Source organism: Flavobacterium johnsoniae, from assembly GCF_001879205.1.
GTDB classification, from domain to species: Bacteria; Bacteroidota; Bacteroidia; order Flavobacteriales; family Flavobacteriaceae; genus Flavobacterium; species Flavobacterium johnsoniae_A.
Genome location: NZ_MLFK01000009.1, coordinates 230,685 through 344,912 on the forward strand (window position 1 = coordinate 230,685; position 114,228 = coordinate 344,912).

Sequence of the window (114,228 nt, forward strand, 5' to 3'; positions counted from 1 at the left end):
TATATAAAAAAAGGCGCCAATGTCTTCAATTGGCGCCTTTTGGTGTGTTGTGACGGATACTTTACAATTTACTAACCATTTTATGAATGATTTAAAGAAATTAGCTTATTTTTCAATTGATTTGTAAGATAATTATTAAAGTTTTTATTCAGAAGCGGTTTGTATGTATCGTAGGGGTTAAATGTTAAAAAATCTTAAATAATGTGATTTCACTAATTTGTTATTGGATCAATTTCAAGTATTAAATTAGGATAGTAACTCAATATTTAAATTAAGATTTAATTGAGTTATTTGCAAAATTAAATATTTGTTTTAAGATTATTCAGGTCAAAATTTGATGATTAATGTTTACTACTTTGGATGAAAATAAAAAATATGAGTATATACTTATTTATTGTTCTTCCACTGAAACTAAAAATTGATTTATTTCCTTTTTTTATAAACAGTAATGTTCCGAAGGGAATATTGTCATTTTAGCCTGTTCTTTCAAAAAATTCAGATACAGACACTCGTCCTACAATTCATCAGGTTATGAAAATTGTCCTCACCGATGAAAATTATCAGCCTACTGCCGATTACACATTGGATTTTTATGTGATTGGCAAGATTGAAATTTACAGGAATGCAAAATAAAAAAGATGTATTTATGAAGATGTCTAATATTATTTTATCAGACAGATTGCTGTTATTTGTAAAATTCCTCTAACGGAGGAAGTTGTAAATTTCAATTGCTACAGCGTATCGGTTTTTTGTTTTAAAGGAAGGGTCACCGTAAATTCGGCGCCATTGTCCTTTTCCCCGGCGGCAGTTATTTTGCCATTATGCCTTTCGGCAATCTTTCTGCACAGGGCAAGGCCCAAGCCATTTCCCTCGTACTGGTCTTTAGAATGCAGTCTTTCAAATGCCGTAAAAATCTTTTCTGCAAATTTAGGATCAATTCCAATACCATTATCCTTTATTTTTATCTGTAGAAAATCCTGGCCGTCACTATTGATGATGCTGCTTGTTATGATAACTCTGGGAGGCTCGTCCGCTTTGGAAAATTTCAGGGCATTTTGGATCAGGTTATAAAAAAGCTGGTTAATTAAAATCGGCGCTCCCTGAATCTGCGGAAGATCAGAAGTAACTAAAATAGCACCTTTTTCTCTTATTATGAGCTCGAGGTCTATTTTTATGTCTTCAATAACCTCATTAAGAGTAATTGTTTCTATAACCTGTGAAGTTTTGTCAAGGGTGGAATAGGTCAAAATTCCCTCTATAATATTTTCCATTCTCTGGGCAGACTGGCTTACTTTATGAAGGTATTTTTTAGATTTTTCATTAACATTGTCTTCTATGTCATTTCGTAAAAGGGTATTGAAAAATTTAATTTTTCGCAGCGGCTCTCGAAGATCGTGGCTTACTACGCTGGCAAAATGCATCAGATCGCTATTAGAACGCGTGAGCTCATTTGTGCGACTTGAGACCTGCTTTTTTAGTTCCTCCTGAAATTCCTTATGCTCGTGTATATCCTGAACAATCCCAATGATGGTCTTTGCAGACCCGTCCTTGTCCTTGATAATCTTTCCATTGATTTTAGCCCAGCGGTAGGAGCCGTTATCATTTAAAATTCTTGCCTCATAACATATTTTTCCCGTTGCCTCAGCCTGCTGGTGTGCTTTTTCGCGCGCCGGGAGGTCCTCTTGATGAAGTTTTGAAATTAAATCGTCATTTGTTGTTTCGCTTGCAATGGAACAGATCGTATTGAAATTTGCTGAAGTCTTGATTTTTTTGGTCTCAAGGTCTATTTCATAACTTCCTATCCCGGAGCTTTCTATGGCTATGGTTAATTTTTCATTCGCTTTCAGGGTTTCTTCTTTTGCTTTGTGCAGATCCGTGATGTCAGCGCCGGTGTTAAGCACGCCATAGACTTTTCCATGCTCGTCAAAGAGCGGAATAAAACTATAATTAAAGTAATGTTCGGTCATAATTCCCTGCATGACCAGATCTACTTTTCTGCCCACAGCATGAAAGGCTGTTCCGGTTTTGAGAACGCCAAGGGCCTCATCGAGAATCTGCTGGTTTTCAATTTCAGGAACAACACTGAGATAGGTTTTTCCAAGTACATCATTTCCTTTGCCCCATGTTTTGATCATGGCATCATTGGCCAGTGCAATTTCTAAATTATCTCCCACATACACTCCGACGGGAAGAGGGATAGCATCAATTATATTTTGTAGAAGCCCTGGATTACGGTACATAGCGTTAGATTTGATTGGTATAGTTTTAATGGCGAAGCTATTGGCTTTTAAATGTTTATGGTTACATGAATTCTGCATTTTGTATCATAATTCCAATAATACAGCTGATTGTTTCTATTGTTTCTGCTTCGATTTTTTGTTATTGGAAATGGCCCGCTGCTCGCTGCATCTAAAGCGTTTAATTGCGTCACTGCGTTTCCGCAGATGCTTTGTTTGACAGTTTTCTACCCTTTTGCGCCAAAGTTTATAGCTGCCGGGTTTGAGTTCCTTCTTCATTAAAATTTTTACATCAGCTTCCTGAAGCTCAAACTGATATGCAATGGCTTCAAAAGGGGTTCTGTCTTCCCATGCCATTTCAATAATTCGATCCAGGTCACGATCGGGAAATTGCCGTTTTACTTTTTTCATAATTCTATTTTTTTGAGGGATTCCCAATAGGGAATTAAGGAGAGCATAGCGAAGTTAAATAAAATAGTTTTTATTTTGTTTAATATTTATTAAAAATAGTTAAACAATTATTATCTTTAACATTAAGATATCATCTTATATGAAATGCCCCCTTTTGGTCTTTTGATATTTAATAAATAATATCTTATTTTCTTGAAAATCATAGCAGAAACAATCAGAACGGTTCTTTAATTCTAATCTTTAAAAAAATGAAAACTATTGTAATTGTTGGCGGCAGTAAAGGAATTGGTAATGGTGTTTTAGTGCAGCAGCTTGAAAATTATAAGGTAATCAATATCAGCAGGACAGCTCCCGATATTACCCATTCAAATTTAATTCATTTTTCAGTTGATGTGCTCCGTGATGCTTTGCCTGAATTTGAAAGTATAGATGCCCTGGTGTATTGTCCGGGGTCCATAAACCTCAAACCCATTCTGGGCTTAAGCCTGGATGATTTCAGAAAAGATTTTGAAATTAACGTGATGGGTGCCGTCAAAGTGATTCAGCATTATCTGCCTGCGTTAAAGAAAGGGGAAAACCCTTCTATTGTTTTATTCAGTACCGTTGCGGCAAAGCTCGGAATGCCTTTTCACTCCAGTATTGCGGCCTCTAAGGCAGCAGTAGAGGGTCTGGTTAAATCGCTCGGTGCCGAACTTGCCCCGTTAATTCGTATCAATGATATTGCCCCGACTATTACAGAGACTTCTTTGTCGGGATCTATTTTAAGAAACGACCGTATGAAAGAAAATATGATCGAGCGCCACCCCTTGAAAAATTACCTCAAGCCCGCAGAGGTGGCCCGTATGGCAGGGTATCTTATTTCTGAAGATGCAGCATAAATTTCAGGCCAGATTTTCGCGATGGATTATGGTTTGGTAAGCTTTAAATTGTAAAACAGCTCAGAGATGAAAATTCTATTAACAGGTGCTACAGGTTATATCGGCAAGAGGCTGCTGCCCTTGCTCCTGGATCACGGAAATGAGGTGGTCTGCTGCGTCCGGGATAAAAACAGGTTTTATTTTCCTGAACAGTTTAAAAATAAAATACAGGTCATTGAAGCTGATTTTCTGGATCTGGAAAGTCTTAAAAATATCCCTGATGATATAGATGTAGCTTATTACCTGATCCATTCCATGTCCGGCGCTTCCAATTATGATGAATTGGAAAGCATTTCGGCACATTATTTCATTGAAAAAATAAACCAGACAAATGCAAAACAGATTATTTACCTCAGCGGAATTGTAAATGATAAATCACTATCCAAACATTTATCATCAAGAAAGGCTGTAGAAGAAATTTTAAAAACCGCAGCAGTGCCGTTAACTGTACTTCGGGCGGGAATAATAGTAGGATCAGGAAGCGCCTCTTTTGAAATAATACGCGATCTGGTGGATAAACTGCCCATTATGGTTACCCCTAAATGGCTCAATACAAAATGCCAGCCGATTGCCATCAGCGATGTTTTGGAATTTTTAATCCGCTCGCTGTTAAACCCGGCAGTTTATAATGAAAGTTTTGATATCGGGGGACCTGATATTTTGACCTACAAGGAAATGCTGCTGGAGTTTGCCAGAGTAAAAAAACTCCAAAGATATATTTACACCGTACCAGTGATGACCCCGAAATTATCGTCTTATTGGCTGTATTTTGTGACTTCAACTTCCTTTAAGCTGGCCTCGGCGCTGGTCAGCAGCATGAAAGTTGAAGTCATCTGCAGCGATAACAGAATTAATAATTTACTGCGAGTTACACCGATCTCTTACCGGCAGGCATTAGAAAGGGCTTTGAAAAAGATCAGTGATGATGATATTATTTCGAGCTGGAAAGATTCACAAGTAAGCGGGCAATTTAGAGGAAATGTTTCTCAATATTTAAAGGTTCCGAAAAGAGGCTGTTATATTGACAGGAGAAAAAGAACAATTATAAACAGGGAATATACCATCGCAAGGATCTGGTCCATAGGCGGGGACACAGGATGGTATTATGCCGATTGGCTCTGGGAGCTGCGAGGGTTCATCGATAAGATTTTTGGCGGTGTCGGCACCAGAAGGGGAAGGACACATAAAACGCAAATACATGTAGGTGATGCACTGGATTTCTGGAGGGTGGTATACGCCGATAAGAAGCAGGGTAAACTGGTTTTATATGCCGAGATGAAACTTCCAGGCGAGGCCTGGCTGGAATTTAAAATAATCAACAATACTTTATATCAGGCAGCCACTTTTAAACCGTGCGGGATTATGGGCAGGCTGTACTGGTATGCTGTCATGCCATTCCATGGTTTTATATTTGAGGGAATGCTTAAAAAACTAATTTAAGGATGTAACGGACAACATGGGATGACATGGACTATTTTACAGCAGGGTTATTGTACTGGTATAGCCTTATTTTTTAATATTCTTCAATTTAAAAGGATTTGTAAAATGAGATCATGGGAGCATTAATTTTGCAGCATATAATTTCATTTGGACATTTTTAGTACATTTGGACATTGCAAAACCGCTTGATATGATAAGTGCTGAGAATCCGGATGCTGAAAGCCCAAAAGAAAAAGAGCCGGTAAAAATTCTGCTGGCCGAGGATGATACCGAAGACCAGGAATTATTCATCGATGCTCTGGATGAAGCGCAGATTGCTTCTGAGGTAACGACCGTTGAAAATGGGCAGGAGCTCCTCGATACGCTCAGGGATGAATCCCAGAGCGATCCCGATATTATTTTTATAGATGTCAATATGCCCGTTAAAGGAGGCAAAAAGGCGCTGGAAGAAATAAAGAAAGACGATTATCTTCGTGGCATTCCCACCGTTATGCTCTCCACCTGGGATCATCCTGCCGATATTGAAGATACCTTTGCTAAAGGGGCAGACCTTTATGTGCAGAAACCAAATTCTTTTAACGCTTTTGTGCTGCTGCTGAAAAAAGTCTTTCTTCTGCACTGGGCAAAAGCCTTATTGGGGCCGGTGAGAAATTTATTTTTTGTTTCAGAAAAGAATGTCGGAAAGGGTTAAAGGATTGCTTTTTAGTCTGCGTGTTTGATCTTGCGTGCTAATATAATTGATTTGGCTAATTTAGTTTCAGGCTGCTCAGGGAACTTTATAAAACTACGGGCTGTCGAAAAACCCGGGTCAATTTTATATGATATTATTTTTTTGAAGCTCTTTCCGCTATACGTTCCACCCGAGCGCAGCGAACTGGCGAAGCAATCTTTTGCACCGAACACCAGCACAAAAGCATTTTCACTGCTATCGGGGCTAATAGGGAAAGGGCGTATCTATTTTTTCGGAAATTTATCTAATATTGTATATTGTTTATTTAGTATCGAAAAATTACGATAAATCAATAAGAAAAAAAATCCTAGATCCTTAACGGGACTTCGAACCATCATTCAGCTCCAACTAAATCTCTAATAAAGCCACCTTAAGACTGTTTATTCTAAACAGACTAAGAATTTCCTGTGAAAAAATCGAACCACAAATATTAGGCTGTAAAGGCTTGAAAAGACAATATATTTTGCAAAAAAAAGAGACAACTATCAATTAGTTGTCTCTTTTAGTGACTTTACTGAACAATTTACAAACCATTTTATGAATGATTTGAAGAAATTAGCCTATTTTTCTATTGATTTCTAAGATAATTATTTAAGTTTTTTAATTAGAAGCGGTTTGTATGTTAAGTAAGGGTAAAAACTTAAAATTTGTTAATTCTTGTGATTAAGAACTTTTAGTTGAAGATTTACATCTAAAAATTAATTGTATCTCAAGAAATTTTGAGTGCTAAATTTAATTTGTTTTTATCATATTATTCTAATCAAAATTTAGTGTCAACAATATAATTAATAAATCAAATCTATATTAGACTTCATCATGATCATTTTTGAAACATAATAAAATAAATGTAGATTAGCATTCGATTTGAAACAGATTTTTTTCAATACAGAAATTATTGCAAATGAAATGGATTACCAGAGAAAGACCTAAGATAGACCGAATCGCATGTCCGTGGCTGATTAAGAGATTTGTGGATAAGGATGCAGAATTTATTTATGTTCCGTATAATATTGTTTTGGCGAAAGCCAAAGAACTGAGTGCTATTCCGTTTGATATTCCCGATGTTGAATATACACATTACAATGAGCAATGTACTTTTGATTTTATTATAAAAAAACATAAGATTAACGATCCTGCTATTTCAATTATAGCAGATATTGTTCGTGGGGCTGATACAGACAGACATGATATTGCTAAAGAAGCGGCGGGGCTTTGGGCTGTTTCTGCTGGACTTTCTTATAATATTCAGGATGATCATAAATTATTGGAATCAGGAATGGTAATTTATGACGCTTTATACAGTTGGGCAACGCATTTGTATAAGCAGAATCATCTGCAAAACAGTCCTTTTGAGAATTTACTGCATGAAGTTTATAATAAGTTTTTAAAAGAAAAAAAATCTGCCAATAAAACACCATCCTGGGTTAAGGATCTAAAAGAAATTATTCAGGATCAAATTGACGCTCAGTTTGCTTTTGATTTAAAGAAAATTTCAAACGACCTTGATTTGAATCCGTCTTATCTGTCAAGAGAATTCTCCAAATATTTTGAAGATTTGAATTTTGGAGAATATGTTAGAAAACTCCGTATTGAAAAAGCGATAAATCTGATTGAAAATTCGACTTATTCATTAACAGAAATCGCGTATATGACTGGTTTCTCAGATCAAAGTCATTTTACTAGAATTTTCAAGCTTCATACGGGCAAAAATCCATCCTCTTATCGAAAAAAAATACAGAAAAGTAATTCAGATACAAAAGGTAAATAAGGTTCTATTTTTTGAGAATCAATACTTTTAGTTTTGTTTTTAATTCTAAAAAAAACAAAAAAATGTATTTCAAATTTACTCTTTTATGTGCCTTATTTACATCTGTTTCAGCTGCTTTTTCACAAACTACATATCCGAAAATAACAGGTTATTTTGGTGTAATGCATCCTATAGTTACAATTAGTGGTGATGAAACCAATGTAAATTTCAGAGATTATTATGCCGTTGGATTTCCAACAGGAATCAACATTTGGAAAAGTGAAAAGATCGGATTTTCTTTAGAAATAGTTCCCAATATAAAAGATGATAACGGATCAAGTAAGGTAACAAATCTGACCTTCCATCCAGGAGTTCTGGTGGCTTTGGGTAAAGGATATTCCTTTGCTGGCCGCGTCGCTTTTGAATCGGGTGGAAGATATGGCTTTACACCTGTATTTAACAAAACCATAATCAAAAATAAAACATGCAGCTATTATGCAGCTGTACCGCTTCCGGTTCGATTCGGCAATGATCATACAGCTACTTTTACAGTAGGCTTTCAATTTGGAATAGCTTTTTAAGATGCAAACGAATCCAGTATACAGCTTAAAGCAAATAACCCTATATTTTCTTAAACTTGGTACGACAGGTTTTGGCGGCCCTGTTGCATTAGTAGGTTATATGTATAAAGATTTGGTCGAAAACCGTAAATGGGTTTCAGAAGAAGAATACAAGCAGGGTTTGGCTTTAGCCCAGTTAGCACCCGGTCCGCTCGCAGCGCAATTAGGAATTTATTTGGGTTTTGTTCATTATGGATTTTTAGGCGCAACCTTAGTTGGTTTTGCTTTTATACTTCCATCGTTTATATTGGTAGTCTTGTTAGGAATTATTTATAAAATATTTGGAGGTTTATCATGGATACAAGCCGTTTTTTATGGTGTTGGCGCCACAGTTGTTGGTATTATTGCGCTCAGTTCGTATAAGCTTACATTAAAATCGGTAGGTGAGTTCAGCTTTAATTCTCTTAAATCAAAATGGCTGTTGTGGCTATTTTTTATTCTGGCGGTTACAGTAACATTCATAACAGAAAAAGAACATGTACTACTCTTTATCGCTGCCGGACTTTTGTATATGATTATAAAAGCTCCTCCTAATTGGTGGAATTCAAAGACAACAAATTTTATTATAATTTTTCAGATGGTCGTATGGGATTTTGAAGAATCTAATTTATTAAAATTGGGTATTTTCTTTGCCAAAGCAGGGACATTTGTTTTTGGCAGCGGACTGGCAATTGTTCCTTTTCTGCATTCCGGAGTTGTATTGGAAAATCAATGGCTAACCGAGCAACAGTTTTTAGATTCAGTTGCAGTCGCTATGATCACACCGGGGCCAGTTGTAATAACAGTTGGGTTTATTGGATATTTAGTTGATGGTTTTCTAGGAGCAGTTGTTGCGGCTTTAGCAACATTTTTACCTTGCTATTTGTTTACGATTCTTTTGGCACCATATTTTAAAAAAATTGCAGAAAATAAATCAGTCAAGGCATTTGTCGAAGGAATTACTGCTGTAGTTGTGGGTGCATTGGTCGGTTCTGTAATTATTATAGCAAAAAGAAGTATTATAGATGTCCCTTCATCACTAATTGCTGCAATAACTATTTTAGTTTTACTTTTTTACAAAAAAGTCAAGGAGCCTTACCTTATTTTAGCAGCTGGCATTGTGGGGGTAATCATCAAGCTAATATAGGATGCATTTCGACATTAAGCATTTTTTAAACTTTCTTTATGATAATTTCTCCTTTCCACTTATTTTTTAGATAAACTAAAATTATTGTTAATATAAAATAAGATTTTTTTTAATCTTAATGTTTATAGTACTTTAGAACGGTTTGTATCCTGTAGAGTTAACTCTACAGGATACAAATCGCTTAATTTTTCGATGTAAAATATGGTTAAATAGTACAAAAATGGCCAAAAAAAAAGCTAAAACTCTCGTTTTAACTTTTTTTAAGAGTGACCCCGACGGGACAAATTTCAACAAAATTTATGGAAGATTTAAAGAGATTGGCTTACTGGAAGTAGGGGCTGTCTTTGAATGGCATAATGATTTTGGTTTGGATGTCCTGTTGGGGATTGACGAGATTTTCTAAAAACTGAATTTTGTAAATTATCTGGGTTGTTGGGAATGCTTCAAGGAATAAGCTTACCATCATTATTTGAATGTCGTTCTTGCCACTAAAGTTGTTGGCTATTCCATTTTACCAGTTTTGGCTACTTAAATTATGGTTTTGGCTAAATTTTCTTTCCTGTATCTGCGCAAATTTGCAACATAATAATACTAAAATAATCATTATGTCATCGCAAAGTAAAATTGCAGTAGTAACAGGAGGGAGCCGCGGTCTTGGAAAAGATATGGCGATCAATCTTGCCAAAAACGGATTGGATATAGTTTTAACCTATAACACTCAAAAAGAAACAGCAGAAAATGTTGTAAAACAAATTCATGATATCGGACAAAAGGCGGCCGCCATAAAACTAGACGTCTCAGATTCTTCTAGTTTTGATATGTTTAGAAAAGATCTTGGAGATGAAATAACCAATTACTTCCACTCAGATGGAATTGATTTTTTGGTCAATAATGCAGGGTTTATTCACTATGCAAATTTTGATGCTATCAATGAAGCTCAATTTACAGAAATGGAAAATGTACATCTTAGAGGTCCATTTTTCCTTACACAAAAATTATTGCCATTATTAAGAGCTTACGGAGGAATTGTAAATGTTTCTTCAGGACTAACCCGTTTTGCCACGCCGGGATTTGCAGCTTATGCAGCACTAAAAGGAGCAATGGAGACATTGACAAAATATCAGGCAAAAGAACTCGGTGCAAGAAACATAAGAGTAAATGTTATTGCTCCGGGTGCTATCGAAACCGATATTATGGGCGGTGCGGTACGTGACAATGTAGAAATGAACCAATACCTGGCTTCGCAAACTGCTCTTGGAAGAGTTGGACTACCCGAGGACATTGGGGGAGTGGTAGCCTTTCTATGCAGTGATGCCGGCGGGTGGATTAATGCTCAGCGAATAGAAATTTCAGGAGGTTCAAATCTATAATTAGACTTAAAAATAGTTGATCATAGTTGCTAAGCTGAATGTTACATACAATTAAAAGAATATAAAATGGAAAAAGAAGATAAAGGAGTAGTCAAAGCTCTTTCCAAACAGGAAATAGATACCATTGAAAGGTTTTATGCAGCATGGAAACTTAAAAAGCCAGAAGTATTAGACGAAATTTGCATGCCCGACTGGAAAGATATTCCACTCGCACCACATCAAGAAGATAACCCAAAAGGACTGCAGGCAATTATGAAATTTTTGTTCGAATTATGTCCTGATATAGAAATCGTAATTCATGAGATATTTGGCAGCCACGAGCGTGCAGCTGTAAGAGCCTCACTGCAATTTACGCATATAAAGGAAATTATGGGAATCCCTCCAACGAATAAGAAAGTAACAATAGCACTGCATGAATTTCATTATTTGAAAAATGGCAAACTTACCCATACATGGCATTTAGAAGACTGGTTTGGTCTTTTGATGCAGAGCAAACAGGAATAAAAAATCAAATAGCATATGCGTATAATAATTTTTGAATATACTTTTAAAAGAATTCATCTGAATTTCTAGTGTCAAAAAAATGTAATTTTGTAACTATGGAAGTTATTAGAATAAAAAACATCACAGATTATCATCGTTTTAGAGGGCTTCCTAAGCCGGAACATCCTTTAATAAGCCTGGTCGATTATTCACAGGTAAAATTCCCTGATGATGAAAAAACGACAAACATTGTGATGGATTTTTACTCTATTGCTTTAAAAAGGGATATTGGAGCCAAGCTTTATTATGGCCAGCAGGTTTACGATTTTGACGAAGGTATAATGTCATTTATAGCACCGGGGCAGGTTTTGCGGCTGGAGCAGGATCCTGATTCATTACATAAAGGCGCAGGGTATTTATTGCAAATTCACCCAGACTTTTTATGGAATTCAGCATTAGCGAAAAACATAAAAAGCTACACGTTTTTTGATTATTCAATTAATGAAGCACTATTTCTTTCTGAAAAAGAGGAAAATATCATTGTAAATATTTTTGAAAATATAAGAGAAGAATACCACATCAACATTGATAGATTTACGCAGGATTTAATAATTGCGCAGATAGAATTGCTGCTCAAATATTGCGACAGATATTACAATCGCCAATTTCTTACAAGAAAAATCAGCAGTCATCAAATACTATCAAAAGTTGAAGAGTTTTTGAATAATTATTTTGATGATAAAAACCGTGACGAAAGAAATCTTCTTTCTGTCCAGACTGTTGCTGATAATATGAATGTTTCTTCAGATTATTTAAGCAATTTACTGAAGCTTCATACTGGTCAGAATACGCAGCAGCATATTCACAATAAACTCATAGAAAAAGCGAAAGAAAAACTTTCTACTACTAGTTTGTCAATTAGTGAAATTGCGTATGAGCTGGGATTCGAACACCTTCAGAGCTTTAGTAAATTGTTCAAAAACAAAACAAACGAAACACCCTTAAAGTTTAGAGCTAAGTTTAATTAATCGTTTTATTTAAGTTTTTAAAGTCTCTTTTTACAGAGAGAAAATAAATGTAAAAAATCCAAAGTTACCTTGCCTGATAGCGTAATTGAAAAAAGGCGCCAATTGTCTTCAATTGGCGCCTTTTGGCTGATTATATGTAGTTATCTGTCTTCCAGTGGCTTTAGTAATTTGGTTTGGATATCCTGTTCGTATTTGATGGGAACTTTTAAAAACTGTATTGGTTTAAGGCAGTAAATTATTTCTAGAGAAATTTGGGACAATAAAAAAACAAGGCATTAGGCTTTGGATTATAAAAACCATTGAAAAATTTAAGAAGCTAAATAATTACAAGAATGTAGCTTAATTTTTTCTCTAGTTTTTGTTTTCATATCCACTCAATTTGCTGTCTTTTTTGATTTCAATATCTTTTTTTTAATTGTGGTTAATTATTTGTTATTCAGCTTCTCTTTGTCCATAAATGGTATTCAGAAATCTTAAAGGAGAAGAATAAAAAGGTTTGTTTTCATCTGTATTAATTTTAATTGTCTAAATATTCTCTCCCTGTTAAATCAATCCAGCCCTTCTGGCCGTTTGGTAATTGGAAACGAGCAAAATTATCCTGAAATTTTTCTAGTGTTTTGTATTTTGGTTCTTTATTTAATGGAAAATAACCAAATAGATTGTTCTTTTTTATTTTGAAAAGCATTTCATTATTTTCCATTCCTTCCACCGATTCTAAATCAAACGGAAGATGCTGAACACTATAATACGCTTGATTTGTTGACTTTTCTAAACGAAATAAGGTTTTAAATCATAGATATTGTAATTGCCGTTTTTCATCTTACCGTATACATAAAAGTCATTTTGCATGGCCATTGTGGAGTTGAATTTCTCTGTGTCTGAATTAGAATGAAAATAGACAGCATGAATACCAAGATTATCTTTAATACTATTTTTTGATTGGCATCTACAAATTGTATAAAAAATTAAGTTATATTTATTTGTTCATTATTATATCTCTTTCATTGTAAATGAACATTCAAATATAGTGAACATTCAAATATAGTGAACATTCAAATATAGTGAACAAAACAACTTGGTTCTAAACGATTGTTTCATCATATAATTTTTACTAAAAGCAAAAAACTGGCTGCATAATCATTGATTTTAGTATTTAAGAAAAACAATCTGAAAAACAAAAAAACTGCCCGAAATTACTTTTCGGACAGCCTCTTAAAATGAAAAGAAATTCCCAATTACGCTCTAAAAATATAAAGCGTCAGTTTATTAGCCAAAGGGATAATGATCAGGGCGCTAACATAAGCAATGGGCAACATAATGAGCCAGGATTTAAAAAATGTAAAAATCCATCCTTCTTTTTCATATCCATTATTTAAAATGAGTACGCAAACTGCCATTATCAGTGTCATTGCTGTAACCACAAAAAGGGTATTGACATATTTAGCAAAAAGCTTCATGACTTTTAAAAGGAATCGGTTAGAATTTTCCGTTTGTGTTCTTCTGATTCTCTAAAGATGGAATTTCTTCAATAACATCCCAATGCTCTATGATTTTATTATTTTCAATTCGGTACAAATCATAAAAAGCCGAATGTGTTTTTCTAACGTAACCTTCACTTAAAACCAAAACAAAGTTTCCCTCTCCCAAAACTTTATGTACAGCAGTGTAAACTTGTGCTTTGCCATTATTTTCCCATTGTTTCAAAACACTAAAAAACTCCGAGACACCGTCTCCCATATCAGGATTATGCTGAATAAGGATGTCGCCGTCAAAATATTTTGAAGCTTCATTAAATTTTTTGCCTACCAAAACTTCTGAAACAAAAGATGAAGCTAGTTCTTTGTTAGCATCTGTTAAATGATGATCAATAGCTTTTGTTTTACCATCTGTCATTGTTCTTCCGCTCTTGTTTACTTTTTTAGGATTCGTCTGTAAATTATCCCAATGCTCTACACTCACACCATTTTCGAATCGGTGAATATCAAAAGCGACCGTTGGTTCAAATAAATAATAATCGACATGCACAAATCCGATATCGCCATCCTGAAAAGCCCTTACCACATTGGTGTAAACTTTTTCCATCGGCATTAAATCGTGCAGGGCCATAATTGCATCAAAACCGTCGGCTACATTAATATTGTGCTGTTTGTATGATTTAGGATTAATTAAGCCTATTTGTCCTAAAGTTTCGGTTTCGATACTGTTTTGAATTGCAGCAGCTTTTTCTCTGTTTGAAAGTTCCATTTTTTATATTGTTAAAAATTATTCGGCAAAGTTATCTTGACCGTTGTAGTGATGCAATAATGGATAAAAGGTTCGTATGGGGATAATATTATCCATATAAGGTTATAGAGCCCGTATTGATTATATGCTTATTTTTGTACCTATAAAAAATATAGCTGTTATGTACGAAAAAAAGATTCCAAAAGATTTTGACTGCGGAATGAGTATAACACTTGAAATAATAGGAGGGAAGTGGAAACCCTGTCTTATCGATTCTATATCTAAAGGTGTAAGAAGACCGAGTGAAATACACAGATGCCATCCTGATGCTACCAAACGTGTTTTGAATCTTCAGCTAAAAGAATTAGAAGATCACGGTGTGGTACGAAAAACAATATACCCGGTGCTGCCTCCTAAAGTTGAATATTTCCTGACTGATCTGGGTAAAACTTTATTACCATTAATTTCGAACATGGAAAAATGGGGCACTAATTATATGCCGATATTTAATGAATTACAGCAGCATAAAAGAGATTTACAAGAGGCAGTTTAAAATGCTAAGGGAAAATCGTCCATCATAAAGCGAAAAATAGCCATTCCCCAGACTCAATTATTCTGTGATCTTTGTGCTACCAAACTTCATTTAAATTGTCACCTACAAGTGTACTCAGAAAATGGTTGGATTTTATAATGCCAAATGCAGTTCTTAAATTTGTATCTTTCTTATATTCTGAATAGATTGTATTTTGATCTACGCTAAACAGATAATTTCTGGAAGTGGTAATTAGCAAAAAAAATCAGTAAGAGATGTAGTTTTCTTTCAAGAAATAAGATGTTTCTTTTAAAATTCTTCTATTGTTAAATTTCCAAGAGCAGAATGTCTTCTGGATTGGTTGTAGAAATTTTTGATGTAATCAATGCAGATGCAACGGCAAGCATGCCTTTTACTTATGCGCTTATGGGATATGCTTTATTTATTTTTGTTTCGATAACTTTTGCCTTAAAATGGCTTAAAGAACAGTCATTTGCTGCGGGTTATTGGGCGTATACTTTTGGAATCACCACTTTATCTCAGGGGTTATCCCTATTTGCTTTAAAAGCAAATGATTCAGTTGTTACTGGGCTGGCATTAATTATCTTTTGTATTACTAATATTTTAATTGTAATTGTCACAATTGGATCTGTTAAACTTGCTTCAAAGGGCAATTATATTCCAAAATAAGTAAAAAGGTTGAATTTTGCATTGAGGATTTACCAAGCTATTAATTGCACAAGACCTTACTGTTTATTGCCATCATGCCCTTAATGGTGATGAAGCTTTTATCGGTTCCTGAATTTAAAAAGATGTGGCCCTTGTCATTTAAAACAATTAAGGCTTCGAGCACTGTTGCCTCGAATTCCCTGCCAGAATAATTAGTGCCGTTAAAGAATTTTTGAGCACTAATGAGCGGAGCAAGAAAACTGGTCATTTCTTCCAAACTACAGCCTGAGCTGTATTTCCCGGCAAGCAGCTGCAAAACTTGTATATGAAATAGTGGTAATGTTTCCATAAATATAGCTTTACCTAAATTTACGAAAAAACAATTAATTTGGATTGTTTTATGTACTTAAAATCAGCATTAAAATGAAATATAAATCTAGCTTTAACTTCTCGTTATCCAAAACGCGATTAGATTAGAGGGGTGATGATGCTATTTTTTAGGAGCTTTTCCCGCTATACGTTGCAATCTTTTGCGCCGAACACCGGCACAAAAGGATTTCCACTGCTATCGGGGCTATGGGCAGCGGCCCAATTTTTGCCTCTGGAGAAATGTAAATTTTAATCCAATTGTATTGGTGGAAGTGGAAAACGGTTATTGTGTATCATTAGAAGACAAAGATAAGCGTTATAGTGAACTTAGACGACCAGTTATCACAGCCACTCTGGGAATACATCTTTTGTAATTTTTAAACTTATAATTTTTTGGCAGGCTGCCTCCGCTGGAGATTCCAATCTTTTGCGCCGAAGATCTTCGCAGAAGGATTTTACTGTCGGGCTGCAAAACGCCGGCAAGGCCACATTGTAATTACTATTAATTAATATTCTGGGGCAGGTAAACGTTAAATACAGCTCCATTTTCGTTGCTTTGACCGGCATCGATCTCCCCATTATGGTTTTGGACAATTTTCTTGCACATGGCAAGACCGATTCCCGTGCCCGCAAATTCACTTTTGCGGTGCAGTTTTTGAAATATATTGAAAATTTTCTGGGTATCTTCGGGCTTCATGCCAATGCCATTATCACTGAATTGAATTTTATAATAAGCCACCCCTTCCTTTAGATGTACCGAGCGGATCTCCTCGGGCGAGGTAATACTGCAATGAATATCAATTTTGGGCTGCATATCAGGGCGTATAAATTTTAAAGCGTTGCCTATCAGATTGAAAAACAGCTGGGACATCTGCAGGGGAATGCCTTTGATGACCGGCAGCTCGTTCCATGTCACTTGGGCTCCCGTACGCTCCATCACCACATCATAATCTTCCAGCGCATTACGGGCCGTGTCCTCAAGATTGACTTCAACGAAAGTGGCATCCTCTTTCGGCAGGGCCGAGTAGGCGAGCACATCGCGGATCAGTTTGCCCATACGGCTGGTGGCGTCTTTTATTTTATTGATGTATCCCTGTGATTTTTCGTCAAGATGATCGGTGATTTTACCCTCGAGCAGCTGCACAAAGGTGCTGATCTTGCGAAGCGGTTCCTGCAGGTCATGTGAGGCTATGTAGGCAAACTGCTCGAGTTCCCCGTTGGAATGTATGAGCTGCACGTTGGTCTGTTCCAATTCTTCATTGGTAGCCCTTAATTCCTCTATAACAGCGGCGATCTCTTCGGTGCGCTCCTGCAATTGGTTTTCCAGTTCCACCTGCAGTTTCATCTGGATGGTAATATCCTGGGCGGTGCCGTTCATACGTACAGGGTTCCCCTCGGGATCAAAAACAGTTTTACCCTGGGCACGCAATATTCTTTTCTTCCCTGTAGTGGGATGGATTATGGTATAGGTCTCATCATACAAGCCTCCCGATTCAGGATTCAGTCCCCATGCCACGGCATTGACGACCCTTTGCTGGTCTTCTTCCAAAAGGATCGGTATAACTTCATTATAGTCCTGGGCAGCTGGATCATACCCAAACCATTCGATCAGGCGGTCAGAGTAGGTCAGTCCGTTTGATGCCACATCGATGCTCCAGGTACCGAGCTGGGCGAGTTCAACGGCGCCTCTCATGTTTTGTTCGGCCTCTTGCAGTTTGTTGCGCGCCACTACCTCTTCTGTTACGTCAATAGCCGTACAGATGACACCATAGATTTGGCCTTTCGCATCGTATAAGGGTTTGTAAGTGTAGTCATAGTAGCCATAATATGGCGAACCATTCTTAATAAACATAATGCGGGATGCCGTTTGGGCATGAATTTCACCAGTCTTCAAAACGTGCTGGTAGGCCCCGAACAAATGCGTCTCTTTCATCTCGGGTACAGCGTCCATGATGGGTTTTCCGATAATGGAATCGCCCTTGCCGAATATTTCAAGCATCTTTTCATTGGCCTGGTGCAGAACCATATCAGGCCCGGTGTATACCAATTTCGCTACGGGAGAATTATAAAAAACAGTACGCGCAAATTTTTCGCTCTCTTCCACTTTTTGCCTTTGGATCACCTGCAGGGTATTGTCAGTGACCCAGACGGCCACTTTTTTCACCTCTCCTGCAGTATCTTTTAGCGGGGCATAAACCAGAGTTATATAAACGGTTTCTTCCTTACCACCCCTGATCACCTTACGTTCGGCTTCGCTATTAGAGTAAGGGCTTCCCTTTAAAATAACACCCGCGAGTGCGCTTTCATAATGTGGGCGTGCTTCAGGGAAAGTATCCCAGTAAAAATTTCCAAGGATCGCTTCGCGTGGTTTTCCGGCCACGGCTATGAAACTGTCATTTACAATTTCCGCTTTAAGGGTCTGGGCATCCAAAACACAGATGCCCACCGGCGCATTCATGACTAGTAAATAGAGTTCCTGTTGGTTATCGATATTCATATAATAAGGCGTAGAAGATTTGAAAGTTCTTTTATATTCAATGAGAAAATTTATTTATATCCCATTACACCAAGTTAATCAATTATCAGGAATTTAAAAAATGTTATTTCTCTGCCTATATAATTGGTCGTCTAACATTATTGCCAGGTGCGGCAATGTCCAAGCCATTACGCTTTTCCACAGCGTTTCCTTAATTTTGTATAATAGTGGGTTTTTCTGGGATAATTGCCAGAAAGCGCTGCTCTCACCAAGGAGTTGAAATATTAGTTTTCGATACATTTTATGAATCCACTAACAATTAATTTTTTTATTATCTTGCATTCAAAGATTAATAATAAAGCATATGAACAAGAGAGGGCCCATAGTAATTATAGAAGACGACATCGATGACCAGGAATTTTTAGGTCAGGCATTTGAAAAACTTCAATATCCAAATGAAATAATTTTTTTCGCAGATGGGGAACAGGCCCTCCAATATCTTACAGAAACCAGCATTGAGCCCTTTATAATTTTCTCTGATATAAATATGCCAAAATTAAATGGAATTGAACTGCGGTCTAAAGTTCATGAAAATGAAGACCTAAGGATGAAATCTATTCCATTTCTGTTTTTTTCGACAGCTGCAGAACAGCAGCATGTAGTGGAAGCGTACTCAAAATCGGTTCAGGGATTTTTTATAAAACCGTTTGATTTCAATGAAATGGTGGTAATGATCAAAAATATTGTAGAATATTGGCAAAGTTGCGTTTCACCAAATTACGTAAAATAACTATAGTGGTTTAGCCATACACATGAAATCCCGATCAATGGAACCCCGGCAGTATATCAGACTCTCAGTGCTTAATGACATGATTCATGACACGATTAGTGCGCGTTTTGAAGGGCAGCGTTTTTGGGTACTGGCCGATATCACCAATCATTCCTATAAAGCCGATAAAAAGATCCATTATTTTGAGCTGGTGGAAAAAGCCCAAAACGGCAATGCCATAACAGCAAAAATGCTTGGCAAGTCGTGGGGCGGGGGAGCCGTTCGTATTGAGGAGTTTGAAAAAAATACGGGACAGGCCTTTACCAATAACCTTCACGTCCTGGTTCAGGTAAGCGTGGATTATCATCCTCTGTACGGATTGTCTGTGAGCGTTTTGGATATTGACAGCAATTTTATGCTGGGCATGCTCGAGCAGCAGCGAAATGCCACCCTGGAGCGTCTGGTGAAAGAAAATGATTATATCCAGAAAGTGGGGGATGGTTATTTGACGTTTAACAACCGGCTTAAACTTCCGGCAGTAATTCAGAGAGTGGCTGTAATCTCGTCGAGCAGCTCGGCAGGGAATGAGGATTTCCGCCACACCATGCTGCATAATGATTTCGGTTACGTTTTCCAGATTGATGATTATTATACCGTTGTGCAGGGAGATAACAATGCCAAACTGTTTTTGAATAAACTCATCGAAATCTATAATACGGGAATCCCATACGATGCCGTTGTGATTAACAGGGGCGGCGGGTCGCAGTCTGATTTTCTAATTTTTGACAATTACAATATCGGACGAGCAGTGGCCAAGTTTCCCATTCCGGTAATAACGGGGATCGGGCACCAGAAAAATGTCAGTATAGCGGACCTGATGGCCCATACCCATACCAAGACACCCACCAAGGCCGCTGAGTTTATCATTGCCCATAACCGAAGTTTTGAGCTTGGGATACTCGCGCTCCAGCAAAATATTGTCATCAAATCACAGCAGGTTTTTCACGCCCATTACAAAGAATTAAATGAGCTTAAAAACGCCATTTCCCGTAATGCAAGGGAACTTATACAGCTGCACGGGGAGGAGCTGACTCGAACCAATCATCAGATTACAAGCAGTTCAAGGGAAGTTTTGTACACACACCAAAAGAATCTAATCCTTGCTGCACAGCAGCTGGCGCAGAGTCCGAGAATGCTTTTTCAGCAACAGAAAAATGATTTTTGGAATATAAAAAATAGCATACAAAATGCGGCGAGTGATTATCTTCGCCATGAGAAGCTCACTTTGGAATACCACCAGAAAAGCATCCGGATGATGTCCCCGCAGAATATCCTTCGCAAAGGGTACGCAATTGTGAAGGTTCACGATAAAATTATCAGCAGCGCTGAGAATATAGAGGCTGGCCACGAGATAGAATTGATACTGAAAGATGCTAAACTTAAAAGCATTGTTAAAGAAAAAATACAATATAATGGAAGAGAAACTGACCTATGAGGCGGCAAAGTCCGAGTTGACAGCCATTTCAAAAGAAATAGAAAGCGAAGAAATATCAGTTGACGTGTTGGCTGCAAAAGTCAAAAGGGCCTCGGAGCTTATTGAGTTCTGCCAGGCCAAGCTTAAAAACACAGAAGAGGAAGTGAATAAAATCATCAGCAGGATGGACAATACTGAGAACTAAATAATGGAGCTATCAATTTATTTTATAGGATCCTCAATTGGGATTCAGTAAATAATTTTATTTTTGATGCCGAACAGCACGAGTATTATTTAAAATAATTGCAATGGAAAAGGGGATGAAACTGAAGGTTCGAAAAGAGCTGGACGGCAGGCAGCAGTCGAACATTATCAAATTAAAAGGAAGCCTGATCTCAAAGGGCTACACCGAGATCATACATATTTTGGATCAGGATGAGGAGTTTCATATCAATTCTTTTGATATTGAGAGTGGGACTGACAGTGAAGTACGTGAATTTATTACAGCATTTATTGCAAGGGAACAGCTTGAGGATAGTGTATCTATTTTTAGTTAATTATTGTCTGCTTTAATTTTTAGGGACCTTTAAAAAAAGTATAAAAAAGTGTCCTTTTAAATGATAAGGGCACTTTTTGATTTTGTTTGTGCTATTAAAAAAGCATTGAGGACTATTAAATATTATTTTTTAGGAGCTTTTCCCGCTATTCGTTGCAATCTTTTGTGCCGAACCCCGGCACAAAAGGATTTCCACTGCTATCGGGGCTAGGGATCCTGAGGAGCCAGTATTGTAATATCAGCTAAAAGGCGCAGCTTGCCCATGACATAAAGGCAAAAGGTATCAATAGATATTTAATTTTTCAGAACTTCCACCATTTTTTATTCTTGCTTATAGCTGTATCTGTAGCAGTGTCTGAACTTAAATTTTCTCTTGGAACAGCTTTGTCATCTTCAATCAGTTGCTGATCCTCTGAAGGCTTTGCATCCGAAAGTTCATTGATGTTCTTTTCAAATGGATTTTTCTGGGATTTCAAATAAGACTGTAAATCCTGTGCAGTATCTGTATCAGCATTCTCATTGGATGCTGCTGAAGAATCATCGGTGATTTTTTTAAGAAAGCGGAAATTGAAATCTATTGGCTTTTCCTTGCCAATTTCAAAAAAGTCGATTGTATATTGGTTTTTATCCAGATTGACCGCCTTGATTCTCCCTTTTTTAAATACCTCATGCAAAACTAAATCCCCTACACCCAAAAGTTCGTTATTTCCTGAATCCGAATTTCTAACCGGTACTTTGGAAGCCTGCAGGATTTCAGGGCTAAGTTTTCCTTTACGGATGTAAAACTCCTCGCTGATTTCAAAGAGAAAACGAGATGGATATTTATTGAGTCCCGTGGTGAAATTATATCCTTCCGAATCGGTGATGTAAAATCTTTTCTCGGCTCGTGTGACCGCTACGTACGTAAGCCTTCTTTCTTCTTCAATGGCGCGGCTTCTTCGTTCTTTTATGGAGAGTGCGCTTGGGAGCACGCCTTCAGTGAAACCGCAAAGGAAAACATACGGGAATTCCAGTCCTTTTGAAATGTGGATAGTCATCAGCTTTACTTTGTCCTGATTTTCATTATGGGTATCCAAATCGGTGTACAGGGCAATTTCCTGCAGGTATTCTTCAACATTGACAGGCTCTTTATTTTCTTTTTCAAGCAGGAGCATGGAACTGACCAGCTCCCTGATGTTTTCCAGACGGTCCTCATCACCGTCTTTGCGGTACAACGCGGTCAGTCCGCTTCTCTCGAGTATCTCTTTGACCAAATCCGATATGGATTTTGTTTTAGCAAGCTCTTTTAGCTCGGCTATCAAACCCAGAAATTCAGCGGCCCCTTTTTTAGCTAATTCCTTGTCTGTACTATTTTGTTCAAGGGTTTTCAGAAGAGAAAGGTTTTGCTCGCGTCCCAGATAACTCAGGCGCTCAATAAACTTTTTGCCAAGACCGCGGGAAGGATGGTTGAACATGCGAAGAAATGAAATATTATCGCCGGTCACAATAAGCCTTAAAAGGGATAAAACATCCTTAATTTCCTTTCTTTCAAAGAATTTAACACCTCCAAAAATCGTATAGGGGATATTCTCCTTGATCAAGGACTGCTCTATGTTTCTGGAGATATGATTGGCACGGTACAGTATGGTGATATCGGAATAGTTTGCCTTTTCGGTTTTAAGGATCTGCTTGATTTCCGAGGCTACCCAAAGGGATTCCTCAAAATCATTTTTGCCATGAAAATGGACCACTTCAACCCCTTCGGGCTTCTCGGTAATCATATCCTTGTCTACCCTTATTTTGTTGTTTTTAATAATGTGGTTCCCAACTTTCAGGATGTTGGGCGTAGAGCGGTAGTTCTGGTTCATGATGATAGTCTCACAGTTTGGAAACATTTTATCAAAATCCACCAGATATTCGGGTTTGGCACCGCGCCACTCGTAGATGGTCTGGTCCGGATCACCCACCACAAATAAATTCTGATGGATGCGCGAGAGCATTTCCACAAGCTCAAACTGGCTGTCGGAGCTGTCCTGCGCCTCATCAACCTGTATGTAATGCATGTTTTGCTGCCACTTTACAAGTACCTCATTATAAGTAGTCAGTATATATACAGTGAAATGTATAAGGTCGTCAAAGTCCAGGGCATAGTTCCGCTTTTGTTTATCCAGATATTTGTGAAATACTTTCAGGGATAAATTGTCGGTCTTTTCGTCCTCAAAACTTTTATTGGCCAGAATATAGCTTAAATAATCCGAGGTGCCTTTTGATTTGGAAATGAACTGCAGAACCTGTTTGAAAGTCAGGTTTTTGGAGTTGATATCCAGCTCGTTAAAGACTTCGCGAAGGATCGTCTTTTGATCTTCCGCGTCCAGTATAATAAAATTTTTGGGATACTGGATCTTGTTTATTTCCTCGCGGAGAAACCGCACGCAAAAACCATGGTAGGTGGTGATAAGGCTCACATCATAGGTGTCGCCGATGAGCATTTTTACCCTTTTTTTCATTTCCTGCGCTGCCTTGTTGGTAAAGGTCACGCAAAGTATGTTGGAAGAATTTATTCCGAGCCTGTCCACGATATAGGCAAACCTTGAGGTAAGGGCTTTTGTTTTTCCTGATCCGGCCCCGGCAATCACGCGTACATACCCTTCGGTAGTTTTCACCGCCTGAAGCTGTTTTTGGTTTAGGTTCTCTAAAATTGGATCAGTCATTTCGTTTTTTTTCTTTAGGGATAGTACAGTTTTTTGGATCGTATCGGGCTTATTTAAAAGCAGATAAAATCAAAAAATCCTGAAAAGAATTTACCATAAAAATACTAAATTCTTTTCAAGATCCCTTACTGTCATAATAGTACGACTGTTAAATATCCGATAGCTTGGAAGGGTCAGTAGCCTCGGCAATACTTTTTCCCTCAGGATTGTTTTTTTTGTCCGCATCATTGAGGTCATCCTCCTGATAATCATTCAGGCGGCCGGCTTCTCCGGTTCCTGCTCCGGGCTGCATGCTTCCCGAACCGCTGTAGGCGCTGTTTGCATTCTCGTTTGTATTTTCCTCGTTCTGTTGTCTGTTTTTATTTGTTTCCATGATTTTCACTTTTATCGGTTTTCTCCTTATGGTTTTTGAGTAGCTCCCGTGCCTGTTTAAGTCCTGTTGCTATGGCGGTGCCTTCTTCCGCGCCGTCCTGAAGCAGGGCATTGGCGATCTCGACAGCCTTTTCCCGGAGTTCTGCGGGCTGGTTTTTATAAGATGGGGGATAGCCCCCGTTGTACCACGGCATGATATTAGTTGTTTTCTGCCAGGTAATCCCTGACGTCATCTACTCTGGTACCTGCGGCCCTCACGGCACTTTTCAATGTTTCTGTCGGCACATTGAACTTTTCAGACCAGTACTGCACCTCATATGATTCATTGATATTGATTTGCGAATCATCTGCTTTTCCTGTTTTTGATTTATCATCCATGATTTTTGCATTTAATAGTTTATCTAAAGTTACCATAACAAGTAAAGAATCCTGTTATAGGATAAAAGCTGATTTTTACAGGATTGCAATGATACGCAGAGATAATTCATTTGAAAATGGATCAGTTCGGGTTATCTCACCTGACGAAAGGTAAGGTTGATCCTGGGCAGCACTTCCCGGGCTGTTTTGGGCACCTGATGTTCCCAATAGGTATTGGTATGTCCTGCCATAAGCAGAAAAGTTCCATGGTGCAGGGGTATCTCAATTGGCGGAATGTGTTTGAGGGTTTTATGGCGCAGACGAAAAAGGCGCGTTTCCCCAAAGGTTACCGAGGCGATGTTCATGTCCTTGTTGGTGCTGGTGGTTTTATCGCTGTGCCAGCCCACACCATCACTGCCGTCCCTGTAGAGATTAAGCAGCACGGCATTAAATTCAATACCGGTATGCTGCTCCACGCGCTCCCTGATCTGAAGCAGTGCTGAGGGCCAGTCGAGATTTGACTTTCTTTCTGGTCTTCTTGTCTCCCCATACCACGAAATCATTCTGGGCGCCGTGACCACCTTGTCGTACATCGGCATTTCATATTCCCTCCACTGGGTGGTATGGTATAAAAAATTATAGTAATAATCGGATTCTTCCTTACTGAAAAAATTATCAATCAGCATCAGATCCGCATCAGGGACGTCAAAGGTTCTTTTGCCGCCTTTGCCTGATGAAAAAATTTCGGTGTCATCAAATAGCATCATTTTCATAAGTTTTAAATTGTACATACTTTATAACCATAACCTGATAATCAAATAAAAAAAAAGTATTATTAATTGGTCATCTTCAGCCTTGGCAGGTTGATTTCATGTTCCTGCGGGTAGGGCTGGCGGTCGGTCATACTTACATCTTCCCGCAGCTGTTCGTGGACTGTAAACTGCCGCTCATCAGAGTTGGAATACCTGGGATCGGCAATAAAGGGCATCTTGGCCATTTTGGAAACCGTAATGGTAGGGAAGTGGTAATCCACTTCCACATGGCCCAGAAGCAGATAACAGCCGCCTCCCTGGAAAGGATATTCTTTTAAGCTTCCTGTGAAATGGGCCGTGTCAAAAAGCTCTCCTTCGGCGTCAATCCAGGTTCCGAAATACATCGCGCCCATCTTGGTAGGCACGTGTTTGCGCGAGATCAGATAGGCCAGCATTCGGACTGTTTTTTTATGATGCCCCAGAAGATCCTTGGCCATTACATCACCGCGGAATTTTGTCTGCAGCAGATCAAAAGGCGAACAGGAAACAGGGAAACTTAAAAGCTCGATCTCATCAAAGGCATCTTCAAAGGCAGAGCGCGCCAGCTCGGGCAGTTCATATTCCTTGACCGGCTCCTGAATGAGCATCAGGCTCCGGTTCTCGGGCTTGAAATTTACCATGATAAGCCGGGCAATCACAAGCAATTGATTTTTTGTCTTTCCCGTAAAGCGGAAGGCGCCAATAAAAATCAAAATCTGTATACCCTCGATACCGATGGGAATGCGGTTAATAAAATCCTCGAGTGACTTATAATCCCCGTTTTGTTCCCGTTCTGTTTGTATTTGTATCGCGATTTTGGATTCAAGGCTCTGCAGGTGCATAAATCCCAGATAGACATCTGATCCGTAAAGGGTGGTTTCAAACTCGCTTTTATTCACGCATGGATTATGAATTTTAGCCCCTGACATCCTTGCTTCATGTACATAGACCTCTGTCCGGTAAAAACCGCCCTGATTGTTGATGACCGCGACCATAAATTCGATGGGATAGTGCACTTTCAGGTAAAGGCTCTGGTAGCTCTCCACGGCATAGGAAGCAGAGTGCGCCTTGCAGAACGAGTATCCGGCAAAAGATTCAATCTGGCGGTATATTTCCTCGCTGAGTTTTTCCGGATGTCCCTGCGCTTTACACGAGGCAAAGAAATTATCCTTCACTTTCTGTAGTGCGGCTTTCGACCTTCCTTTGCCTGACATCGCACGGCGCAGGATATCCCCATCCGCAGCCGGAAGTCCCCCATAGTGAAGGGCGATTTTGATGACATCTTCCTGATACACCATAATCCCATAGGTTTCCCCAAGCTGCTGCTCGAATACCGGATGGAAATATTCGAATTTATCGGGATGGTTATGGCGAAAAATATATTCCTTCATCATTCCCGACTGGGCTACCCCGGGACGGATGATCGATGATGCCGCTACAAGGGTTTTGTAATTGTTACACTTCAGACGGCGCAACAGCCCACGCATGGCGGGGCTTTCAATATAAAAACAGCCGATAGTTTTACCTATTCCCAAAAACGCATTGCAGCTGGCTTCATTTTTTGACATCGAGGTATCACGGATATTCAGGCGAATACCCCTGTTTTTCTCAATAAGCTTCACGCTGTCATCAATATGGCCAATACCACGTTGGCTCAGGATATCGAATTTTTCAAGGCCGATGTCCTCGGCTATATGCATGTCAAAAAGCACAATGGGAAAACCTTTTGGAGGCATTTCCAGGGGCGTGTAATTCGTTATTGGCTCTTCTGAGATCAGGATCCCGCAGGAGTGCATGCTTCGCTGGTTGGGGTATTTTTCCAGCAGCATTCCATATTCCTGAACCTGTTTTACGACCTTATTTGTTGAATGGAGCTCCATAGGGTTTTTAGCCAGCGCGTCGAGCTCTTCCTTTGGAAGCCCGAAAACTTTTCCGACTTCACGAAAAATGGAACGGTATTTAAATTCCACGTTGGTGCCGCAGAAAGCCACATGCTCGTAACCATAGCGGGAGAAAATATATTCCAGGATGGTGTCGCGCTCTTTCCAGCTCCAGTCAATATCAAAATCAGGAGGACTCTTGCGGTTCAGGTTCAGAAAACGCTCAAAATACAGGTCAAGCTCGAGCGGACAAATATCGGTAATGCCCAGGCAGTAGGCGATGATACTGTTGGCTCCGCTTCCCCTTCCGATATGAAGAAATCCCTGTGAGTTGCTGAATCGGATGATATCCCATGTAATCAGGAAGTAACCGCTGAACTGGAGCTGGTCAATAACTTTCAGCTCCTTGAACATTCTGGATTTGGCCTCTGCATTATTTTTACCATAGCGCCATTCCAGGCCCTGCTTTGCCAGGGTGGTCAGAAGATTCATATCATCCTTGCGGTTATTGGTATAGAATTTCTTGTTTTTAGGCGATGCAAAATCAAATTCAAAATGGCAGTTTGCTACTATTTTCTCGGTATTTAAAATAATCTGGGGATATTCGGTGTAACACGACAATAGCGTTTCGAGTGGCACCATCACTTCGGTGGGACTGCAGTAATCAGAAGGGGTAAGCCTTGAAAGGATAAGGTTCATATCAATAGCCCTAAGAATCCTGTGCAGGTTATATTCCCTTTTGGTACGAAAGGTAACGGGCTGCAAGATTACCATTTTGATCTGTCTTTTTTTCCAGTCCGATAACACCAGTTTGGGAAGCTCTTCGGGACGGATGCCGATGTATTCATTTTCTTTTAGCAGATCGGGCGCATTCTCCAGGGGATAAATAACAAATACATCTGAGAATTCAGGTGCCAAAAAGGGAAGAGGTGTTTTTTCAAAATTATGCCGGGTCAGAAAACGGTTCATCTCGGCAAGACCTGATGCATTTTTAGCCAGACCAATGTAGCGCAGCTTGTGTTCACATCGAAATTCCATACCGACAATGGGCTTAATGCCTGCAGTCTTGCATCCTTTTATAAAATCATAGATTCCGGTAACCGTATTAATGTCGGTTAGTGCCATAGCTTTAACGCCTGAGGCAACAGCCTGGGAAATCAACTCCTCAAGGGGAATAGTGCCATAACGAAGGGAATGGAAGGAATGACAATTGAGATACATCTATTCTGATTTACGTTTTAAAATTTCATTTTTATTGTTGGGTTTAAACGATGCCCCTGCGCAGCGCATTACAGCGTCAAAGCCATATCTGTTTTTCATTCGGTCCATAGCCTGATAGAGTGCCAGCATTTCCTGAGTATCCTCAAACAGATCAATTTGGTAGGTACCGCGAACCAGTCCGCTAAAGCGCACACCAATCAGTCGGAGCCGCATACGGCGCTGGTATAGTTTTTCAAAAAGGTCCGTGACGGTTTTGGTCAGGATGTGATCAGCTGAGGTATACTGCACCCGGCACTGTTTGGTCTCTGTATCAAAATTGGCATATCGTATTTTGATAGTAACAGTTGAAGTTAGCCACTCTTCAGATCGCAATTGAAAAGCCAGTTTTTCCACCATTCCAAGAATTACCCTTTTGAGCCTGTCCATATCAATAGTATCCTGGGAAAAAGTATGTTCGGTGGAAATAGATTTTCTTTCGGTATAAGGTTCTACTGGATTATTGTCAATACCATTGGCTTTTTTCCAGAGCTCAGAACCATTTTTGCCGATCATCTGCTGCAATACTTCACATGGCATTTTAGAAAGGGTTTCAATTTTTCTGATACCGATTCTTGATAGCAGCTGAAAGGTCTTTTCACCTACCATGGGTATTTTCTGAATGGATAAGGGATTTAAAAAAGACTGCACTAAATGCTCAGGAATCTCTAAATTCTGTTTTTGTTTTCCTTCTCCTGTTCCGATTTTCGATACGGTCTTGTTAATCGAAAGGGCAAAGGTGAGGGGAAGGCCGGTTTCTTTTGTGACGGTCTGGGCCAATTCATTTGTCCATTTGTAGCTGCCATGGAACTTATCCATGCCGGTGATATCCAGATAAAATTCATCAATGCTTGCTTTTTCCACCACGGGCGCTTTTTCCTGTATGATCTCGGTAATGTCATGGGAGAGCTTGGAGTATAATTCCATGTCGCCTTTCATGATTTTGGCCTGCGGGCAGAGCTTCATGGCCATGTGGATGGGCATGGCAGATCGCACCCCGAATCTTCGGGCTTCATAAGAGCAGGAAGCTACAACACCCCTTTCACCGCCCCCGATAATCAGCGGTATTCCATTAAGTGCAGAATTAGTAAGTCTTTCGCAGGACACGAAAAACGTATTCATATCGATATGTACAATTGACCTTTCCATCTTCTTTTCTCATTTTTATACCAATCAAAATTAGTACAGATAATAACAATATTTGAAATTAATATGTTCTAATTTGGAACAAATTTATGCAATCAGTTTTTTCTGATAGTGGGGTAGCGTGTAAATATTGGAAACTTTAAAAAACAGCAAGATTAAGAAATGGTAAAAAGATATTTTTTTAATGTGTTTTTTCTGAATTATGCCTTATCTTTACAATCCCCTTATCAAATTCAGGATATCATTTTGCAGTTTTAAAATGACGCGTGCCTTTACTTTGGAATATTGTTTATCCAAAGCAGCTTCCTATTTATTGTTTAATGTAAATTGTAGAAAAATGGCATTTGAAAATTACAATTCCCAAAGGTTTATTTACCTGGCCGATGACGACAGCGATGACAGGGAGTTCTTTGCTGATGCGCTGAGCGAAATTGAGCGTGATGTTATCCTAAAACAGGCCCCCGACGGCATGCATCTAATGGAGAGCCTGCTTACGCTTTCCGAATCAGAGCTTCCCGATTTTATTTTCCTTGATATCAATATGCCGGGAAAAACAGGACTGGAATGTCTTCAGGAGATTAGAAATCTTTCCGGAGGTCTGAAAGAAGTAAATATTGTGATGCTTTCCACAAGCAGTGATCCGGAAAATATCCGCAGGGCATCAGAACTCGGTGCTACTTTTTATGCGGTAAAGCCCAGCTGTTTTGAGAGGCTTAAATCTTTGCTTGAAGAGGTGCTATCGATGGATCTTGTTGGGGCGGGTGAAGGAAATAAAAAGTTTCTTTTGGTTTAGTTTCTTTTTTTTAGTTTAGTCATAAGTGACCTTAATAAACTTGCTGCTATCGAAAACGCGATTTAATTAGCGGGTTGCGGGCAGGATAATGTTTCTGAAGATCGAATTTCACCCAATAGCTGTTTTTGATCATTTACGTATCTTTCTTTACTGTTTCGAAATAAAGCTTTTTTCTCTTTTTGATGTACAAATGGGCAAAAATCTAATTGGGATGATGAGCATCGTCAATTGTATTTAATAATGTTTTTTAGGAGCTAATCCCGCTATCCGTTACAATCTTTTGTGCCGAACACCGGCACAAAAGGATTTCCTCTTCTATCGGGGCTAGGGATGCTTCGGGGTATCACTCTAGTTTGCTACAATCCAGAGCAATAGGGCTTATCGGTTTTTTAAAGTTTATTTTTATTGCTATTAACGTTTATCTAAAATCAGTAAATCTTTTCTGTAAATCATTTAGCCATTTTATTCTCTTTTTTTGAGTAACTGATTTTACCATGTTATGGCTGATCCAGTTTAAATTTTTATATCCCATAGTTTTGAAAACACTTCTAAGCATTGCTTTTTTAATTAAATTTCCGATTAGCAGGGAGTACATTATCCTGGGTTTGTTCATTGTGGTGATAATAGTTACACCTTTTAAATTTTTCAACAGTGGTATAAGCCCAAAACCTCTGGGATGATGGTCATAAACTATACCGGGGGAGAGAACCCTATCGATAAATCCTTTGGTCATGGCAGGCATCAGATCCCACCAAATGGGAAATATGAAAATCAAATGATCTGCGTTTTTTAAACGATTGCTGTAATCTATAACCTGAGGATCAATTGGAGTATGGTCTACAAAGGCTTTCAGGTCTTCTTTAGTCATTGCCGGATTGAAATTATCATTATCCAGATGGATAAGATCTACCTGATGCTTCCCTTTTTGAAGTCCAGTGGTAACTGCTCCTAAAATGGCGTTACAGTAACTTTTTTCATAGGGGTGATTGAACACAATAACTACTCTCATTTTTTTGAATTGTTTACGATTTACAATGCAAAGATGCTGGAGTAAGAGGTATTGGGACGATAACAATTGTTAAGAAATATAGACTGCGAAATCGTCTTTGATGAATTAAAGCTGGATTACTCCAGTTCAATACAATCAAAATGATAGGACCTGAGAAGATTGACTACTTTTTTGCCTATGTTTTTTTTACTTTCAATACGCAGAATTTTATCGCAATCCTCAAGGTCAAAATTCCACTTTATGTCCTGGAAGCTTGAATCGAGAGCAGGCTTTAATTTTTTGATTTGTGCCTTATTTTTGACTGATGTTTTAAATACGTGTATCATAGCCTTGCAATTTCCCTGTATGATGATTAAAGCACAAAATTGGTAAAGCACTCGGCAGACTATCGATAACAATTGTTAAGAAAAATCTTTTTATCGCCTGTTGCGGATCCTGCTAAGCGATACTGAAGTGATGCCCAAATAGGAAGCTATGTAATGCTGTGGGATACGTTGTATGATTTCGGGATGCTCTGCCAGCAGCTGCTCATAACGCTGTTGAGGGGTGTTTTTTAGATAAGAAAAGAAAACCTGCTGGTTTTTTAGAAGCCTTGAGTATAAGTGCTCGATTATATTATCTTTTAGTTCTGGTGAATTCAGCAGCGTATCCTGAAAATCTTTCTGCGTGATGGTTTGGATAACACAGGGCTCAATGCTTTCAATTGTGTACAGACTGGGTTTGCCTGTCATAAAGCTTTCAATGGATGACACGCCGCCGCCCTCAAAAAAAAACTGTGTTGTGATGTCTTTCCCGTTATTGTTTATCCAGGTTCTCAAACACCCTTTTTCAATGAAAAACATGGTTTTGGAAGTGCTGCCTTCTTCCAGCAGGATTGTCCTGGCAGGAACCTCTATTGGAGTAAAAAGTGGTTTGAAAATACTCCATCTATCGGGGATGGTTTGTGTTTTTTTTGACATGAATACATTCTTTATTTAACCCAAAAGGATTATTTATACTACTGTTTGCTTACTGCCCCAAGTGGCGGTCAGAGGCACATTTTTAGTATGCCGTAACTTTTAGTCTATTTTGTCTTTATGATATCCCTTGAGCCACTGTTCCATTTTCTGGAGTAGCTGTACCTCTTTGGGATCGCCTGTAGGATCGGTGAGCCCGGTGATGGTCCTCTGGTAACTGAACCCCTTATTTTCAAAAAGACAGGTGAATTTTGGAGGCTCGTTGTGCGATACCAGCCATTTGCCATCATCGGTGCCTTTAATCTCAAATTTCTTCATATCTCATGCTCCCTTAGAATCTGCGGTGGTAATTTTCAAACCCCCTAGGATAAACGGCAAAGTTAAGGGTTTATTTCTATTTCGGGCGTTTATGTTACCCGTCAGGTGCTCTTCCCGTTATACGTTGCACCCGAGCGCCAGCGAGCTGGCGAAGCAATCTCTTGTGCCCAGCCTTGGTACAAGAGGATTTTCCGCTTCTCGGGGCTATAGTAGGGTCATCACTGTTGTTTTGTTGTAATCCAGAGTATAAAACTTATAGGTTCTTTAAAATATACCACCTTTTGCCATAAAACGTAAAGTAATAGTATCAATCAATAAAGTTATCGCTAAACTATTTTACTTATTAAGTATTAATACGTATTATTGTAAAAGAAGAACTACGTATTTTTAACCAAACCATTTTTTTTTTAACCATCAGTATTCTTTATAAAACATACTGAAAACATCATGATTTTATGAAACTAAAATTCATACCTTTTATGATTTTGCCCCTGATTGGATTCTCACAGCAGAACAATACAATACCGGCAGACTCCATAAAAGCATCCAATGTTTTTATGCTCGGGGAAGTGATCATTACCGGTCACCAGAATAAGGATACCTTAAACAGGGTAAGTGCAAAAGCAATGCAATCGCAGCATAAAATGGATGTTTCCAGGGCCCTCAATATGCTTCCGGGTGTTACGCTAACCGCATCAGGTCCAAGAAACGAATCCATGGTTTCTATCAGGGGATTTGATTTAAGGCAGGTGCCGGTCTATATGGACGGGATTCCGGTGTATGTTCCCTATGACGGCTATGTTGACCTGGCCCGTTTTACCACTTATGATCTGGCGGCCATTGATGTTTCAAAAGGGTTTTCATCTGTGCTGTACGGTCCCAATTCACTGGGCGGGGCCATTAACCTAGTCTCCAGAAAGCCATCAAAGAAACTGGAATATGACGGCTCGCTCGGAATGATAAACAGCAATGGCTATAGGGCAAACATCAATGTGGGCTCAAATCTGGGAAAATTTTACCTTCAGGGAGGATTTTCTTATTTAGAGAGAAATTCAACCCGGATGCCATCGGGTTTTGCTGCGATGAAAAATGAGGATGGGGAAGAGAGGGACAATTCTTACCGCACCGATCAGAAAATAAGTTTCAAAATAGGGTGGACCCCAAATAAAAAAAGCGAGTATGCACTTGGCTATATCAACCAGCAGGGAGAAAAAGGAAACCCTGTTTATGCGGGCAGCGATACTAAAAACTCTCTTTTGGCAAACCCGCGTTGAACTAAACCTCCGGTAGCTTTCGCTGCGATGATTTAGTACCTTAGTATTTATTAACGTTTAAATAATTGATAATATGGTAACTAAAAAAAATCTCCGGAGGAATTAAGAACGAACAAATATTTGAATCGTGCTTGTAATGAAATTACAGGTTTTTCTGAACTTCTGCATCGTTTTGAGCGAAATATTTCTATTTTAGGACGAAGCAAACGCACTTTTGAAAATTATTCGCGCCATGTGGCCGCAATGGTACTTCATTTTGGTGCTTTACCAACCGAATTACATCCCGAACAAGTTAAAGATTATCTCTTTGAACTGCAACAACGTTCCAATTCACCTTCGCAATCGTATTTTAAACACACTGTTTACGGACTTCGATTTCTTTTAAAAACAGAGAATTTACCTTACGATTATCTTCATTTACCATCGATTCCTAAAGAAAAGAAACTTCCTGTAATTCTGAGTAGGGAAGAGATATGGAAGATGCTTCAACATGCCGATTTGCTCAAACATCGCATTTTAATTGGATTGATTTATAGTTGCGGACTACGTTGTATGGAAGTTCGAAATATTGAATTAAAGCATCTGGATTTTGATAGAAAACTACTTCATATTGTTCAAAGTAAATGCAAAAAAGATCGTTATGTTCCCTTATCAGATCATATCATTCGGGGTGTAAAAAGGTATATTTCAGCCGAACATCCTACCACATTTTTATTTACAGGCAACACCAAAGACGCCAAAGGTTTTGATTCTCGTTACAGTCAGCGTGGCGTACAATGGGCGATTCAATCGGTTTGTAAAAAAGCAGGCATTTTAAAAGATGTGCATACGCATACATTGCGCCACAGCTATGCTACGCATTTGCTCGAAGATGGTGTAAATATTCTTCAAGTTCAGAAACTGCTGGGTCATGAACGCGTGGAGACGACGATGGAATATTTGCATGTTTGCCAGCTCGAAAACCAAAAAGTACACAGTCCAATTGATACCGTTTTTGCTTTATGCAGCCGCAGTGGGAAGTAGCCGATGTGCTGAGAAAAGTCGATTTGTCCAACCAAAACTTTACCGTTCATCAAGAAAAAACGTTAAGAGCATTGACTTTGTGCCGAACTGCTGCTTTGGGCGGACATGTAGATGCTTGTGATGCTTGTGGCAACATTAGTATTAGTTACAACAGTTGTCGCAATAGGCATTGCCCGAAATGTCAAGGTCATAAACGTGAAGAATGGATTCAGGCACGTGAGCAGGATTTGTTGCCTTGTTCGTACTATCATTTGGTTTTTACCCTTCCAGATTCGCTTAATGGATTAGCGATTGCACATCCAAAAATCGTTTATAAAATCTTGTTTGATTCTGTTTGGTCGACATTAAATCAATTCGGAAAAACGGAAGGTTTGCAACTAGGAATGATTGCGATTTTACATACCTGGGGACAAAATTTAAGTTTACATCCACATTTACACTGCATTATTCCTGGTGGTGGAATTGATGCCAACGGTAAATGGAAACGCAAGATAAAAACCGATAAATACTTATTTGCAGTAAAAGCGTTAAGCAAGGTTTTTCGAGCAAAATTTGTTGCCTTGTTACGTAAAGAAAAGCTTGCCGATGCTCATGTTTTGCAAAGTTTATTTGATAAAAATTGGGTGGTTTATGCCAAACGCCCATTTGGAGGTCCCAAACAAGTAATCGAATATTTAGGAAGATACACCCATAAAGTTGCCATCAGCAATCATCGGATTAAAAATGTAACAAATCAAGAAGTTACCATTGCTTATAAAGATTATAAAGACGCAAGTAAAACTAAGCAACTCACCTTAAAAAACGAAGAGTTTACAAGGCGTTTTAGTCTTCATATTTTACCCAAACGTTTTGTAAGAATCAGGCATTACGGTATTTTAAGTAGCAGTTGGAAACGTGGCAAACTGCAACAATTACAACAAGATTTAAATATATCATTCGACCTGAAATCGAAACCAAAACGCAACTTAAAAAATGTTATTGTTGTAAAGTTGGAAATCTGGTTACGTTACATGTCTTTGGGCAACGAGGTCCGCCAAAAGCATATCTTATCGAGAATACACTTGCCTATGTGAATTAGTTTTTACGGGTAAGGGAACTTGTATTTAATTGCGTCGGTAAATCGAAAAATAACAATAAGACAGCACAAGTTCAACCATAAAAAAAGCAGTAATCGTAAAATTACTGCTCGTATATCTTAAAGCTACACTTCGAAAACTCCATAATACGTATTAAGCTTCCTGCGGTTCCGTTCAACGGGCTTTCATCTCGTGCCCTCCGGGCAAGACGAAAGCTTAGTTATTTCTGGCAGTGGCCGGTTTGGAATAAAGAAAGTTATTACTTCATTTCAAATTCAAATCTGGATGCCAAAAACAGTTTGAAAACAAGAATATATTACGACAAATTTAAAAACACACTCAATAGTTATGATGATAAAACCTATTCCACCCAGACAAAGGGATATGCTTTTCAGAGTCTTTACGATGATTATACCTATGGAGGAAATGTAGAATATAACACGCAGATTATTCCCAAAAATGATTTCAAAATTGCCGTGCATTTTAAAGAAGATGTGCACCGCGAAAACAATCTGGGTGAACCAGTGCGTCATTTTATAGACAATACAATATTGGTAGGAATTGAAGATGTTTATAAAGTCACTAATAAATTTACAGTAATTCCGGGAGTGAGCTATAACATAAGAAAAAATATTCAGGCCCAGGATTACGCGAGCGTCACCAAAACAATTTCGGATTATCCTGCGGCTGATGCCAGTGATGCGTATAATGCGCAAGTTGGGGTATTTTACCAGCTGAATGAAACTCAAAAGGCAGGGGCAACCGTTTCGCAGAAAACCAGATTTGCTACAATCAAAGACCGTTATTCGTACAGAATGGGAACTGCCATTCCCAATCCTGATTTAAAACCCGAGACAGCCATAAACTATGAGGTAAATTATACGGCAAAGTTTTTTGAAAGACTCACTTTCCAGACGGCTTTGTTTTACAGTACCATTACTGATGCGATTTTAAGTGTAAGTAATGTGCAGCCAGGAAAAGCGCAGATGCAGAATTTTGGCAAGGCCCAGTACAGCGGTATTGAGCTACAGGCGGATTATTCCATTTTGGAAAACCTGTCCCTGAATGTAAATTACACCTATATTGAAAGAAAGAATATGACAAGCCCGGAGGTTCATTTCACTGATGTGCCGGGTACAAAGGTAATGGGGACACTTGAGTACCAGCCTTTGAAAGTTCTAAGGTTAATTGCCAATGCCGAGTTTAACTCATCGAGGTACAGCACCAGTTACGGAACTGCGGTTGCGGACTACACCCTTTTAAATTTCTATGCTTCGGGCAGGATACTAAAAAACTTCAGCCTTGATGCCGGATTAAATAATATATTGGACAGAAATTACAGCCTTGTGGAAGGGTTTCCCGAAGAAGGGCGAAATTTCTTTGTAACGCTTCGTTTTTTTAATTAATTTTTGATGCTAAAAGGATCATTAATGCCTATACAATCCCATTATAAAAAACTTACCCTGCTACTGGTGCTGGTGACCGCCGCTATATTCATTGCGGCCACTTCTGCAGTGCCTGTATATACAGATCCGTATAAACTGGAATATCCGGATTATTTTGGCAACCGGATCAGTATCCCGGCGAGCAATCCCACTACCAGACAGGGCGTTTATCTGGGAAGGATGCTGTTTTATGAAACCAGGCTTTCATCGAGCAAAACAATTTCCTGCGCGAGCTGCCATCAGCAGAAACTGGCATTCACCGACGGGAAAGCTTTTAGTGCGGGAATAGACAGGCCCACCAGGCGCAATGCCATGTCCCTGGCAAACCTTCTCTGGGTGCGAAACTTTTTTTGGGACGGCAGGGCAAAAGGATTGGAAGCCCAGGCAAAGGTCCCGCTTGGCGATCCGCATGAAATGGGAAATTATCTGGATAGGGCCGTTAAGGAGCTTCAGAAAACAAAGCTATATCCCGGGCTATTCAGGGAGGCTTTCGGAACGCCGGTAGTCACAGCGGACCGCATTGCAATGGCAATCGCCCAGTTTGAGCGCACATTGATTTCAGCGAACTCTAATTATGATAAATACCTGCGGGGCCAGTACAAGCCAACAGATCACGAGCTCAGTGGAATGGAACTGTTTATGAATTCCGCTGATGCAGGCAAAAACATCAGGGGCGCCAGCTGCGCGCAGTGCCATGGCACCCCTAAAATGTATATGGAATTGTTTCATAACAACGGCCTTGACAGTGTTCCAAAAGACCTGGGGCGGGAAGAGCTGACAGGAATGCCCAATGACAGGGGACGCTTTCGGGTGGTAACGCTTCGAAACATTGCCCTCACCGCCCCATACATGCACGACGGAAGGTTTAAAAACCTTCAGCAGGTGCTGGATCATTACAATGAGCATATCCAGCCAAGCCGGACTTTAAGCCTGTCTTTGGTAAACCGGCCTAACGATGTGGGAGGCAAAAGCCTTGGGCTCACGGCAGGTGAAAAATCAGATATCATCAGTTTTCTCAATATGCTCACGGATTCCACCTTTACAAACAATCCAAAGTTTTCCGACCCACATCTAATTCAAAAGTAAATGTCTTGATTTTATAGCGCTTACAGCTTAACTATTCAAATAACAAAAATGAAAAAATATCCTTTATCCCGTATTATTTTAATCTTCTTATTTTTAGTAATCTTTTGCAGAATATTTCCGCGCAAAGTGTTGTGAAGCAAGCAGTAGTAAAAGTGGAGGGAGAAGTTTTAAAGCCCATGTCGCTGGGCATGTTGGATCTGGCAAAGATGAAACGCGTGGAAGCCACCATGAAAGACCGCGATGGGAAGTTGCAGCAGTATTCAGGGGTACCCGTGTTTGAAATACTGCAGTTGGCCGGGGTCACTGTTGGAAAAGAGCTCAAAGGGGAAAACCTTGCCAAGTACCTGCTGGTCAGATGCAGCGATGGCTATGAGGTGGTTTTCTCTTTGGCAGAACTGGATCCGAGTTTTACAAACCGGGTTATTATTTTAGCAGACTCAAAGGACGGAAAACCTTTAGAAGATGGGATAGGGCCATTTCGTTTGGTTGTCCCCGATGAGAACAAACCGGCCCGATCGGCGCACGAGGTTACCCATTTAATTATCCGGTTTGCGAAAGATTAAACAGTTTTAAATATAATTGTTCTTTTTCAGTTAAATTATACTAGATTTCTTATATTTATATCCAATCAATAATTTAAGCAAGATGCAGGAAGGTAAAGTAAAATTTATAATGAAGAGAAAGGTTTTGGATTTATAACACCAAAGGATGGCGGCAGTGAAATCTTTGTTCATGCCACAGGTCTGTCGGAAAGCATCCGTGAGAACGACGAGGTGCGTTACGAGGTAGAACAGGGTAAAAAAGGCCCCAACGCAGTAAATGTGGTTGTGGTCTAATATTCTTAAAAAAACAAACAAAAAAGCATCTGCTTTACAGATGCTTTTTTGTTATACACTTTTATGGTCAAAGGATAAAGTAACTTTATTATGATCTTAAATTTGGCATAATGAAATTTGATTGGGTTATATGAGCCCTAGCGCTGCAATCTTAAATTTAATTACAGTTTGTGGTCGTGAAATCGTCTATTGCTCAATATTGAACAAAAAGAAATTAAAATGTTATGTGTCTGCTGCTGCAGCCCTAGTTAATTGTCAATATTTATTTCATATGATAAAATGGAAAACCCGCCCAATACAGAAAATGCATCAGGCGGGGTGTCCATAAACATAATCTTCCATTTTATGTTTACTTAAGTTATCTAAAGGGCTGTAATGCTCTTTTTGTGTTGTTTTAAAGTCTTTAAACTTCAAAACTTAAAGGATGGGCATCGCTGCAAAGTCAAAGGTGTGCTTTCCTGACCGGTTGTAGTTACAGCCTGTGGGTATGTTATTACACAATTCGCATTCTTAATATTTAGTCTTGACCGATGCAAGATATTATTTTTAGGTTTAATATTATTTTTTAGGAGCTTTTCCCGCTATTCGTTGCAATCTTTTGTGCCGAACCCCGGCACAAAAGGATTTCCACTGCACACGAGCGAAGCGAACTGGCGAAGCAATCGGGGCTAGGTTCTGACAGATGCGACAAAACCAACACAGATATCTAAAAAAAAAAACTATTATACACTAAAGCATAAATCGATATGTAATTTTTATCAAAAAAGTATTAGTTGGTTTTCTTCCTAAAATCTGAGAATTCAGTTCTGAAAACAAGTTTTCATCCGCATTTCCGTCGGATGTTATTCCCTGCGACCAAACCAAAAATAATTCCGAACCAGGAATATATTCCCATCTTGCAACTAAATTGGATCGAAATTGCACAAAAGCAAAATCCGGATTTTGAATTTTGTAATCTGTAATCCCATTTTTGTCTTCATCAATCTGGTAATTATTTTCTAATTCATTAAAATAAATCTGATTTGAATCAAACAAACTTACTCGATCTCCATAATAAAATGCGGCAGGATTTATTACTTTATTAAAAGCATTGTATCTTCCTCTGGAAATAAAAGGCTGGCCATAATATTGAATGGTAAAATTTGGATTAATATTATAATCTAATCGTATAGAGGTACTTAAAGTATTTTGACTCAGATTTGCCGTAAGATATCGGGGATCAGTATTAAAACTGGTTTGAGTAATATATTGCAGCTTATTTTGCTTTGAAGAAAAACTAGCGCTTAAAGAAAAAGTAAAGGCGTTAATGGGCTGATATATAATGCCAGCAGCAAACTCAGTATATGAAAATGAATTGTTTTTGCCCTTTGTATCATAAAGGGCAAAGTTGTATTTAAACTTTTTTCTATTGTCTGAAGTAATACTGACCGATTTAAAAAACTCTTCAGAATAACGAAAACGTGGGCCTCCCTGCAAAATAGAGTTTGAATAATTTATAGGTTTATAAATCGCTAAAGCAGTAAAATTCCAATTGTTTTTTAATACAAAATCTGAATTAAAAGAATATTGCATTTTATTGTAATTTCCTTCAAAATCAAAATTTGAAAGCTGTTCCAGGTGGGTTGTGATTTTTCTAAACTGACTGAAAGGTTTTAAAGTTTCATAAGACACTAATGCATATTGTTTGATTTCGTCTGCCTGCCTTAAAAAACCAATATCATTTAGTTCCAATTCTGGAGATCTCCATATTATAGATCCTTTGTAACGCCAGTTTCCAACACTAGCTTTTCCTATTTCAAATTTTCCACCTGTTCCTGTGAGTGATCTTTTTAAAGGATCAACAGAAAGATGTCCGGCATCTGTTCTCTGGAATAAATGCGTCATATTTCGCTGTGTAGCTGTTATAGCTTCTTCGCTGCCTTCGACTTTGCTGGCAACAAAATTGCCTTTAAAATAATACTTTCTATTTTTCCAATTATGCATAAAATCCACTCCGGCTGTATAAGCAGATTGATGCATAAAGTTTAGAAAATTAGTTTCTAAATTTCGATTTACGGCAGTAAAAACAGCACCAAAATAACTGTTGCGATTATTAAAGTCTTTTTGAACTCTGCCAATAAAATAATTGGTTAATGGTTCTACCAATACCTTTTCAATTCGGCTATTTTCCTGAATTTTGGCATATTCTTTATTTGTCACACTTTCTAGCATTCCAATTGACCAGCCATTTTTAGTTTTTCCGCTAAATTTTGCTGCTCCCAAAATGGCGGTATTATTAGGAATTGACATAAAAGCACCAGATGGAACATTGGGCTGTCCGTTAGGATTTCGTCCAATTCTGCGGGAATAAAACAAATTATCCTGATCATCAGCAAAAGAATAGTTGAAAATGTTTTTATTTTCTACAAAAAAAGGACGCCGTTCATCATAAAAAACTTGAAAACCATCTAGTACAATAGTAGATGGATCAGCTTCTACTTGTCCAAAATCGGGATTAATAGTTAAGTTTAATGTTAAATCATTAGTGACACCAATTTTGGCATCTAAACCTCCGTTCAATTTAAAATCATTACCGGTTTTAAACGGATTTCCTTCTTGCGCTGGATAAGTTTCCAACTTAGAAAGTACAAAGGGCTGAATTTCGATCTGCCTTTTAGGAGATAAACCAATTAAACCTCGTAACTCTCCAAATTCACTGACCCAGCCTGGCGCATCGAGTGGAATTCGCTGCCAGACAGATCGTTCTTCGGTTCTGAAATATCTTCTGGTAGACTGCAATGCCCAAACTTGTTCAGGAAGATCACTAAATTTTAACTGACTTAACGGAATTTTGATTTCGGCAGTCCAGCCTTCCTGATCAATATTCGTTTTTAAATACCAGATTGGATTCCAATTTCCATCCCATGTTTTTCCATTATCCGAAATAAATCCATCGCTTTTTACACCGGCAACAGAAGCTGCAAATGAAAAACTGGTAAGCTGATCGTTATGACTGCTGATATTTATTTCGATCCAATCACCTTCAAAACCATCACGTCTCGATAATCTTTCTACAATTCCTTTTGGATCTTTGTCATAACACCTAAAACCAAAATAAATAAAATCTTTATCATATATAATCTTGAATTTTGTCTGTTCAGAAGGCTCAGTATTTTCATCCGGCAGATTTTCTATATAATCTCCGGTCCAGTCCACAATATCCCAACTTTCATCGGTTAGAAATCCATCGATTACGGGTGCAGCCAAAGCACCTAAAGCTTTTGTGGTGTAAACTTTTTTAGCTGTTTTAGGTACTGACTGCCCAAAGCTAAACTGAAAAAAAAATAACAATACAAACAAAGTCTTTTTATAACAAATCATATGCTTGATTTTTATTAAATCGAATTTCATCTCTAAGAACCCTGATTATTTGTTTAGTTCCAATATCCACATTTTCATAGCCGGAATTGAAGTTTTTTTCGATAATGAAAAGTTTTCATCTGTAATTACATTCTTCCCCGAAGAAAAGCCAGCTGATCTTTCGTCGTATTTCTGAAAATCAATTTCTTTTTGGGCATTGCTGGTATTCATAATACACATGATTGTTTGCGTTGCATCATATCTAAAATAAACATACAATCCATCTACCGGAATATAATGCATCATTTTTCCGGTGGTTAAAGCCGAAGACGTTTTTCTGAAATTGGCTAATTTTCGAACTAAATCCTGAGTTGATTTTTCATCATCGGTTAATCCTTTTCCTGTAAAGGCATTTTTGGAATCTGTAGCCCATCCACCTGGAAAATCAGCACGAACCAAACCATCAGGAGCTTTGAATCCTTTAGCCAATACTTCAGAACCATAATATAATTGCGGGATCCCGCGACAAGTAAGCAGCCATTGAAAACCTATTTTTTGTTTCTCTGCATTTTCTCCCACAACAGAGAAAAAACGCGGTTCGTCATGATTGTCTAAAAGCAGCACTTTTTGCATCGGATTTTTACTTAAAAAATCACTGCTTAGTGTATAATAAAGTTTATTTACACCTTCTGTCCACCCGAAGGGTTGAGTGAGAGCCGGAATGATTCCGTAGTATAAACTTTGAAAATCAACAACTGATGGTAAATTGCTTTTAAAAGGAGTATCCATATTATTTTGTTCAAAATAGGCTTGGTTGGCTACTCCGTGAACCATAATCTCTCCAAAAATGGTCATTTTAGGAAATTCATTTAAAATTGCCTGATTGCAGCGATTTGCAAAGTTTAAATCATTGTAAGTATATGTATCTAAACGAACTCCATCTATGCCAAAAGTTTCAATGTGCCAAATACAATTCTGAATTAAAAAGTTGGCCATGTAGGGATTATCCTGATTGATATCGGGCATGATTTTATCAAACCAGCCATCGCTCATTTTCTTCTGATCAGATTTTGTGCCGTACGGATCAAATAATGACTGTTCTCTATAATTGGTTTGGGTATATTCTGGCCAACGATGCACCCAGTCATTTTCTGGCTGGTCTTGTTCTAGAAAATGATACAATCCAAAATGATTGTAAACAGCATCAAAGATGAGTTTCATACCGCGCTGATGCAATTGATTGCTTAGTTCCTTATACTTTGTGTCTCCACCGTAACGCGCATCAATTTTATAATGATCTGTAATGGCATAACCATGTTCGGTTCGGTTCATCATATCATTTTCCATTACCGGAGTAAACCATAAAGTGGTAATTCCTAATCCCTGCAGATAATCTAAATTATTAATCACGCCCTGCAAATCACCACCATGGCGATCATACATTTGATTTCTGTCCAGCGATTGATCTCTCATTCCTTTAACACGATCATTTGTAGGATCTCCATTGCTAAAACGATCCACCATAATCAAGTCGATAAAATCAGCCGAATTTACTCCTTGCCCATACAATGTTCCATTGCCAGGTCTTCTGGAATTAAGCGACCAATTAATTTTTTGCTTTTTTCCTTTCTGAATTACTTCAATGGAAACATTTCCCGGTAGCGCGTCTGGTGAAATTAAAATATCTACAGCAAGATATCTTTTATTCGAAAATTGGTGTGTTTTCAAAACCTTTATACCAGAATAATTTATGAGAACATCAGCTGAAGAAAAAGCTTCACCTGTACTTCGAATAAGCAATTGAATAGAATTTGTTTTCATCCCGACCCACCAATTGGTTGGATATATGTCAATATTTTTGGCATTAACAATGAATGTGCAGCACATTGAAAACAAGTAAAAAAAGATTCTTTTTTTCATCTCTAACTATTTTTAGATTAATATTACCAGCGAAAGATATTTTTCTTTCGTATTCTAAAAAAGCAGTTTATTTAAACAGCATTATTTGCATTGCAAACAGCAATTTTGATTTGATAGAAAAGCATTATTTTTACATTTATAAGAAAATGACAATCCAAATGAAGGCACTTACATACGATCCTGAAAATAGATTTATGAAAATTAAATTGTATACTTTATACTGGCTGGGATATATTTTGCTTTTTAGTTTGATTCAAGGTTTACCGGCCGGAGATTTTTTAACCGCATTTTATAATGAATGGTATAGCATTTTGCCTAAAATTCTTTTTGTGACCATCGTTGTCGAATTTTTAATGCCTCGCTTTTTGTTCAGGAAAAAAACAATTGCTTTTATCACTGTATATATTCTTCTAATTTTAGTTTTTGCTTTTTTGCAGCGCTTGATCGACAATTACATTATAATTCGTTATTATCTGACTTTCTGGAAAATTGAACCAATTTTATCGGCTCCGGTTTTTTTATATAATATTAGTAAACTCCAATTTGTGGTAACTATTCCGCTGGCTTTTAAGCTGTTTTATTATTTAGCAGAAGAAAAAAATAAAGTTCAAATCATATCATCCCAAAAATTACAGGCTGAATTATCTTCTCTTCGAAATCAATTTCATCCACATTTTTTGTTCAATGTCCTCAATAGCTTGTACTCTAAAATTTTAACCAAATCAGATGATTCTGCTGAAATTGTGCTGAGAATATCCGATTTGCTTCGGTTTTCTATCTATGATGTAAATAATAGAAATATCTCCTTGCAAAATGAAGTAGATTATCTTAAAAATTATATTTCGTTGCAGCAACTGCGTTTTGAGAATCAGCTTCAATTGAGTTTTAGTGTTCACGGTACTATCGAAAATCATTCTATTGAGCCTTTTTTGATACTTCCGTTTATAGAAAACAGCTTCAAATATAGTTTAGATGAAGTAGGTCAGGCGTGGATTACCATTTCTATTGCGGTGACTAATGGATGGCTTTCTGTTAAAATTGAAAATAGTCTTCCTAAAAAAATTAGCAAGACAACAGAAAATTTGAATAGTGGAATTGGAATTGCAAATGTTAAAAGAAGATTAGAACTACTTTATCCAGAAAAGCATATTTTGACTGTGAAAAATGAAATTACGAGTTTTTTCGTTTCCTTAAAAATAAAAATAGAAGATGGCTGTAATTAACTGTATTATAATTGAAGATGAATTACCAGCCTCTATTTTGCTGGAACTTCATATTGCCCGGTTTGATTTTTTAGATTTAAAAGGCAGATTTACGAGCGTTGCAAATGCACAGAACATTTTGAAATCGCATAAAATTGACCTTATTTTTCTAGATATCAATTTACCGGGAAAATCCGGAATCGAATTTGCGAGAAGTTTATCTTCAGAAACCGCAGTAATTTTTACAACTGCTTACACAGAATATGCAGATGAAGGATTTGAAATTGAAGCCATCGATTATATTTTAAAACCAATTGCCTTTGGACGTTTTACAAAAGCGATAAGCAAATACACAAAAATTAGGGAATCAAATGAAATCTTTTTGCATTCTAAAATTCAGGAAACTGATCGCGCGTTTATTTTTGTGAAATGCGAAAGAAAAATGGTCAAACTTTTTTTAGACGAAATTGACTATTTTGAATCTCAAGGAAACTATTTACTGATTTATACAGCAACAGAATGTTATAAAACGTATCAGTCGATTACAGAAATGGAAGAAAAATTACCTGAGGGCCTGTTTTTCAGAATTCATCGCTCATTTCTTGTTGCCATAAAAAAAATAACAAGTTATAATACAAACCATATCAATATTCAAAATAAGCAATTGCCTATTGGAAGGTTTTATCAGTCCTCTGTATCTTATTTACTGAATTCTTTAACAAATAACGCTTTGAATTTATAAAATAGCGATCAGGTAAACAGGCGGGTAGGTGCGATATTGGATACAATAGACATTCTGCTCACTGAGTTTTTAGGTTTAATGTTTTTTGGGAGCTTTTTGCCGCTATTCGTTGCAATCTTTTGTGCCGAACCCCGGCACAAAAGGATTTCCACTGCACACGAGCGAAGCGAACTGGCGAAGCAATCGGGGCTGGGGCCGCGGGGATATTGGTTTGTCAAGCTCCACATTGAAACCCAATTATGGTATCTCTATTTAATTCTCAATTATTATTTTAAACACCATACGCCACAATTCTGTTCACAGAGGATGAAGTAAATTATAATTTTCATAAACTTACTATCTTTGATTAAAATTTAGCCATTAAAGAATATTGAAATTGTGGAAAACATTCCAATCCGCCATATTAGCCAGCAAAGTGAACCTGAATTGACAGGGAGTTTTACTATACGGGAAATAACATCCTTATTGTCCGGCAGGGATATGGTTCAGGAGCTGCACAGGCATGATTTCTATTATATTTTAATTGTTAAGAATGGAGAAGGCCTTCACGAGATTGATTTTACAGGCTATGAAATAAAAAATCATACTGTTTTTATGATGCGTCCCGGCCAGGTCCATTATCTTTCTCTAAAAGCAGGGAGCACAGGCTATTTAATACAATTTAAAACAGATTTTCTTTATTCTCATAACAGTGCCTCCCAAAAGCATCTGACCAGGCTAATTCAGTACAGTGCTTACAACCTCGAGCAGGAAGGATTTTGCAGAATCGAGGCTGTCGTATCAGAGGCATTAAAAGAATATACAAACAAACTCAAAGGCTATCACGAAGTTTTGAAAGCAAGCCTGAGCATTTTTCTTATTGAACTGCTTCGCCAGCGGACCGATAAAGCTATTCCAGCTATGGGGGATAACACCTATGGACAGGAAAAATTGGAGCAATTTCTGGAACTTGTGGAAAAAAATAGTAGTACCCATAAACAGGTTTCACAATATACCGGTTTATTGAATTTATCGTCTTACCAGCTAAGTTCTATTACAAAAACTTTACTTGCTAAAACCCCTTCTGAGATTATAAACCATCATATTATCCTGGAAGCTAAACGCCAGCTTTTGGCGACCTCAAAGCAGGTGGGCCAGATAGCCTGCGACTTAGGATATGATGACCCTTCGTATTTCACCCGGTTTTTTAAAAGGCATACCGGTCTCTCTCCCGAGTCCTTTAGGCAAAACTCTAAATAAGTCCTAAGGATCTTCATTTCTGTCCTATCATACAGGTTTTCCGCTGAAGTAATTTTGTCAAATAAAATTAATTCAAACCCAGATCAGTATGAAAACAAAAATGAAACTGATGGCATCCTTAAAGATATGGCTGGCCATTTATCCCTCCATTACACTTTTTTTATTCCTCTTTGGCAATGCATTGTCCGTATTGCCTTTATACCAGCGGACTTTTATACTCACCATAGCGCTTGTGCCCTGGATCGTATTTGCCGGGATTCCGTTTTTAGATTTTATCCTGCGACAGTTTACCTATAAACCAAAAAAATAAAAGCAAAAAATGGATCGTCCAACAAAAACGGAATCTCTCAGTTCCGGCGCCACTGCCGGTACAGATTTTACAGGACCAAGGCGTAAGTTCATTAAACAAACCGGATTGGCAATAGCAGCTTTAACTTTTCCATTTCCACTTAGAACATTTTATATGGGTACAGTTAGTAAAAAATTTGATGTCATTATTATCGGGGGAAGCTACTCCGGCCTGGCCGCAGCAATGGCACTGGGAAGGGCATTAAAGCAAGTTTTGGTTATCAATAGCGGTGAGCCCTGCAATGCACAAACGCCATATTCCCATAATTTCCTCACCCGGGACGGCAGCACACCTGCAGGAATCGCCGGAGTGGGAAAACAGCAGGTAGAAAAGTATGAAACTGTAAAATTCCTTAATGGTTTTGCTTCCAGTGGAAAGAAAACGGACAAAGGTTTTGAAATAATGATGGAAACCGGTGAAACTTTCCAGGCCTTAAAACTAATTTTTGCTACGGGCATAAAAGATATAATGCCGCCCATTGAGGGGTTTTCAGAGTGCTGGGGGATTTCAGCTATACATTGCCCGTATTGTCATGGCTATGAAGTTCGGAGTAGCCGGACAGGGATTCTGGGCAATGGTGATCCTGCATTTGAACTGGCTAAGATGATTTCAAACTGGACCCCGGATCTGACCCTCTATACCAATGGGGTATCTGCGATAACCGCTGGGCAGGATGCCATTCTGAAACGCCGTAATATTAGTGTTGTTGAAAAGCAGATCAGTAAGCTGGAACATCTTGGGGGGCATATCCGGCATATTGTATTTACAGATGGCACAAGATCTTCACTAAGTACTCTGTATGCCCCTAGGCCTTTTATACAGCACTGCACAATACCTGAATCTCTGGGATGTGTTATGACCCAGGATGGATACATTAAGACCGATCCTTTTCAGCAGACCTCCATTGAAGGCATTTATGCTTCGGGGGACAATGCCTCTCGGGCCAGGACTCTTGCCAATGCAGTTGCAATGGGAACGGCAGCGGGTATGGCAGCCAGTAAAAAGCTGATACTGGAACAATTTTGATGTTGATGCCCATAAGGGCTCACAAGGAGGCATTATCTGAGTTCTGTCCTGTCCAGCTTCATTTCGGTCCTAACAAATTGAAAACACCTGAGATATCTTTCAAAGAAAATAAACCAAAAAAAATTAAAATTCACAATTATGAAAATTATTATAGTAGGTGCCAGCGGCACTATGGGAAAACATTTAGTCAAAGCACTGGAAAAGGAGCATGAAGTTATCACAGTGGCATCCAAAGGATGTGACATCGATGCTGATATTACATCACCGGAATCCATTGAAAACCTATTTAGGAAGGCCGGCTCATTTGATGCCTTGATTTCAACGGCAGGCCCGACATTTGTAGGTCCATGGGGCAAATTAAATGATGCAGCATTCAGAAAGGGAGTGGAAGGAAAAATGATGGGGCAGATCAACCTGGTGCTGATAGGTCAGCATTATATCAACCCGAAAGGTTCCTTTACCCTAATTACCGGAGCCTTGACCCATGAGCCTCAGGTAAACTTTGCCAATGCATCAGCTGTTAACGGTGCTGTGGAAGGATTTGTCCGTGCAGCGGCCATTGAGCTGGATAACGGGATTCGTATCAATGCAGTAAGCCCCACAGTCATCGAAGATTCCCCGCAGTATTTCCCATACTTCCCCGGAGAGATCCCCACCACCATGAGACAGTTGGAATTTATGTTTCGAAAAAGCGTGTTTGGCAAGGGAACCGGGCATATCATTAGGGCTTAATTTTTGCAGCAGCTGCACTTCAAAGCGGTCAGCTTTGGAATTGATTGGGCTGCTTATTGCTCAGCAGAGCTCATACAAATTTCCCGCCGGGGCCCGCAAGCCCTGGCTTATTTGTTTTGTTCATTGCAGGCTGAAAGTTTTCAGCCATTTTTGCTGTCTGTGGGAATACAACTCTGCAAAAAACGGTTATTATTAATGGTTTTTTACAGCATTAAATCCGTGTGCATAAAAATTTCGCTGGGAAGATTTGGTATTGCCCGATGTACCATCTGTTTCATCCTTGGTCAGTTCATCTTGATGAAACTCGTCATTTTCAGGTTCCCTAATTTCGAATTCCCTCTCTACGGGATTATCCTTTTCGGGCGCTATGGTTTGAAATTTGTCGCTTTCAGCCTCATTGCTTTTTTGGGTATTCCTATCGGTTTGGGACCCCTCCCGTGGGTCATTCCCTATAAGGTCCTTTTCTATGTCCTTCACCGTTATGTCTTTGGGGCCGCTTTGGGGTTTCTTTTAAGGGTGCTGCGGGTCATAGGGGCTGGGTGTTTTTGGCTGCGTGTTTTGGGTCTTTGATCGGGTTTTGGGAATTGCGGTCTTCATGATCGTAATTTTTGGTTGTATCTTTTTGGGTTTGATATTATTTTTTTGGAGCTTTTTCCCGCTATCCGTTCCAATCTTTTGTGCCGAACACCGGCACAAAAGGATTTCCTCTTCTATCGGGGCTAGGGCTGCTGATCAGCCCGGCTCTTTAGACTAATAAAAATAAGTGAGATTATAAAAAAATGGCTCCAATTGTCTTCAATTGGCGCCATTTGGCTTGTTTGTGACCTCTGCGGGACAAATTTCAACAAAATTTATGGAAGATTTGAAGAGATTGGCTTACTACTGGTAGAGCATGACTTTCAGTGGCTTGAGCAATTTGGTTTGGATGTCCTGTTGGGGATTGATGTAAATATCTACGCGTTAGTAATATATGATAGCAGCTAAAAAAAAAGCGCCAATTGAATTTAATTGGCGGCTTTTCGCTTATGGTGAAAATAAATGATAATTACTCATATTTATCGTGGCTTTGCGATAGTAGCGTACTTATCCAGTTGATGACAGAGCAATTTTTTGGAATATTTTTACGTTTTAGAATCAGACTGTTGATCAGCAGGCTTCTGCTGTTTGTCCATCATGGCGGCAACTGCGGTATCGGGCAAAATATTGCTCATACCGATCATGGCCTTATTCTTAAAGCCGGAAATAATTTTATCCTTGCCCGACATGAGTGCCTCATAGCCGTCTTTTGCCACATCGGCCGTATGCGCCAGCGAGGATTTGTCCTGCACTATTGTGCTTCGCTGCATATCGGCCTTATTAAAAAAGTCGGTATCGGTCGCGCCCGGCAATAGCGCAGTAACAGTAATATTATTGTCTTTCAATTCATGACGGATAGCTTCGGAAAATGAGTAAACAAAAGCTTTGGTCCCGTGGTAAACCGACTGCCATGGCCCCGGGGTCTTGCTGGCTATTGAAGCAAGATTGAGTATTTTGCCATAGTTGCGGGCTATCATTTGCTTGGTAAAATGTTTTGTCAATATTACAGTGGAGGCGATGTTCAGGTCAATAATTTCCAGCTCGCGCTGCACTTCAGTATCTTTGAAAAGTCCGTAAACCCCTTGTCCGGCATTATTTACAAGCACATCGATGGATATGTTTCTTGACTCTACTTCCGCGCATAAAGCAAAGGCTTCCTCTCTTTTAAACAGATCTTTTGCAATAGCAATGACATCAATGTTATGCTTGCTGAACTCGGCAGCCCTGTTTTTTAACTAATCTTCATGCCTTGCTACAATAACAAGGTTGTAACCGTCTCTGGCAAAGAGCTTGGCAAGCTCGTAGCCGATTCCTTCAGTTGCTCCGGTAATCAGCGCATAATTTTTAGTATCTCCCATGATGTTACTTATTACAAATTAATTTTTTTACCCGGCCGGCAATTCAATATTTTAATCTGCAGTTTGTTCTTATGCCTTCTTAATGCAAATAATTTTATTTAATTTATTACTACTAGTAATTTTCCTTTTTGAATCCAGTTTTTTCTTCAGAATAAATTTAGTCTGTCGGCCAATATCAGTTTTACAAAATTTTAATCAGGATTTACAAAATTTTACTGAGAGAGTGTTTCCTGATACCGTAAATCTTTGTAAATAGGTGATTAATAAGGATATATTGTTGTTTAGGAGCTTTTCCCGCTATACGTTACAATCCTTTATGCCGAAGCCCGTCACAAAAGAATTTCCACTACTATCGGAGCTATTTGCCATCGGGTTCAATTTTGTCTTTGAAGAAATTAAATCTAATATGGAAGTTCGATAAAATTTAAATTCCAGACTCTTTAATGCTTTTGAAAATTTAATCCTCTATCACGGTCTTAGAGGCAATAAGACGAAATAACGGTTCATATTTTTTAATTTGTAAGTCAAGATTTTTGTTTGATGCGACCGGACCGATGCTTCCCTGCAGGCAGTACAGTTTTTGTTTTTGTTTAAACATGAACTGCAGCATTCTTATTTTCATTTGGTCATCAGCATTGCCAAGAGATTGTTCTACATCGACCATCATATCTGGAATACCGTCAATTTTTACGTTCTCGGTGCGGATAAGCGCAGATTCTGGAGGTATCATCTCCAGTATTGATTTTTCATTTAGAATAACCTCAGGCTGTCCAGAAAGATCATATACTACAATTGTGATTTTCTCATTGCCCGTTCGGTAATAACTGGTAAACTGCTGGATTGTCTCGGGCATGTGGGCTTCTTCTGCCAGCCAGCTGTGCGGTATGGGAACCTTAAGCGCAGTTTGTTCCGCTTTAGGATGGTTTTTGGTTTTGAAAGTTTTAATATGGCCATCATTGATTTCTTCATGGGGCGTGTCGTGGTAAGCAAATGACAGTATGCCTTTTGACACCATTGTATCTGTAATGAAATGAGTTCCTTTGCTTACTTTTTCAAGAAAATCAATGGCATATTTTTGCTTTTCGATTTGGTTTTGAAGTTGTACATTGATCAGCGAATCGATATTTCGTTGTACTATCTTAAATTCGGACGCGGTAAGCTCATCCTGCAGCAAGCGTTCAATATTTCGTTCTGCCCTTGAAAATGGAATTTCAGCATTATTTTGCGCCGCGCTGACTTTGCGCTTGAGATTTGGAAATTGTTTGGCTATAGTTTTCAGAGCTGAACTTTGTCCTTTAAGGTAGGCATAGGTTTCAATAGCAAACATAACTTTAGGTGTCGGCTTTTGAGCCTGTGAGTAAAATAGTGCAGGAGAGCTGCAAATCAGCAGCAGCAGCATTATTCTGCATCTTGTGAAAATTAGTAGAGCCATTTGTATAAAAAATTATAATTATACATTAACAGGAGATTTTCCCTGTCTCAAAACTAGTAGTGAAATGTAATAAATGACACTTTTCAAAAATGCAAAATTGTCGAGGGATGTGTTTATATAATTCCCATGCCTTTTTATATAATTTTCATAACACCCACAATTAGTGGAATGTGCTTTACGTATTGTGATTCTAATAACCTACATTTATTTCAAAATTATAAAAATTAAAAAGATGCAGGAAGGTACAGTGAAATTCTATAATGAAGAAAAAGGTTTTGGATTTATAACACCGAAAAACGGCGGGAGTGAAATCTTTGTCCATGCTACAGGTCTATCAGCGAGTATCCTTGAGAACAATGAAGTTCTCTATGATATTGCTGAAGGTAAAAAAGGTCCTAATGCGGTAAACGTTGTAGTTGCTTAATTTTCAAAATAATGTAAAAGTACCTGTCTTTTGAGAGGTGCTTTTTTTTGAATCCATTTCTTAGTACATTGACATAATTATTGACAGATAAAGTGCAAAAAAAACACCTGCAGCATTACAGGTGTCTTTATAAAGTAAATAGCATAAGGCTAAAAAGTGTTATTAATTATAACAGTTCAATTAAATTATTTGCAGATGCGGACGGATCTGCATAGTTACTATATCGCATCTTTTTGGCTGTGACAGGCAGAATAAAGTACTCATTGCAATATCGTAAGCCTCCAGCATTTCCAGTTTTTCTACTTTCTCGTGCTGTACTTTTTTTGGATCAGTCTGCATGTCGCTGGTTACCGCTCCGGGTTCAATCAGGGAAACTTTTATTCCAAGCGGATTTAATTCTTTACGCAGTGATGTACTAAAACCTCTTATTGCTGTTTTAGTTGCCACATAAATAGTACTTTCCGCAGTACGGCTTTCTGCGCTCATTGATCCAATATTGATAATATGTCCCGATTTTTGCTCTTTCATTCTTGATGCGGCTTGCTGAGCGAAGGCTAGATAACCTGTAATATTTGTATCAATAACATACTTGTAATCTTCATACGTTTCCTTGGTGAGTCCGGGCGCTGCGAGCGCTGCGTTGTTGATTAAAATATCAATTCCGCCCAGCTCATTATCTACTATATCAAAGATTTTATCAATGTCTTCTTTTTTGGTTACATCTGCCGGGGTGCCATACACTTCGCTGCCCGGAAATTGTTGTTTGATATCGGCAACGGCATTATCGAAATCTTCCTGATCTCTTCCAAAAATAAGAACGCGCCCGCCAAGAGATACTAATACATCGGCAATTGCTTTTCCTATTCCGGTTGTTCCGCCCGTGATTACAATTCGTCTTCCATTGATGTTTTGTCCAAAGTAATTTGTTAATTTTTCCATTATGTATTTTTATTTATTAGTAAATATTACCATTCGATCTTAATTAAAGCCTGACCTGAAATCTCATATTCATGCAGTTTTGCACTTTGGTGAAAGGCCTTTAAAAGCTCCTTATTCTGAAATACTTTCATTTTAATACTTCGATCGCCTAATTTTATAATTTTTAAATTGCAGGACATATCTTTATCCCCGTCAAGGTGTATGGTGGCAGATTTTCCCCTTTTAGTAAATTGATTAGGATAATCGATAAAAATCAAAAAGTCTTCATCGGCTTTGATGTATTGTCTTGGCACGACACCAAATGCCATTCCGGCGCCGTAAACTTCCTGACCAACCTGACCGCTTTTCTCCCAGCCGTTGTATAAGTCCTCTAGAGGAACCCACAAATCAGCCTGTATTTCTCCGGTTTTTACTTCTTCCGAGAGCATTTCTTTAGGAAGCATTGCGGGATAATAATAGGCAATTCTGCTGACGGCAAATTTTATGAACTCGGGAATCAGCGTTTTTAACGCTGGTAAAATAGCCACGTCCTTTGCCTGAATAAAATATTCCGATAACGCGGCATAGACTTCTAATTCTTCATAAGCCGCAGTATACGGAGCATCATTTAGTGGAAAGATGGAAAAGAAATTCGTGTAATTTTTTCCAAAGCCATATCTGCAGTCGTAAAGCTGTACATTTTTAAATAACCCGCTAAGGCAGGTATAACTTAAATCCAGATACAGTTTTTTATTGGTAATTTTATACAATTCTAATAATGCTCCCGCCGAAAAAGCGGTATTATTGGCCTGATATAAAATATTGACTCCCAGATCTACCAATTTTATTGCAGCTTTTTCAGCCTCGTTTAAATAGCGTTTTTCTTTGGTCAGCTTATAAACCAATAACATTAAGTGAGCGTAGGAACCCGGAACATCATTTTCTCCTCCTTTGCCCGGAGCGGTTTCTGCTTTGATTATTTCCAGGGTTTCCATATTATAAAATACCGGCCATGAATATTTAAAATGACGTGCCACTTTTATGACATATTCAATAGAATCTAAAACGAGTTTCTCTGCTGTTTTGTCACCATGCAAAGCCAGTCTTGCCAAATTCATCAACGGATGATGCAGATACCAGGAATCCATCACCATTTCTTTTTTTTGTTCTTCGGACTGGTCAAGTTTGTCAACAAGTGCGGGAAGCCATCTGTTTGTACAATTAATTTTTGGATCATAAAAAGCGGGCAGCCCTTTTATTAAATCTTCACAAAGCGGCTGTTTTTCACCGCTCCATTTTTCATATTCCTTAAATGGAGTGAGTACGGCAAGCTGAACCATACTCTCGGCAGGGGTTTCATAATCGCACAAATAGGCATTCAGGTACGGACTTCCGTTATTTTGTGTCCATGCACCTTTGTTATAGGTTAAGTCTGTAATGACTTTCTGCGCAATATCAGGCCAGTCATTATATTCAATTCTGGGCTGCTCCAGTACCTTGTATATTTTTACAAGATTATTTAAGAAATTTTCGCAGATAGCCGAGGTCTGCTCAAATATTTCGGTAGTAAACATTACATAAGCATCTGATATTGTAAAGGCTTTATCTGCAGGTAGGGGCAGTTTATCTGTAGCTGGAAGCTGAAATCCAATTTCCGGCCAGGTTCCGCCAACGGTACTTTTTGATTCCGTTTTGGTCACTTCGCAATATTCTGATAGGGACGTAAGGTTTTGAAAATAAAAAAAGGACCCCGTTTGCGGTTTTGTAATGGCTTGCAAATAGTAATCCTGATCGGGAACCGAACTGCTCCATATGGATTTTGCCGCTGGTATTTTCTACACTTCCGTTTTGTGTAAGCGGAAGTATATCCCGGGGCCAAAACGGAATCATTAACGGGATGTTTGCCTTAAAGCTGGTTGTATAATGCAGCAAAGGCGAAGCTTCATCGGGAAAAGTAACGCGAAGTTCATAACTACCAAGTTTGGAATTTAAAATAATGACGATACTGTCTTGAGCATCAAAAATATTGGACACTTCAAAACAGCCGTTCATTGCAAATGCGGCGCGAAGCGCTATTTTTCCGTTATTGGGCATAAGGGCGACAATCCAGAGAGAATCGCCTGTATTGTAAAATTGATACGTATAATCAAGAATTTTTCTTTCTAAAAGTATGTCACTATTTTCAATATCTGCCTGAGCAGTTGCGCTCCATGGTGTTATCGTATGCATAATGATAAATTTTAGTTTATAAAATGTAGTAAGTGTTGCGTAATGGATTATAGGATCTTCATAATGACAAATTTCAATAAAACAGACGTATTTTGTTTTATATAATTTTTGCGTGTTTTTATAAATTTTTCTTTTTTCAGTTAATGCTGGCCATCTTAAAATACTGTAAAGATCAGCGGAAAAACTGTAAGGAATTATAAGACAGCGTATTGTAATTTTGATTTATAACCTTTAAAAATATCATTATGAAAACTGCGATAAAAAAAACAGCTGATACCAAAAGTAAAACGGGAACTGCTGCTGCCAAACCAACAGCGTCCAAAACAGCTCCAAAAGGGACGGTGAAGGCAAAACCTTCTGCTGCTGAAGGACTTCGAGAATTATTTGTAGATTCGCTAAAAGATATCTACTGGGCTGAAAAAGCACTGGTTAAGGCACTTCCAAAAATGGCCAAAAATGCAACGTCTGAAAATCTTATTACTGCTATTAATGAGCATCTTTCAGTAACCCAGGAGCAGGTAGCCAGACTTGAAGAAGTTTTTAAATCGGTAGGAGAGAAGGCTGCTGCCAAAAAATGCGACGCGATGGAAGGACTTATAAAAGAGGGCGAGAGTATTATGGAGGAGACTGAAGCAGGACCTGTAAGAGATGCGGGAATTATTGCGGCCTCACAAAAAATTGAACATTATGAAATTGCTACCTACGGGACACTTGCTGCCTTTGCTACAACCCTGGGTGAGGATGACGCTGTACTGCTTCTTGAGAAAACGCTGGCTGAAGAAAAACAAGCGGATGTTACACTAACAGAAGCTGCTTACAATACGATCAACTTCGACGCCAAAGAAGAAGATCAGAAATAATTTCAAATTGCAATTCCAAGATTAGATTTGATTTTTAAGAAACCTGTATCATTTTTTAATGGTGCAGGTTTTTTTTTGATTAATCAAGAGTCCTCAATTGTGTTTTATTTGTAAGAAATTGAAATGATCCTGTAAAATTAATGGCCTAAATTATAGTTACTTAGCTGTCTATTAATTTTAAAAAAGACCATCATGAAAGCAGCAGTTATTCACGGACCGGGCTCCGTTAAATACGATACGGTAGAGGATCCAAAAATCAATGCACAGGACGATATTATTTTGAAAGTTACGTCTACGGCCATCTGCGGATCGGACCTGCACATCTATTCAGGCGCAATGCCGACATCCCCAATGGTTCTTGGCCATGAATTTATGGGAATTGTAGAGGAAACAGGATCGGCTGTTACCCATCTTAAAAGAGGTGACCGTGTGGTTGTTCCTTTTCCGGTTGCCTGCGGGAATTGTTTTTTCTGCAATCATGACGTTCCGGGAAACTGCGAGCACAGTAATCCCGAACATTATGGTCCAGAGGGCGGAATCCTGACCGAAAAAGGAGGAGCGCTTTTTGGGTATACTGATCTTTACGGCGGATATGACGGAGGGCAGGCGCAGTATGTACGGGTTCCTTATGCTAATTACGGACCGCGCGTGGTTCCGGATAACCTAACCGATGAGCAGGTGCTTTTCCTTACCGATATCTTTCCGACCGGATATACAGGAGTGGACTGGGGAGAAGTGAAAGGGGGAGAGACCGTTGCTATTTTCGGTTCGGGTCCCGTCGGGATTATGGCAGCCAAAAGTGCCTGGCTAAGGGGAGCTGCGCAGGTAATTATCGTGGACACGCTGCAGTACCGTCTGGACAGGGCGAGGGTTTCTACAGGATCTACCACTATATTGTGGGAAGATCCCAAAGATGTAGTGGAGCATATCAGATCGCTTACCAATGGGCGAGGCGCGGATGTATGTATTGATGCTGTCGGCTTTGAGCCCGAAAGAAGCCTGGCTGACAAAATAAAAGCAACGGTCAATTTTGAAAAAGGCTCTATTAAAGTGCTTGAAGCCTGCATGAGCGCGGTGAGAAGAAGCGGTATTGTTTCGGTTCTTGGCGTATATCCCGTGAATTACGATAATTTTCCGCTTGGACAGTTCTTTGACAAAGGTATAATACTCAAAGGAGGACAGGCGCCGGCGCATAAACATATCGATAAACTTCTGGAATATGTAGTGCAGGGAAAAGTGCAGCTTGATGATATCATTACCCACAGGCTTCCGTTATCTGAGATTTCGCATGCCTATAATATTTTTAATAAAAAAGAGGATGGCTGCGTTAAGGTAGTACTGGATCCCTGGAAATAAACATCGATTATAAACATTCATAAAAAAAAATCTGCACCTGGTGCAGATTTTTTTATACATTGATTTAAATATGCCAATGAAATCCGATTTACTCGGGTTTTATTTTTTCAATGATCAATGCTGCGGCCTTATCGGCTGCCTGCTGTATGATCTGCTCGGGACCGCCTGCAAAAACCTCCCTGTGGTCTATTGTTCCTAAAGGCGTAATGATGGACAAAAAGATGGTACCGACCGGTTTTTCCGCGGTCTCGCTTCCTCCCGCAGTGGTAAGCCCTGTCAGGGCCACTGTTATATCGGCATTGAATATGACCGCTGTGCGCTGGGCAAGGGCACTGGTGACCTCTTGAGATTCGGGGGTAAACTGCTCTATTAGTTCGCGGGGTACCAGCAGGATCTGCTCTTTAACAAAAACTTCATAACAGACAATACCGCCCCTTAAAATTTTTCCCGACAGCGGGGTTAGGGAAAATTCAGCGCTTAGTTTTCCCGCTGATGCGCTTTCTGCAAAAGCAATATTCCAGCCTTTGGCCGCAACGGCCTCGCTGCATTGGATTATAATTTCTGATGTCATAACCTTCAATATTTATTAAACTGTTCTTCTGGTTACATTTTTAACTATTCGATGTAGTTTATTTTAGATCTGGCAAACTGGTCCAGCACCTCTTGGGTAAGGCGTTCCACGTCCCTGGCGATCAGGGCGGATTCCAGCAGATAATCGTCCACAAAATCAAAAACGGTATTTTCGGCTTGGTCAAGCCTCTTGATGTCATCGGGCTCCACCGAAGCACTATATACATTTTCAAGGTGCTGCCTAAGGTCTTTTTCGAACTGTTTTATAAGGTCTTCCATTGTTTTTTATTTATGGTTAAAGAAATTGTTTGTCATGTACTATATTTAATAACCGAAACAAATTTAGGCTGTTATGGCACTTAAAAGTAATACTTTAGCTTCGATATTTTTTTATATGCAAACAGGCAATTTTTATCAAATTTACATTCGGCTCCTGCCTGGTATTTGATCAAAAATAATGGATGTTAAATTCCTTTTTCGAAACTAGGTATCATTTAATAATGTTTTATATTTGATATGAAATACCAGAAACATATTATTTTAAATTACCGGGGATGGAAAAGGGGATCAGGCTGAAGGTCCGAAAAGAACTGGACGGCAGACAGCAGTCAAATATTATTAAATTAAAAGGCAGTCTGATCTCAAAGGGCTATACAGAGATCATACACATTTTGGATCAGGACGAAGAATACCACATCAATACTTTTGACATTGAGAGCGGAACAGGCATTGAAGTGCGAGAATTTATTACGGCATTTATTGCCCGGGAGCAGCTGGAGGACAGTATATCTATTTTTAGTTAAATACTGTCTCGCTTAAGTTTAATTTACCGTAAAGAAACATTAATAATTTTACTTGGAAATTTTACCTCATTTATCAATTGCACAAGACTTTGCTGTTTACTGTAATCAGGCCTTTAATGGTGATGAAGCTTTTATCGGTACATGAGTTTAAAAAGATATGGCCCATATCATTCAAAACGATTAATGCATCGAGCACCGCTGCCTCGAAAGCCCTTTCAGTCGATATAGTTCCAGTAAAAACTCTTTGAGTATTAATTACTGGGGCAAGAAGACGTGTCACCTCTTCTAAAGTACAGCTTAAACCGTATCGGGCTGCCAGAAGCTGCAAAACTTTGATATGAAATAGTGGTAGTGTTTCCATAAATACATCCTTTACCTAAATTTACGAAAAACAGATTAATGTGGATTTTTTAAGCACTAAAAATCAGTATTAAAATTAAATATAAGATCTTGATTTAACTTCGTGCGATCCAAAACGCGATTAGATTAGCGGAGGTGCAAATGCAATTTTTTAGGAGCTCTTCCCGCTATGCGTTTCAATCTTTTATACCGAACACCGGCAAAAAAGGATTTCACTGCTATCGCGGCTAGGGCTCCTGAGGAGCCCGTTTGCTAAGTATACCAAATAACCGGCGCAGCTGGCCAGAGTTCTAAAGGAACAAGTTATCGATAGAAATTTTACTTTTAGAACTTCCACCATTTTTTATTGTTGTCTTTAGAAGTATCAGTATCGCTTTCAGTGAATTGTTTGGTTGGGTCCGCCTTTTTATCTTCAGAAAATGGCTCAGAAAAAGGATATGACTGAGCATTGTCACTTTTGTCAAAGGGATTTTCCTGGGACTTCAAATGGGATTGTAAATCAATGCCAGAATCAGCAGCATCACTCTCACTGGCTTCTGAATTGGAATCGTCGTCTATTTTTTTAAGGAAGCGGAAATTGAAGTCGATTGGCTTTTCCTTGCCAATTTCGAAAAAGTCGATTGAATACTGGTTTTTATCCAGGTTGACGGCCTTGATTCTACCTTTCTTAAATACCTGATGCAGCACCAAATCCCCGACACCAAAGAGCTCCTTGTTCTCGGTATTTGAATCTCTTGCCTGTACTTTAGAGGCCTGAAGGATTTCAGGGCTGAGCTTTCCTTTGCGGATGTAAAACTCCTCGCTGATTTCAAAGAGAAAACGCGACGGATATTTGTTAAGACCTGTGGTAAAATTATATCCTTCCGAATCGGTGATGTAAAATCTTTTCTCGGCGCGCGTTACCGCTACATAAGTAAGCCTTCTTTCTTCCTCAATCGCGCGGCTTCTTCTCTCTTTGATCGAGAGTGCGCTTGGCAGAACACCCTCTGTAAAACCGCAAAGGAATACGTACGGAAATTCCAATCCTTTTGAAATGTGGATCGTCATCAGTTTTACCTTGTCCTGATGTTCATTCTGGGTATCCAAATCGGTGTAGAGCGCAATTTCCTGCAGGTATTCCTCGACATTGACAGGCTCTTTATTTTCTTGTTCCAGAAGGAGCATGGAACTTACCAGCTCCTTGATGTTTTCCAGCCGGTTCTCATCACCGTCTTTTCGGTACAACGCGGCCAGTCCGCTTCTCTCTAGTATTTCTTTGTCCAGATCCGATATGGATTTTGTTTTGGCAAACTCCTTTAGCTCGGCGATTAAATCCAGAAATTCGGCAGCACCTTTTTTGGACAGCTCGTTATCGGTGATGTTTTGTTCAAGTGCTCTGAGAAGCGATAGGTTCTGTTCGCGTCCCAGATAACTCAGGCGTTCCATGAATTTCTTGCCAAGCCCACGGGAAGGATGGTTGAACATACGAAGGAATGAAATATTATCCCCGTTCACTATGAGCCTTAACATGGACAGGACATCCTTGATTTCCTTTCTTTCAAAGAATTTAACGCCGCCAAAAATCGTATAGGGAACGTTTTCCTTGATCAGGGACTGCTCGATGTTTCGGGAAATATGGTTGGCGCGGTACAGTATGGTGATATCGGAATAATTTGCCTTTTCGGTTTTAAGGATCTCCTTGATTTCCGAGGCTACCCAGAGGGATTCCTCAAAATCATTTTTGCCGTGAAAATGAACCACTTCAACTCCTTCGGGCCTCTCGGTAATCATATCCTTGTCGACCCTTATTTTGTTGTTTTTAATAATATGGTTTCCCACTTTCAGGATGTTTGGAGTAGAGCGGTAGTTCTGGTTCATGATAATTGTTTCACAGTTTGGAAACATCTTATCAAAATCCACCAGATATTCTGGTTTGGCGCCGCGCCATTCGTAAATGGTCTGGTCAGGATCGCCCACCACAAATAAGTTCTGATGGATACGCGAGAGCATTTCCACCAGCTCGAACTGGCTGTCGGAGCTGTCCTGGGCCTCATCGACCTGTATGTAATGCATGTTTTCCTGCCATTTTACAAGCACTTCATTAAAAGTTGTCAGGATGTATACGGTGAAGTGTATCAGATCATCGAAGTCAAGGGCATAATTCCGCTTTTGTTTATCGAGGTATTTGTGAAATATTTTTAACGATAAATTCTCGGTATTTTCGTGCTCAAAGCTTTTATTGGCCAGAATGTAGCTTAAATAGTCAGAGTTGCCTTTTGATTTGGAAATGAACTGAAGGGCCTGTTTGAAGGTTAAGTTCTTGGAGTTGATGTCCAGCTCGTTAAAGACTTCACGCAGGATCGTCTTTTGATCTTCCGCGTCAAGTATGATAAAATTTTTCGGATACTGGATCTTATTTATTTCCTCGCGCAGGAACCGCACGCAAAATCCGTGGTAGGTGGTAATAAGGCTCACATCGTAGGTATCGCCGATGAGCATCTTTACCCTTTTTTTCATTTCCTGGGCTGCCTTGTTGGTAAAGGTCACGCAAAGTATGTTGGAGGAATTGATCCCGAGCCTGTCCACAATATAGGCAAACCTCGAGGTCAGCGCTTTTGTTTTTCCTGATCCCGCCCCGGCAATCACGCGCACGTACCCTTCGGTTGTTTCCACTGCCTGAAGCTGGTTTTGGTTAAGGTTCTCTAGGATGGGATCAGTCATTTCGTTTTTGTATGTTTTGGTTTAGTATTTTTTATTGGGATCGTGTCAGCTTGAGTAAAATCAAAAGATCCTGAAAAGAATTTACCATAAAATTAGTAAATTCTTTTCAAGATCTTGGATGTCACAATACTCTCTTAGTGTTAAATATCCGAGAGCTTTGAAGGATCAGTGGCCTCGGCGATGCTTTTACCCTGAGGATTGTTTTTTTTGTCTGAAACATCTTGTGGGTCTTCCTCCTGGTAGTCATTGAGGCGGCCGGTTACTCCTGTACTGGCTCCGGGCTGCATGCCTCCCGAACCGCTGTAGGCGCTGTTGGCATTTTCGTTTGTGTTTTCCTGGTCCTGTTGTGTGTTTTTATTCGTTTCCATGATTTTCAGTTTTATCGGTTTTCTCCTTATGGTTTTTGAGTAGCTCGCGGGCCTGTTTGAGTCCCGTAGCTATGGCAATTCCTTCTTCCGCGCCGTCCTGAAGCAGGGCATTGGCGATCTCAACGGCCTTTTCGCGTAGTTCTGCGGGCTGGTTTTTATAAGATGGGGGATAATCCCCGTGGTACCAGGGCATGATATTAATTATTTTCGGCCAGATAATCCCTGACGTCATCTACTCTGGTACCTGCGGACCTTACAGCGGTTTTTAATGTTTCCTGTGGCACGTTGAACTATTCAGACCAATACTGCACTTCGTAGGATTCGTTTATATTAATCTGCGAATCATCAGCTTTTCCGGTTTTCGTTTTATCATCCATGATTTTTAAATTTAATAGTTACCCAAAGTTACTTTATCAGATCATTTTTCTGTTATATTATAAAGTACGATTGTTATAGGATTTTTATGATTACTAGTTGTTTACGTGGCGATAATAAGCTATGGTGTTTATTTGGAAAATTAAAAACTGCAAAAGCATTTAGTTTTAACTCTTATTTTTTAATGAAAAGCGCCTTATAATTTTATAATATTAAACTGATACTTTGCACTGAAATTGCTTTATTTTTTAGTGAAAAAAAATTATCTTTGAGAGAACGCCACCCGCTGGCGTGATAAATATTTAAAATTTTAGCATTCTTTCAGGTATGAACTTTCATAATAATAATTCTGAATCAGGAAATAATCATTACTTTCTCAACGGTTCTGATCAAATGAGCACGACCCTGCGTCAAACCGATTGGTCGCAGCATGTTTTGGGCGTTCCTGAAAACTGGTCGATCAGCCTGCGAAATGCCGTGGCAATGGTCCTGTCATCAAAATTCCCAATGATTCTCTGGTGGGGCAGCGAGCTGATTCAATTTCATAATGATGCCTCTGTGCCGCTTCTCTCGGGTATCGGAAAAATGCAGGAGGCGGGAAAACCGGCTGATGATAACTGGTCGGGCACCTGGCATCTCACGGGTCCTGTTATACAAAAAGTAATGCAGAGCGGCGAAGCAGTTAATTTCCAGGACCAGCCGGTCAGCTTTACTGAAGGTGAAAATGAAAAGGAAGCGCAGTTTTTCTGTTTCTCCTACAGTCCTCTATTTGGGGATACGGGGAAAGTTGAGGGAGTGCTGGGCATTTGCGCCGATATAAGCGCTGCAAAGCAGAGCGAGCAGCAAATCCGGTCACTTGTGGACAGCGCACCTTTTCCAATCGGTGTCTACGAAGGCAGGAACATGCGCATTGCAATGGCCAATCAGGCGATTATCGATGTCTGGGGGAAGGGCAGTGACATAATAGGTAAAACTTATTTTGATGCGCTACCCGAACTGGAAAATCAGGATATTTACCCAAGACTGCTCGAAGTGTACAGTGAAGGAAGGCCCTTTAACGCACGTAATCAGCGAGTGGATTTAATGGTGCAGGGAAATCTTCAGCCGTTCTATTTCAACTACAGTTTTACGCCATTATTTAATCAGGAAGGCCAGGTATACGGCGTGCTGAACACAGCTGCGGATGTTACAGACCTTAACCTTGCAAAGATCAAAGTGGAACAGACGCAGCAGGATTTCAAAAATCTCATACTTCAGGCGCCTGTATGTATGTGCCTGCTCCTTGGACCCTCCCATACCGTGGAAGTAGCAAATGACTGCATGATCAACCTTTGGGGCAAGGAAGAGCGGGATGTGATGAACAGGCCGATTTTTGAGGCGCTGCCAGACGCAAAGGAGCAGGGACTCGAAGCGCTTCTGGACCATGTATATAAAACAGGGGAGACCTTTACAGCCAATGAAATGCCGGTGCACCTGATCCGCTTTGGAAATCCTGATATTGTCTATCAGAATTTTATTTATGAACCCTACAGGGATGCAAGCGGTGAAATTTTAGGTGTTATTGCCATATCAAACGATGTTACAAAACAGGTGCTGGCGATGAGAAGAATTGAAGAAATTGTTCAGCAGAGAACCCAGCAGCTTGAATCGGCCAATGAGAGCCTGAGCCGTTCTAATTCCCAGCTGGCTGAATTTGCCTATATTGCTTCGCATGACCTGCAGGAGCCGCTGCGCAAAATCAGCATTTTTTCACAGATGCTCGAATCCAAAGTAGGAGGTTCCCTTGATGCAAAATCGCAGGGTCAGCTCAAAAAAATAAAGGAATCCTCAGAAAGGATGCAGGCCCTGGTAAAAGATGTCCTTGCGTATTCCCAGCTGAACAATGCAGGTGGAGAAATTGCCAGTGTAGACCTCAATAAAATCGTTGAAGGAATATTGTCAGATATGGAGCTGCTCATCGAACAGAAAGAGGCAGTTATAGCTGTCGGCAGACTTCCTATAGTTCCGGGACAGACACTTCAGCTGACCCAGCTGCTGAGCAACCTTATCGGCAATTCGCTGAAGTTTCATCGTCCGGGGTCCGTCCCGCAGATCAGCGTGGAAGCGTTCGAGGTGCCTGATCAGGAAAAAACAGTCCTAAGCCTTGACGCTGCAGTGGATTTTGTCAAAATTGTAGTGAGTGATAAGGGGATAGGCTTTAAAGAAGAACAGGCCGATAAAATTTTTGAACTGTTCCAAAGGCTGCACAGCAAGACGGAATTTGAAGGTACCGGTATTGGCCTTTCCATATGCATGAAAATTGTTGAAAACCACCACGGACTGATCACCGCACAGGGCAGTTCGGAAAATGGAGCACGGTTTAATATTTATCTGCCTCTGAAAAGGACGCAGTAATGCCTTTACAGCTGTAGACTGGTACTTTGGATTTGTCATTAATCAGTCAGCACTGCTCAATATTCCAGCCTGTTTAATATAAATCCTTCGAGTTCCTTGTCAACGGACTGATCACGAAATTCCGTGGTTAGGATTTTGCTGTAGAGTGTTATACTATTTTCAATTAAAAATTCGTCCAGCGCATCAAGGCCCAGTAAAAAAGCTGGCTTTTCAGTCTGCCATGATAACGTATCTGGAGAGGACAGATCATTAAGTACTAAAACAAACTGCGACTTCCCTGAAGATTTTTCAGGGATCGAAATAGTAAGTTCAAAATCATTGTCCTGATCCTTATACGAGCCGGTAAGAAAGTATACTAAGGTCATAGATGTCTTGTAGGGTAAAGATTGCTGTATATAGCACTGCTGGGATATGAATATCACGATTTTCAGGAAAAAATGCTCTGTGCTTTGGCGAGGGCTTTTTTCATATCTATGCCTTTCTGAAGTGCGCCTTTGAACAGGTCTCCTTCTGCCTTCATACGCGCGATGGAATTCTCAATATTGAAATCTTTCATCGAAAGTCCTTTTTTGATTTCTTCCCAGTGCAGCGGCATGGAAACAGTGGCTCCAATTTTCGGCCTCAGCGAGTAGGGGCAGGCAATGATTGCGCCCGGTCGGTTCTGAAGAAAATCCAGATACATTTTGCCGTTTCTGTTTTTTATCTGGCGCTCTGTACTGGTGAAGTCCGGTAGCTGGTCCTGTACGATCGTTACGATGAGCCTGCCGAACATCTGGGACTGGTCATAGGAATATTTCGCGCCAAGGGGAATGTAAATATGAATGCCCGTTGATCCTGATGTCTTGACATAGCCGGTTATTTCCATGGCATCTAGAATTTTTTTAACCTCCTGGGCGGCTGTAATTACCTGCTCGAAAGTGTTGCTTTTGTCAGGGTCAAGGTCAATGACGCAGTAATCAGGGTTATCGGGATGTTTTATGGTGCTGAACCACGGATTCATTTCAATACATCCAAGTGATGCCATATACAGCAATGTCGCTTCGTCGCCGCCGACCAGAAATTCTTTGTCCTCTCCCTCGCTTGTGGTGTAGGGGAAAGTTTTGGCCCAGTCCGGCGCTTTTCCCTTCACATCCTTCTGGTAGAAACTCTTTCCATGTATGCCCCCGGGAAAGCGGTTGAGGGAAAGGGGGCGGTCTTTGAGGTAGGGAAGTATAAATTCCGCTGCCTGGTAATAGTAATTGAACATATCGCGTCTGGTGTAGCCGTCCTCTGGCCAGTACACTTTGCTCAGATGGGAGAAAGTGAGGCTGTGGCCTTTTATCTTCTTGGTCTGTGTTTCCTCTGTCGGGTTTAGCAGTGTTTTGCTGCCGGAATGTTCGGCACCTTTTACAAGCACGTTGTTTTTTTCGGCTATTAAAACGGTTTCTGCCGCTGGCGAGGCAGTCTCCCGTACTACATCGGACGCTTTTTTATCGGAGCGCATTCCTTCAAAGGAAGGATGGCGGAAAACACCGTCTGTGGTAACTTCCGCGAAACTTACCTCGCAGACCAGGGACGGCTTAAGCCACGTTGCAGCTGCATTGGGAGGGTTTGGACGAAAACGTGAGGGTTTGTTGATGTCGGGTTCCGATGCAAAGGGAATCTTTTTGGTAATTAAAGGCGTAAACTCTTTGATCATCTCTTTCTGCAGTTTGTCACTGAAACCCGTGCCGACCTTGCCCACATACTCAAAGCGACCATTTTCATAAACACCCAGCAATAGGGAGCTGAACTGTTTGGAAGAACCTTCATTTCTTGTAAAACCGCCAATGACCACTTCCTGTCTCAGGTTGACCTTGATTTTCAGCCATTCCCTGTTACGCGCATCGGGCGTATAGAGCGAGGTCATCCTTTTGGCCATAATTCCTTCCAGTCCCATTTTTTTTGCCGCCTGAAAAAAATCGATCCCGCCGCTGGCAAATACCTCTGAGAGGCGGATGCGGTCGTCGTCTGTGGGAAGCACAGCAGCAAGGATGGCCTGTCTCTTGGATAAAGGCAGGCCCATAATATGAACCCCGTCGTACCAGAGAAGGTCAAAGGCGTAGTATACAAGATCACCGTCAGCCTCGCTGCGCCAGTTCTGCAGCGCACTGAAATTGGCTTTGCCGTCTGTTCCCACCACGACAAGCTCGCCGTCGAGCACCGCATCAGCAGGCCATTTTTTAAGGGCATCGGTTATCGTGTAGTATTTCTCGGCAAAGGACTTGTTGTTTCTTGACGCTATAGAAACCTCTCCTTTATTTATATAGCAGAGCGCGCGGTAACCGTCCCACTTGACTTCATAGCTCCAGTCCGGATCGTCGAAGGGCTCGTTTACCAGTGTCGCCAGCATTGGTTTTATATTCACCGGTATTTTGGAGGGTTTTCCTTTTTCCAGCAGGGCCGCAATATTTTTCTTTTCGGCTGCTGATAGTTTTTTTTTCTTCATAATCTTTTTCATTAAAACAGTTCCACTGATTTCGCTTTGAGATGTTCCGAGAGGATTGATACCTCTTGATCACGCTGTAAAATTGCCGGGGTAAGGCTATAGTTGTAGATGCCGTAGCTGTATGAAATAATGCAGGTCGGACTAATAAAAAAAGCATTAAAACCTTCCTAAGAAGATTTTAATGCTTTTTCAACGGCATCGGCAGAACTCGTGCCTGCTTTTTCAACAGCAGCCTGAAGTTGCTCTTTTGAAACACCAAATTTTTCTGTCCAGTAAGCCACTTCATGGGCTTCGTTCATATTAATTCTGGATCTGTCCTGAAATCCTTTTTTGTTCAGATCGTCGCTCATAATAATAAAATTGTGTGGTTAGTAAAGCTGTAGTGTATTTTAGCTGTTTGTTGCAGCGCTTCCGCTGCTTCCAGCGCCGCCTGAATTATCGTTTCCTCCACCTTCATGGCGGTCAGGATCGGTTCCTGCCTCATCGTTCTCATCAAGATCGCCCCAGTCCCCTGTATTCTCGCTGGGATCATCATGTCCGGCGGCAGCCTGGTGATTATGGTAAGGACATTTTTGCAGTTCTTCTGCTGTGTATTGGTTTGAATTTTCCATGACATTTTTATTTAGTTGTTAAACGTTTAAAATTAACGACATAGATGATCATTTGCCTTACAGGAAAATGCCCGGCTTTTATTAAATTTTCATGTCACTTTATGTCTACTGCAAAGCACTGAAGGGCTGATGCATAGAGAATTAAAATTTATAGGGCAGTGATCGTAATTATTTGTAAATTAGGGTTTCATTATAAATAATATGATATGGAAGCGCATACTATGGTTCTGTCAACTGCGAAGGTTGCCATTCCTGAGGTGACTACAGTTGAATTTGTTACGGGGCTAATTAACCGCGGACTGACACAGGTAGAATATTTCGGGGTGGAAATAGATAATCACTGTGATATTGTAAGTGATGATATGCAGCAGCTAAGCAGTGAAATTACCTATATTGACATCCACTTTGATTCCGAGCAGGGCATTGATTCTGATTCGCTCAATGAAACGGAGGCGGACAACATGGCGCTAAATATGCTGCAGGAATGCCGTGCGGAGATCAGGACAGATTCAAAGGATATAACTATTTACCTGTAACAAAAGGATTCACGTCACGATGAAAGAGCTTTTTTTGCTGCTTTGCAATTGAAAATTTAGCTACTTTTATGTTTTGATTTAAAGTTAACTTAAATTATTTTACGCATGAATATTGATTACAAGGACACTAATTTTTTTCATACCGATTATTTATTCCGAATTCAGACCTTTGAAAAATACCTGGCCAGTTCATTGGCATCAGAGGAGCATTACGCCAATTATAAGGCAGGGCTGATACCTAATATTTTTTACGCACATAACCTGCCGGCAGTTTTAGGTTTGTTCAGAAAGGAGTTTCTTGATGTTAAGGCTGGAATAGAAAGGTACGAAAAGGATAATAACAATGATTTTCCAATGTTGAAATCCTTTATCAATACCGAGAGAAATTTACGAACTGTTTTCGAGGATAGCCAACGGAAGGATTACACAGCACTTTTGGAGCGGTCATTTGACAATCAGAAAACAGATGCGAATGGCGCGGCAGTCAGCCGTTTCTTTTTAGCAACGCCAATATTGGAGACTTATATATTTCAGGTAGAAAAAGTATTTGGGAAAGGTATACTGGATTGATTTTAATGATTATTTAAATTCTTCCAGCAGATATTCTGCTGTTTTGCAATCTCATAATTGATCGTGTTATGGAGCTACATTTTGAAGATTTTGCGCTCACCATTAAAGCTGCTGATTTGGTGGTCCCGTATCATTTGATGGACGAGCCATTGTTTTTGACGGTTCGTTCTCAGTTGACCGATTTGTTAGCTAACAAGAAAACAGAAATTTTCTACTTTGGTCTGGCTCCTGACAATACAGCAGATGGGCATGATGAACTTTTGGAAAATGGGGTTTTCTACCGCATTATCGGGTTCGAGAAGAATCTAGGGATAGCTTTGGAAAGTTCCGCTGAAGAGATACTGCATGCTTTCCATTACCTGGTTAGTAACTTCCAGCCCAGATGGAGCACAATCTTTGTCGAGCAGAGTCCGAGCAAAAAAGAGGTTACAATTGAACTTATGTATCAGGAGGTGTTTTGAAAGATCCTTTTGCAGGTTCCAGGATTTTTTTTGATCTAGTTGCACTGCAAGACACGAATAAACCTTAAACAACCCCTTATGAATCCAGATGACGGTATAGAAAGATTTGTTGCGGCCCAGCAGTATGTTTACCTTCAGGCTTTGCATGAAATCAAAAACGGGAGGAAGCAGAGCCACTGGATGTGGTTTGTTTTTCCCCAAATCAGGGGCCTGGGTTTTACGGACTATAACGTATATTATGGAATTAAGGACCTAAAGGAAGCCGGACAGTACCTCAATGATCCGGTTCTTGGAAAACGCCTGATTGAAATTTCAGAAGCAGTTCTTTCTCTGCAGGGAAAAACAGCCCTGGAAATATTCGGCAGGCCAGACGATAGGAAACTTAAATCCTGTATGACCCTGTTTGGCCAGGTCCCAAATACAAATCCTGTTTTCCACAAAGTATTGGAAAAATATTATCTGGGGTTGAATGACGATAAAACTATCGAAATACTTTTATCTGATCAGTGATTAATAATAGATTGCATGCTTTTCCAAAACTTATGCAAATACCGGTGAAGAAAAAACTTGTGTTCGCGTTCACTTTGCTCCGGATCTATGTAAGTTACAGTGATGCGTTCAATAAATTGGTCAATTGCGCGCGGTCTTGATGCAATAATCTGTTCCCTTTTCGACTGGACAATTTGTTTAAATTCCTCTGCCGTAATAGTAATTCTATGTGCAGTCAAATTGGCTTTGATCGTATTGCGTATAAAATTTAGCTCGTTTTCCTGGCAGCGCATAATATGGTTTCCATATTCCTGTTCGGGTTCAAAAAAATCATTGGGGTCGTTATACTGCGTAAATTCTGTTACGGAATTCAATTCAATTAAAAAACGCGTGTTGAAATCTTCGATTGTGACATTTTTAAAAAAGTCCATACTGAATGTTCGGATTTAAATTAACGGCGTTTAAATTTCCTTCATATGGAAATGCAAATTCAGACATGTCAACGCTTTGGTCAAGCCAAGAGAGTTCGTCCTGTCTGCGCAGCATAATGGGCATCCTGGCATCATGTATATTTCCTGATTTTATTGATTTGCTGTTATGTACATATTTCATGATTTGGTTTCCCTCTGTGGTTACCATTGTAAAAGTATTTTTCAGTATTCCTGAATCAGGGCAGGTCCATGAAGAGTACAATCCTGCGAATGTGAATATTTCATCATCAAAAGATTTTATCTGGTATTTATCTTTTAGTTTGCCCTGCTTGTCGTGCCAGTGCCATTCATAGTAAGCCGAGGCAATTATCAGACAGCGGTTTTGGGTGATATTCTTGTACGACTTTCTTTTGTCAATGGTCTCAATGCGTGCATTGAGCGTTTTTTTTCTATTAAATGATTGCTCCTCCGCCCACGACGGCATCAGTCCCCAGCTGTGGTCTGTTGTGATTATATTCGGAGTTGTATCAAGTATTAGTGGTATGTTGGGATGTTTGAATCCTTTAATAAAATCGGATTGCAAAAAAAACTCCTCATTATCCAGATCTGCATTAAAGCGTCGTTTGACGGATTCTATAGTCGACATTTGTTGTGTGTAATAGCACATAGGCGGTGTTTTAAATACAAGTTTCTTTATACTTTATCTTTGAATCCTCGCCATGCATTTCATGGCGGTCTCCTATCAAATTTAATGATTTATTTTTCAAATTGCCAGAGCAGTTCCTAAAAAAAAGAGGCTATGTTTTCATCTTATGCCTTGGCAGGTTGATCTCATGCGCCTGCGGATACGGCTGGCGCTCTGTGGTGCTCACGTCCTCCCGTATGAGCGCCTGGGTCCTGTACTGGTCTTTTGCGTCCATATAGCGTGGGTCCTTCATAAAAGGCATCTTGGCCATCTTATGAATGGTTATGGTGGGGAAGTGGTAGTCGATCTCCACTATTCCCATCAAAAGATAACAGCCGCCTCCCTGGAAGGGATAATTGGCAAGGCTGTCGGGAAAATGCGCCGTATCGAAGTACGCCCCTTCATTATCGATCCATGTCCCGAAATACATATTGCCCCTTTTGGTAGGCACCTGTTTGGTCGATACCAGATAGGCCAGCATGCGCACCTGTTTCTTATGGCAGAAGGGCAGGTCCCGGACCTTTATATCGCCGCGGTGGCTTGTCTGCAGCAGGTCAAATACGGTGCAAGACACCGGAAAGCTCAGCAGCTCGATCTCGTCAAAGGCATCTTCAAAGACGGACCTTTCCAGCGTAGGTAATTTATACTGTTTGGTGGGCTCCTGGATCAGCAGCGGCGCGCGGTTCTCAGGCTTGAAATTGTTTAAAAGTACGCTGGCGGTAACCAGAAGCTCGTTTTTGTTTTTGCCCGTAAAGCGGAAGGCACCGGTAAAAATCAGGCTCTTCACGCTTTCGATCCCCATAGGTACGCGGTTGATAAAATCCTCCAGCGAAAGATAGTCGCCGGCCCTTTTTCTGTCCGCTACGATAAACTGCGCCATTTCGATCTTCATTGCCTTGATATGCATAAAGCCAAGGTAAAGGTCATTGCCATACAGCGCCGCTGAACAAAGGCTGTTGTTCACGCAGGGATTATGGATAACCGCCCCTGCCATCCTGGCCTCGTGTATATAGACCTCGATCCTGTAAAACCCGCCTTCGTTATTGATGGCAGCGACCATGAATTCGATTGGAAAATGCACTTTGAGGTACAGGCTCTGGTAGCTTTCCACGGCATAGGAGGCCGAGTGCGCCTTGCAGAAGGAGTATCCGGCAAATGATTCGATCTGGCGGTAGATTTCCTCGCTCAGGGCGACCGGGTGCCCTTTCTGGGTGGCGCAGGCAAAAAAGTTGTCCTTAACCTTCTGCAGCGCGGATTTTGAGCGTCCTTTTCCCGACATGGCGCGTCGCAGCACATCGCCGTCCGAGGCCGGAAGCCCGCCGTAGTACAGTGCAATTTTGATCACATCCTCCTGGTATACCATGATCCCGTAGGTTTCGCCGAGCTGCTCCTGAAACACGGGATGAAAATATTCAAACTTCGATGGATGGTTATGGCGAAAAATGTATTCCTTCATCATCCCTGACTGCGCCACTCCCGGCCTAATGATAGAGGATGCTGCAACCAGCGTTTTATAGTTGTCGCATTTCAGACGCCGGAGCAGTCCGCGCATCGCCGGGCTCTCAATGTAGAAGCAGCCGATTGTTTTTCCCTGGGCAAGGTAGGAATTAGCCGCCTGCTCATTTTTTGATATCGAGGTATCCCTGATATTGATTCGTATCCCGCGGTTCCGCTCAATGAGCCGCACGCTGTCGTCAATGGTGGCGATCCCGCGCTGGCTCAGGATGTCAAACTTTTCAAACCCGATGGATTCGGCCACATGCATATCAAAAAGGGCAATGGGAAAACCCTTTGGGGGCATTTCCAGCGGGGTGTAGTTGGTGATGGGCTCCTCGGAGATCAGCACACCGCAGGAGTGCATGCTTCTCTGGTTGGGATATTTCTCGAGCATCATACCATAGTGCTGCACTTCGCGGACCACGTCATTGGTGGCGTGAAGCTTCATTGGATTTTTGGCCAGCATATCAAGCTCGTCCTTCGGAAGGCCGTATACCTTACCGACCTCCCTGAAAATGGAGCGGTACTTGAACTCTACATTGGTGCCGCAGAATGCCACGTGCTCATAGGTGTAGCGGTTGAATATGTATTCGAGTATCACATCGCGGTCGCGCCAGCTCCAGTCGATGTCAAAATCCGGTGGGCTTTTGCGGTTGATGTTCAGAAAACGCTCGAAATATAGGTCCAGCTCCAGCGGGCAGATATCGGTGATCCCAAGGCAGTAGGCAATAATGCTGTTGGCGCCGCTTCCTCTTCCCACATGAAGGAACCCCTGGCTGTTGCTAAAGCGGATGATATCGGCGGTGATCAGGAAATAACCGCTGAACTCCAGCTGGTCGATTACCTTGAGCTCTTTTTCCATGCGCTCGCGGGCCTGTATGTTTTTATTGCCGTAGCGCCACACAAGGCCCTGCCTTGCCAGGGAGGTGAGCAGCTTCATATCGCTTTTGCGGCTCGATGTGTAGTATTTTTTATTTTTCGGGGATTCAAAATCGTATACAAAATGGCAGTTGTCAATGATCTGCTGCGTATTTGAAATAATCTGCGGGTACTGCTCGTATTGCGTAAGAAGCTGTTCCAGCGGAACCATTTTATCGGTATGGGAGCAGCAGTCCTCGGGCTTTAGTCTTGTAAGGACCACGTTCTTGTCAATTGCGCAGAGGATGCGGTGCAGCTCATGTTCTTCCTTGGTGCGAAAGGTCACGGGCTGGAGCATCACCATTTTATGCTGCCTGTCTTTCCAGCTAGTCAGGATTAATTTCTGCAGCTGGTCGGGACGTATGCCGATATACTCGTTTTCCTTTAGCGTGTCCGGGGTGTTCTCGAGTGGGTAGATTACAAAGACATCCCTGAAATCTGGGGCAAAGAAGGGAAGGGGTGTTTTCTCGAAATTGTGATGGGTCAAAAAACGGTTCATCTCTGCAAGGCCCGATGCGTTTTTGGCAAGGCCGATGAAGCGGAGCTGGAACCCCGAGCGGAATTCCATGCCGACCAGGGGCTTTATGCCTGCCTGCTCGCAGCTTTTTATAAAGTCATAGATGCCCGTTACCGTGTTGATATCGGTCAGCGCCATGGCTTTGACCCCGCAGGATAGCGCCTGTGGCACAAGGTCCTCCAGCGGTATGGTGCCGTAGCGCAGGGAATGGAAGGAGTGGCAGTTGAGATACATGGAATCAGGGTTTGCGTTTTAGAATTTCGTTTTTGTTGTTTGGCTTGAAGGATGCGCCTGCGCAGCGCATCACCGCATCAAAGCCGTAACGGCTTTTCATTCGGTCCATCGCCTGGTAGAGGGCGAGCATTTCCTCTGTGTCCTGAAAAATATCGATCTGGTAGGTGCCGCGCGCCAGTCCGCTAAATGTCACGCCGATCAGCCGAAGGCGCATCCTGCGCTGGTAGAGTTTATCGAAAAGCCCCTGTACGGTTTCGGTCAGGATATGGTCAGCCGAGGTGTGCTGAATCTAGCACTGCCTCGTTTCGGTATCATAATTGGCATAGCGTATTTTTACCTTCACAGTCGAAGTCAGCCAGGCCTCGGACCGCAGCTGGAAAGCGAGCTTTTCCACCATGCCCAGCAGCACCCTGTTCAGGCGGTCGAAATCGATGGTGTCCTGCCCGAAAGTGTGCTCGGTGGATATCGATTTTTTCTCCCTGTAGGGCTCCACGGGATTGTTATCGATGCCATTGGCTTTTTTCCAGAGCTCGGTCCCGTTTTTGCCCATCATGTCCTGTAGCGCCTCGGCAGGCATCTGTGAAAGCTTGCCGATGGTCCTTATCCCGATGCGCGATAGAAGCTGGAAGGTTTTCTCCCCGACCATCGGCATTTTCTGGATCGAGAGCGGATTTAGAAAAGACTGCACCTGATGCTGGGGGATTTCCAGGTTCTGCTTCTGTTTTCCCTCGCCGGTCCCGATCTTGGATACGGTTTTATTTATTGAAAGGGCAAAGGTGAGGGGAAGGCCGGTTTCTCTGGTGACGGTCTGTGCCAGTTCGCTGGTCCACTTGTAGCTGCCATGGAATTTGTCCATCCCGGTGATGTCCAGATAGAACTCATCGATGCTGGCTTTCTCCACTATCGGGGCCTTTTCCTGGATGATCTCGGTGATATCACGCGAGAGTTTGGAATATAATTCCATATCGCCTTTCATAATTTTTGCCTGCGGGCAGAGCTTCATGGCCATGTGGATGGGCATGGCAGAGCGGACACCGAAGCGTCTGGCTTCATAGGAACACGAGGCCACCACGCCTCTCTCGCCTCCGCCGATAATGAGCGGTATGCCGTTTAATGCTGAATTTGTAAGCCTCTCGCAGGACACGAAAAACGTATTCATATCGATATGTACAACTGACCTTTCCATAATCTTCTGCTTTTATACAAATACAAAATTATTACAGACTGTAACAAAAATAAATAATAATGTGTTCTAATTTGTAACAAAATTGTTTAATCATTATTTTCCGACAGCCCAAATAGCCTGAAACATTGAAATTCTGTCCCAGGCGAGTATTAACAGTAAATTCAATTCATGTGTTTTTTCTTAGAATATTTTTTTTTAACTTTACTTGATTGTAACCTTGCATGGATAATTCGATCGTGTATCGATTTGCAAAAACTTATATTCTTATATAAAGATTTGTAGATTGTAATCTTGTCTTATGCTTATAAAAAATACCACTATGGCCCTGGCAGAACAAAATTCCCACAGACATATTTATATAGCAGATGATGATGAAGATGACAGAATCTTTTTTTCAGAGGCCATGCTGGAAGTTGATCCTGATGTTATTTTAAAAGAAGCCCAGGACGGGGCTGAACTCATGGAGATTCTCCATACGCTTTCCGATCCGCTTCCCGAAGTTATTTTCCTGGACCTGAACATGCCTAAAAAAAAAGGTTTTGACTGCCTGGAAGAAATAAGGAAACTTAAAGGCGCCATAAGGGAGGTAAAGGTTATTATGTTTTCCACCAGCAGCGATCCGCAGGACATTGAAAAGGCAATGGAGCTTGGCGCCAGTTTTTATGCGGTAAAGCCCAGCGGCTTTGATACCCTGAAATCATTCCTTGAGCAGGTCTTACAAATGGACTGGCGCTGCCGCACTAATGACCGAGGAAAATTTCGGTTGATCTAGCGGTCAAAGGTCATTTCAATTTTCAAGGAATCAGCCGTCTATTTTGTCCTTATGGTATTGGGAGAGCCATTTTTCCATTTTCAGCAGCAGCTGTATTTCTTTCGGATCCCCTGTAGGGTCTGAAAGCCCTGTAATGGTGTGGCTGTAAGTGAATTTCCTGTCCTCAAAAGAGCAGGTAAACCTCGGGAGCTCATTATGGGAGACCATCCAGCTCTCGGGGGCTATTTTTTTTATTTCAAACTTTTTCATATCTCATGCCCGTTCCACCGGCTGCAGCTTTATATCTGCTTTTAAAGAGCAAAATTAGCGGTTTTATTTTTATTGTTGTCCGTTTTCGTGTTAAGTCATAGGGGTTTGAATTGCATGGCTCCTTATAATGCTTTTTTTTGGAGCTTTTTCCCGCTATACGTTTCACACGAGCTTTAGCGAACTGGCGAAGCAATCTTTTGTGCCGAACCCCGGCATAAAAGGATTTCCTCTGCTATCGCGGCTAGGGGAGCTGTAGATTTAATTTTATTTAATGTCTATACATCACACCCAATTTTTCTATTTTTCACAATGGTAATGTTTAAGTTTATTAGATTCCATTCTCAGGATTTCTTCCTAAACTTATAGTGCAGACTTTTAAAGATTTACAGTTGAAACAACTGCTGAAAATCCTGTAAAACTCAGTGCGTATTTTGTAAGATCTTTTTTTTATATAAAACTAAATTTGATAGTTATTCAAAAGACATTTTGTACTGAAATTAATCCACAAATTCATTCTCTATGAAGGCAAAATACACACTATCCGCATTGCTGGGCTTTCTGGCAATGCACGGTTACAGCCAAAAAGGCATCCCACCCAATGAGGATACCAAAAAAGTGACCATCACGAATTTCCCAACCCATCTTGAATACAGCAGCTCCCTTGCATCGGGACTTAAAACAGCCAACGGCTGGAAAGTCACGCCAGTGGCCACCGGGCTTGGAAAACCCCGCATGCTGTACATCGGCAAAAAAGGCCAGCTGTATGTGACCCGCAGGGACGCGGGGGACGTTCTGATGCTGACCGATACCGACAAGGACGGCAAGTTTGACGATATGATCCGTGTGGCGGATTTTCCCGGCGTACACGGCATCACCTCAAAGGATGATTATATGTACCTGTGCAATAACAATAAGGTGCTGCGCTATGCGCTGAATGCCGATGGAACTCTGGGCAAGGTTGCCGATACGCTTATCAAAGACCTGCCAAGTGGCGGGCAGCATGCCAACCGTACCATGGATTTCGGACCTGACGGCAAATTATATATTTCCGTGGGCAGTGTCTGCAACGACTGCAAGGAAAGCGATAAGGAAACCGCCACGATGCTTCAGGTCGATTCGCAGACCTGGAAAAGAACCCTTTATGCTTCGGGGCTTCGAAATACCATAGGATTTGACTGGCAGCCCGTGACCAAGGAAATGTGGGGCGTGGACAATGGCGGGGATACCAAAGGGGACGACTGGCCGCCCGAGGAATTAAACAAAATTATCTTGGGAGGCAACTACGGGTTTCCTTTTGCCTATGGGAAACGAGTAGTGGACCAGAGCAGGGAAGACCCGGTGGGCAATACCAAGGAAGGGTGGGTGAAACCCACGCAGCCTTCGGTGCTGGAATTTCCGGCGCACAGCGCGCCGATTGCCTTTGCTTTTTTTGACAGCGGAAAAAATAAAGGCGATGCGCTGGTATGCTGGCACGGGTCCTGGAACAGGCAGAACCCGAGCGGATACAAAGTAGAACGCATCAAATTTGACAGCAAAGGAAATCCCACGGGATCCGAAGATTTTCTAACCGGATTTTTGATTGGCAATGAGCGTTTTGGAAGGCCAGCCGGTGTGGCTATTGGCAGCGACGTAGTGTATGTATCGGACGATGCAAATGGAATTATTTATGCCCTTAAAGAAAAATAAAGATGAAAAAGTATATCATATTCCTGCTGTTAACCCAGCTGACCTGGGCACAGGAACCAACCAAACGTATTGAATTTGAAGCGCCGGAATCCTATCCGGAAGGCGTGGCTTTTGACAAGGGGGCCAATGTGTTTTATGTATCCTCGGCAAGATTGGGAACAGTTGGAAAAGTAACCAAAGAAGGAAAATATTCCGCATTATACGCTGACCAGAGCCTCAAGTCCACCTACGGGCTCAAAGTGCATCCCGATGGCAAAAGGCTTTTTGTCTGCGCGGGCGATGCCAATTACAGCAAATTCAGCACGCCGGATACCAAAAAGAAAATGGCAAGGCTTCTCTCCATTGATCTGAAGTCCGGTAAAAAATTAGCCGATGTTGATTTGTCGGGCCTGGTTCCCGGAGAGCATTTTCCCAATGACCTGGCTTTTGACAAGGACGGCAATGTGTACATTACCGACAGTTTTGCCGATGTGGTCTATAAAGTGGACCCGAATGGGAAAGCTTCGGTTTTCAGCCAAAGCGAGCTGTTGAAATCAGCAGGGGTAGGGCCCAACGGAATTGTGTATCATCCCGACGGGTTTCTGCTTGTGGCCAATAATGGGACAGGAGCTCTTATAAAACTTCCCCTTGCCAGTGCCCAAAATGGGACGAAAGTTAAAATAGGCCAGTTTTTTCCCAGCGCCGACGGACTTCTTTTAAATGATAACAATACCCTGACCCTGGTGCAGAATGGCGGGGTGAACAAAATATTCAGGTTAAAGAGCACAGATAACTGGACCACGGCAGAGGTTTCTCAATCCACATCGGTTGAGGACCGTTTTGCTTTCCCGTCAACGGCAGCAATGTCGGGCGGTGAAACCTGGATTATGAACGCCAATTTCTCCGAGCTTGCAGAAGGAAATAATGTGCCGTCAAAAAAGTTCTCCCTGCAGCAGGCGGTATTTAGTCCCGTAAAGAAATAAAACATCATCCAAACTAATACAACAATATAGACACATGATACAATCCAATCCTTACGTGCCTTACAGTGATTCAATCGAAGTGATACAGCCCGATGAAGCCCAGATCAGCCAGAGAATCGTGGATTCGATGGCCAGGGTAAACCGCCTGATGTATGAGAAATACCGCCATGCCATACGCGATGCCCATGCCAAAAGCCACGGGATTTTAAAAGGGGAGCTGCAGGTGTATGAAAACCTGCCCGAGCATCTGGCGCAGGGCTTATTTGCCACGGCGAAAACCTATCAGGTGATTGTGCGGTTCTCCACGGCGCAGGGATCGATAAACCCAGATAAAATGTCCGCCTTTCGCGGTATGGCCATAAAAGTGATCGGCGTGGAAGGGGAAAAGCTATTGCCTGAACTATCCGATGCCCTGACACAGGATTTTCTGATGGTCAATTATCCGGTGATTCCCACAGGCACTATAAGAGAGTACCTCAAAATGCAGGAGGCGCTGGAGAAACAGGCTGACAGGGGGGAACTCTTCCAGCAGATAGCCCAGAAAGCGGCAGTCGGCGTTCAGAACGCACTGGCAGCGGTTGGGCTGGCAGATGATACCAATAAATTGAGCGCACCGGGACCGCACATTCTGGGGGATACCTATTTCAGTATGGCGGCGCTTCGTTTTGGTGATTACATCGCCAAAATAAACGTAAAGCCGCTTTCGGAAAATGTGCGGGAATTAGCAGGCAGGGAAATTGACAAGGAGCTCATAGAAGCAGATGAAAATGCTTTTTTAACCCAGGTTATCCAGGATTTTTTCAAGTCCGGTACGGCCGAGTATGAAATGGGCGCACAGCTTTGCACGGACCTGCAGAGTATGCCCGTCGAAGACGGATCGGTGCAGTGGCCCGACGATAAAAATCCTTACCAGCCTGTTGCCAGACTTACCTTCGGGCCTCAGGAAACTTTTAGTGCTGCCCGTCGTGTATATGCAGATGATGTGCTGAGCTTTAATCCGTTTCACTGCCTGCCTTCGCACCGTCCGCTGGGCAATATCATGCGGGTCAGAAAGCTGGCCTATGAGACCTCCAGCCGCTACAGGCACCATATGAACGCGCAGGTGAGGGTAGAACCCACAAGCATTGATGAGCTGCCTGATTAGTTAAAGATTTAAAAGCAAAAAATTAGATACAAAAAAAAGCCTTCGCAATGTAATCATTGCGAAGGCTTTTCTGTTAGGTAATGCGGTTGCATTTAATCCTCGTCATCTTCATCGGCTTCCGACTCGTCTAAAGTCCTTCTGTCCGCATCATCGTGGTCCAGTTCGGTGGGCTGGTGGTCTGCAGATCTTTCATCGTCATAATGCTGGTTGATGGCCGGATCGGTGTGCTCCATGGTTTCGGAGTGGATGGATTCTTCTCCCATGTGATAGGTACTGTCGTCCTGATGGTACGTATCGTAGTTTTCTTGTGGTATCATAATTTTTTACTTTAAATAGTTTGTAATTACTGTAAAGGCCTTCTTTGTCTTTCTGGCTTATTAAAGCCTTAGTCAAGGAAGAATAGTAAAATTAAAAATTAGAAACCTGATAAAATTATACGATAACCCGATATACTTGCATTATTTTCAGATGGTTATAATATGCGGTTGTATCGCATTGGGAGTATTGATCCGCAAAATCGGCAGAATGCTGCAGGGGTTGTCTTAATCGCGTATCGAGAATTCTTGCCGGAATCTAATTTGAGTGATCATTTATCTTTGAATGGTTATAGTGGTATTTTTTGGGAGCTAATCCCGCTATCCGTTGCAATCTTTTGTGCCGAACCCCGGCACAAAAGGATTTTCACTGCTATCGGGGCTAGGGTTTGAATCCATTTTTTATGTTTTGGCTTTTAGTTTTTCAATACTATTTCATAAGCTATAAAATTATTAATTCTACAATATTGGTTGCCTACCTGCTTGATTATCTGATAGCTATTTTATAAATGGAAATCATTATTCTGTAAAAAAAATGTTTCTATACTTTTTACATTTGATAAAGGACAAATGCAGGCAAGCACGGCAATATAGCCAAACGTGCTCAGGGTACTCCTTTAAAAAACCGATAGTAAAAATTTAATTAAAAAAATAAAATGATGAATTCAGACAAACCGGAAAATTACGGTCAGGATGACAATAATTTTCAAAGCACAGACACAGGTAAAAAGGGACAGCAACAAGCTTCCTCCACAGATCACCCCTTTACAGAGAATGCCGAACCCGATTACGGAAGTGATCTGAGTACCGAGGAGATCAGCAGGGAATCCGCTCACCATAATATGCAGGATAGCAAGATTCCCAATTCAGACGAGCAAAGCAGCGATACAAAGGGTAATCCTTATGATTCAGAGAATCTTGACAATGAATCGGACAGCGAATCCAAAGATATAACCGAGAAGGACATTGAAGAGGATCTTATTAAGAATGATCCGTCTGAAGGTTTTGAAACTGAAATTGATACTTCTGGGAGCGATGAGTCTGAGAGTGCCCCCTTTACAACGATTGAACCAGATCAGGACAATCCCGTTCATAAGGAATTCGAAATAGGGGAACTTGGCAACCAGGAGCTTAAAGAAGATGAACGCGCCCGAGATGAAACAGACGGTGGTGCTCCAGGCAATTTTAAACCTTCCCAGCGAAAATTTTAATGTACCCGGATTTGATGCCAATAAAAAAACCGTTATTTATTTTAACGGTTTTTTTATGGATCCTGCGATTACTCTGTTTCTTTACATTATAATTTATCCTATTTGATTAAATCTGTTATAGGCAATGTATTTTATATTTCGTTACTGCTTAGTTTCTCTTTCCACGTATTAAGAGCTTCAGCATTGTTTCCAAAATTAGACTCTGTATCAAATTCATTAAGGGCCTTATCCCTGGCATCTAAATGTTTTTCTATAATTGCGTTAATTTTATTTACATTCCCGGCATTTATTTTTCCGCTGTTAATCTCTTTTTCTGACTTTTTTGCAAAGTAATGTGAAATGTTATATTTCAGCTGCAGGTAATCCAGTAATTGCTGGGATTTATATTCGGGTTTCACCCACGATAAATCCCTTCTGATTCCTCCATAGGATTCCACAGTGATAGTTCCTGTCCAGACATTCACTTTTTTGGTAAAAACACCAAATGTCAATTCCGGATAGACATGCAGATCTTTGCCTGATTCAGGTTGCATTTTAAAATCAGACCATTCCAAGATAGCTTTTGACCTTGCAGAAATAGAGTCGCCCTGGTTTGCTTTGGTCATTTCCGACATAACCCTGTCCCATTTTTTCTGGTTCTTTCCCTGGCCAAAAGTAAAAAGTGTCATACATAGGCCTAAAACAGTTAAAGTTAATTTATTCATTTTTTCAATTTTTAAGTTGAGATTATTTCAACGGTGTTTTTCATAATGTAGTATTGTATTAGTACAAGTATTATCTGCAACATTCTATACTACAATGGCTTTAAAACTAAATTAAGTCCTATTCTTGGATTTGTCAAATCTTTCCAAATGCCGCATTTCATTAACCCAATTGCCCAAATCCGTTGCAATATTGTTAGTAATATTTATTGTTTAGATATTTTTTTTATAGCATGAATTATCTTTCTATTTAAATCATCTATGTTTTCAGAATTATACCAAAGAATTGATCTTTGTCTAATATCAAAGGGTAATTCTTCAATCTTTCGCTTATCGACGTTATAAGCCATAATGATATTTTCCCATCCTTTTTTTGCAGCAGCATAACCAAGCTCAATTAGAACATTAGGGTTTGGGCTGAAAACGGAATCACGAAATAAACTTCCGAAAACTAAATTAACATCAGCCAGGAAAATGTCACAGTCTTCAATTTTTTTAAAAAGTGTGTTTGGTATGTCTTGACTTCCTGGAACATCCCTCATGTCTGAATCTATTATAAGCGTTTTACCAGCTTTTTTAAAGACTTGTACTACCATTGATAAAGATTTTCTAATGAATTTGCGTTCTATATCATTGTCTGATTGCCACGAGAAGAATAGATTTATTGTATTAACATCTTTTATTAATTTTTTAGATTGAGGCAGCAATTCAATTTGATTAATCATAAAATCAATTTTGGCTTTTCCTTCATCGATTACTTCTAACCAAGCTTTGGAATATCCTTGTGCTTTTTTTAAAATAGAATCTTTAAGATAACCATCATTATCAATAGTTCCTGAAATTGTATAATCTCTAAATCTAAAGAAAGTGTATTTTCCAGCTGGTTCATCTTCAAATTCTGGATATGAAACTTCTTCGGAAATAACATAACCTTTTAGTTCATCAAATTCTTCTCGAAAGTACTCTAACAAATTTAGTTTGTCTTGAAGTGCTGAACCGTCTAAAACTTCCGTTAAACTCTGCAAGCCAAGTTTTATTAACTTGTTAATTTCAGATTTAAATTGCCAAATTGATTTTTTCCCGTTAACACTATCGATTATTAGTTCAATAAACTCGTCTTCTTTATATCTCCTGTTTTGATGATGATATTCGATACTAAAACTTTTATTGTTTTTTAATAATTCTGCAAATACATCATTAAAAAAAATCTCTTCATTCATACGGTTGTGCTATAATTGCTGCTAACTAAACATACCACTCATAAAATGGCAACATAAAAATTTTGTAGTTGGCTTTGTGCTATTTATAAATTTTTAATTAGCGAATATAATAATAAATACCAAATCTTTCGAACTGGGTAGCAATAGCTGTGACTAAATAATTTTAGCACGTCGTTTTTACACTTCCCGGTTTAAGTATCAGCTTTTTGAACTCACCTCCAAGCTGTCTGCTTTTTTCCTTAATACTGTTTATCCATATATCCCAATTGCTTCCCTTTTACTTTTTATCCAAGACCCTATATGCTTTTGCCTTATTTCAAGGGCAAGATAGTCCGTGTCCTTAAACCAAAGCAAGGCCGGACCTTTGAGGTCTTGCTGAAAAATCTCCACCCATTCTCTATAAGGTCCTTTTCTATTTCCTTGCCCGTTATGTCTTTGGGGCCGCTTTGGGTTTTCTTTTAAGGGTTCTGCGGGTCATAGGGGCTGGGTGTTTTTGGCTGCGGTTTTTGGGTCTTTGATCGGGTTTTGGGAATTACGGTGGTGCTTGTGGTAATTTTTTGGTGTATGGGAGTTTTTTGTTTTATTTTTTGAATTAGATTATTGCTGTTGTTTTTTAAAGGGGTGGTGGGGGGCAGGTTGGGCGGTATTGTCGTGCTTGTCTTCGTTTGTGCTTTGTTAGCAGGCTTGTATGTAATATTATTTTTAAGGTTTGTATCATTTTTTGGAGCTTTTTCCCGCTATACGTTCCAATCTTTTGTGCCGAACCCCGGCACAAAAGGATTTCCACTGCTATCGGGGCTAGGGCAGGACCATTCTAATGTTTTGCTGCAATCCAAAGTATAAAAGCCTGTCAGTTTAATTTTTATTCAATAACTTTCCTATAAGACACTTGCACAGATCAGTTGTAATGGCTCTTACCTGCTGGAGATTATGTCCATTGTGAAATTTGATATACAAAATCGTTTTCTTTGTCCCAAAACAAATATAATTCGGCTGTCCCGTTAGTAAAATCACTTTCAGAAACACTCCCAATAAAAATCATATTTTCATAATTTAGTTTTTCCGGTGCCTGGATCCAATTCGGCCTGGCAAGTATGTTTTTTATAATTTCGCTTTTATCTTTTCCATCAAAATGAAATTCACTTATAACTTCTTCTTTTGTTGTTGTCAATCCGATAAATGTTTCAGAATAAGTAAAGTCTGAATTTATATTGTTGAATTTTTCGAATTTCTTTTTGGTATAAAGATACTTTGTGATTTTTTCGAAATAATAGCCAGATTCCACTTTGTCAAAATTCGTGTTGGCAGAGTGCACTAATTCACAGCCTTTTGATAATGTGTCTGCAAATTCCTTATTGCCTTTCGGTGTTAAGTAGTAATCTAAATTCTCAATAAAATTACTTTCAATGATTTCATAAGCTCTTTTTAATTCGCTAACAAATGGAAAATTCAAATTTGATAAATAGGAATATTTATTATTTTTATATTTAAAGCGGACCACTCTGGGGTCAGGCCTATTATCATTGAAATAGTCTTCGATATAACTTCCTGTATCCCAGACTGAAATAAAATGAAATGAATTATTGTTCAGAACAGGATGATTTTTAAAAGTAATTGACACAAGAGGTGTAAAAACATATTTTTCAGTCGGGCTACTTATCTCGAAAATATCTTCTATTAAAGGAAATGGTTTATTTTCGTATTTCATATTTGATGCTGTCTTGAATTCTCGATTATAAATGTCCCTTGCAGGCAACGTTATAGCAGCTACCAGCTGGTTTTTTAGTACTGTCAGCTCCCATAATTCTCTTATTGATCAAATTCTTCTGTCCATAATCCAAACTTCACCAAATTTCCTTGAAATTTTTCATATTCTTTTTCTTTAACTAACCTTTCCCATTCCTTCTCATTCACTTCTTTTTTATTATATGAAGGTAATTTTTCTGATTCAGGATATTTTTTACTTTCAATTTTTTTATTGATTCTTACTTTTTGTTCAGAAGTTAGTTTAATGGCAATTTGTTTCCACAAATCTGATATTGGATTTTTAATAACCAGTTCGGATAATAGTTCAATTTCCTCATCATTTAAGTTTCTGGGAAATTCATCAGCATTAAAGTCTTTCATAAATAATTATTTCGTTTTTCAACTTTCAGTTCTGGTTATTTGCTTTTTCATTCAGTTAAATTACCGATTAGTTTCAAAGCAAAAATCGTTAATACCAGTCCAAAAAATAATCCCATAAATATTGGCAAATAAATATGGCTGTTGATTTTATTTATCAGGCAGGATCTTTTTGGATTGTTCTTATCGTAATAGACGGTTATTTTTCTTTCTGTTTGGATTTCTTTTTCTTTTTCAGTCTGAATGAATTGATTGCTTTTTAAAAATATTTCATCGATTTTTGGAAATTGACCCAGACTTTTATACTCTTTTTCAAACAGATAATCACTGGCGTAGGTTTGATTTGATTCATATTCCACCTCGTCTACAACATAGTTGTATGTCTTTTTTAACCTAAAGCGGTAATCCTCAGAAAATGACATGTATTTTATTTCAGCGTTTTTAACCTCTCCAATACAATATTTCCATCTCGTGCTTTCTTCCATTCTATGCAGCCCGATGATTCCGGAAATAAACAGCCAGTATGAATAATAAAGAAATAGGGGTAATAAAACACATATAAAAACAGTTGGAATCACGCCATATTCCCAATTTTCAAAATTCATCTTTTCATTTCTTTTTCGTTATCAATATCGCCGGCTAGTTTATACCAGTCTTACAATGGCACCAGTAGGACTTTTATTTACTTTGCTTTGTGCGGTTGGCAAGTTTTTTAAGCGAATATAACAATATTCTACTAAATCTTTTAGTTGTGCGGCAATAGCAGTGAATCAGTTGTTTTACATTTATCAAATCTGAATGCGCTAAAATTTTCGCTGGGAAGGTTTATGATTGCCGGTGCACCATAACGCGACACGTTCCTGGCGCGTTCATCTTCTTTAAGCTCGTCATTTCCAAGTTCGCCAATTTCGAATTCCTTCTTTACGGGATTGTCCTTTTCGGGCGCTATGGTTTCAAAGTTGTCGCTTGCAGCCTCATCGCTCTTTTTAGTATCCAAATCCGTTTGAGACCCCTTAAGGGGTCATTCTCTATAAGGTCCTCTATGTCCTTCCCGGTTATGTCTTTGGGGCCGCTTTGGGGTTCCTTATAAGGGTGCTGCGGGTCATAGGTGCTGGGTGTTTTTGGCTGCGCGTTTTGGGTCTTTGGTTTGGTTTTTGGGAATTACGGTGGTACTTGTGGTAATTTTTGGTTGTATCTTTTTGGGTTTGATGTTATTTTTTTGGAGCTTTTTCCCGCTATCCGTTCCAATCTTTTGTGCCGAACACCGGCACAAAAGGATTTCCACTGCTATCGGGGCTAGGGAAGGACCATTCTAATGTTTTGCTGCAATCCAAAGTATAAAAGCCTGTCAGTTTAATTTTTATTCAATAACTTTCCTATAAGACAATTGCCCAGATCAGTTGTAATGGCTCTTACCTTCTGGAGATTATGTCCATTGTGAAATTTGATATACAAAATCGTTTTCTTTGTCCCAAAACAAATATAATTCGGCTGTCCCGTTAGTAAAATCACTTTCAGAAACACTCCCAATAAAAATCATATTTTCATAATTTAGTTTTTCCGGTGCCTGGATCCAATTCGGCCTGGCAAGTATGTTTTTTATAATTTCGCTTTTATCTTTTCCATCAAAATGAAATTCACTTATAACTTCTTCTTTTGTTGTTGTCAATCCGATAAATGTTTCAGAATAAGTAAAGTCTGAATTTATATTGTTGAATTTTTCGAATTTCTTTTTGGTATAAAGATACTTTGTGATTTTTTCGAAATAATAGCCAGATTCCACTTTGTCAAAATTCGTGTTGGCAGAGTGCACTAATTCACAGCCTTTTGATAATGTGTCTGCAAATTCCTTATTGCCTTTCGGTGTTAAGTAGTAATCTAAATTCTCAATAAAATTACTTTCAATGATTTGGTAAGCTCTTTTTAATTCGCTGATAAATGGAAAATTCAAATTTGATAAATTGGAATATTTATTATTTTTATATTTAAAGCGGATAACTCTGGGGTCAGGCCTACTATCATCGAAATAGTCTTCGATATAACTTCCAGTATCCCAGACTGAAATAAAATGAAATGAATTATTGTTCAGAACAGGATGATTTTTAAAAGTAATAGACACCAGAGGTGTAAAAACATATTTTTCATTCGGACTCCTTAGCTCGAAAATATCATCTATTAATGGAAATGGCTTATTTTTGTATTTCATATTTTTAATTAAAAACTTGAATTCTGGATTTTTGTCGGTGTTTGCTAGTAAGGTTCTATCTCATGGCGAACTTGGGGAATAAAGATGCGGGATTTTTCAAAAACAAACCAGCTTTCCATTAAAAACTATTGTCCGAAACAGTTGTAGCTGTTGTAATAAGTTAATTTTCAATTGTAATGGTTAATGGAATATCAACTAAAAAATCAACTTTTATTCCTTTATTAATTGCTGGTTCTATTATATTTAGTTCATTTATGCTTTGCATTATTTCCTGACAAAGTTTGGTGTTTTTGTGGGATACTTTAATGTTAATAATTTCTGCATTTTTATCTATAACAAACTTTAAAAAAACACGGTGCGCACCAGCAGTCAAACCGAAAGATTCGAAGTCTATATCATTGGAAATGTGTCCTGCGATGTTTCTTTTCAAACATTCTATTGATTTATCATTTTCAGTAGAGCATTTTTCTATAACAGGTGCTTGCTGCACATTATTAGACTGAAATAAATTTTTGCTGTCTATTTCCCGGACTATCAATTCTTTCTTGGGTATCAATTCTCCCCTGAGTTTTTTTTCTCCTTCATTTCTTTGATACCCCAGGATAATATGATACTCTTTTTTTTTCCTTTTAAGCTCGATGGAAACTTCTCTATCACCTTTCTCTTCATAAAATGTATCACTGTATCCGGCAGTTATAGTACCATCCTCAAAATAATTATTGAAATGATACGGTTTCTCAGATACTATTTTTTTTATTTCATTTTTTTTAACCTGATAGAATTCTTTAGCAGTTTTAACATTTGAAAAATGATGGTAGTTCCAGACAATGAGTAAATTCTGGTAATAGTTATCATTTTCTATAAAGCTGCTTGCAGTTGATAATTGAATTTTTACGCTATCAGCCAAAGTGTTCCCTAATGTTTTTACATCTAAATAACCGGAAAATGTTTTAATAATTTTCTTGTTTTGCCATACAGTTCTATTTGTACTTTCTTCTATGAAGCCATATTTTTTAATTGAGCAGTAAATACTATCCCTGCTTGATTCTAATGGCAGATTAAAAAATAATTTGCTGATGTCTTTTTGGGCATATGAATTTAACAGGCTCAAAAAAAATAGTAGAATAATGAATAAATTTCTGTTTTGTGATTTCATTTTTTAGTAATTGACTAAACTTGTTTATTGGAGCCACAAAATGGCACCAATGTAGCTTTTTTTAGCAGGCTTTGTGCAGTTATAAGCTTTTTAGCGAATATAAGAATAATATTAAATCTTTTTGATTTAATGATAAGAATGGAGTTTGCTTACAGCATCATTGTTTTGCTGCTGATCGAAATGTGCCCAATAGCTATTGATCATTGTGGGATCTCCTTTTCAGGCGCTATGGCCTCAAAGGTGTCGCTTTGAGCCTCATCGTTTTTTTGGGTATTCCTATCCGTTTGAGACCCCTTTGAAGGGTCATTCTCTATAAGGTCCTTTTCTGTGTCCTTGCAGGTTATGTCTTTGGGGCCACTTTGGGGTTCCTTATAAGGGTTCTGCGGGTTATAGGGGCTGGGTGTTTTTGGCTGTGGTTTTTGGGGCTTTGATCGGGTTTTGGGAATTACGGTCTTCATGATCGTAATTTTTGGTTGTATGGGGATTTTTTGTTTTGTTTTTTGATTGGATTATTGCTGTTTTTTTTTAAAGGGATTGCCCGGGGCGGGTTGGGCTGTATTGCGTTGCTTGTCCGGGGTTGTACTTATACTTTGTTTGTACTTTGTACTTAGTGAATTGTATATAGTTTTATTTTTTGGAGCTTTTTCCCGCTATCCATTCCAATCTTTTGTGCCGAACACCGGCACAAAAGGATTTCCACTGCTATCGGGGCTAGGGAAGTTGAATCCGTTTTACTGGTTTGAAAGATATGGTTTAAATCAAATAAGAACCCACTGCAAGAAGTAGCATTATTCATTTCGTTTTAGGTGCTTTTAGTGGCAGTGCTTGTCCAAAAATGTCCTGAAATGCATATACTGAATAATTTGTTTCTTTATTCTGTTGTTTCTGTATTTTTTATACCATAATTCAATGCTCATGCATTTTTAGTATATCGTCGATGTCACTTTCAAGCATTTTGTATATCCAGCCTCTCAAAATGCAGTTTTCCTGAAGTTTTGAAGCGCTTATTCCCTCGAAGACCTGGGCATTATATCGATATGACTCTTGGGCCTTCAGGATCAGTTCCATTGAGAAATGCCGCAGGCATATGATTCCTTGTTTGGTAAATGCCTTTTCTTTCTCTTCGAAACCTTTGAAATAAATACCGAAATCACCCGTCTGCGAGCGGCGGTAGCCAAAACTGCCCCACTGCAGGATGTCATCGTCCTTGAGGTACACAATGTACTCGTGCGGCATGGTATTGTAGAATTCAAAAGAATCTTTTAAAGTCGGGAAGTTGTATTCCACAAATTCCTTGTAACAGGATTCCAGATACTTGAAAAAGCTGGTAGTATATTCCTTGGCCTGACTTTCGCTGAATTGGACTGTCCGCATGCGGTTGGAATTCTGCAGTCTGCTCTGTTGGTACATTTCTTTTGTTTCCTTTAGGGAAATATCGGCCAGCGGAAGATAGTGCCCATCAATCTGACGGTATCCTTTTTCAATCAGCATATCCACTATCTTTGAGAGTCCCTCAAATGGTGGGACATTCCCTTTTGTTGTGAATTCAGGAATCGGAAGATTTTCCGTTATAGTGCGTTCAATAATCTCTGCCAATTCCTCCCGTGTAATATTTTTATATTTATAATGCTCTCTGATCTTAAACAGATTTATTCTGTTTTTCAAATCCAAAAGGTCAATCGGGTAAATCTGCTCATATCGGGGCATGTAATAATCTTCAATTTTGTAGTCGTAGTTCAATTTTTCATGGTAGTTATACACTATGGCTGCAAGTTGGTCAAAAAGAAGGGTATCTGTGCTGAAAGTGGGGATGGACTCCTTGCCAATTATTTCTCTGAGCTGGCTAAAAATGGACTTCTTCACTATCTTATCATGGTCTTCTGCCAATAGGGAGATATTGCTTGTAGAATAGGATTTGGCACCTGTCTGTAAAAATGGATTGCTTTTATACGGAGCATCGAACGGCTTGCGGAGATCAAGATATACCACATTAGCATTACGCTTTTCCGCCAGGGGAAATAAGGCATAGCCATCTCCGTTAATGAGATCTTCGGGTAGGATAATACCGATTTCGCCTGCTGTATGGGGCGCGAACTTATCTTTGAAAGTGGAAAAATTTTCATCAAGATAAGAATTATAGGCGGCAACGTATGAAAGGCATTTATCTCTCTTAAAGGAAACCAGTGTACTTTTATGAGAGTGGGAAGCATTTTCAACATAAAAGTCAATTGCGCTTTTGCCAATGTGGTTTTGATAGAAATAGTTGAGGAGATCATAAAAATCGTCATTGCTTTTTTTATCCAATTTATGAATCAGGAAGCAGATAATGTAATCGCGGATTTTTGAGTAGTAGAATGAAACATTGTAGAATTCCTCTTTGTTGGATCTGATTAGGATATTTCGGGTGAAAAGATCTTCCGGTATTTTCTGGTCTAGAGAATAGTTTAATCCTTCAATGATATGGTTCACATCGATGCCGTCATTTATATGAATTTCCGTATGGGAATATGTATAATTCATCAATAGGTTTCCTATGGCCGAAAGTGTTCTTGTTCCAGCCTCATAACCTATCTCAGTTTCTTCAAGGGTTTGTTTTAAATATTTTGCGATAAGTTCTTTGTCGCTGACCTTTCGTGGAATCTGTTTTCCAGTGTAGACTTCGCAGAATATCTTTAAAAAGAATCCGTTCTTAAGTTCAGGAAGTAGTTCATCCGAAATTTCACCTTTGAAACCGAATTCTTTCTGATACAGGGGAAGAATTGCGGTTAATTCCTCATCGGAGAATTCAGTTAAGTGATAGCCCGGATTTTCCAAACTGCTGTTATAATTGTGGAAGCTGTCTACCTCCTCATACAGCTTTGTAGGCTTATTTTTGATTTTCAGAACGGTGTTCCAGATATTGGATTTGCAGCTGACAATAATTTTTATTTTATCAGCCTTTTTTGCAATTAGAGCCATTTCGCTTAATTCCTGGGCTATGTTAGGATTGGTGCTCTCATCAACAGCATCGATGAATATGAAAACGGTCTTGTCTGCATAACGGCCCAATTCATCAAGTTTTTTCAGCGCAACATCTTTTTCGGTCTTGCTGGAAAAAGTAATGTTGAGATCCTGCGCAATGCATTCGCAGGGAGAAGTGATGATGGCGCAGTTATAGAAGAATACGAAGGAGTCTTCCAGTTTTTGTAGGGCTAGGGAGCACATCGTATTGGTTTTGCCCACTCCCGCATCGCCCACCAGACCAAAGACGGAATCACCGGAAGCCGCAAAGGCTTCGAATGAGTCTGTCAGCGCTTTTCGCTGAACGTACAATTTTTTTATAAATTTCGCATAGTGACTGTTGGAATCGCCAATGATCATGCCCATGCGGTCATTGACATTTGATTCGCAGAAGATCCTTAGGTTTTCAGGAGACATCGCAATGAAGTTCTTCAGAGCCTCATATCTAAGCTTTAATTCTTCATCTGTAGACAAGGTATATCCATTTTTATAAAAGGCAGATTTTTCTGAAATGGTTCCGGATAATTCTTCTTTTGTAATGGAGTCAAATATTTTAGTCGAAATCCCGTTTGAAACTATGGTGAAAGGAGCTATTTCATCCAGCAGTCTTGCATAGGAAATTCCCTGATCCCTATCTGCATCCGTAAGCTTTTTTGACTCAGCTTTTACTTCAATGACAAAAAGATTCCTGCCATGTCTTTTGATTAGCATATCAGATCTGCCTGTTGCATGCTTATTTCTTCCAAGACGTATGGTGAAGGAATCTTCAAAGGATATTTCTGAAGAATCGATTCCTAAATCTTTTAGATAGGGCAATAGAATTTTGCCAGTAATGTCAAATTCGCTCATAAGTACTTAAATCTATTTAATTCTCTGTCGATTAGATAATCCGCCTTTTAATTCCGCTTTCTTGGTAACAAAGTATGATGAATTACTTAATAACTCTAGAGGGTTGCTGTTTTAAAACTGTAATATTTGTTTCTAGAAATATGTAAATAATAAGTAATTCTTCAAATTTTACAGTATAGATACTCTAACCTTATGTACTATAGCCTTATAAAAATCACTATCTTTCTTAAATACCAGAAGCAAACATTCCTCCACATTGCTCTAATAAATCACATTTGTTGCATTCCTCAAAGTAAATGTTTTTCCAGTCGGAAATGGATTTCCGTGAATATTTCCAAAGATTTAGAGGTAATATGCAGAGTTTGGCGCTATTTTATTTATTATATTTTAGGAAAGTGGAAAAGCATTACTTCAACTTGAATTTTCTTGTCGCCATCGTCAGGTAAAGTAAATTCGTAATTAATTGAATGTTCATATGTGTCATTGATATGTTTGCTGTAATTTGCGTGATTACTAATTTCTGTTTTTATTGTACTTACAATGCTTGTCATTTCTTTTTGGTCAACAAAAAATATTAACGCTGTTTTAGTGTCTCGATGTGTTAAGTAGCTTAATAATTGGTCGATGCCTTCAGCTAATTTTTTTTGTCCTTTCCAAAACTTGCATTCAGCAACAAAGAGATTAGTTCCGTCTTTTGCATACTTTAGAAGAATGTCTGTCTTCCCTTTTTTATTGAACGCTTCGCCGATGCCGGTTGCTGATTCATATCTTGTTTCAAGAAACAACAAGAAAATATCTCTTAAATCTTCTTCATGCTTATCCTTGTAAATTGAAGGTTTTCGTTCAATTGCTTTTCCGACATTATACAAAACTTCTCTAATGTCAGTGTAGACTTCTTCTTGAAGTATTGGAACTTTTTCTTTTGCTACTGTTCTACTTGTTTCTGTTGCCGGAGTTGGAATTGCTTTCTTTGTAATAGTTGGCGGGACTAAATATTCTGTAGATTTTGGATTAACTTTCAGTCCGATTTTTTCGAAAAAATCAAACTTTTTTGACACAACTCCTTTTCGGTTTTCTAAGGCTTGCTGAATTAAAGTTTCAAGTCTGTCATTCCACGGTTTAGTTTCATCGTGTATTGTGGGTAAGTTTGTACTTACAGTGCTGATAATTTCGTTAACTTCTGAAAAATAAGAGTTCTCGTCAAACTGAGTCAGCGTGATTGTTGCCTTGATATTAGTATTGCCAATGACAACATTATCCTCAAGATAAACAATCGTGGATCGCGAAGGCATGCAGTAAAATAACTTATGGTTTCCCTCAAATGGAATGGTTACAATAATCTCAAGAACACCCTGGTTAATCAATTGTCCCCAGTGGTTGTACATTTCTTTGGTTGTTTCTTTTGGCTGTGAAGGTTCGGGTCGCCCTATAACAATAGGATAAATAGTAAATTCAGATTTTAGCCTTTCAGCGAGTTCGGGAATATTCGTACTATCGGTTATTTCCAATTTATCAATTCGCTCGAAAAGTGATTTTCTGTATTGGCCTACAAAATCACCTAAATGATATTTTCTGAATAATTCGCTCATTGTTTCCTATTTGTTATTTGTCTTTATACAATCACTGCTTATTAAATTATACCAACCATAAAATGGGGTCAATATGACTTTTAGCTGGTTTGTGTATTAGTAAGATTTTTAAGCGAATATAAGAATAAATACCAAATCTTTTCAGCAGTCTAGCAGTAGCTTCTGTTTCTACAGTAATAACCAAGTTTAGAGGACTGTTTTTCGAATTCATGCAGGTGCTTACTGCTTTTCTTCTTTACTGCTTATTATCAACAGTAACCCAATTGCATCCCTTTTACTTTTTATCAAAGACCCTGAATGCTTCTGTTTATTTCAGGAGCAAAGGTAGTCCGTGTCCTTGAGCAAAAGCAAGCCCGGGCCTTTCAGGTCTTGCCAAAAAATCTCCACCCCTGCGGGTTGTATTTTTTGCCAGAGCCTTGCTTTTGCCGGACACTCACCTTTTTATGCTCATGAAACAAAACATAGCATACTGCGGCTCTTTAGACGAATAAAAAAAAATGTCAGAAATGAGAATTGAAATATTGAATAAAGCAATGATGAAACAAAACAGCGCCTGCTCTCATTGCCGAATAAAATTTCAAAAAAAAAAGAAAAGTAAAAAAAGTCAAAAGTAAAAATACGGGGCGGGAAAGGGAGAAAGGCGGTGTGTGGTGCGATGTGGCAGGAGTGTAAAAAGATACAAGGCAGAAGGAACTATAAAATAGTAATAAAGTAATTAAGTAATAGTAAACATTTAAAAATCAGGAATCATGAACATTACAGGAAGAGTGACAAGAGATGCGCAGGTTCGCACCTTGTCAGACAGCAGACAGGTAGTAAATTTTTCGGTAGCCATCAACGAGAGCTACAAAAACAAAAAAGGCGACAAGGTGGAGCAGACCACCTTTTTCGAATGCGCCTACTGGATAAGCCCGAGGGTTGCCGAATGGCTGACCAAAGGCACGGTGGTGGAGCTAACAGGGATGGTAAGCGCAAGGGCGTGGAAAGGGAATGACGGTGAACCGCGCGCAGGGCTGAACTTCAATACCTCCAATATCAAACTGCACGGAGGCGGTAAGAAGTCCGAAAGTGCAGAGGCGATGAAAATTGGACAGAATGCGGAACAGGAAAATAAAAAGGTCACCGTAAAAGAGCCTGAGGACGACATCCCGTTTTGAGCAGGCAGTAAAGGGTTCTAAACAATTTTAATTTCAAACTTTAAAAATCAAATATCATGGCACATAATATCAATTACAACAGCGAGACAGGAAAGTATTCTTTTTTCAGCGTAAAGGAAAAAGCATGGCACGGGCTCGGGCAGATCGTGGAGCAGTACCCGACGAGCGCCGAAGCTATCAGACATGCGGGGCTTGATTATGAGGTGGCTAAAAGCCCATTATACACAAAACCATCGGGCATTATCCAAACTGCGGGCGGTATCGAAATGGGCAGTACCGAACTGGCAGTACCTGACAGTTTTGCCACTATCCGCACAGACAGCAATGCCGTTTTGGGCGTGGTTGGGAAAGACTACCAAATCGTACAGAACCGTGAGGCGTTCAGTTTCTTTGATGCCATTGTAGGTGGGGGCGACGGCATACTGTACGAAACAGCAGGGGCGCTCGGACAAGGTGAGCGCATTTTTATCACGGCAAAACTGCCTGATTATATCAGGGTCGGAAATGGTGACGATGTGACTGAAAAGTACATTTTCCTGACTACCTCCCACGACGGGAGCGGAAGCATCACGGCGGCTTTTACCCCAATCCGCATTGTATGCCAAAATACCCTTAACGCTTCACTCCGCTCGATGAGCAACGTGGTGCGCATCCGCCATACATCAGGCGCTAAACAGCGCTTAGACGATGCCCATAAAGTAATGGGACTGGCGGATAAACTCAGCAGTCAGTTAGAGGGCATCTTTAATGAATGGTCTAAAGTGAAGGTAACGGATATGCAAGTTAAGAAATTGATTCAATTGGCATTATGTCCCAATACCGAAACACTCGCTTTAATTAAAAAAGGGGCTGAAGATGAAGTGTCTACCGTGTTTAAAAACACCGTTGAGGATGCTTTTGCGTACGCCATGGCAAGCGAATCCCAGCAGATGGAAACCACAAAAGGCACTCTTTTCGGGGCATACAATTGCGTGACGGGCTACTATCAGAATGTGCGAAAATACAAAGACAGCGAAGCCAAATTGCAGTCCATTGTAATGGGAGGCACAGCTCAGGGAAAAGCCCAAAAGGCATTTGAACTGTGCACCGCTTTTCAGGCAGATGGCGCCGAAATCCTTAACCTGAATTAGAAAGGCAGATAATCAAAGGCTGTTTCGAAACCGTGACAGCCTTTGAAATCAGGAGCTAGTGATGCGATAGCAGGGTTGGACATCTGCAAAATTGAATAACATAAAAGCGCAGGAATAATGGCAAGGAAAAACAGCAACAATTTTGAGTTTATACTGTATCTCTACAATGAATTTGTCAGCAAACACCGCAGTACAGGCAAGGAAGCCCGCATGTATTGGCATATTTTGGACAAGTATATAGAAGTGGGGCTTTCAAAAAAAAGCCAGACAGCCGAAAAAAAGTACGCCCAAAAGCTTGTAGCCATCATAAGGGAAGCCGTCGGGGAATGGAACACCCATCTTCTTATCTTAAAAGGGGAAGAGGGAGAAAAGGAATATCAGGAAAATATGAAAAGCTACATCGAACGCCTCTACAGGTTAGGGCATGATGAGCAGAGCGTGATGGAATCAATTATTAAAAAATTAAAATTAAATTATGGAAACGACAACTAATTTTTTCAATCAGATAGCACAGTTGCAGATCATTGGCGATTTGCACATTACCATTGCCAAAGGGGCAGAAGACAGGCTTATCGTACTAGTCATGCTCCAAAATGAAACCTGCGGTGACAGCGCCAAGCATAGCATACCGCCCCTTAATCTAAGAGGAACAGCCGAAGAACTCGACAGCGGTTTTTTTGAGAATATCACAACTCCCATTGAGTCGGCTTCGGGTCTTATGGTAGACATGGAAGGCTATATGAAACAGCTTGAAGATACCAAAAAGCAGTCGGCTATGGAAAAAGAGAAAGACGACAAGCAGAAAAAAGAGCAGGAAGCCAAGGACAAAAAGTTCAGCGAAGCTATGGCAAAGGCGGACGAACTGGAAAAAGACGGGAAATTCCGTGAGGCATGGATAAAAGTGCCCGAAATCCATGAGTTTCCCTTTAAGGCGGATGAAATACGCAGACGAAAATCTGAATTATCAGCCCAATTTGCGCCTGACCTGTTCGGCAGTACAACAGAAACCGCAAAGCACGAACCGCCCCGAGAGGCACTTTTTCCTGACTATGGCAATGCCAATGTGCAAGAGCCCGAAACGGACGAGGAAGAAACGGAATACTGGGAAGATGACCCCGAAGCAGAGAAGTAGGATATTAATCTAAATAATGAAATCATGTTATTAGCAACACAATTACAGCGGGTTTTTATACTCAGGGACAAAGGGCAGGAAATCAGGCTTTCCGACCCCGAGCCAAGATGGAGCACAGAAGCGGTACTGAATTTTTATGCCCCGACCTATCCGATACTCACAACCGCCAAAATATCAGCCCCTGCCATCAGGGACGATGCGGTGGAGTACCGATTTGAAACGGTAATGGGAACAAAAGGCTAGCCAAAATTTAAAGCCATGAATTATGCAACAGACAATCATATCGGGAACAGTGCAACTGCCCGAGCAAAAAAGACAAAAACAGCTTCACGCACAGCTCGCAGGGTTTATGCACTCGATGCAGAGACCAAAAGATGCAGGCGAGGTGCAGAACGACAAGCAAAGGTCAGTACCTGCGGGGATGCTACCGATGGTTTTCTAAGGGTTTCATTTCTGCCCAGACTACAAGAGAATAAAACGCTACAGGCTTGTGGGGATATTTCCAAAATGAAAAACGATTTTTATAGCTCCCTTGACAACCTAGCAGGGCATTACCGCATTGTGCCGATGCCGACCTCTCATTTTGAATATCCCTATAATATGGCATTGGCTGTGTGGGATTTGGAAGAGAAACTCAAAAAAAGTGTGGGGAACTTTTCCGAACTGCGGTTATTGCAGGACAGCCACAGAACGTATCTGCTCAGCGAGGAAAAATACAGTACAGGCACAACGCTGTATTATATCCCCATAGAACCGATTTATCAAATGCTCAGAGAACCGAAGCACAAACAGAATGCGCATCTGCTTTTATCGGTCTGCTCATATCTGTATCATATTGCCGATGTACCGTATTACAGACAGCAGGGAAGTTATTTGTACTGGCTCTATGAAATGCACAGGGAATGGACAGAACAGGACGAGGACAGGGAGGAAAACGAGATATATGTGCGGGAGTTCGATAAGGCAGAACTTATTGGGGACTGTATGGGACAAAAGTCTTTCAGTCCCATGAACCTGACCTTTTTTGAAAAACGGCTGAACGGTTTTAAAAGCCGTGATGCCTTTGATAAGCAGTGTTTGGAGATAGGCAAAAAAGCTTTTGCCATATACATCAATTATCCCAACGAGAGCATTTTTCGAAATGCACCAACACATTACGAGGAGGAACACGAAGAAACGGAAGACGACAGCATCGGCATGGAAAAGTACATTTCCTTTATCTCCGATACCAAAGGATGGCTGTATGAAAGCATAGAGGAGAGCATCAACAACGAATTTAACGAGTACGGTGCAATGGACGAGCCAACGATTTTAAAATGCTTTGATGGTAGTGAACTGACAGAGAACAGCCTTGATTTTGAAAGTCTGCTGTTTGCCCTTTTGGATGATATGTGCGCTTTACTGTATAACTATAAATAGAACGAAAATGAATAATGTAATGGATGTAACAGAGGATTTCGGGACGCTCTACCACCCGAAATCCGCCCTTGTTTTCTATGAAAGTAAAGGTTTAGATAAAGAGGTTTATGTAGAGCATTTTGATATGGATAAAAACGGCACGCCTATCAATGCTCATCCTCTCACAGAGCGTGAAGCAGGGGCGCTCGCAAAGGCGCTTACAACCGACAAGCAGAAACAGACCGCCTTTTTAAATTCGTGCGGGATTCTGCCGACCACTATCCTGCACATCAATCCAAGCAGGGACAAAGGCGCTGTGATATGGTACACCAAATCCCAAAAAAGACCGCTTTATTTTATAGAGGGCTTGGGGATTCCGTGCGGTCATGGGTATGTACCTCCCATGGTCTGGCAGGCGACCAAAAACAGCCTGCGGGTATTTGCACTTTTAAGTAACAGCAGACCTACGGAAAAAACATCATTGTACTATGCGCCATTTTTCAATATCTATGAGGACGGCAGGGTATGTATGGGTTCAGTCAGTATCGATATTAAAAACTCTGCATCGATGGAGCAATTTACAAGGGCGTGGGAGGATTATTTCTTCAATAGTTATTTCAGTCACCTTATAGGAGAGAACAGCCCTGTAAAGGGCAATTGCGTGAGCCTGTGGAAAGATCTTACCGCAACAGGCAGAGCCTTTCCCACAACAGTATTAAAAAAGAATAACAAAACACTTAACAACCTATTGTCATGAAAACAGGCAAAACCAAAATGCATGTTACAGACACGTATCTGATAAGCCCTACAAACCCGATTACTGTTAACCTGATAGGGGCAGGAGGTACAGGCTCAAAAGTGCTGACCGCCCTTATGGAAATGAACCACAGCCTCACAGCGCTTGGGCATGCAGGGCTCTCGGTGCGCCTTTGGGATGATGATATTATCACAAGCGCCAACCTTGGCAGACAGCGTTTTGCGCTCAGCGAGGTAGGGCTCTGCAAATCCGTGGCACTTATCAACAGAGCCAACCGTTTTACTGGCACAAACTGGAAAGCGGAAACCGTAAAATTTGAAAGGGACAGCTTTGGAAAACTGCCGAGTAATGCAAAGGCATCAATTTATATCACGTGCACGGACAGCGTACGCTCCCGTTTTGACATTGCCGAAATATTAAAATACAGCAACCAAAGGCATCACAGGGACGACCCCAAATACTGGATGGATTTTGGCAACAGCCAGTATACTGGGCAGGTCATCCTGTCCACTATTGGGGAAATTCCACAGCCCAAGTCCGAAAAATTTGAAATGGTGGAGAGCCTGCCTTTTGTGACTGAGGAATTTGGGGAGCTGTTACAGGAATCTGAAACGAAGGACGACACGCCAAGCTGTTCGCTTGCCGAGGCACTTGAGAAACAGGATTTGTTTATTAATTCCGCTTTGGCGCAGATGGGATGCTCGCTTTTGTGGAACCTGTTCCGTGAGGGCATGACAGCAAACAGGGGATTTTTCCTGAATTTAAAAGATTTCCGCTCTCAGCCCATTGCGGTCGGATAAGCCCGAGATCGGGCGGCAAAAAGACACTCCTTCCTTTCGGGCGGAGCGTCTTTTTGCGTTTAAAACGGTGGAGCGATTTTGCCAAAATGCAGTGCCCGCTATTTTACCAAACCCGCTGCGTTTTTTTTAAGGGATGCTTATCATCCCTTTTGCTGTTTTTGGACGGACTTCTTTTCTTTCCGAGGCGGCCAAAGAAAAGAAGCAAAAGAAGACCGCTTATTACAATGGCTTTTATGGAGATCGGTCAATAGGCTCTTTTTTCCAGCGGGAAAAACCATCAAATAAATGCTCGATATTTTCAAATTCAATAAAGGCAATGAGTTCTTCCTTGCACTTCGCTTTAAATCCCCGGATACACATGAAATCTTTTAGAGTCAGCTTGGAAAGTTCGCCAATAGTTTTGATTTCTAAAGTTTCCAATATGGTCTGCAGTCTTTTGCTAAAAGTAAAATCGCTGTTGTAAAGCAATTTTTGACGTAATGGGTCGGTTTTGTCTTTTCTAAATTCCTCGGTGCTGGGAGTTGGATTTAATTGGCGCTTTAAATCCTGTAGCTTTTTCTCGTAACGATCGATTTCTGAAAGCAGTTCGGTCACGGCTTTTACTTTACTCAAAGTTTTCTCGTAAAGTTGCTCCACATATTCGGATGTGACCCCATATTGTTCTCCCGCCTCCTGGAGGGGCGTTTTTTCTATCAGGAGTTTGCAAAGTACATCATATTCTTTTTTAGAAAGTACTTTTCTGGACATTTCGATATAAAACCTGTTGGTGCGGTCAATAACATTATGCATAACAATACAAGTTAAATCCTTATTGCCAAAATAGGTTTTGGCTCTTGCAGTTCTATGCTAAGATACTAACGTTAATTGAGTTATGCAATGTATTTGCAGGAAAGGCTTAAGCTCAGAAAACAAAACAGCCCAAAGCAATGCTTCGGACTGTAATACTTTTTAATTTCTAAAATTTTAATAGTTATTAAAATTTTAGGTGCATACTGTTTATCATCTTGGCTTTTACCAGATCTGAATTTTTAATCTTGAGTGTCTGATGTCTCCCTCCGTTTTTCTCAAAAATCTCAATTAGCAGCAGTTTGTCATCCGCTATTGTAAACTGGTCAAAGAGAAACACATTCTGTTCTGTGGCTTTTCCGGGAACCTCGTCGATCATTTTATAAGTGCGCAGCGGCACAATAGGCCTTTGCTGCGAGGCAGTGCGCTTGGCTGTTTTTTTATCCACCACCTTGAAACTCATAAAATCGATACTGAAAGGTACATTGGTTTGGTTATCAAGCTGCGTATGGAAATAATACTTGCCGTTGTGGATATAGATGCCTTTTAAGCTGAACTGAATGCCGAAACTCTCCGATGCAATGTGATTTACGATTCGCTTGTTGTTTTTGTAAATAGTTTCCAGGATCAGTCCTGCCAGTGAGGGTGGTGTTTTTCCAAGTTCCTCAAAAAGAACATCGCTTGCACTGACTTTGTCAAAGTTCTTCTGCATCGCCATAAGATCATAGCTGAGGGTAGGCGGGTTGGCGCTGTACTGCACGTTAAAATTGTAAAAACGGCCGTCATCGGTAATCACTGAAAAGTTGGTTTCCTCTTCAAAAGTCTTGACCGATGCCTTGACGCGAAGGACGTTTTCAGCATTCTCGGCCTTTGAGGCAATCAGGTATTCACTTCCAAGATCCACATATCGGATAGCGGACGGGAAGATAAGATGGGAAGTTTTGTCATAAGTTACCTGCATATGGTACGGCAGTATCGTTCCTAAATCAAGGCTCGTGGCTTCGTTTTCCTGAGCAGATGCTACTAATGAATATGTTATTAAAAGGGCTGTTGCCCAAAATAGTTTAAATTGATTTTTCATAATTAACTTATTTTAGATTGCTGTTATTTTTTGGAAACCAGATACACCTGATGTCCTGCTTTTAGGGTCACTTTAGGTGTCCTCACTTTTTTGGCGAAATAGCCCGAGATGCCCTGAACCACCCCGCGGCTCAGGTCAGCGGCCACCTGCTGTCCTGCAGACTGTGTCATCATTAGGCTCGTGCCGGACTGTTGGCTCATATTCCCCGCCATTTCAGTCAGGGCACTTCTTTCGGCAGAATAAGGAACAGGCACTCCCTGCTGGCCGTCAAGGTCATAAATGGTAATGTCCACCGGAATAATGGATTCCTCCAGTTCGATGGAAGTGACTTTCAACTGAAGGCGGCCTGCCTGAATCTTGGCATTTGCCGTGACCATTGCACCCGCTGCTATGATATGACCTGCAATCCTTGCAGACTCCAAAAGACGAAGTGCTACGGCTCCCTCGCTGATAATGGTCTGGGACTGTTGCACGCAGGCCCTGATACTGTTTTTTGGCGGAAGCGTCTCTTGCATTGAACCGGCAGAATTAAACCCTTTGCCCGTGTTCCATTCTGCAAGAAAAGTGCTGTCGTAAGGCTGGCGATACAGCGAGGATACCCTGCTTTTCTTTGAAGGAACCAGCGCCGAAAAATTCTTCTCTTCTGATTCCGCCTTTGCTACTGCAGTGTTTTTGCCTGCAGGCTCGACAGGAGCGGAGCCTGAGGGAAGGTATTTGGCGACCATCTGATAGGATTTTTCCATAAGTGCCAGCTGGTCATCAACGGTGGCAGCTTTGGGAATTTCCTTTTGCGCGAGCTCCTGCTTCAGGTCCTCAAGCTGTCGGCGCAGCTCCTTGGTTTCTCCGTTGTCCTGCTGATAGAAAGAACCCAGCGTGCTTTGGGCAGTACGGTAAGTGTTCAGCGCCGGATTGTTAGTTTCTTCCGCGTCATCGGCTAGTGATTGTTTCTGCTCAGGTTTGCCCTCATTCCAGTAATCGGACAGCGTCGTTAAAGCGTTCTTTTTTTGCTCTTCTTTGTCTTCGAGTATTTCCTGCTCATACGCCTTCTGTTTATCTGCCTGCAGTACAGATCCGCTTGCCTGTGGCACGCTGTCGTTCAGACCAATGCTTTCGATCTGCTTTTTATCCTTCGACGGCTTAAAGATCAAATACATACAGCCGACACATACAATTCCCATCAGTGTGAAAATTAGCGCTTTTTTAAAACGCTCGACAGTTGTCTTTTTTTCATCAGGCAGAAACGAGAAACTGTTTTGACGAGCTTCTTCTGAGAGAAGGCTGACTTTTTTTTTATTTTCTTTCATAATCCTATTTTTTTAATTGGCTTCAGGGAGTCCTGTAGGGGCGCCGGACTTTCTTTCCCTGCCGAGACAGGGTTTTCGATATGTTCTACAGCCATATTGTTTCTTGCGTATGCCGTATCGCGGCATACGTTGAAAATGACAACTGCGGTCAGCAGCACGTACGCTGCAAAAAAGTACAGTATTACCTGATGTTGCCTTTTTATTGGCATTGCTTCCCAGTTCCTGTCAAGCCCTTCCAGCCATTGGTTTATATTTGCTCTTAATTTATTCATAACCTTGTTATTTTTTTCTCAAAGCTTAAAACGCTTTGGACATTTATCTGTTTTTTGGTGCTGTTCATCATTGACCAAGGCGACTGCCTGCGACGCGCTGGGCGCAGATATAACAGATAGGTTTGTCAGTTCCGCTTTTTTTAGCAGCTGTCCAAATTGGTCTTTCCTTGCCACCTCCATTCTGTTGAGAGAAAATTTACCGTTCAGGTATTTTACCAGCATAATGCATCGTACGCTTGGCTTGTCTTCACCCGACCATTGCAGGTAGCCTGTCAGCAGCAAGTCCTCTTTAGGCAAACTATCTTTTCCATTTTTGCAGTCTTCAAGGTATTCGCTGATGCTGTCTTTAAACTTTCCTCCGTACGCACCCTGCGTATGGAAATAGCCGTTAAATCCTTTTTCAGTCAGGATTCTCGCAAATGTGTCTAAATCTAATAATGCTTCCATAAGATTTTTTTTTAGCGTTCGATGACTTCTAGATCCCTGTTTTCAACCACCGCGAACTTTTCAATATTAAAACCCTGCGGATTATTGTCCGAGCGCACCGAGTTTACCAGAAGGCAGGATGTAACCAGACTGCGGCTGGTTACATTACTCGAGCGTATGATAATTTGCCTTGCATAGCTCCGCACCACATACGGGTAAGTCTCGAAATTGCAGACCACGCTGTCCATTTCGATACGCTGCTGTACATTGCCTGATATAATCCGGTTGTAATAACCCTTTTCCAAAAGGTCCTTGTAGTAGTTAAAAGCACTTTTATCGGCAAGGCTAAATGCTCTTTTCATATTGCTTTCAATGGCATTTTTGTCGGGCGCCAGGGTAAAGAACAGCTCGTGAAAACGCCTTACGTGCTCTCGGGCTTCCACAGGACGGTTGATCGAGGCGTCTTGAGCGAGTGCGAGCATGAGCGATTTGCCATTATCCAACACATAAATTTTCTGGCGCTGCTGCTCGGCAAAGCCATACGATCTCCAAAGCGCGTATCCGGTCACTGATGCACAGAGCACGGCAAATACAATTGCATAAAGCCTGATTTGCTGAAAACTGTTTTCTATATTTCTGAGTGTTTTAAATTCCATTTTATTGAATGTTTATTGATTACTTATTGACCAGTCTTCCTGCAATGTTGCCTGCGGCCGAACCTGCACCTGCGCCGGCTATATTTCCGGACTTCATGGCAGTCTGGTGGATGTTGCGTGAAAAGTTTCCTGCGCCGCCTGCCTGTATAATCCAGCCTGTCACTGTTGGAATGGTAAAATAGCCCACAATGCCGATGATCATAAAAATGATGTATACCGTGTTTGAGGTATCAGGAATGAAAGCAGGATCAGCAAGCATTTCTATGTCCCTTTCAATGATCAGGGACTGGATCTTCGCCAGCATTGAGCTGAACAGGTCCGCTACGGGAAGCCAGAGATAAACGCTGACATACCTTGTAATCCACTGCGTGAGAGTCGACTGGAATCCGTCCCAGACTGATATGGCAAATGCGATAGGCCCGAGGATGGACAGCACTATGAGAAAGAAAATGCGTATGGTGTCGATCACCAGCGCTGCAGCCTGAAATAGTATTTCGAGCAGGTTGCGAAACCACTCTTTTATTATTTTCTCTATCTGATAGGTCTGCCTGTCCATATACATTCCGGCCATTGTCCCGATGTCCGAAGGCGACCAGCCCAGCTCGTCCAGTTTCTTGTCGAACTCCGCGTCCGATACCATATAGGCAGTTTCGGGATTGCGGATCATCGCTTCATGCTCCAACAGGTCTTTTTTTGCCTGAAGATCGTTCAGGTCCAAAACCTGATCTTCCAGAATGCTATGTGTTCCCTGAACTATCGGGCTTAATACAGCATTGATTGTACCCAGCACGATTGTCGGGAAAAACATGATGCAGATGCCCAGTGCAAAAGGGCGCAGAAGAGGGTAGACATCAATAGGTTCAGCTCGGCTGAGCGCCTGCCAGACTTTCAAGGCCACAAAAAACAGCGCCCCGAGTCCTGCCAGTCCTTTGGCCACCGCCGCCATATCGGCGGACAGTGGTAGCATCTCATCATACAGCGAGCGAAGTACCTCGTGAAGATTATTGAATTCCATATTACCAATATTTTTGGTTTGGGGTGCCGTAAAGCTCTAGGACTCTTTTGGTACTGTTCTGTTTTTTAGCTCGCAGGATACTCACCGATATATTCTTATTGGTGTAGTAGCGCACCAGGCTGTGGTATTCTTTTACCTCTTTGTATACACGGTCGATAATGTCCATTCGCTCCTTATCACTGAGTGACAGGCTAGAGGAGGTGACAATCTGTTTGAGTTCTTTCAAAAGCTCGGTACTCTCTCCCAACAGCGCCGAATATCCCTTGGCAATGGCGGTCAGCTCCCTTGCCGAAAAGTTTGGATCATTAAGCATCCTACCGAAATTTTGCACATACATTTCCGATACATCACCCACCAAAAGGACGGTCTGCTGTACCTTGCGGGCGTCCTTTACCAGATTGTTAATCGCCTGTAGCTTATCGTAATATTCTTTGCCCTGCTTGTATACCTTTTCGACTTCCTTGAAATTTTTGACCACATTGCTAACTGTAGAGGAAGTCTGTATGATCTCGTTGGCGCTGTTGAGAATCCCCGAGGCAAGATTGGCCGGATCGGTAACCACAAACTGGGCATTTGCTGATGGAGCCGAGGCAAGCATAATTGCCGCAGACACCATAAATAGTATTTTTTTCATTGTTATCGGTTTTTAAATTGTTATTGATTATTGATTTTCCTGTTCGCGGCGCCTGCTGGCGATCTGCTTAATGGCGAGTTCTACATTGCCGCCAAGTTCAGCGGCAAGCTGCATTACTTCCATTTTTTCTGTTTCTTCTGTCGTGTACGCGAGATATTCCTCAGCGGACACTTCTGTGGCATAGACAGCCGAGTGTGTCCCTCCAAGCCCGATCCATACTTCTTTGTAAAGACGTGATGCATCGTTGTTCATATTAATGGATAACACCTGCGCTTTTTCTTTGTCTGTCAGTCCGAGCATGGCCTGTATTTCATCAAACTTGTTGATGTATTTGCGCTGATCGAGAAGAATCTTGCAGTCCGAATTATTGATGATGCTTTCCTTAACAATAGGGGATTGGATAATGTCATCTACCTCTTGGGTCACCACAATGGCCTCGCCAAAGAACTTCCGGACAGTCTTAAATAAATACTTTATATAATTTGCCATACCTTCCTTTGCAATAGCTTTCCAAGCCTCTTCAATCAGGATCAGTTTTCGGATGCCCTTAAGCCTTCGCATCTTGTTGATGAACACTTCCATAATGATGATCGTTACAATTGGAAAGAGGATTTTATGCTCCTTGATCGCATCAATCTCAAAGACTATAAAACGCTTGGAAAGCAGATCCAGCTGCTTGTCGGAATTCAGCAGGTAATCATACTCGCCGCCTTTGTAATAAGGCTCCAGTACATTAAGAAAATTGGCAATGTCAAAGTCTTTTTCCCTTACCTGTTTTTCTGTCAGTACGCTTCGGTAATCTCCCTGAACAAACTCATAAAAGGCATTGAAAGACGGAAAGGCGTCATCGCGTTTAATCTTTTCAATATAACCGCTTACGGCATTGGACAGTGCCACTTCCTCGGAGCGGGTGGTAGGCTCGTCATCACGTTTCCATAATGTCAGTATGAGCGTCTTGATACTTTCTCTTTTTTCAATATCGAAAACCCCGTCATCGGTATAGAAAGGGTTAAAGGCAATGGGATTATCCTCGGTATAGGTAAAATATACGCCGTCTTCGCCTTTGGTTTTTCCATTAATCAGTCCGCACAATCCTTGATAGGAGTTACCGGTATCTACCAGTAGGACATGGGCGCCCTGTTCATAATACTGCCTCACCATATGGTTGGTGAAAAAAGACTTGCCACTTCCCGAGGGACCTAGTATGAACTTGTTGCGGTTGGTAATGATACCGCGTTTCATCGGCAAGTCTGAAATGTCCAGATGGATAGGTTTTCCCGTCAGCCTGTCTGCCATCTTGATGCCGAATGGCGAAGGGGAATCATGGTAATTGGTTTCTTGGGTGAAGAAACACAATGCCGGTTCAATGAAGGTGTAAAAGCTTTCCTCACTTGGAAAATCTCCTGCATTGCCGGGCATACCCGCCCAGTACAGCGCCGCCGTATCAGTAGTATTGTGCCTTGGCTTGCATTCCATAAGGGCCAGTGCGCTCCCGCAGTCGTTTTTCAGCTGTTTAAGTTCAGACGGGTCGTCAGACCATGCCATGATATTGAAGTGTGCGCGGATTGACGACAGTCCAAAGGAATGCGCCTCATTCAGATAGCGTTCTATCCACTCTTTGTTGATCTGGTTGGCCCGACTGTAGCGTGCCAGCGAGTGCATGTTTCGGGCGGACTTTTCAAACTTCTGCAGGTTCTCCTCACTGTTGTCCAAAAACAGGTACTGGTTGTAAATGTGATTGCAGTTAAGCATTAACCCCACAGGAGATGCAAAAGATAAACGACAGTCGCTGCGGTCTGTGGAGAGTTTTTCATATCGCTTATCAGCTGATACCGATGAGGGTAGGTCCTCTGTGTCGGAAAGCGTATGAAGGCACAGCCTATTATTTCCTACGCGTACCTCTTCGCTGCCCAGCACAATATCCTGCATCGAGGTACCTGATTTCCTTGAAAGGGTCAGGTACTGTTCCAACAGCCCCGGCCTGCCTTGCTCACCTAAAATGTCTTCTTCGCTCATACGGCTGATTTTGACAAATCCGCAGTCGTTTATAATGCGCTCAAACTGGGCAACGGCTTCCATAAAACGGTGAACTGTTTCTTTATCCCTGATTTCTTTTGGTATCAGTACACCTTTGCACAATGAGGAGAAATTGCTCTGCATCCGCATGCGCTCTTTGGTCGTCTTGGTAAGAAACAGATAACAGTAATGGTTCAGGAACGGGCGCTCATTAAAGTGCCGCTGATAAGACCTGGCCAGAAAACTCTGCACTTCTTTGTCCATTTCAGGATCATAGTTCTCCTTGATGTACCAGTCCTGTTTATGGACGACTGTAAAATCGGGAAGTGTCTTAATGGCCTTATGCCAGGCAGAATGAATAGCGTCATATTCGGCAGAAGCGACCGTAAAGAGTTCGGGTAGACGGACTTCAAAGCAGGCGGTAATATCCGCATCCTTTGAAAGGATGCAGTTGTTCTCTACTGCTAGCAGCGGAAATCTGCTTTCCAGTGTTGTAGTCTTGGCTGCGTTTCTCATACGATGCTGGATTTAGCGGTTGACCTTAAATAACGTCGTATTGGCTTGCGGCATATGATGTAACGGGGATGCCTTTTTTTTGCCCCAATTTTCATCAGTCCGTGTTCCCCGTACTTCCTGTTCAGCGAGAAGGTCTGCCAGACAATGAGCGAGGCGCCGCCTGTGCCGAGAAAAAGACAGATATAGGAACTGGTCCCGGCCATGTATAAAATCATGACCAGGATAAGTATTCCAAGCAGCCCTCCTGCGAAGATGAATAGGTACTGTGCCTTGAGTCCCCTGAACTCGACTGTTCTTCCTATGCCTTTGTTGATGTTGTAAGTATTCATAGGCAAGGTTAAAGAAAGAAGGAGCGAAGGATGGTAGCCGCGACAATAAGGAAGATACAGGCGCCGAACCAGCTCGCCGCGGTTTTTGAGGTGTCGGGATCTCCGCTGCTGAATTTATTGTACACCTTAACCCCTCCGATCAGGCCGACCACAGCTCCAATGGCGTAGATAAGTTGTGTGGCGGGATCAAAATAGGAGGTAACCATTTGGGTGGCTTCCGTGATACCTGCTGTTCCGTTTCCCTGCGCCGATAACTTTAAGGATGACAGCATTATGATTACTGCCGGCAGGAATTTTTTTCTTTGTTTTTTCATAATGAAACACTTTAAATTGTTACTGTATTTCCGCATTATGCGGGCTCTGGCAACAAAAGTGTGATGAAAATCAAGTGCCTGCCGTAAAGTGGCTGTCTGTGGAATCAGTTGACTATCTGTGGCGTTATTCTTAATGTTTTAGCATAAAAAAACGTCAAACATTTAAGTTTGACGTTTTTTGTTAAATGAGAAAGGGGAGTATTACCCTTTCAAACATACTCCCCAATATCAAATTCATTCAAATCAATTTTCCGCAGATAGGAAGAACTGGAATTCTTTTCAGAGGAAAGGCTCCCGTCCAACAGCTCGGCTATTTTTCGGGAGGCACTTTCTATGGAATTTTCCAGCAGGCTGAATAATTCGGTTCCCTGTATTTTCTGAACTAAAGCTATCGCTGTTTCCTGTTGAGAGGGCTCCAATTTATCTTTTTGAAGCAGCATCCCCACGGAGCTTAGTTCCTCGAAGGTAACCCCTTGGGCAAAACCGTCATCTGCGCTGGATATTCCGTACCTGTTCCATTCTTCTTCTTCCTGTTCAAAATCAGGCATATTACTGAAAACTTCGTCCAGCTCTTCCTGCGGAATTTGAACACCTACGTTTTCATTTTCGTCGTATTCAATGTCAAAATTATCGGGATTCACCGCTGTTTCCTCAATTTGGCTTTTAGTGGCATTGTTTGGGACTGAAAGGCTTCTTACAGGCTTGGGCTGACCCATAATATCGGGCAGGTTTGGATTAATTTTTTCCTGTTTAGTCTGCTGTTGCTTTAAGCTTTTCTTAATGACAATCTTGTCCTGCAGAAGCAGGACTATGACTATTAGCAGGCATATCACAATAACTATTTCCATAATCAAAGAATTGGTTTTTGTTTTTCAATATGCAGCGTCTTTATATCCTCTCCAAAATCGTGAAAATGCTGCTTTAGCACGTTGTACATGTAATCTGAGATTGTGATTTTTCCATCGCCGAGGATAAAAACAATACGTGATATCATCCTGTGAAAATCCTCACTGATATACACCGACTTGCCGTTTCTAGCTATAAATTCTGCCGGTTGTAAAAAATTGTCTTTGTATTGCCCAATTTGTGCAGGCAGCTTGGTTTTCTTAAATAAATTTTTCATAATCATAATATTTTAAAAAATGGGTTTAAACTTCTCATTAAAATCTTCAGTAATTGCTTTCTCAAATATTTCAAAATGATGTTCAAGAATATTGTCGAGATAGGCATACAGCGGTATCTGATTTTTCCCTATTACCTGTACAATGCGGGACAAACGCTCGTGATATTCCTGACGGATGTAAATACTCTTATCTCCACGCTTAGTCATTGAGTGGGTTTTCAAAAAGTGGCCGCCATAACTTCCGTCAAAACCTTTCTTTGTTCGGTTCTTTTCCCTTTGTACAGGTTTAATCGGCAGTAACTCTTCCTGTTTTACATCTATCTTTTGCGTCTCTTTGATTGGTTCAGGCGGAAACTGTATCCCTTCTTTTTTAACGCCGTCAACCATCAGGTCCATCATCAGTTCTTCATTAATGTCCGGCGGGGTTTTTCTCTTATTTTCCTTTTCCATAAATCTACAATTGTGTAATTTTTAAAAATTCGTGTATGAACAGGTCTAATTGACACACTTTCATCAAGCGTTCATCTGGAGGCAATATGGTGGAACGGAAAACGGTTTTGCTGTCCACTTCACTTTCTTTGCGAAAACGTGTGCTGTTCTTGATTTGGCTTTGCATAAGGCTTAAACCTAATTGTTCAATAAGTTGGTTATAAACTTCATACAAAGGCGTGCTTTCCCTGCCGTCAACCTGGTTCCAGAACAGGTTAATAGTTTCTATGGAGGTTTCCCCTTTTTTCATAATCACATCCTGCAAAAGCTGTGTGAAGATTAGTGTACTTTCCATTACTACACGGTCAGCCGTGATCGGGCTAAAAATGTGGTGCATTCCCGCCAATGCT

At 40.4% G+C, this 114,228-nt stretch carries 115 protein-coding genes and 5 pseudogenes (1 of these 120 cut by a window edge); 53 read left to right on the forward strand and 67 right to left on the reverse strand.

Translation table 11 applies throughout. The annotated features are described in order from the left end of the window. Positions 1-731 precede the first annotated feature (731 nt). Both BKM63_RS16845 and BKM63_RS16850 read right to left on the reverse strand, forming a co-directional pair. Complete coding sequence (locus tag BKM63_RS16845) at positions 732-2,240, reverse strand: sensor histidine kinase (RefSeq protein WP_071637742.1); 1,509 nt, start codon at positions 2,238-2,240, stop codon at positions 732-734. Positions 2,241-2,354: 114 nt separating this feature from the next. Next, positions 2,355-2,648, reverse strand: a complete 294-nt coding sequence (locus BKM63_RS16850; protein ID WP_071638149.1) for a TIGR03643 family protein — start codon at positions 2,646-2,648, stop codon at positions 2,355-2,357. Positions 2,649-2,896: 248 nt separating this feature from the next. Between BKM63_RS16850 and BKM63_RS16855 the strand changes: the two genes are divergently transcribed. The 10 genes from BKM63_RS16855 to BKM63_RS16900 all read left to right on the forward strand — a co-directional run bounded on the left by BKM63_RS16855 (position 2,897) and on the right by BKM63_RS16900 (position 12,109). After that, the gene (locus BKM63_RS16855; protein ID WP_071637743.1) at positions 2,897-3,526 is read left to right on the forward strand and encodes an SDR family NAD(P)-dependent oxidoreductase; all 630 of its coding nucleotides are present in this window, start codon (positions 2,897-2,899) and stop codon (positions 3,524-3,526) included. A gap of 66 nt (positions 3,527-3,592) precedes the next feature. Next, positions 3,593-5,005 (forward strand): SDR family oxidoreductase, encoded by a 1,413-nt coding sequence (locus BKM63_RS16860; protein ID WP_071637744.1) that lies wholly within the window; start codon positions 3,593-3,595, stop codon positions 5,003-5,005. A gap of 190 nt (positions 5,006-5,195) precedes the next feature. Further along, a complete protein-coding gene (locus tag BKM63_RS16865) occupies positions 5,196-5,696 on the forward strand; it encodes a response regulator (RefSeq protein ID WP_123907087.1) in 501 nt (166 codons plus the stop codon). A 940-nt stretch (positions 5,697-6,636) separates the two neighbouring features. Continuing rightward, a complete protein-coding gene (locus BKM63_RS16870; protein ID WP_071637746.1) occupies positions 6,637-7,503 on the forward strand; it encodes a chromate resistance protein ChrB domain-containing protein in 867 nt (288 codons plus the stop codon). A 62-nt stretch (positions 7,504-7,565) separates the two neighbouring features. After that, the gene (locus tag BKM63_RS16875; RefSeq protein ID WP_071637747.1) at positions 7,566-8,063 is read left to right on the forward strand and encodes a hypothetical protein; all 498 of its coding nucleotides are present in this window, start codon (positions 7,566-7,568) and stop codon (positions 8,061-8,063) included. Position 8,064: 1 nt separating this feature from the next. Continuing rightward, a complete protein-coding gene (locus tag BKM63_RS16880) occupies positions 8,065-9,228 on the forward strand; it encodes a chromate transporter (RefSeq protein ID WP_071637748.1) in 1,164 nt (387 codons plus the stop codon). Positions 9,229-9,448: 220 nt separating this feature from the next. Next, entirely contained in the window at positions 9,449-9,631 is a 183-nt protein-coding gene (locus BKM63_RS16885; RefSeq protein ID WP_071637749.1) for a hypothetical protein, read from the forward strand. A 202-nt stretch (positions 9,632-9,833) separates the two neighbouring features. Beyond that, positions 9,834-10,598 (forward strand): SDR family NAD(P)-dependent oxidoreductase, encoded by a 765-nt coding sequence (locus tag BKM63_RS16890; RefSeq protein WP_071637750.1) that lies wholly within the window; start codon positions 9,834-9,836, stop codon positions 10,596-10,598. A 66-nt stretch (positions 10,599-10,664) separates the two neighbouring features. After that, positions 10,665-11,102, forward strand: a complete 438-nt coding sequence (locus BKM63_RS16895; RefSeq protein ID WP_071637751.1) for an ester cyclase — start codon at positions 10,665-10,667, stop codon at positions 11,100-11,102. A gap of 95 nt (positions 11,103-11,197) precedes the next feature. Further along, entirely contained in the window at positions 11,198-12,109 is a 912-nt protein-coding gene (locus BKM63_RS16900) for a helix-turn-helix domain-containing protein (RefSeq protein ID WP_071637752.1), read from the forward strand. 517 nt (positions 12,110-12,626) lie between these two features. On the opposite strand, the gene BKM63_RS16905 is transcribed toward BKM63_RS16900, so the two are convergent. The 3 genes from BKM63_RS16905 to BKM63_RS16915 form a co-directional block, all read right to left on the reverse strand. Continuing rightward, complete coding sequence (locus BKM63_RS16905; RefSeq protein WP_071637753.1) at positions 12,627-12,809, reverse strand: hypothetical protein; 183 nt, start codon at positions 12,807-12,809, stop codon at positions 12,627-12,629. A gap of 535 nt (positions 12,810-13,344) precedes the next feature. Then, positions 13,345-13,566, reverse strand: a complete 222-nt coding sequence (locus tag BKM63_RS16910; protein ID WP_071637754.1) for a DUF2798 domain-containing protein — start codon at positions 13,564-13,566, stop codon at positions 13,345-13,347. A gap of 19 nt (positions 13,567-13,585) precedes the next feature. Beyond that, entirely contained in the window at positions 13,586-14,353 is a 768-nt protein-coding gene (locus BKM63_RS16915) for a nuclear transport factor 2 family protein (protein WP_071637755.1), read from the reverse strand. A 160-nt stretch (positions 14,354-14,513) separates the two neighbouring features. On the opposite strand from BKM63_RS16915, the gene BKM63_RS16920 reads away from it, so the two are divergent. Beyond that, the gene (locus BKM63_RS16920) at positions 14,514-14,885 is read left to right on the forward strand and encodes a winged helix-turn-helix transcriptional regulator (RefSeq protein ID WP_071637756.1); all 372 of its coding nucleotides are present in this window, start codon (positions 14,514-14,516) and stop codon (positions 14,883-14,885) included. Between the two features lie 324 nt (positions 14,886-15,209). Continuing rightward, positions 15,210-15,554, forward strand: a complete 345-nt coding sequence (locus BKM63_RS16925) for a hypothetical protein (protein WP_071637757.1) — start codon at positions 15,210-15,212, stop codon at positions 15,552-15,554. Between the two features lie 40 nt (positions 15,555-15,594). Here the strand turns inward: BKM63_RS16925 and BKM63_RS16930 are convergent, their stop codons facing one another. After that, positions 15,595-15,882: a hypothetical protein gene (locus tag BKM63_RS16930; RefSeq protein WP_071637758.1), complete on the reverse strand. Its 288-nt coding sequence runs from the start codon at positions 15,880-15,882 to the stop codon at positions 15,595-15,597. Between the two features lie 522 nt (positions 15,883-16,404). Then, positions 16,405-18,399: a PAS domain-containing sensor histidine kinase gene (locus BKM63_RS16935; RefSeq protein ID WP_071637759.1), complete on the reverse strand. Its 1,995-nt coding sequence runs from the start codon at positions 18,397-18,399 to the stop codon at positions 16,405-16,407. Between the two features lie 343 nt (positions 18,400-18,742). On the opposite strand from BKM63_RS16935, the gene BKM63_RS16940 reads away from it, so the two are divergent. The 4 genes from BKM63_RS16940 (at position 18,743) to BKM63_RS16955 (ending at position 21,178) form a co-directional block, all read left to right on the forward strand. Continuing rightward, positions 18,743-19,168 carry a response regulator gene (locus BKM63_RS16940; protein WP_071637760.1) on the forward strand — a complete coding sequence of 142 codons (426 nt, stop codon included), beginning with the start codon at positions 18,743-18,745 and terminating at the stop codon, positions 19,166-19,168. A gap of 37 nt (positions 19,169-19,205) precedes the next feature. Further along, entirely contained in the window at positions 19,206-20,642 is a 1,437-nt protein-coding gene (gene xseA, locus BKM63_RS16945; RefSeq protein WP_071637761.1) for an exodeoxyribonuclease VII large subunit, read from the forward strand. Continuing rightward, a complete protein-coding gene (gene xseB, locus BKM63_RS16950) occupies positions 20,620-20,826 on the forward strand; it encodes an exodeoxyribonuclease VII small subunit (RefSeq protein WP_071637762.1) in 207 nt (68 codons plus the stop codon). Before xseA ends, xseB begins: the two co-directional genes overlap by 23 nt. A gap of 103 nt (positions 20,827-20,929) precedes the next feature. Further along, positions 20,930-21,178 (forward strand): hypothetical protein, encoded by a 249-nt coding sequence (locus BKM63_RS16955; RefSeq protein WP_071637763.1) that lies wholly within the window; start codon positions 20,930-20,932, stop codon positions 21,176-21,178. Between the two features lie 301 nt (positions 21,179-21,479). Here BKM63_RS16955 and BKM63_RS16960 read toward each other — a convergent pair whose 3' ends face one another. The 7 genes from BKM63_RS16960 to dinB (BKM63_RS16990) form a co-directional block, all read right to left on the reverse strand. Beyond that, positions 21,480-23,867 carry an ATP-dependent helicase gene (locus BKM63_RS16960; protein WP_071637764.1) on the reverse strand — a complete coding sequence of 796 codons (2,388 nt, stop codon included), beginning with the start codon at positions 23,865-23,867 and terminating at the stop codon, positions 21,480-21,482. A 148-nt stretch (positions 23,868-24,015) separates the two neighbouring features. Further along, a complete protein-coding gene (locus BKM63_RS16965) occupies positions 24,016-24,240 on the reverse strand; it encodes a hypothetical protein (RefSeq protein ID WP_071637765.1) in 225 nt (74 codons plus the stop codon). Next, entirely contained in the window at positions 24,227-24,433 is a 207-nt protein-coding gene (locus BKM63_RS16970; protein WP_071637766.1) for a hypothetical protein, read from the reverse strand. Before BKM63_RS16970 ends, BKM63_RS16965 begins: the two co-directional genes overlap by 14 nt. A gap of 4 nt (positions 24,434-24,437) precedes the next feature. After that, complete coding sequence (locus tag BKM63_RS16975) at positions 24,438-24,617, reverse strand: DUF3606 domain-containing protein (protein ID WP_242661170.1); 180 nt, start codon at positions 24,615-24,617, stop codon at positions 24,438-24,440. 131 nt (positions 24,618-24,748) lie between these two features. Continuing rightward, positions 24,749-25,363 (reverse strand): alpha-ketoglutarate-dependent dioxygenase AlkB family protein, encoded by a 615-nt coding sequence (locus tag BKM63_RS16980; protein WP_071638151.1) that lies wholly within the window; start codon positions 25,361-25,363, stop codon positions 24,749-24,751. Positions 25,364-25,431: 68 nt separating this feature from the next. After that, positions 25,432-28,488, reverse strand: a complete 3,057-nt coding sequence (locus BKM63_RS16985) for a DNA polymerase III subunit alpha (RefSeq protein WP_071637767.1) — start codon at positions 28,486-28,488, stop codon at positions 25,432-25,434. Then, positions 28,489-29,673, reverse strand: coding sequence for a DNA polymerase IV (dinB, locus tag BKM63_RS16990; protein ID WP_071637768.1), 1,185 nt, complete (start codon positions 29,671-29,673; stop codon positions 28,489-28,491). A 256-nt stretch (positions 29,674-29,929) separates the two neighbouring features. On the opposite strand from dinB (BKM63_RS16990), the gene BKM63_RS16995 reads away from it, so the two are divergent. Then, positions 29,930-30,463, forward strand: a complete 534-nt coding sequence (locus BKM63_RS16995; RefSeq protein ID WP_242661171.1) for a response regulator — start codon at positions 29,930-29,932, stop codon at positions 30,461-30,463. 418 nt (positions 30,464-30,881) lie between these two features. Here the strand turns inward: BKM63_RS16995 and BKM63_RS17000 are convergent, their stop codons facing one another. The 3 genes from BKM63_RS17000 to BKM63_RS17015 form a co-directional block, all read right to left on the reverse strand. Further along, positions 30,882-31,472 (reverse strand): NAD(P)H-dependent oxidoreductase, encoded by a 591-nt coding sequence (locus BKM63_RS17000; protein ID WP_071637769.1) that lies wholly within the window; start codon positions 31,470-31,472, stop codon positions 30,882-30,884. 416 nt (positions 31,473-31,888) lie between these two features. Then, positions 31,889-32,431, reverse strand: coding sequence for a Crp/Fnr family transcriptional regulator (locus BKM63_RS17010; RefSeq protein ID WP_071637771.1), 543 nt, complete (start codon positions 32,429-32,431; stop codon positions 31,889-31,891). Between the two features lie 99 nt (positions 32,432-32,530). Further along, a complete protein-coding gene (locus tag BKM63_RS17015; RefSeq protein ID WP_071637772.1) occupies positions 32,531-32,746 on the reverse strand; it encodes a hypothetical protein in 216 nt (71 codons plus the stop codon). A gap of 455 nt (positions 32,747-33,201) precedes the next feature. Here BKM63_RS17015 and BKM63_RS17020 point away from each other — a divergent pair, with 455 nt between their 5' ends. The 7 genes and pseudogenes from BKM63_RS17020 to BKM63_RS24090 all read left to right on the forward strand — a co-directional run bounded on the left by BKM63_RS17020 (position 33,202) and on the right by BKM63_RS24090 (position 39,486). Next, entirely contained in the window at positions 33,202-34,020 is an 819-nt protein-coding gene (locus tag BKM63_RS17020; RefSeq protein WP_083572269.1) for a TonB-dependent receptor plug domain-containing protein, read from the forward strand. Between the two features lie 120 nt (positions 34,021-34,140). Then, positions 34,141-35,043, forward strand: coding sequence for a tyrosine-type recombinase/integrase (locus tag BKM63_RS17025; protein WP_071637773.1), 903 nt, complete (start codon positions 34,141-34,143; stop codon positions 35,041-35,043). After that, positions 35,022-36,121: pseudogene (locus BKM63_RS17030) on the forward strand (IS91 family transposase). The gene BKM63_RS17025 and the pseudogene BKM63_RS17030 overlap by 22 nt, the downstream one beginning before the upstream one ends. A 150-nt stretch (positions 36,122-36,271) precedes the next feature. Then, positions 36,272-37,525 carry a TonB-dependent receptor plug domain-containing protein gene (locus BKM63_RS17035; RefSeq protein WP_347512093.1) on the forward strand — a complete coding sequence of 418 codons (1,254 nt, stop codon included), beginning with the start codon at positions 36,272-36,274 and terminating at the stop codon, positions 37,523-37,525. Positions 37,526-37,549: 24 nt separating this feature from the next. Beyond that, positions 37,550-38,650 carry a cytochrome-c peroxidase gene (locus tag BKM63_RS17040; RefSeq protein WP_071638153.1) on the forward strand — a complete coding sequence of 367 codons (1,101 nt, stop codon included), beginning with the start codon at positions 37,550-37,552 and terminating at the stop codon, positions 38,648-38,650. 104 nt (positions 38,651-38,754) lie between these two features. Next, positions 38,755-39,213: a molybdopterin-binding protein gene (locus BKM63_RS17045; RefSeq protein ID WP_207539275.1), complete on the forward strand. Its 459-nt coding sequence runs from the start codon at positions 38,755-38,757 to the stop codon at positions 39,211-39,213. A gap of 82 nt (positions 39,214-39,295) precedes the next feature. Next, positions 39,296-39,486: pseudogene (locus BKM63_RS24090) on the forward strand (cold-shock protein). A 729-nt stretch (positions 39,487-40,215) separates the two neighbouring features. Here BKM63_RS24090 and BKM63_RS17055 read toward each other — a convergent pair. Both BKM63_RS17055 and BKM63_RS17060 read right to left on the reverse strand, forming a co-directional pair. After that, a complete protein-coding gene (locus BKM63_RS17055) occupies positions 40,216-42,846 on the reverse strand; it encodes a DUF5916 domain-containing protein (RefSeq protein ID WP_071638154.1) in 2,631 nt (876 codons plus the stop codon). Positions 42,847-42,891: 45 nt separating this feature from the next. Further along, positions 42,892-44,745 (reverse strand): alpha-amylase family glycosyl hydrolase, encoded by a 1,854-nt coding sequence (locus BKM63_RS17060; protein WP_071637775.1) that lies wholly within the window; start codon positions 44,743-44,745, stop codon positions 42,892-42,894. Positions 44,746-44,903: 158 nt separating this feature from the next. On the opposite strand from BKM63_RS17060, the gene BKM63_RS17065 reads away from it, so the two are divergent. From BKM63_RS17065 to BKM63_RS23530, 7 genes are all read left to right on the forward strand, one after another. Next, positions 44,904-45,968, forward strand: a complete 1,065-nt coding sequence (locus BKM63_RS17065) for a sensor histidine kinase (RefSeq protein WP_165608784.1) — start codon at positions 44,904-44,906, stop codon at positions 45,966-45,968. After that, positions 45,955-46,689 carry a LytR/AlgR family response regulator transcription factor gene (locus BKM63_RS17070; RefSeq protein WP_071637777.1) on the forward strand — a complete coding sequence of 245 codons (735 nt, stop codon included), beginning with the start codon at positions 45,955-45,957 and terminating at the stop codon, positions 46,687-46,689. Before BKM63_RS17065 ends, BKM63_RS17070 begins: the two co-directional genes overlap by 14 nt. Positions 46,690-47,067: 378 nt before the next feature. Beyond that, positions 47,068-47,928: an AraC family transcriptional regulator gene (locus tag BKM63_RS17075; protein WP_071637778.1), complete on the forward strand. Its 861-nt coding sequence runs from the start codon at positions 47,068-47,070 to the stop codon at positions 47,926-47,928. 88 nt (positions 47,929-48,016) lie between these two features. After that, complete coding sequence (locus tag BKM63_RS17080) at positions 48,017-48,238, forward strand: hypothetical protein (protein WP_071637779.1); 222 nt, start codon at positions 48,017-48,019, stop codon at positions 48,236-48,238. 9 nt (positions 48,239-48,247) lie between these two features. Next, positions 48,248-49,303, forward strand: a complete 1,056-nt coding sequence (locus tag BKM63_RS17085) for an NAD(P)/FAD-dependent oxidoreductase (RefSeq protein WP_242661173.1) — start codon at positions 48,248-48,250, stop codon at positions 49,301-49,303. Between the two features lie 138 nt (positions 49,304-49,441). Further along, positions 49,442-50,035: a short chain dehydrogenase gene (locus tag BKM63_RS17090; protein WP_071637780.1), complete on the forward strand. Its 594-nt coding sequence runs from the start codon at positions 49,442-49,444 to the stop codon at positions 50,033-50,035. Positions 50,036-50,038: 3 nt separating this feature from the next. Then, a complete protein-coding gene (locus BKM63_RS23530) occupies positions 50,039-50,605 on the forward strand; it encodes a hypothetical protein (protein ID WP_123907088.1) in 567 nt (188 codons plus the stop codon). 551 nt (positions 50,606-51,156) lie between these two features. Here BKM63_RS23530 and BKM63_RS17100 read toward each other — a convergent pair. Beyond that, a pseudogene (locus BKM63_RS17100) lies at positions 51,157-51,969 on the reverse strand (SDR family NAD(P)-dependent oxidoreductase). Between the two features lie 457 nt (positions 51,970-52,426). Further along, positions 52,427-53,401: a hypothetical protein gene (locus BKM63_RS17105; RefSeq protein ID WP_123907089.1), complete on the reverse strand. Its 975-nt coding sequence runs from the start codon at positions 53,399-53,401 to the stop codon at positions 52,427-52,429. 232 nt (positions 53,402-53,633) lie between these two features. Between BKM63_RS17105 and BKM63_RS17110 the strand changes: the two genes are divergently transcribed. Further along, the gene (locus tag BKM63_RS17110) at positions 53,634-53,825 is read left to right on the forward strand and encodes a cold-shock protein (protein ID WP_071638156.1); all 192 of its coding nucleotides are present in this window, start codon (positions 53,634-53,636) and stop codon (positions 53,823-53,825) included. 180 nt (positions 53,826-54,005) lie between these two features. Here BKM63_RS17110 and BKM63_RS17115 read toward each other — a convergent pair whose 3' ends face one another. From BKM63_RS17115 to BKM63_RS23955, 3 genes are read right to left on the reverse strand one after another with little or no spacing between them, the layout of a single operon-like run. Continuing rightward, positions 54,006-54,764 (reverse strand): SDR family oxidoreductase, encoded by a 759-nt coding sequence (locus BKM63_RS17115; RefSeq protein ID WP_071637783.1) that lies wholly within the window; start codon positions 54,762-54,764, stop codon positions 54,006-54,008. A 26-nt stretch (positions 54,765-54,790) separates the two neighbouring features. Further along, a complete protein-coding gene (locus BKM63_RS17120) occupies positions 54,791-56,443 on the reverse strand; it encodes a hypothetical protein (protein ID WP_242661174.1) in 1,653 nt (550 codons plus the stop codon). Next, positions 56,367-56,972, reverse strand: coding sequence for a hypothetical protein (locus BKM63_RS23955; protein WP_242661175.1), 606 nt, complete (start codon positions 56,970-56,972; stop codon positions 56,367-56,369). The genes BKM63_RS17120 and BKM63_RS23955 overlap by 77 nt, the downstream gene beginning before the upstream one ends. A 245-nt stretch (positions 56,973-57,217) precedes the next feature. Between BKM63_RS23955 and BKM63_RS17125 the strand changes: the two genes are divergently transcribed. Next, positions 57,218-57,832, forward strand: a complete 615-nt coding sequence (locus tag BKM63_RS17125) for a ferritin-like domain-containing protein (RefSeq protein ID WP_071637784.1) — start codon at positions 57,218-57,220, stop codon at positions 57,830-57,832. Between the two features lie 192 nt (positions 57,833-58,024). Then, positions 58,025-59,188 (forward strand): zinc-dependent alcohol dehydrogenase, encoded by a 1,164-nt coding sequence (locus BKM63_RS17130; protein WP_071637785.1) that lies wholly within the window; start codon positions 58,025-58,027, stop codon positions 59,186-59,188. Positions 59,189-59,276: 88 nt separating this feature from the next. On the opposite strand, the gene BKM63_RS17135 is transcribed toward BKM63_RS17130, so the two are convergent. Together BKM63_RS17135 and BKM63_RS17140 are read right to left on the reverse strand one after the other, a co-directional pair. Further along, positions 59,277-59,759 carry a CinA family protein gene (locus BKM63_RS17135; protein ID WP_071637786.1) on the reverse strand — a complete coding sequence of 161 codons (483 nt, stop codon included), beginning with the start codon at positions 59,757-59,759 and terminating at the stop codon, positions 59,277-59,279. Positions 59,760-59,803: 44 nt separating this feature from the next. Beyond that, a complete protein-coding gene (locus BKM63_RS17140; RefSeq protein WP_071637787.1) occupies positions 59,804-60,037 on the reverse strand; it encodes a hypothetical protein in 234 nt (77 codons plus the stop codon). Between the two features lie 275 nt (positions 60,038-60,312). On the opposite strand from BKM63_RS17140, the gene BKM63_RS17145 reads away from it, so the two are divergent. Further along, the gene (locus tag BKM63_RS17145) at positions 60,313-60,561 is read left to right on the forward strand and encodes a hypothetical protein (protein ID WP_071637788.1); all 249 of its coding nucleotides are present in this window, start codon (positions 60,313-60,315) and stop codon (positions 60,559-60,561) included. A gap of 73 nt (positions 60,562-60,634) precedes the next feature. Here the strand turns inward: BKM63_RS17145 and BKM63_RS17150 are convergent, their stop codons facing one another. From BKM63_RS17150 to BKM63_RS24115, 5 genes and pseudogenes are all read right to left on the reverse strand, one after another. Next, positions 60,635-60,922, reverse strand: a complete 288-nt coding sequence (locus BKM63_RS17150; RefSeq protein WP_071637789.1) for a hypothetical protein — start codon at positions 60,920-60,922, stop codon at positions 60,635-60,637. Between the two features lie 323 nt (positions 60,923-61,245). Then, entirely contained in the window at positions 61,246-63,621 is a 2,376-nt protein-coding gene (locus tag BKM63_RS17155; RefSeq protein ID WP_071637790.1) for an ATP-dependent helicase, read from the reverse strand. 140 nt (positions 63,622-63,761) lie between these two features. Then, entirely contained in the window at positions 63,762-63,989 is a 228-nt protein-coding gene (locus BKM63_RS17160) for a hypothetical protein (RefSeq protein ID WP_071637791.1), read from the reverse strand. Then, positions 63,976-64,182, reverse strand: coding sequence for a hypothetical protein (locus BKM63_RS17165; protein ID WP_071637792.1), 207 nt, complete (start codon positions 64,180-64,182; stop codon positions 63,976-63,978). The genes BKM63_RS17160 and BKM63_RS17165 overlap by 14 nt, the downstream gene beginning before the upstream one ends. Before the next feature lie 4 nt (positions 64,183-64,186). Further along, positions 64,187-64,366: pseudogene (locus tag BKM63_RS24115) on the reverse strand (DUF3606 domain-containing protein). A gap of 325 nt (positions 64,367-64,691) precedes the next feature. Here BKM63_RS24115 and BKM63_RS17175 point away from each other — a divergent pair. Further along, entirely contained in the window at positions 64,692-66,758 is a 2,067-nt protein-coding gene (locus BKM63_RS17175) for a PAS domain-containing sensor histidine kinase (protein WP_071637793.1), read from the forward strand. Positions 66,759-66,814: 56 nt separating this feature from the next. Here BKM63_RS17175 and BKM63_RS17180 read toward each other — a convergent pair whose 3' ends face one another. The 4 genes from BKM63_RS17180 to BKM63_RS17195 all read right to left on the reverse strand — a co-directional run bounded on the left by BKM63_RS17180 (position 66,815) and on the right by BKM63_RS17195 (position 69,836). After that, a complete protein-coding gene (locus BKM63_RS17180; RefSeq protein ID WP_071637794.1) occupies positions 66,815-67,123 on the reverse strand; it encodes a hypothetical protein in 309 nt (102 codons plus the stop codon). A gap of 62 nt (positions 67,124-67,185) precedes the next feature. Beyond that, a complete protein-coding gene (gene ligD / locus BKM63_RS17185; RefSeq protein ID WP_071637795.1) occupies positions 67,186-69,225 on the reverse strand; it encodes a DNA ligase D in 2,040 nt (679 codons plus the stop codon). 167 nt (positions 69,226-69,392) lie between these two features. Further along, on the reverse strand, positions 69,393-69,575 hold the full coding sequence (locus BKM63_RS17190; protein ID WP_071637796.1) for a DUF3606 domain-containing protein: 183 nt from the start codon (positions 69,573-69,575) through the stop codon (positions 69,393-69,395). 39 nt (positions 69,576-69,614) lie between these two features. Beyond that, positions 69,615-69,836 (reverse strand): hypothetical protein, encoded by a 222-nt coding sequence (locus tag BKM63_RS17195; protein ID WP_071637797.1) that lies wholly within the window; start codon positions 69,834-69,836, stop codon positions 69,615-69,617. Between the two features lie 206 nt (positions 69,837-70,042). Here BKM63_RS17195 and BKM63_RS17200 point away from each other — a divergent pair, with 206 nt between their 5' ends. From BKM63_RS17200 to BKM63_RS17215, 4 genes are all read left to right on the forward strand, one after another. Then, positions 70,043-70,372 carry a hypothetical protein gene (locus BKM63_RS17200; protein ID WP_071637798.1) on the forward strand — a complete coding sequence of 110 codons (330 nt, stop codon included), beginning with the start codon at positions 70,043-70,045 and terminating at the stop codon, positions 70,370-70,372. 105 nt (positions 70,373-70,477) lie between these two features. Further along, complete coding sequence (locus BKM63_RS17205) at positions 70,478-70,942, forward strand: hypothetical protein (protein ID WP_071637799.1); 465 nt, start codon at positions 70,478-70,480, stop codon at positions 70,940-70,942. Positions 70,943-71,010: 68 nt separating this feature from the next. Next, positions 71,011-71,403, forward strand: a complete 393-nt coding sequence (locus BKM63_RS17210) for a hypothetical protein (protein WP_071637800.1) — start codon at positions 71,011-71,013, stop codon at positions 71,401-71,403. Positions 71,404-71,481: 78 nt separating this feature from the next. Continuing rightward, positions 71,482-71,913 (forward strand): DUF1810 domain-containing protein, encoded by a 432-nt coding sequence (locus tag BKM63_RS17215; protein ID WP_071637801.1) that lies wholly within the window; start codon positions 71,482-71,484, stop codon positions 71,911-71,913. Here BKM63_RS17215 and BKM63_RS17220 read toward each other — a convergent pair. The 4 genes and pseudogenes from BKM63_RS17220 to dinB (BKM63_RS17235) form a co-directional block, all read right to left on the reverse strand. Then, on the reverse strand, positions 71,907-72,323 hold the full coding sequence (locus tag BKM63_RS17220) for a hypothetical protein (RefSeq protein WP_071637802.1): 417 nt from the start codon (positions 72,321-72,323) through the stop codon (positions 71,907-71,909). The genes BKM63_RS17215 and BKM63_RS17220 overlap by 7 nt on opposite strands. Continuing rightward, on the reverse strand, positions 72,310-72,990 hold the full coding sequence (locus tag BKM63_RS17225; protein ID WP_071637803.1) for an SOS response-associated peptidase: 681 nt from the start codon (positions 72,988-72,990) through the stop codon (positions 72,310-72,312). The genes BKM63_RS17220 and BKM63_RS17225 overlap by 14 nt, the downstream gene beginning before the upstream one ends. A 130-nt stretch (positions 72,991-73,120) precedes the next feature. Further along, complete coding sequence (locus BKM63_RS17230) at positions 73,121-76,174, reverse strand: DNA polymerase III subunit alpha (protein WP_071637804.1); 3,054 nt, start codon at positions 76,172-76,174, stop codon at positions 73,121-73,123. A gap of 4 nt (positions 76,175-76,178) precedes the next feature. After that, positions 76,179-77,360, reverse strand: a pseudogene (gene dinB, locus BKM63_RS17235) (DNA polymerase IV). Positions 77,361-77,679: 319 nt separating this feature from the next. On the opposite strand from dinB (BKM63_RS17235), the gene BKM63_RS17240 reads away from it, so the two are divergent. Beyond that, on the forward strand, positions 77,680-78,132 hold the full coding sequence (locus BKM63_RS17240) for a response regulator (RefSeq protein WP_071638157.1): 453 nt from the start codon (positions 77,680-77,682) through the stop codon (positions 78,130-78,132). Positions 78,133-78,162: 30 nt separating this feature from the next. On the opposite strand, the gene BKM63_RS17245 is transcribed toward BKM63_RS17240, so the two are convergent. Beyond that, positions 78,163-78,381, reverse strand: coding sequence for a hypothetical protein (locus BKM63_RS17245; protein ID WP_071637805.1), 219 nt, complete (start codon positions 78,379-78,381; stop codon positions 78,163-78,165). A gap of 519 nt (positions 78,382-78,900) precedes the next feature. Between BKM63_RS17245 and BKM63_RS17250 the strand changes: the two genes are divergently transcribed. The 3 genes from BKM63_RS17250 to BKM63_RS17260 are packed head-to-tail and all read left to right on the forward strand — an operon-like array spanning position 78,901 to position 82,173. Then, positions 78,901-80,067 (forward strand): PQQ-dependent sugar dehydrogenase, encoded by a 1,167-nt coding sequence (locus BKM63_RS17250; protein WP_071637806.1) that lies wholly within the window; start codon positions 78,901-78,903, stop codon positions 80,065-80,067. Between the two features lie 2 nt (positions 80,068-80,069). Further along, a complete protein-coding gene (locus tag BKM63_RS17255) occupies positions 80,070-81,029 on the forward strand; it encodes an SMP-30/gluconolactonase/LRE family protein (protein ID WP_071637807.1) in 960 nt (319 codons plus the stop codon). 34 nt (positions 81,030-81,063) lie between these two features. Further along, positions 81,064-82,173 carry a catalase family protein gene (locus BKM63_RS17260; protein WP_071637808.1) on the forward strand — a complete coding sequence of 370 codons (1,110 nt, stop codon included), beginning with the start codon at positions 81,064-81,066 and terminating at the stop codon, positions 82,171-82,173. Between the two features lie 92 nt (positions 82,174-82,265). On the opposite strand, the gene BKM63_RS17265 is transcribed toward BKM63_RS17260, so the two are convergent. Further along, positions 82,266-82,490, reverse strand: a complete 225-nt coding sequence (locus tag BKM63_RS17265) for a hypothetical protein (RefSeq protein WP_071637809.1) — start codon at positions 82,488-82,490, stop codon at positions 82,266-82,268. 653 nt (positions 82,491-83,143) lie between these two features. Between BKM63_RS17265 and BKM63_RS17275 the strand changes: the two genes are divergently transcribed. Further along, positions 83,144-83,698, forward strand: a complete 555-nt coding sequence (locus BKM63_RS17275) for a hypothetical protein (protein ID WP_071637811.1) — start codon at positions 83,144-83,146, stop codon at positions 83,696-83,698. 131 nt (positions 83,699-83,829) lie between these two features. On the opposite strand, the gene BKM63_RS17280 is transcribed toward BKM63_RS17275, so the two are convergent. The 11 genes from BKM63_RS17280 to BKM63_RS17330 all read right to left on the reverse strand — a co-directional run bounded on the left by BKM63_RS17280 (position 83,830) and on the right by BKM63_RS17330 (position 96,543). After that, on the reverse strand, positions 83,830-84,402 hold the full coding sequence (locus BKM63_RS17280; protein ID WP_071637812.1) for a hypothetical protein: 573 nt from the start codon (positions 84,400-84,402) through the stop codon (positions 83,830-83,832). Between the two features lie 203 nt (positions 84,403-84,605). Beyond that, entirely contained in the window at positions 84,606-85,619 is a 1,014-nt protein-coding gene (locus BKM63_RS17285) for a hypothetical protein (protein ID WP_071637813.1), read from the reverse strand. A gap of 928 nt (positions 85,620-86,547) precedes the next feature. Further along, positions 86,548-87,327 (reverse strand): hypothetical protein, encoded by a 780-nt coding sequence (locus BKM63_RS17290; protein ID WP_071637814.1) that lies wholly within the window; start codon positions 87,325-87,327, stop codon positions 86,548-86,550. Positions 87,328-87,428: 101 nt separating this feature from the next. After that, a complete protein-coding gene (locus tag BKM63_RS17295) occupies positions 87,429-87,746 on the reverse strand; it encodes a hypothetical protein (protein ID WP_071637815.1) in 318 nt (105 codons plus the stop codon). Positions 87,747-87,793: 47 nt separating this feature from the next. Then, entirely contained in the window at positions 87,794-88,348 is a 555-nt protein-coding gene (locus BKM63_RS17300) for a DUF3592 domain-containing protein (protein WP_071637816.1), read from the reverse strand. A gap of 140 nt (positions 88,349-88,488) precedes the next feature. Then, a complete protein-coding gene (locus tag BKM63_RS17305) occupies positions 88,489-88,740 on the reverse strand; it encodes a hypothetical protein (RefSeq protein ID WP_071637817.1) in 252 nt (83 codons plus the stop codon). Between the two features lie 429 nt (positions 88,741-89,169). Beyond that, complete coding sequence (locus tag BKM63_RS17310; protein WP_071637818.1) at positions 89,170-89,949, reverse strand: hypothetical protein; 780 nt, start codon at positions 89,947-89,949, stop codon at positions 89,170-89,172. Positions 89,950-90,109: 160 nt separating this feature from the next. Beyond that, on the reverse strand, positions 90,110-91,105 hold the full coding sequence (locus tag BKM63_RS17315) for a hypothetical protein (protein ID WP_071637819.1): 996 nt from the start codon (positions 91,103-91,105) through the stop codon (positions 90,110-90,112). Between the two features lie 200 nt (positions 91,106-91,305). Next, on the reverse strand, positions 91,306-91,563 hold the full coding sequence (locus BKM63_RS17320) for a hypothetical protein (RefSeq protein WP_071637820.1): 258 nt from the start codon (positions 91,561-91,563) through the stop codon (positions 91,306-91,308). Positions 91,564-92,011: 448 nt separating this feature from the next. Next, positions 92,012-94,954 carry a type I restriction enzyme HsdR N-terminal domain-containing protein gene (locus BKM63_RS17325; RefSeq protein ID WP_071637821.1) on the reverse strand — a complete coding sequence of 981 codons (2,943 nt, stop codon included), beginning with the start codon at positions 94,952-94,954 and terminating at the stop codon, positions 92,012-92,014. 380 nt (positions 94,955-95,334) lie between these two features. Next, on the reverse strand, positions 95,335-96,543 hold the full coding sequence (locus BKM63_RS17330; RefSeq protein WP_071637822.1) for a hypothetical protein: 1,209 nt from the start codon (positions 96,541-96,543) through the stop codon (positions 95,335-95,337). A gap of 749 nt (positions 96,544-97,292) precedes the next feature. Between BKM63_RS17330 and BKM63_RS17335 the strand changes: the two genes are divergently transcribed. From BKM63_RS17335 to BKM63_RS17370, 8 genes are all read left to right on the forward strand, one after another. Next, complete coding sequence (locus tag BKM63_RS17335) at positions 97,293-97,700, forward strand: single-stranded DNA-binding protein (protein WP_071637823.1); 408 nt, start codon at positions 97,293-97,295, stop codon at positions 97,698-97,700. Positions 97,701-97,756: 56 nt separating this feature from the next. Then, on the forward strand, positions 97,757-98,830 hold the full coding sequence (locus BKM63_RS17340) for a DUF932 domain-containing protein (protein ID WP_071637824.1): 1,074 nt from the start codon (positions 97,757-97,759) through the stop codon (positions 98,828-98,830). A gap of 117 nt (positions 98,831-98,947) precedes the next feature. Continuing rightward, a complete protein-coding gene (locus BKM63_RS17345) occupies positions 98,948-99,322 on the forward strand; it encodes a hypothetical protein (RefSeq protein WP_071637825.1) in 375 nt (124 codons plus the stop codon). Beyond that, on the forward strand, positions 99,306-99,962 hold the full coding sequence (locus tag BKM63_RS17350) for a PRTRC system protein E (RefSeq protein ID WP_071637826.1): 657 nt from the start codon (positions 99,306-99,308) through the stop codon (positions 99,960-99,962). Before BKM63_RS17345 ends, BKM63_RS17350 begins: the two co-directional genes overlap by 17 nt. A gap of 24 nt (positions 99,963-99,986) precedes the next feature. Beyond that, complete coding sequence (locus BKM63_RS17355; RefSeq protein WP_071637827.1) at positions 99,987-100,205, forward strand: PRTRC system protein C; 219 nt, start codon at positions 99,987-99,989, stop codon at positions 100,203-100,205. A gap of 15 nt (positions 100,206-100,220) precedes the next feature. Continuing rightward, on the forward strand, positions 100,221-101,381 hold the full coding sequence (locus tag BKM63_RS17360) for a hypothetical protein (protein ID WP_071637828.1): 1,161 nt from the start codon (positions 100,221-100,223) through the stop codon (positions 101,379-101,381). A gap of 7 nt (positions 101,382-101,388) precedes the next feature. Further along, positions 101,389-102,117 (forward strand): PRTRC system protein B, encoded by a 729-nt coding sequence (locus BKM63_RS17365; protein WP_071638158.1) that lies wholly within the window; start codon positions 101,389-101,391, stop codon positions 102,115-102,117. Further along, entirely contained in the window at positions 102,114-102,917 is an 804-nt protein-coding gene (locus tag BKM63_RS17370; protein ID WP_071637829.1) for a PRTRC system ThiF family protein, read from the forward strand. The genes BKM63_RS17365 and BKM63_RS17370 overlap by 4 nt, the downstream gene beginning before the upstream one ends. Positions 102,918-103,148: 231 nt before the next feature. Here BKM63_RS17370 and BKM63_RS17375 read toward each other — a convergent pair whose 3' ends face one another. The 15 genes from BKM63_RS17375 to BKM63_RS17445 all read right to left on the reverse strand — a co-directional run. Continuing rightward, positions 103,149-103,706, reverse strand: a complete 558-nt coding sequence (locus BKM63_RS17375) for a sigma factor-like helix-turn-helix DNA-binding protein (protein ID WP_071637830.1) — start codon at positions 103,704-103,706, stop codon at positions 103,149-103,151. 184 nt (positions 103,707-103,890) lie between these two features. Continuing rightward, entirely contained in the window at positions 103,891-104,784 is an 894-nt protein-coding gene (traN, locus tag BKM63_RS17380; protein WP_071637831.1) for a conjugative transposon protein TraN, read from the reverse strand. Positions 104,785-104,807: 23 nt separating this feature from the next. Further along, positions 104,808-106,088 carry a conjugative transposon protein TraM gene (traM, locus tag BKM63_RS17385; protein WP_071637832.1) on the reverse strand — a complete coding sequence of 427 codons (1,281 nt, stop codon included), beginning with the start codon at positions 106,086-106,088 and terminating at the stop codon, positions 104,808-104,810. Beyond that, positions 106,085-106,360, reverse strand: a complete 276-nt coding sequence (locus tag BKM63_RS17390) for a nitrogen regulatory IIA protein (RefSeq protein WP_071637833.1) — start codon at positions 106,358-106,360, stop codon at positions 106,085-106,087. Before BKM63_RS17390 ends, traM begins: the two co-directional genes overlap by 4 nt. 18 nt (positions 106,361-106,378) lie before the next feature. Then, on the reverse strand, positions 106,379-106,807 hold the full coding sequence (locus tag BKM63_RS17395; RefSeq protein ID WP_071637834.1) for a hypothetical protein: 429 nt from the start codon (positions 106,805-106,807) through the stop codon (positions 106,379-106,381). 11 nt (positions 106,808-106,818) lie between these two features. Continuing rightward, complete coding sequence (gene traK, locus BKM63_RS17400) at positions 106,819-107,442, reverse strand: conjugative transposon protein TraK (protein ID WP_071637835.1); 624 nt, start codon at positions 107,440-107,442, stop codon at positions 106,819-106,821. Between the two features lie 19 nt (positions 107,443-107,461). Then, complete coding sequence (traJ, locus tag BKM63_RS17405; RefSeq protein WP_071637836.1) at positions 107,462-108,457, reverse strand: conjugative transposon protein TraJ; 996 nt, start codon at positions 108,455-108,457, stop codon at positions 107,462-107,464. Between the two features lies 1 nt (position 108,458). Then, positions 108,459-109,091 (reverse strand): DUF4141 domain-containing protein, encoded by a 633-nt coding sequence (locus BKM63_RS17410; protein ID WP_071637837.1) that lies wholly within the window; start codon positions 109,089-109,091, stop codon positions 108,459-108,461. Positions 109,092-109,118: 27 nt separating this feature from the next. Beyond that, on the reverse strand, positions 109,119-111,623 hold the full coding sequence (locus BKM63_RS17415) for a TraG family conjugative transposon ATPase (protein ID WP_071637838.1): 2,505 nt from the start codon (positions 111,621-111,623) through the stop codon (positions 109,119-109,121). Further along, a complete protein-coding gene (locus BKM63_RS17420) occupies positions 111,620-111,952 on the reverse strand; it encodes a DUF4133 domain-containing protein (RefSeq protein WP_071637839.1) in 333 nt (110 codons plus the stop codon). Before BKM63_RS17420 ends, BKM63_RS17415 begins: the two co-directional genes overlap by 4 nt. 8 nt (positions 111,953-111,960) lie before the next feature. Further along, positions 111,961-112,266: a DUF4134 domain-containing protein gene (locus BKM63_RS17425; RefSeq protein ID WP_071637840.1), complete on the reverse strand. Its 306-nt coding sequence runs from the start codon at positions 112,264-112,266 to the stop codon at positions 111,961-111,963. Between the two features lie 209 nt (positions 112,267-112,475). Continuing rightward, the gene (locus BKM63_RS17430) at positions 112,476-113,114 is read right to left on the reverse strand and encodes a conjugal transfer protein TraD (RefSeq protein WP_071637841.1); all 639 of its coding nucleotides are present in this window, start codon (positions 113,112-113,114) and stop codon (positions 112,476-112,478) included. A gap of 2 nt (positions 113,115-113,116) precedes the next feature. Next, complete coding sequence (locus BKM63_RS17435) at positions 113,117-113,389, reverse strand: DUF3408 domain-containing protein (RefSeq protein ID WP_071638159.1); 273 nt, start codon at positions 113,387-113,389, stop codon at positions 113,117-113,119. Between the two features lie 12 nt (positions 113,390-113,401). After that, positions 113,402-113,839 carry a DUF3408 domain-containing protein gene (locus BKM63_RS17440; protein ID WP_071637842.1) on the reverse strand — a complete coding sequence of 146 codons (438 nt, stop codon included), beginning with the start codon at positions 113,837-113,839 and terminating at the stop codon, positions 113,402-113,404. A gap of 4 nt (positions 113,840-113,843) precedes the next feature. Then, positions 113,844-114,228: the 3' portion of a ParA family protein gene (locus tag BKM63_RS17445; RefSeq protein WP_071637843.1), read on the reverse strand. Its footprint extends 383 nt past the window's final position; 385 of the gene's 768 nt are visible here — the last part of the coding sequence; the start codon falls outside the window, past its right edge; its stop codon occupies positions 113,844-113,846.

What these genes read in the sequence shown, in the direction of transcription:
- BKM63_RS16845 (WP_071637742.1), bottom strand. Translation starts at nt 2,240, where the DNA reads ATGTACCGTAATCCAGGGCTTCTACAAAATATAATTGATGCTATCCCT.
- BKM63_RS16850 (WP_071638149.1), bottom strand. Translation starts at nt 2,648, where the DNA reads ATGAAAAAAGTAAAACGGCAATTTCCCGATCGTGACCTGGATCGAATT.
- BKM63_RS16855 (WP_071637743.1), top strand. Translation starts at nt 2,897, where the DNA reads ATGAAAACTATTGTAATTGTTGGCGGCAGTAAAGGAATTGGTAATGGT.
- BKM63_RS16860 (WP_071637744.1), top strand. Translation starts at nt 3,593, where the DNA reads ATGAAAATTCTATTAACAGGTGCTACAGGTTATATCGGCAAGAGGCTG.
- BKM63_RS16865 (WP_123907087.1), top strand. Translation starts at nt 5,196, where the DNA reads ATGATAAGTGCTGAGAATCCGGATGCTGAAAGCCCAAAAGAAAAAGAG.
- BKM63_RS16870 (WP_071637746.1), top strand. Translation starts at nt 6,637, where the DNA reads ATGAAATGGATTACCAGAGAAAGACCTAAGATAGACCGAATCGCATGT.
- BKM63_RS16875 (WP_071637747.1), top strand. Translation starts at nt 7,566, where the DNA reads ATGTATTTCAAATTTACTCTTTTATGTGCCTTATTTACATCTGTTTCA.
- BKM63_RS16880 (WP_071637748.1), top strand. Translation starts at nt 8,065, where the DNA reads ATGCAAACGAATCCAGTATACAGCTTAAAGCAAATAACCCTATATTTT.
- BKM63_RS16885 (WP_071637749.1), top strand. Translation starts at nt 9,449, where the DNA reads ATGGCCAAAAAAAAAGCTAAAACTCTCGTTTTAACTTTTTTTAAGAGT.
- BKM63_RS16890 (WP_071637750.1), top strand. Translation starts at nt 9,834, where the DNA reads ATGTCATCGCAAAGTAAAATTGCAGTAGTAACAGGAGGGAGCCGCGGT.
- BKM63_RS16895 (WP_071637751.1), top strand. Translation starts at nt 10,665, where the DNA reads ATGGAAAAAGAAGATAAAGGAGTAGTCAAAGCTCTTTCCAAACAGGAA.
- BKM63_RS16900 (WP_071637752.1), top strand. Translation starts at nt 11,198, where the DNA reads ATGGAAGTTATTAGAATAAAAAACATCACAGATTATCATCGTTTTAGA.
- BKM63_RS16905 (WP_071637753.1), bottom strand. Translation starts at nt 12,809, where the DNA reads ATGGAAAATAATGAAATGCTTTTCAAAATAAAAAAGAACAATCTATTT.
- BKM63_RS16910 (WP_071637754.1), bottom strand. Translation starts at nt 13,566, where the DNA reads ATGAAGCTTTTTGCTAAATATGTCAATACCCTTTTTGTGGTTACAGCA.
- BKM63_RS16915 (WP_071637755.1), bottom strand. Translation starts at nt 14,353, where the DNA reads ATGGAACTTTCAAACAGAGAAAAAGCTGCTGCAATTCAAAACAGTATC.
- BKM63_RS16920 (WP_071637756.1), top strand. Translation starts at nt 14,514, where the DNA reads ATGTACGAAAAAAAGATTCCAAAAGATTTTGACTGCGGAATGAGTATA.
- BKM63_RS16925 (WP_071637757.1), top strand. Translation starts at nt 15,210, where the DNA reads ATGTCTTCTGGATTGGTTGTAGAAATTTTTGATGTAATCAATGCAGAT.
- BKM63_RS16930 (WP_071637758.1), bottom strand. Translation starts at nt 15,882, where the DNA reads ATGGAAACATTACCACTATTTCATATACAAGTTTTGCAGCTGCTTGCC.
- BKM63_RS16935 (WP_071637759.1), bottom strand. Translation starts at nt 18,399, where the DNA reads ATGAATATCGATAACCAACAGGAACTCTATTTACTAGTCATGAATGCG.
- BKM63_RS16940 (WP_071637760.1), top strand. Translation starts at nt 18,743, where the DNA reads ATGAACAAGAGAGGGCCCATAGTAATTATAGAAGACGACATCGATGAC.
- xseA (WP_071637761.1), top strand. Translation starts at nt 19,206, where the DNA reads ATGGAACCCCGGCAGTATATCAGACTCTCAGTGCTTAATGACATGATT.
- xseB (WP_071637762.1), top strand. Translation starts at nt 20,620, where the DNA reads ATGGAAGAGAAACTGACCTATGAGGCGGCAAAGTCCGAGTTGACAGCC.
- BKM63_RS16955 (WP_071637763.1), top strand. Translation starts at nt 20,930, where the DNA reads ATGGAAAAGGGGATGAAACTGAAGGTTCGAAAAGAGCTGGACGGCAGG.
- BKM63_RS16960 (WP_071637764.1), bottom strand. Translation starts at nt 23,867, where the DNA reads ATGACTGATCCAATTTTAGAGAACCTAAACCAAAAACAGCTTCAGGCG.
- BKM63_RS16965 (WP_071637765.1), bottom strand. Translation starts at nt 24,240, where the DNA reads ATGGAAACAAATAAAAACAGACAACAGAACGAGGAAAATACAAACGAG.
- BKM63_RS16970 (WP_071637766.1), bottom strand. Translation starts at nt 24,433, where the DNA reads ATGCCGTGGTACAACGGGGGCTATCCCCCATCTTATAAAAACCAGCCC.
- BKM63_RS16975 (WP_242661170.1), bottom strand. Translation starts at nt 24,617, where the DNA reads ATGGATGATAAATCAAAAACAGGAAAAGCAGATGATTCGCAAATCAAT.
- BKM63_RS16980 (WP_071638151.1), bottom strand. Translation starts at nt 25,363, where the DNA reads ATGATGCTATTTGATGACACCGAAATTTTTTCATCAGGCAAAGGCGGC.
- BKM63_RS16985 (WP_071637767.1), bottom strand. Translation starts at nt 28,488, where the DNA reads ATGTATCTCAATTGTCATTCCTTCCATTCCCTTCGTTATGGCACTATT.
- dinB (WP_071637768.1), bottom strand. Translation starts at nt 29,673, where the DNA reads ATGGAAAGGTCAATTGTACATATCGATATGAATACGTTTTTCGTGTCC.
- BKM63_RS16995 (WP_242661171.1), top strand. Translation starts at nt 29,930, where the DNA reads ATGACGCGTGCCTTTACTTTGGAATATTGTTTATCCAAAGCAGCTTCC.
- BKM63_RS17000 (WP_071637769.1), bottom strand. Translation starts at nt 31,472, where the DNA reads ATGAGAGTAGTTATTGTGTTCAATCACCCCTATGAAAAAAGTTACTGT.
- BKM63_RS17010 (WP_071637771.1), bottom strand. Translation starts at nt 32,431, where the DNA reads ATGTCAAAAAAAACACAAACCATCCCCGATAGATGGAGTATTTTCAAA.
- BKM63_RS17015 (WP_071637772.1), bottom strand. Translation starts at nt 32,746, where the DNA reads ATGAAGAAATTTGAGATTAAAGGCACCGATGATGGCAAATGGCTGGTA.
- BKM63_RS17020 (WP_083572269.1), top strand. Translation starts at nt 33,202, where the DNA reads ATGAAACTAAAATTCATACCTTTTATGATTTTGCCCCTGATTGGATTC.
- BKM63_RS17040 (WP_071638153.1), top strand. Translation starts at nt 37,550, where the DNA reads ATGCCTATACAATCCCATTATAAAAAACTTACCCTGCTACTGGTGCTG.
- BKM63_RS17055 (WP_071638154.1), bottom strand. Translation starts at nt 42,846, where the DNA reads ATGATTTGTTATAAAAAGACTTTGTTTGTATTGTTATTTTTTTTTCAG.
- BKM63_RS17060 (WP_071637775.1), bottom strand. Translation starts at nt 44,745, where the DNA reads ATGAAAAAAAGAATCTTTTTTTACTTGTTTTCAATGTGCTGCACATTC.
- BKM63_RS17065 (WP_165608784.1), top strand. Translation starts at nt 44,904, where the DNA reads ATGAAGGCACTTACATACGATCCTGAAAATAGATTTATGAAAATTAAA.
- BKM63_RS17070 (WP_071637777.1), top strand. Translation starts at nt 45,955, where the DNA reads ATGGCTGTAATTAACTGTATTATAATTGAAGATGAATTACCAGCCTCT.
- BKM63_RS17080 (WP_071637779.1), top strand. Translation starts at nt 48,017, where the DNA reads ATGAAAACAAAAATGAAACTGATGGCATCCTTAAAGATATGGCTGGCC.
- BKM63_RS17085 (WP_242661173.1), top strand. Translation starts at nt 48,248, where the DNA reads ATGGATCGTCCAACAAAAACGGAATCTCTCAGTTCCGGCGCCACTGCC.
- BKM63_RS17090 (WP_071637780.1), top strand. Translation starts at nt 49,442, where the DNA reads ATGAAAATTATTATAGTAGGTGCCAGCGGCACTATGGGAAAACATTTA.
- BKM63_RS17105 (WP_123907089.1), bottom strand. Translation starts at nt 53,401, where the DNA reads ATGGCTCTACTAATTTTCACAAGATGCAGAATAATGCTGCTGCTGCTG.
- BKM63_RS17110 (WP_071638156.1), top strand. Translation starts at nt 53,634, where the DNA reads ATGCAGGAAGGTACAGTGAAATTCTATAATGAAGAAAAAGGTTTTGGA.
- BKM63_RS17115 (WP_071637783.1), bottom strand. Translation starts at nt 54,764, where the DNA reads ATGGAAAAATTAACAAATTACTTTGGACAAAACATCAATGGAAGACGA.
- BKM63_RS23955 (WP_242661175.1), bottom strand. Translation starts at nt 56,972, where the DNA reads ATGCATACGATAACACCATGGAGCGCAACTGCTCAGGCAGATATTGAA.
- BKM63_RS17125 (WP_071637784.1), top strand. Translation starts at nt 57,218, where the DNA reads ATGAAAACTGCGATAAAAAAAACAGCTGATACCAAAAGTAAAACGGGA.
- BKM63_RS17130 (WP_071637785.1), top strand. Translation starts at nt 58,025, where the DNA reads ATGAAAGCAGCAGTTATTCACGGACCGGGCTCCGTTAAATACGATACG.
- BKM63_RS17135 (WP_071637786.1), bottom strand. Translation starts at nt 59,759, where the DNA reads ATGACATCAGAAATTATAATCCAATGCAGCGAGGCCGTTGCGGCCAAA.
- BKM63_RS17140 (WP_071637787.1), bottom strand. Translation starts at nt 60,037, where the DNA reads ATGGAAGACCTTATAAAACAGTTCGAAAAAGACCTTAGGCAGCACCTT.
- BKM63_RS17145 (WP_071637788.1), top strand. Translation starts at nt 60,313, where the DNA reads ATGGAAAAGGGGATCAGGCTGAAGGTCCGAAAAGAACTGGACGGCAGA.
- BKM63_RS17150 (WP_071637789.1), bottom strand. Translation starts at nt 60,922, where the DNA reads ATGGAAACACTACCACTATTTCATATCAAAGTTTTGCAGCTTCTGGCA.
- BKM63_RS17155 (WP_071637790.1), bottom strand. Translation starts at nt 63,621, where the DNA reads ATGACTGATCCCATCCTAGAGAACCTTAACCAAAACCAGCTTCAGGCA.
- BKM63_RS17160 (WP_071637791.1), bottom strand. Translation starts at nt 63,989, where the DNA reads ATGGAAACGAATAAAAACACACAACAGGACCAGGAAAACACAAACGAA.
- BKM63_RS17165 (WP_071637792.1), bottom strand. Translation starts at nt 64,182, where the DNA reads ATGCCCTGGTACCACGGGGATTATCCCCCATCTTATAAAAACCAGCCC.
- BKM63_RS17175 (WP_071637793.1), top strand. Translation starts at nt 64,692, where the DNA reads ATGAACTTTCATAATAATAATTCTGAATCAGGAAATAATCATTACTTT.
- BKM63_RS17180 (WP_071637794.1), bottom strand. Translation starts at nt 67,123, where the DNA reads ATGACCTTAGTATACTTTCTTACCGGCTCGTATAAGGATCAGGACAAT.
- ligD (WP_071637795.1), bottom strand. Translation starts at nt 69,225, where the DNA reads ATGAAGAAAAAAAAACTATCAGCAGCCGAAAAGAAAAATATTGCGGCC.
- BKM63_RS17190 (WP_071637796.1), bottom strand. Translation starts at nt 69,575, where the DNA reads ATGAGCGACGATCTGAACAAAAAAGGATTTCAGGACAGATCCAGAATT.
- BKM63_RS17195 (WP_071637797.1), bottom strand. Translation starts at nt 69,836, where the DNA reads ATGGAAAATTCAAACCAATACACAGCAGAAGAACTGCAAAAATGTCCT.
- BKM63_RS17200 (WP_071637798.1), top strand. Translation starts at nt 70,043, where the DNA reads ATGGAAGCGCATACTATGGTTCTGTCAACTGCGAAGGTTGCCATTCCT.
- BKM63_RS17205 (WP_071637799.1), top strand. Translation starts at nt 70,478, where the DNA reads ATGAATATTGATTACAAGGACACTAATTTTTTTCATACCGATTATTTA.
- BKM63_RS17210 (WP_071637800.1), top strand. Translation starts at nt 71,011, where the DNA reads ATGGAGCTACATTTTGAAGATTTTGCGCTCACCATTAAAGCTGCTGAT.
- BKM63_RS17215 (WP_071637801.1), top strand. Translation starts at nt 71,482, where the DNA reads ATGAATCCAGATGACGGTATAGAAAGATTTGTTGCGGCCCAGCAGTAT.
- BKM63_RS17220 (WP_071637802.1), bottom strand. Translation starts at nt 72,323, where the DNA reads ATGGACTTTTTTAAAAATGTCACAATCGAAGATTTCAACACGCGTTTT.
- BKM63_RS17225 (WP_071637803.1), bottom strand. Translation starts at nt 72,990, where the DNA reads ATGTGCTATTACACACAACAAATGTCGACTATAGAATCCGTCAAACGA.
- BKM63_RS17230 (WP_071637804.1), bottom strand. Translation starts at nt 76,174, where the DNA reads ATGTATCTCAACTGCCACTCCTTCCATTCCCTGCGCTACGGCACCATA.
- BKM63_RS17240 (WP_071638157.1), top strand. Translation starts at nt 77,680, where the DNA reads ATGGCCCTGGCAGAACAAAATTCCCACAGACATATTTATATAGCAGAT.
- BKM63_RS17245 (WP_071637805.1), bottom strand. Translation starts at nt 78,381, where the DNA reads ATGAAAAAGTTTGAAATAAAAAAAATAGCCCCCGAGAGCTGGATGGTC.
- BKM63_RS17250 (WP_071637806.1), top strand. Translation starts at nt 78,901, where the DNA reads ATGAAGGCAAAATACACACTATCCGCATTGCTGGGCTTTCTGGCAATG.
- BKM63_RS17255 (WP_071637807.1), top strand. Translation starts at nt 80,070, where the DNA reads ATGAAAAAGTATATCATATTCCTGCTGTTAACCCAGCTGACCTGGGCA.
- BKM63_RS17260 (WP_071637808.1), top strand. Translation starts at nt 81,064, where the DNA reads ATGATACAATCCAATCCTTACGTGCCTTACAGTGATTCAATCGAAGTG.
- BKM63_RS17265 (WP_071637809.1), bottom strand. Translation starts at nt 82,490, where the DNA reads ATGATACCACAAGAAAACTACGATACGTACCATCAGGACGACAGTACC.
- BKM63_RS17275 (WP_071637811.1), top strand. Translation starts at nt 83,144, where the DNA reads ATGATGAATTCAGACAAACCGGAAAATTACGGTCAGGATGACAATAAT.
- BKM63_RS17280 (WP_071637812.1), bottom strand. Translation starts at nt 84,402, where the DNA reads ATGAATAAATTAACTTTAACTGTTTTAGGCCTATGTATGACACTTTTT.
- BKM63_RS17285 (WP_071637813.1), bottom strand. Translation starts at nt 85,619, where the DNA reads ATGAATGAAGAGATTTTTTTTAATGATGTATTTGCAGAATTATTAAAA.
- BKM63_RS17290 (WP_071637814.1), bottom strand. Translation starts at nt 87,327, where the DNA reads ATGAAATACGAAAATAAACCATTTCCTTTAATAGAAGATATTTTCGAG.
- BKM63_RS17295 (WP_071637815.1), bottom strand. Translation starts at nt 87,746, where the DNA reads ATGAAAGACTTTAATGCTGATGAATTTCCCAGAAACTTAAATGATGAG.
- BKM63_RS17300 (WP_071637816.1), bottom strand. Translation starts at nt 88,348, where the DNA reads ATGAATTTTGAAAATTGGGAATATGGCGTGATTCCAACTGTTTTTATA.
- BKM63_RS17310 (WP_071637818.1), bottom strand. Translation starts at nt 89,949, where the DNA reads ATGAAATACAAAAATAAGCCATTTCCATTAATAGATGATATTTTCGAG.
- BKM63_RS17315 (WP_071637819.1), bottom strand. Translation starts at nt 91,105, where the DNA reads ATGAAATCACAAAACAGAAATTTATTCATTATTCTACTATTTTTTTTG.
- BKM63_RS17320 (WP_071637820.1), bottom strand. Translation starts at nt 91,563, where the DNA reads ATGAAGACCGTAATTCCCAAAACCCGATCAAAGCCCCAAAAACCACAG.
- BKM63_RS17325 (WP_071637821.1), bottom strand. Translation starts at nt 94,954, where the DNA reads ATGAGCGAATTTGACATTACTGGCAAAATTCTATTGCCCTATCTAAAA.
- BKM63_RS17330 (WP_071637822.1), bottom strand. Translation starts at nt 96,543, where the DNA reads ATGAGCGAATTATTCAGAAAATATCATTTAGGTGATTTTGTAGGCCAA.
- BKM63_RS17335 (WP_071637823.1), top strand. Translation starts at nt 97,293, where the DNA reads ATGAACATTACAGGAAGAGTGACAAGAGATGCGCAGGTTCGCACCTTG.
- BKM63_RS17340 (WP_071637824.1), top strand. Translation starts at nt 97,757, where the DNA reads ATGGCACATAATATCAATTACAACAGCGAGACAGGAAAGTATTCTTTT.
- BKM63_RS17345 (WP_071637825.1), top strand. Translation starts at nt 98,948, where the DNA reads ATGGCAAGGAAAAACAGCAACAATTTTGAGTTTATACTGTATCTCTAC.
- BKM63_RS17350 (WP_071637826.1), top strand. Translation starts at nt 99,306, where the DNA reads ATGGAAACGACAACTAATTTTTTCAATCAGATAGCACAGTTGCAGATC.
- BKM63_RS17355 (WP_071637827.1), top strand. Translation starts at nt 99,987, where the DNA reads ATGTTATTAGCAACACAATTACAGCGGGTTTTTATACTCAGGGACAAA.
- BKM63_RS17360 (WP_071637828.1), top strand. Translation starts at nt 100,221, where the DNA reads ATGAATTATGCAACAGACAATCATATCGGGAACAGTGCAACTGCCCGA.
- BKM63_RS17365 (WP_071638158.1), top strand. Translation starts at nt 101,389, where the DNA reads ATGAATAATGTAATGGATGTAACAGAGGATTTCGGGACGCTCTACCAC.
- BKM63_RS17370 (WP_071637829.1), top strand. Translation starts at nt 102,114, where the DNA reads ATGAAAACAGGCAAAACCAAAATGCATGTTACAGACACGTATCTGATA.
- BKM63_RS17375 (WP_071637830.1), bottom strand. Translation starts at nt 103,706, where the DNA reads ATGCATAATGTTATTGACCGCACCAACAGGTTTTATATCGAAATGTCC.
- traN (WP_071637831.1), bottom strand. Translation starts at nt 104,784, where the DNA reads ATGAAAAATCAATTTAAACTATTTTGGGCAACAGCCCTTTTAATAACA.
- traM (WP_071637832.1), bottom strand. Translation starts at nt 106,088, where the DNA reads ATGAAAGAAAATAAAAAAAAAGTCAGCCTTCTCTCAGAAGAAGCTCGT.
- BKM63_RS17390 (WP_071637833.1), bottom strand. Translation starts at nt 106,360, where the DNA reads ATGAATAAATTAAGAGCAAATATAAACCAATGGCTGGAAGGGCTTGAC.
- BKM63_RS17395 (WP_071637834.1), bottom strand. Translation starts at nt 106,807, where the DNA reads ATGGAAGCATTATTAGATTTAGACACATTTGCGAGAATCCTGACTGAA.
- traK (WP_071637835.1), bottom strand. Translation starts at nt 107,442, where the DNA reads ATGGAATTTAAAACACTCAGAAATATAGAAAACAGTTTTCAGCAAATC.
- traJ (WP_071637836.1), bottom strand. Translation starts at nt 108,457, where the DNA reads ATGGAATTCAATAATCTTCACGAGGTACTTCGCTCGCTGTATGATGAG.
- BKM63_RS17410 (WP_071637837.1), bottom strand. Translation starts at nt 109,091, where the DNA reads ATGAAAAAAATACTATTTATGGTGTCTGCGGCAATTATGCTTGCCTCG.
- BKM63_RS17415 (WP_071637838.1), bottom strand. Translation starts at nt 111,623, where the DNA reads ATGAGAAACGCAGCCAAGACTACAACACTGGAAAGCAGATTTCCGCTG.
- BKM63_RS17420 (WP_071637839.1), bottom strand. Translation starts at nt 111,952, where the DNA reads ATGAATACTTACAACATCAACAAAGGCATAGGAAGAACAGTCGAGTTC.
- BKM63_RS17425 (WP_071637840.1), bottom strand. Translation starts at nt 112,266, where the DNA reads ATGAAAAAACAAAGAAAAAAATTCCTGCCGGCAGTAATCATAATGCTG.
- BKM63_RS17430 (WP_071637841.1), bottom strand. Translation starts at nt 113,114, where the DNA reads ATGGAAATAGTTATTGTGATATGCCTGCTAATAGTCATAGTCCTGCTT.
- BKM63_RS17435 (WP_071638159.1), bottom strand. Translation starts at nt 113,389, where the DNA reads ATGAAAAATTTATTTAAGAAAACCAAGCTGCCTGCACAAATTGGGCAA.
- BKM63_RS17440 (WP_071637842.1), bottom strand. Translation starts at nt 113,839, where the DNA reads ATGGAAAAGGAAAATAAGAGAAAAACCCCGCCGGACATTAATGAAGAA.